Below are 115,343 nucleotides of genomic sequence, written 5' to 3'. Positions count from 1 at the left end.
ATTTGACGGTTTCGTTCACTCTATCGGTTTCGCCCCTGGCGAGCAGCTGGTTGGCGACTACGTGAACGCCGTTACCCGCGAAGGCTTTAAAATCGCGCATGACATCAGTGCTTACAGCTTCGTCGCGATGGCCAAAGAGTGCCGCGAGATGCTGAATCCACACTCTGCGCTGCTGACCCTCTCTTACCTGGGTGCTGAGCGCGCGATCCCGAACTACAACGTGATGGGTCTGGCGAAAGCGTCGCTGGAAGCCAACGTGCGCTACATGGCAAACGCCATGGGCCCGGAAGGCGTGCGTGTTAACGCCGTTTCTGCCGGTCCAATCCGCACCCTGGCAGCATCAGGCATCAAAGATTTCCGTAAGATGCTGGCACACTGCGAAGCGGTCACCCCGATTCGCCGTACCGTTACCATCGAAGATGTCGGCAACTCAGCAGCATTCCTCTGCTCTGACCTGGCTGGCGGCATCACCGGTGAAGTGGTACACGTTGATGGCGGCTTCAGCATCGCCGCAATGAACGAACTGGAACTGAAATAAGTTCTGCAAGGGCGAGCCTGGCTCGCCCTTCTCTTTGCTCCCGCCTCGCCCTTCCTGCCTGATTTCGCTGCCGTTATACCGTAACGCTATTAATTATCACCGATCAATCTTTTGCCCCGGACTGGCCATCAGCGACGATAAGCCTGCCCTTCGGTTTATGCACATTTTCAGATTCTGCCGCCTGCATACCGAACCCGAATTTGCAAAAGGATTGATCATGGAACAACGCCGCTATCCGGGCCATAACCACTGGTTTTACGAGAGCCAGACCAGTCCACGTACCTCACAGGCCGCACCGCTGGTGCCAGAGGCCGCCCATATCGATGACCGTTTTTTGCTGGGTTGTTACACCGATGACAACGTGGTGCAGTCACTGCTGCGCACTAATCAGCCCGCCCTGCTGGCGGCGCGCGATCTGGCACAGCTGCTGTTCCCCGACCGTGTCGTCACCACGCTTACGCACACCTTAACGCTTTACGATCGCCTCAGCACGGCGCTGACGGTGGCGCAGGTGGCGGGTGTACAGCGGCTGTGTAATCACTACTCTGCCCGCCTCAATCCGTTGCCCGGGCCCGACTCCTCACGTGAAAGTAATAATCGCCTCACCCAGATTACGCAGTATGCACGCCAGCTGGCGATGCAGCCTGAGCTGATCAGCGCCAGCGCAATCACTGCCCTGGATGCAGTCGGCCTGACAGAGCCCGATATTGTGACGCTGAATCAGGTGATCGGCTTTGTCAGTTATCAGGCGCGGGTGGTCGCCGGTTTACAGGCGCTGCAGGCCCAGCCGGTACGCTGGCTGCCCGGCAGCACTGCACCACCGGATGCTGAGGCCGCAGGTTTTGATCAGCCTGCCCGCTGGCAGCCCGTGCTGAAACCGCTGGAGTTGCGGTATGCCAGTGCTGAGCAGCTCGCTGCCATTACCCGCTGTCAATCGCTGCCGGGAATGCAGGACGCGGTATGGCTGCTGGCACACGATCCCTCAGTGCTCTATGGCTGGGCGCAACTGCGTCAGCATCTCACTCAGGACAATACTCTGGCAGAAGCGACGGCCGCCCGTATTCTGGGCAGTCGCTGGGCGTTCCGGCTGCTGGCCGGAAATGAGATCTTAATTGAGGGCGTGGATGACGCGGCGGCAAAAGAGGAAGAGCAGCAGATTATTGCGCTGGCGGCGCAGCTGACCCGTTCGCCAGAGCGTTTCAGCGCGGCCCATCTGCAGCCGCTAATGGAGGCGGGCTGGGAAGCTGATGCGCTGTTCGCGCTGATACAGAGCGTGGCGATAGGCAACTGGAACAGCCGCCTGTTTTATGCGCTGGGCGAGGCGCAGTAACTGGAATTACACCGGCAGCAGGCCCCGTGCTTCATCGAAAAAGTGCTGCGCCAGCGGTGTGGCTCGGCCCGGTTCGGCAATTACCAGCGCCGCCTGGCGCGCCATCGGCGGCAGCGTAATAGCGCGCTGCTGCAGCCCCTGTAATGAAGCGGATAGGAGATGACCGACCGGCGACACCAGCAGCCCGAGACCGACCTGCGTGCATTGCATCAGTTGCATGACAGAGGCGCTCTCGACGATCACCCGGGGTACCAGCGCCGCCTCGCGAAAAGCCATATCAAGATAACGCCGGAAATAACGCGTCGGCTCCGCCAGGCAGAGCGGCTGTTGTGCCACTTCATCAAGCGTCAGCGCGGTTTCCCCCACCAGCTCAGGGAAATGGTCGGGATGGAATATGGCTTCAACGCCCCGATCTGCCAGCATCTCGGTCTGAAAATGGAGTTCACGCAGGGTTGCCATCTCGAAAAAACCGATCCCGACATCCACGGTGTGGCTGTTGAGCGCTTCCAGCAACTGGTCAGCACTGAGTACCGCAATGCGATAGTCGAGCTGAGGATAACGCGCCTGCACCGCTTTCAGCAGCAGCGGCAGTGCCATGCTGCACTGCGGCACCACGCCAACCCGCAGCGTACCGTTTACCCCATGCTTCAGCGATTCCACTTCCAGCTTCAGCCCCTGATAGACCGAAACAATTTCCCGCGCCCACGCCAGCACACGGTCGCCCTCTGGGGTAAATCCGGCAAAGTTATTGCTGCGGTTAATCAGCGGCAGGCCCAGCTCGCGCTCAAGGTTTTTCAGGCGCATAGAGAGGGTTGGCTGCGTAACAAAACTGGCTTCCGCGGCCCGCCCGAAATGGCGTTCACGTTCCAGGTTACACAAGTAAATGAGTTGTTTAATGTCGATGTTAATTATCCATCAGCAGGTTGAAGGCTGTTCGCATTACTGTCTCGTTCGCAGGATCAACCAGAGTATAAGGCTGAATGTTACCCCGCGCAGGCTCGGATGTTTTAACCGCACGGTTCATTTGCACAGGCGGATCGATGAAATCAACACTACGCGCCGCCCTGGTTTACGCATCAGTGAGGGTAGCGCACTTAAATCATCGCGCCCTGTTGTTTTGCTGGCTTAGTAAAGATGGCATTCAGCGCCAGACAGATTAACCCGAACCCTACTGGCAGCAGGAAATCGTAGCTAAGCAGCCGGTAAAGCCCGATTCCGGCTATCCCTCCTGCAAGGAAAGAAAGCAGGGTCAGACAGTGCAGTCGCAGCCGGCTCAGATAGAGCGGCGCATCTTTCGGTGACGCTGTGCGCCGCAGCACCTCAAACAGCATTGCCAGCTCAATCCCGATATCGGTCGCCGTGCCGGAGATATGGGTAGTGCGAACGCGGGCATTGGAGATCCGCGTCACCACCGCATTCTGCAGCCCCATTAAAAAGCTCAGGCTCATGATTAACACTACACCGGGCGACTGCGGCGGAAAGTGATTTTCAATCACCCCCAGTGCAATCAGCGCGCCGCCCTCAATCAGGATGACAAAGGCATAGATAGTGCGGATATTTCTGCGGTGCCCGGCATTAATGATCAGCGTTGAAAACATGGAACCCGCAATAAACAGAAGCACGATCGACAGAAAAAACAGGCCAGGCCCCAGATTCGCTTTTGCCAGGTGATCGGACAGCAGCGAGACATTCCCGGTCATGTTGGCTGAAAAAAAACCGACGATCTCAAAGGCTGCGGTATTCAGTGCGCCTGCGGCAGCGGCAAGCGTGCAGGCCAGTCGGGTATCCGCGCTGTTGCTGCGGGCACTTTCCGTGCTGATTAGCATGACCACCCCATATTTACTGGAAAGCCTTATAATCCGCCGATTAGCCCTGCGCCACAAGGCACTGAATCAAACTCTCCCTTCTCTGTCGGGCATTACTCAGCATCGGGGCTCCGGACTCCGCGCTGCATAAACTCAGCGCGGAGAGCCCTGATTAACTGTTTGCCAGACGGAAGGTGGAGACCGACTGCGTCAGATACTGCACCTGCTCTTCCAGCGAGGCAGATGCCGCGGCAGACTCCTGCACCAGCGCCGAGTTCTGCTGTGTGACGCTGTCCATCTCGGTAACCGCCTGCTCAATCTGACCGATACCGCGACTCTGTTCATCAGAAGCGGTTGAGATGTGCTCCATCAGCAGATTCACGCGGCTGACAGAGGAGATAATGGCGCTCATCGCCTCACCGGTCCGGCTGACCTGATCGGAACCGGCGTGGATGATCGAAACAGATTCCGCAATCAGCCCCTCAATCTCTTTGGCTGCGGTAGCGCTGCGCTGGGCCAGATTACGGACTTCCCCTGCCACCACCGCAAAACCGCGACCCTGTTCACCCGCCCTGGCGGCTTCGACTGCCGCGTTCAGCGCCAGAATATTGGTCTGGAAGGCGATGCTGTCGATCACGGTGGTGATCTCCTCGATCTTCTTCGAGCTGGCATTAATCAGCGCCATCGATGTCACCACTTCCTGCGAGACCTTTTCGCCGCTTTCCGCGTTTTTCACCGCTTCACTGGTCAGGCGGCAGGCTTCAAAGACGTTTTCAGTGTTCTGTTTCACCGTTGCGCCCAGCTGCTCCATGCTGGCAGCGGTTTCCGTCAGCGCGGCGGCCTGCTGTTCGGTTCGCGAGGCGAGATCGATGTTGCCCGCCGCAATCTCCTGAGAGGCGGTGGAGACTGAGCGGGTTGAATCGCGCACCTGGAGAATAATGGCGGTCAGCGCGCTGCGCATCTGCTCCAGCGAGCCCATCAGCAACTGAATTTCACTGCGCGAACCGGCTTTGGCCGGCACCGTGGTATCCAGGACGCCCGCCGCAATCAGCTTGCAGTGTTCCTGCGCATCATTGATCGGCGAAAGCACATAGCGCTTCATGAAGATGTAAATGGCGACGATGATGGCGAAAAACAGCACCCCAAACAGCCCCAGCAGGGTAATGCCGGAGGTAAAGTGACTCTGTGCATCGCTGTTAAGCTTTTTGGCATAGGTTTCATGCTGCGCCAGCACCCGGTCCAGAATGATTTCATACTGACGATCAAGGCGAACCACGGTGGCGATCTGATTTTTAAAGCGCACCTGATCGTGTGCCTCTGCCGCCTCAATCAACGGCTGTAAACCCTGCTGACGATAGGCCTGATAAGCCTGACTATAGGCGTCGGCTTCCGCCTCTTCGCCCGGCAGACGCGGCGCATTCATATAGGCCTGAAATGCAGCATCCGCTTTGCTGGCCACGGTCCGAACGCTGTCCAGCGTGGCGGGATTATTTGCGTCACTGCCCTCAATCTCCTTCATGTACTCCATCAGACGCACACGCAGTGTGCGGCTGTGGTTGATGGGGTCAATCACCGAGAGCACCACACGGATCTCTTTGTTAACCGCATTCAGCGAGTGATTGCTCTGGATCAGCAGCCAGGTACTGATTGCCACGCTGGTAAGAAACAGCGCCAGCAGGAAGGAGAAGATAATCAGGGAGGATTTTTTTAACGACATCGCGGTGTTCCGAAAAGTAAGAGGATTAGTCGCTATATCGGCAGAAAGGTACGGCCCATTAGGGCTGGGCTTTTTTTAGTTACAATAAGCGGGACGGCAGCGGGCGGAGCGCTCCGGGGAACAGGGGCTAACCGCCCACGGGCATCGGGCGGTTAGCGTCGTCACTAAGAGTGAAACAGGCTGCCGTTAAGCGACGCCCAGCGCCATTTTTACCTCGTTGGCGATCTTCTCGACCTGCGGGCCGTAGATCACCTGAATGTCGTGCTCACTGACGCGATTGACCCCATTGGCACCGGTGCTCATCAGCGTCTGATCGACCACCTGATTCATCTCCCTGACCCGCACGCGCAGCCGGGTAAAGCAGCAATCGACATCCTCGATATTGGCCTGCCCGCCCAGCCCGCTGATAATTACCTGAGTCCGTTCATCCGCGGCGACCTGTTGCGGTTTCTCATCCTCCGATTCACGGCCCGGCGTTTCAACATTCATCCGGGTGATCACCAGCCGGAAAGCGTAGTAGTAGATTGGCGCATAGATCACGCCCAGCGCCAGCGTCCACCACCAGTGGGTTTTTGCCCCGCCCAGCATGCCGAACACCACCAGGTCGATAACACCGCCCTGCACGTTGCCAATCATCAGATGCAGCATCGACATCAGCATAAACGACAGGCCGGTCAGGAAAGCGTGCAGCAGATAGAGCACCGGAGAGACAAAGATAAAGCAGAACTCCAGCGGTTCGGTGATGCCGGTGGTGAAGGAGGTCAGCGCCCCCGCCATGACCAGTGCTTTGACCCGCTGTTTATGCTCGGGTCGGGCGGTGTGATAGATCGCCAGCGCCGCGGCGGGCAGGCCGAACATCATCACCGGAATCTTGCCCTGCGCCAGAAACTGCGTGGCCGTGCGCAGCGTCTCATCGGGAATGGATCCCGGATGAGTCAGCGACGCGTTGAAGATGTTCAGTGCGCCAACAACGGTCTGACCATCGACCACCGCCATGCCGCCAATAGGCGTGAAACGCACGGTTTCGTTAAGGATGTGATGCAGGCCGGTGGGGATCAGGATGCGCTCAAAGGCCCCCAGCAGAAAAGCGCCATACTGCCCGCTTTTGCCAATCATCTGTCCAATCCAGGCGATACCGTCACCAATGGTCGGCCAGATCAGCGCCAGCAAGACCCCAATCAGTGGCAGACAGACCACGGTCACAATCGGCACAAAACGCCGTCCGCCAAAGAAGCTGATCGCGGTAGGTAATTGCTGGGTATAAAAGCGATTGTGCAGCGCCACCGTTACCAGTCCGGCAATCACCCCGCCCAGTACGCTCATGTTGTAGGTAAAGACGCCCAGCATGTTGATATATTCCGCCGAGGTCATCATGGCGGAGGTCTGATCCATCCCCGCCTGCTGCAGGGCTGCAGGTGTGGTGGTGGCTGCGGTGATCCCCTTGGCCGCCAGCGTCGCGCTGATACCAACGTTCATCACGATATAGCCAATCACCGCGGCAAAGGCGGCGGTAGGTTTTTCCGCTTTCGCCAGTCCGATGGCACTCGCTACCGCAAAGAAGACCGGCAGATTAGCGAATAGCGCTCCGGCAACCTTGCGAATAAAGCCGATTATTAACTGCGGCACCTGCATCTGCGCAAAGGCATCGCCGGTGACCGCCGGGTTCTGCATGGCCGCCGCCAGCCCAAGGAAGATACCTGCGGCAGCGATGACGGAGATTGGCATCATCAACGCTTTGCCAAATGCATGAATCTGGCTGGTCAGCTGTTTCATGGAGTCGTGCCCTCTCTGATTGTGAACAGCAAGTATTAGCCTGTTGTCGGAAGAACTCCCGTTATCAGCAGGTTAAAGGCGGGTAAAATCTGACCAGCATCACATTTCTGGCTTATGCACGATAAACGCCAGCTATCGCACCATTAAGTCAATCAATTAGACAAGGTATGAGGATAGCTGCAGACTTCCTTTCACCATCAGGATATAACCTGATAACAAACACCAAACAATAATTCCTACTATAAAAAGCCTGCACTCAATATGAAATTTAAACGCCAAATCAAACCCTATCGCGCGGCAGCGGGCGGCTGGGGTTCACTGGAAGCCACCACGCGTTTCGTTCTTGACAGCAAAGCGGCCCTGAAAAATATGCGCAACCTGATGCGCATGAACAAAGCACGCGGTTTTGACTGTCCAGGCTGCGCCTGGGGTGATGACAATAAAAGTACCTTCAGCTTCTGCGAGAATGGCGCCAAAGCGGTGACCTGGGAAGCGACACGCCGGATGGTCGACACCGACTTTTTCGCCAAACACAGCGTAACCACGCTCTATACCCAGAGTGACTACTTCCTGGAGTATCAGGGACGTCTGACCCATCCGCTGCGCTACAACGCGGAAACCGACCACTACGAGCCCATCAGCTGGGATGATGCGTTTGCGCTGATCGCGCAGCACATCAAGGCGATAGATCATCCGGATCAGATGGAGCTCTACACCTCCGGTCGCGCCAGCAATGAAGCCTCCTGGCTCTATCAGCTGTTTGGTCGCCTGATGGGGACCAATAACTTCCCTGACTGCTCCAATATGTGCCACGAAGCCAGCGGCACCGGCCTGAAGCGCAGCATTGGCGTCGGTAAAGGCACCATTCGTCTGGATGATTTCGACCACGCAGATGCCATTTTTGTCTTCGGTCAGAATCCCGGCACTAACCATCCGCGTATGCTGCACAGCCTGCGTCACGCTGCCGATCACGGTGCGAAAATCGTCACCTTTAATACCCTGCGTGAACGCGGTCTGGAACGTTTTGCCGATCCGCAGAAACCGCTGGAAGTGGTGACCTCGAAAGCGGGCAACATCAGCTCCTCCTATTATCAGCCGAACCTGGGCGGTGATATGGCAGCGGTGCGCGGCATGGTGAAATCCCTGCTGGAAACCCACCGCGCGCGTCTGGCGGCTGGTGAAAGCGGCCTGTTCGATCAGACCTTTATCAATGCTAAAACCAACGGCATTGAGGCGTATCTCGACGCCGTGGATAACACCAGCTGGATGCAGATTGTGGCGCAGTCGGGCCTGACGCAGGCGCAGATCCGTGAAGCCGCGGCGATCTACCAGAGCGCTGACCGGGTGATCTGTACCTGGGCGATGGGCATCACCCAGCACAAACACTCTGTCGACACGGTGCGCGAGATCACCAACCTGCAGTTGCTGTTTGGCCAGCTGGGTAAAAAAGGCGCAGGCCTCTGCCCGGTTCGTGGTCACAGTAATGTGCAGGGCAACCGCACCATGGGCATCGATGAGAAACCGGCGAAAGCCTTCCTGGATGCGCTGGGGAATCATTTCAATTTCGAGCCCCCGCGTGCGGCAGGCCACAACACCGTGGAAGCGCTGAACGCCATGCTGCGTGATGAAGTGAAAGTGCTGATCGCGCTGGGTGGCAACCTGGCGGCGGCCGCACCCGACTCACCGCGCACCGAAGAGGCGATGTCACGCTGTGGTCTGACCGTGCATATCAGCACCAAACTGAACCGCAGCCATCTGGTGCCGGGTCACGATGGGCTGATTCTGCCGACGCTGGGCCGCACCGAGCGCGATCTGCAGGCCACCGGCAATCAGTTTATTACCGTGGAAGACTCCTTCAGCATGGTGCACGCCTCTGAAGGGATCGGTATTCCGCTGGCGGAAACGCAGCGTTCAGAGACCTGGATTGTTGCCGGTATCGCCGAGGCGGTGCTGGGTGATGAAAAAGTGAAATGGCGCGAGCTGGCGGGTGATTACAACCTGATCCGTGAGCACATCGCCGCGACGATCCCGGGCTTTGCCGACTTTAACGCCAAATGTGATATCCCGGGCGGTTTCTATCTGGGCAACGCAGCAGCCGAGTTGCGCTTCAACACCCCGAGCCAGAAAGCGGAGTTCAACGCCTCAGCGCTGCCGACCTCACTGTTCCCGAATCTTGATCAGGACGTGCCTTTTACCCTGCAGACGCTGCGTTCGCACGACCAGTACAACACCACCATTTACGGCCTTGATGACCGTTACCGTGGCGTGTTTGGTCAGCGTGAAGTGGTGTTCATCAACCCGGACGATATGGCAGACCTGGGCTTTACCGAAGGCCAGAATGTCGATATCGAAACGCTGTGGAATGATGGCATTACCCGTCGCGTCAGCGGATTCAAACTGGTTCCCTACAATATTCCGCGCGGTAACCTGGCGGCCTATTATCCGGAAACCAACCCGCTGGTGCCGCTGAACAGCTTTGGTGATGACAGTGGCACACCGACCTCAAAATCGGTGCCGGTGAAGCTGGAACTCTCTGGGGCACTGGCCGATCAGCGCATCGCCTGACAGCCCTTTCACTCCCCCCTAAAAAGCCGGCTCGTCCGGCTTTTTGCCTTGCCGCGCGACGTCGATTCGCGTAAAACTGTCAGCCGCAATCAGCCAACGAAACGTAAAAATTATGTTCCAGGATAACCCGCTGCTCGCGCAGCTGAAAGAGAAGCTCCATTCGCAAACGCCTCGTGCTGAAGGCGTCGTAAAAGGCACTGAAAAAGGCTTCGGCTTTCTGGAAGTCGATGCGCAAAAAAGTTACTTCATTCCGCCACCGCAGATGAAGAAAGTGATGCACGGCGATCGTATCACCGCCGTGATCCACAGCGATAAAGATCGCGAAAGCGCTGAGCCGGAAACCCTGGTTGAGCCGTTCCTGAGCCGCTTTGTTGGCCGGGTTCAGAAGAAAGACGATCGCCTGTCGATTGTGCCGGATCATCCCCTGCTGAAGGATGCGATCCAGTGTCGCCCTGCGCGCGATGTCAGCCATGAGTTTGAAAATGGTGACTGGGCCGTGGCGGAGATGCGTCGCCATCCGCTGAAAGGCGATCGCGGCTTTTATGCCGAACTCACCGATTTTATTGTCAAAGCTGATGACCATCTGGCGCCGTGGTGGGTGACGCTGTCGCGTCATAACCTTGAGCGTGAAGCGCCCGATGTCAGTTTTGGCGAGATGCTGGATGAAAATCTGACGCGTGAAGATCTGACCGCGCTGGATTTCGTTACCATCGACAGCGCCAGCACCCAGGATATGGATGATGCGCTCTTTGTGGAAGCCCTGGACGATGGCGCCCTGCGTCTGACCATCGCTATCGCCGACCCTACCGCCTATGTGCCGGAAGGCAGTCAGCTCGATAAGCTGGCGGCGCAGCGTGCGTTTACCAACTACCTGCCGGGCTTTAACATCCCGATGCTGCCGCGCGAACTCTCTGATGATGTCTGCTCGCTGCGTCCGAATGTGCGCCGTCCGGCCCTGGCCTGCCGCGTAACCGTGGCAGCCGATGGCAGCTTAGGTGATGACGTTGAGTTCTTTGCCGCCTGGATCGAATCCAAAGCCAAGCTGGCGTATGACGACGTCTCTGATTGGCTGGAAAACAGCGGCTCATGGCAGCCGGAAAGTGAGGAGATTGCTGAACAGATTCGCCTGCTGCATCGCCTCTGCCTGGCGCGCAGCGAATGGCGTCAGACCCACGCGCTGGTGTTTAAAGATCGCCCGGATTACCGCTTCCTGCTGGGTGAAAAAGGTGAAGTGCTGGAGATCGTGGCTGAACCGCGCCGCATCGCTAACCGCATTGTTGAAGAGTCTATGATTCTGGCCAACGTCTGCGCGGCGAAAGTGCTGCGTGACCGTCTCGGTTTTGGTATCTACAACGTCCATGCCGGTTTCGATGCCACCAATGCTGAACAGGCCGCGGCCGTGCTGGCCAACCATGGTATTACCGTGGATGCGCAGGCGATCACTACGCTGGAAGGTTTCCGCGTGCTGCGTCGTGAGCTTGATGCCCAGCCGACCCAGTTCCTCGACAGCCGGATCCGTCGCTTCCAGACCTTCGCTGAGATCAGCACCGAGCCTGGCCCGCACTTTGGCCTGGGACTTGAGGCTTACGCCACATGGACCTCACCGATTCGTAAGTTCGGCGACATGGTCAACCATCGTCTGCTGAAAGCGATTATTCGCGGTGAGCAGATCGCTCGTCCGGATGATGCGCTGACGGTGACGATGAGTGAGCGCCGCCGCCTGAACCGCATGGCGGAACGTGATGTTGGCGACTGGCTCTACGCCCGTTATCTGGCGCCGTTTGCAGCAACCGACCGTCGCTTCAGCGCCGAGATTATCGATGTGTCACGTGGTGGCATGCGTGTTCGCCTGCTGGAGTTTGGCGCGGTCGCCTTTATCCCGGCTCCGTTCATTCACTCGGTGCGTGATGAGCTGGTCTGCAGCCAGGAAAATGGCAGCGTTCAGATTAAAGGCGAAGTGGTTTACCGTGTGACCGATGTGATTGATGTCACCATCGCCGAAGTCCGCATGGAAACCCGCAGCGTCGTGGCGCGTCCCGCTGTCTGAGTAGTGACGTACTGAGCAGTCAATCGGGCGGGATAACTCCGGTTATCCCGTCTGTTTCCACCCCGCCCGCATTGCAAAAAAGTTAAATTTGTACCCCGCTTCACACTTCTCCACTGATTAACTTTCACTTACATTCCATTACATTAAGTTTGACTCGTTGTTTTCGATCGCTTTCCTCTCGGTCCTCACAAGGAGTTAGTCATGAAAAACGTCAAAACCAGTGCGATCTGGTTAGTGGTGGCGTTAATCGGCGCGGGCGCTTTCGCCATGCTGGCCCTCAGCCGCGGCGAACACGTCAACGCAGTCTGGCTGGTGATAGCCGCTGTCGCCTGTTACAGCATCGCTTATCGCTTCTACAGCCTGTTTATCGCCCGCAATATTTTCGAACTGGACGACCGCCGGATGACGCCTGCCGAGCGGCTGAGCGACGGGCTCGATTATGTCCCGACCAATAAATGGGTGCTGTTTGGCCACCACTTCGCGGCTATCGCCGGTGCCGGCCCGCTGGTGGGTCCGATTCTGGCCGCGCAGATGGGCTTTCTGCCTGGCACCATCTGGATCCTGGTTGGGGTGATGCTGGCGGGTGCGGTACAGGATTTCCTGATCCTGTTTATCTCAACCCGTCGTGATGGCCGTTCACTGGGCGAGATGGCGCGGCAGGAGCTGGGTGCGTTTGCCGGTGTGGTGACCATGCTCGGCGCGCTGGGCGTCATGATCATTATTCTGTCGGCGCTGGCGCTGGTGGTGGTCAAAGCGCTGGCGAACAGTCCGTGGGGACTGTTCACCATCGCGGCCACCATTCCGATTGCGCTGTTTATGGGCGTCTACATGCGCTTTATCCGGCCCGGTAAAATCGCCGAAGTTTCACTGATTGGCTTTGTGCTGATGATGGCAGCGATTATCTATGGCGGTGACGTAGCCCAGCATCCTTACTGGGGGCCCTTCTTTACCCTGAAAGGCACCTCACTGACCTGGGTGCTGGTGATCTACGGCTTTATTGCCTCCGTGCTGCCGGTCTGGCTGCTGCTGGCTCCGCGTGACTACCTTTCGACCTTTCTTAAAATCGGCGTGATTGTCGGGCTGGCGGTGGGGATTGTCTTTGCCATGCCAGAGATGAAAATGCCGGCGGTCACCAAATTTATCGACGGTACCGGCCCGGTCTTCTCCGGCGCGATGTTCCCGTTCCTGTTTATTACTATTGCCTGCGGCGCCATCTCCGGCTTCCATGCGCTGGTCTCCAGCGGCACCACGCCAAAACTGGTGGAGCGGGAAAGTCATATCCGCTTTATTGGCTATGGCGCGATGCTGATGGAATCCTTTGTGGCGATCATGGCGCTGATTTGTGCCTCAGTGCTCGATCCGGGCGTCTACTTTGCCATGAACTCCCCGGCTGCGCTGATTGGTACCACCGTTGAAAGCGCCTCTCAGGTGATCAACGGCTGGGGCTTTGTCGTCACGCCGGAAATGCTGAGCGGCATCGCCCGTGACGTGGGTGAAGGCTCGATCCTGTCCCGCGCAGGCGGCGCGCCAACCTTCGCGGTGGGGATGGCCCACATCATTACCGAGATCTTTAACAGCCGGGCGATGATGGCGTTCTGGTATCACTTCGCCATTCTGTTTGAAGCGCTGTTCATTCTGACGGCGGTCGATGCCGGTACCCGCGCCTGCCGCTTTATGGTGCAGGATCTGGCAGGCACCGTGGTGCCTTCTATGGCGAATAACCGCTCCTGGCTGGGCAATATGGCCGGCACGACCGTGGCGGTCGCGGGCTGGGGCTTCTTTGTCTATCAGGGCGTGGTCGATCCGCTCGGCGGCATTAACACTCTGTGGCCGCTGTTTGGTATCGGCAATCAGATGCTGGCGTCCATGGCGCTGATCCTCGGCACCGTGGTGCTGTTTAAAATGAAAAAGCAGCGTTACGCCTGGGTGACTATCCTGCCAACTGTCTGGCTGTTTATCACCTCGATGACTGCCGGCTGGCAGAAAATCTTCCATGAAAAACCGTCGATTGGCTTCCTGGCGCAGGCGAATAAGTTCCGCAAAGGGCTGGATGAAGGCGTGATCATCGCCCCGGCAAAAAGCGTGGCGGATATGCAGACCATCGTTTTCAGCAATCAGATTAACGCGGCCCTGTGCGCCTTCTTTATGCTGGTGGCGGTCACGATGCTGATCTCTGCGTTCTTTGTCATTCGCCGGGCGCTGCGCAGCGATCTTCCTACTACGCATGAGTCCGTTGTGACGCTGCGCAACAAGGAGGTGCGTCATGTCTGATGCTATTCATCAGTCCCGGCGTCCGCAGGGAGAGTGGCAGATTATCCGCTGCCAGCCTGCCGCCTCCCCACTGCCACAGACATTCAGCTGGCGGGGATTCTGGCGCGGCCTGCAACAGTGTTTTCGCTTAATGGTCGGGGTGCAGGATTATCAAAAATATCTGCAGCATATGCGACTCCATCATCCCGATCAGCCGCCGATGAATGAGCGCGATTTCCACCGTTACTGTCTGGATGCCCGCTTCCCCAGCCAGGCAGGCAAACTGGGTAAATGTCCCTGCTGACCGCACTAAACAGCCCCGCAATGTCGGGGCTTTTTTGTGCCATTCTTATCTGGATGGGAAAATATATTCGGTTTGCATCTTGTGCTGGCGTCAGATGATGAATACTGTTGCTAAAATAATGAGATAACGCCTGCAGAGCACTTCCCGGAGGAAGTTTCCATGACCGATGAACAAGGGCAAACGTTGTTGTACACCCTTTTCGGTACAACCAGCCCTCATTGGCGTCTGACCGCGGACAGCGATGCGTTGCATTTTGCCGAAGATGAGTCGTCACAAACTAATATCGCCCTGCCGTTAACCCCCGGCCAGGCAGCCATGATACGCGCGATGCCGGTCATCACTTCAAGCATCAATCTGACTATGACGCTGCAGGGCATTGATGTTCCGATGCATTTTGTCGGACGCAAAGTGAACCAGGCGACCTGGGCAGGAACCGCTTCTGCCTGGGGCGATACCTCAGCGGTCGCCCGCGACTTAACCCTGGGTCTTTCATTCGCCGAACAGGTGGTTTCTGAAGCCAACTCGGTGATTGTGATCCTCGATCAGCGCGGCAATATTCAGCGTTTTAACCGTCTTAGTGAAGAATATACCGGTCTGAATGAGCATGAGGTTATCGGCCGTAACGTCTTTCAGCTTTTTATGACCAAACAGGAGGCTTCTCAGTCACGACGCAACATTGCGGGCTTCTTCCGTGACGGCAACTCCTATGAGGTTGAGCGCTGGGTTAAAACCAAAAAAGGTCAGCGACTGTTTCTGTTTCGTAATAAGTTTGTTCACAGCGGCAGTGGCAAAAATGAAATTTTCCTCATCTGTTCTGGCACCGACATAACCGAGGAGCGACGCGCCCAGGAACGCCTGCGGGTGCTGGCAAACACCGATACGGTGACCGGATTGCCTAATCGCAACGCAATTCACCAACAGATTAGCCTGGCGCTGGAGCGATCTGAGCGCGATGAGACCGGCGTGGTCTACCTCGATCTCGATAATTTCAAAAAAGTGAACGACGCCTACGGTCATATGTTCGGCGATCAGTTACTGCAGGCGGTTTCACTGGCGATTCTTAGCTGTCTGGGTAAAGACCAGACTCTGGGCCGGCTGGGTGGCGATGAGTTTGTGGTGCTGGCTGAGCACACCAGCCAGGCTGCGCTGGAGGCGATGTCCTCACGCATTCTTGAGCGCCTGCGTCAGCCTTTCCGTATCGGACTGATCGAAGTGTACAGCGGCTGCTCTATCGGGATCGCTTTCGCGCCGCTGCACGGTGAAGATCGCGAGAGCCTTATTCGCAATGCTGACACCGCGATGTATCACGCCAAAGAGAACGGTCGTGGCAAGTTCTGTGTCTTCGCGGCAGAGATGAACCAGCGGGTCTTTGAGTACCTGTGGCTGGACACCAATCTGCGTAAAGCGCTGGAGCTGGATCACCTGCTGGTGCATTACCAGCCGAAAATCGACAGTGATGGTGAAGTCCGCAGTGCCGAAGCGCTGGTACGCTGGAACTCACCCGAGCGCGGCCTGGTCTCCCCTGCTGATTTCATTCCCTATGCCGAAGAGTCGGGACTGATTGTGCCGCTGGGACGCTGGGTCATGCTCAATGTGCTGAAACAGATTATCGTCTGGCGACAGCAGGGCATTTTTCTGCGCGTCGCCGTCAACGTGTCGGCACGTCAGCTGATTGATCAAAGCATCTATACTGACCTGAAACAGGCACTGCATGAGGCGAATATCACCGACTGTCCTATCGATATTGAGCTCACAGAAAGCTGCCTGATTGAGAATGAAGCTGAAGCCCTGCGGCTGATGAAGCAGTTTCAGGAGCTGGGCGCACAGGTTCATCTGGATGACTTCGGCACGGGTTACTCATCGCTTTCTCAGCTCGCACGTGTGCCGATCAATGCCATCAAGCTCGACCAAAGCTTTATCCGCGATATTAATAAACAGCCCGTCTCACAATCGCTGGTACGAGCTATTGTCGCCGTCGCCAAGGCGCTCGATTTGCAGGTGATTGCAGAGGGTATTGAGACCCCGGATGAAGAGAAGTTTGTCCTTAACAGTGGTGTCGATGGGCGTCAGGGCTACTACTACGCAAAACCAATGCCCGCGGAACAGTTTGGGCATTGGCTGGCTAAGCATCCTGCCCGCGTTTAACGCTAATTCAGATTAACCCGCTTTACGCAGTGATGCGCTGTGGCGGTTTTGTAACTGAACCAGGCGTTCCATGTAAGCAATGTCTTTAGGTTCGATGGTAAAGGCGTAATCGACCCAATCTTCGGTAATATCCATCAGCTCAGCGCGTGACAATTGCAGCACGCGCTGACGCGCTTTCAGCATAGCCCGCACGCCATTGAGTTTAGGACGTAACGTATCGATAAAGGTGCGGGTGGCGCGGTAACTGTCGCCAGGCTGGAAGACTTTATCCACCAGTCCGCGCGTTTCATACCACTCTGCGCTGTGGGACTCCCCTTCACAAATCAACTCCTCTGCCAGTTTCATGCCGGAACGACGCGCGACCAGTGAGTAGCCGCCCATGCCGGGAAACAGGTTAAAAGCAATTTCCGGAAAGCCCATCCGCGCGTTGTTTTGCGCCAGAATGAAGTGATGCGCCAGCGCCGCTTCGAATCCGCCGCCTAACGCACTGCCCTCAATCATCGCCAGCGTCACCGCGCCGGTATCAAATCCCCGTGCTGCCGAATGGATGCAGTCAACGCAGGCACGGGCATAGGCCCGCAGCGCCTCACGGCGGTTATTGCGAATGCACTCGACAAAGAAGCGCAGATCGCCACCGGCGTTGAACATCTGTGGCACCAGAGAGCCGGTAACCCAGAAGTCGATCGGCAGACCGGAACGCTGAGCGGCGTAGCTCAGATTCATGATCTCCTCAATCAGTTCATGGTTGAAGCTCGGACGGGGCTGTGCACGCAACATCATCCACATAGTACGACGCCCTTCTTCGTAATAGGCGACTAACTGCGTGGTGTTGCCGACTTCGGTAAATAATCTGCACGTTGCTTGGTTAATAACTGTCATTGTCTCATCCTCTGTTTATATTTGATGCGTTAAATACGCCACATCAGCGTAATGCAGAGTGAGGCCAGACCAAATGAGAGATTGATTTACAACACAAAATCCAGAGTGATCCCCGACTCGCGCGTCGGGGATTGATTAGGCGGGTTACTTAATAGCGGCACGCTGCTCCACGGCAACATGAAGACGCTTAACACGTTTTGAATAGATGGCCGTGATGATGGGCACCAGCACGGAGGTCACAATCACGGACGTTGCCACCAGCGCCGTGGCAGCAGGGGCAATCGGTTTAAACTGCGGCAGCATCTCGGCAATCAGCACCGGTGTCGCCACCGCTGCGCCTGCCGTACTGGATGCAGCTATGCCAGCCGTGCCATCCCCGCCCCCAATCAGTCGATCGGTCAGAATGAGTGGGATACCGGTAATAATGATCACCGACACGCCCAGCATGATGCCCAGCAGTCCGGTTTCCGCAATGACACCCAGGTTAATGGTGTTACCCAGAGCAAAGGCGAAGAAAGGAATCAGCGTATGGACCGCTTTTCCGAAGAAGTCGCGCAGCTCCGGATCAAGATTCCCTAATGCAAATCCCACAATAAACGGCAGGACCGCCCCCACAAACACGTGCGGCTCGAATGAGGCGATGCCGGCGGTGCCCAGGATAACCATGGTCATTAATGGCCCGGACTCCAGAGACATCAGCACAAACGCACCCGCCTCCTCTTTGGAACCATATTGCTGCATGATCGAGGCATAAAGGCCGCCATTGGTCATATCCATGGCAGCCACCAGCGCCAGCGTCGATAACCCGGCAAACATCCCTACTTCTACGCCATTCTCCGGCATCACCCGAGAGGCGATGGCAGCTACAACCCAGGCGACGGCAATCTTGGTAAGCACCAGCGTGCCCGATTTACGCAGTACCGTCCCGGTGGCGCTGAGTTTAATCGACGCGCCCATACAGAAAAACCAGACGGCCAGAATGGGCACCGTGCCGGTCATCAGGCCGTTGGTGAAAGAACCGAAATATTTCCCGGCGCCTGGAGAAAACGTATGACAGAGTGCGCCGATAAAGAGCGGAATGAGCATCATACCGCCCGGAATTTTGTCTATAGCACGTTTGATATGCATATGGATGTCACCTTTGCTATGCCAGAGGGTGGAGCAGGAAGTGCCCGAAGGCGATGCAAGCAAAGTAGTGACTTAAGGTAATCAAAACAGTGATCGCCTCGATAAAATGAAACGCTGTTTTATTTTTAATGACCTGTTGTTTTGATAACTATGATGGAGATCGCCATACCAGTCTCAGATGAGACTAAAAAAAACGGGACGCCGTGGCGTCCCGCTCGCTATTTTTGCCCGTACCAGGCGTTCTCGCCATGCTTTCGCAGGTAGTGCAGGTCAAGCAGTGTCTGGTTAATCGGCGGCAGATTAGCGGTCAGCTGCTGGCTGAACAGGCCCATATACGCCACCTCCTCCAGCACAACCGCGCTGTGCACCGCAGCATGAGCGTCTTTCCCCCAGGCAAACGGGCCATGAGAGTTGACCAGTACCGCCGGGATCGCCGAAGGAGACAACCCACGTTGCGCAAAAGTCTCGATAATTACCTCACCAGTGTTCCACTCGTAGTCGTGCTGAATCTCTTCATTGCGCATCGACCGGGTACAGGGGATCTCACCATAGAAGTCATCGGCGTGGGTGGTTCCCCAGGCAGGAATCGGTCGTCCTGCCTGGGCCCAGATGGTCGCATGCCGCGAATGGGTATGGACAATGCCACCCACCTCCGGCCAGGCGAGGTAAAGCGCGCGGTGCGTCGCCGTGTCCGATGAGGGGCGTTTATCCCCTTCCACCACGTCGCCACTCGCCAGATCGACCACGACCATGTCGTCGCGCTTCATCACTTCATAGCGCACGCCGGAAGGTTTAATCACCAGCAAACCCTGTTCGCGATCAACAGCGCTGACATTGCCCCAGGTGAAGGTCACCAGGTTGTATTTGGGTAGATCCAGATTCGCTTCCAGAACCTGTTGTTTCAGGTGTTCCAGCATCTATTTTCTCCTGCTGACAATCGTCCCTGAATTTTGCGGAGTCAGACGCGAAAGAGTTATGGAGCAAATGGCTATAAACGCAGAAGGAATGGCTGTGAATGCAAAAATGTGTCGTGATTTCAGAATTTTCTATCTTCGGAATTTAACCAGAACGCTTAGAATCCTCTCAGGCAATGCGTGGCCCTGTCGGGCTTGCATTGTGACTCTCTCGCTACAAACGGTTTGTCCATGGTGATCACATTTCCATGCCGACACGGATGCGGCAATGATGCGACACAAGCGGGCTGAGGAAATATCGGAGCTATACTAAGAGTGTTGCCTCTGTGAGCACATCAAAGGAGAAGTGTATGACAACAACAATGAAACGAATCACTGCCATTGTACTGGCAACCACGTTAGCTGTTGCACTGAGCGGCTGTTCTAACTGGTCTAAACGTGACCGCAACACCGCTATTGGCGCGGGCGCGGGTGCGATTGGGGGTTCAGTATTGACTAATGGTAGCGCACTCGGCACAGTCGGTGGCGCCGCTGTCGGTGGTATTATCGGTCATCAGGTCCACTAAAGACCTTATTAAAAGAATAATCGGCTACGCTAAGCATTTACACAACAATCGGGCTACTTCGGTAGCCCGATTTTTTTTCAGCCACCCGCCAGTTTGACCTTCATGCCTTTGGCTTCCAGCAGGCTTTTCAGTAAATCGCGCTTATCCCCCTGAATCTCGATAACACCCTCTTTCACCGAACCCCCGCAGCCGCACTTCTTTTTGAGTTCGGCCGCCAGCAGCGTCAATGCCGCGTCGTCCAGGTCGATACCGGTAATCAGGCAGACGCCTTTTCCCTTGCGACCACTGGTCTGGCGCTGGATGCGCACAATGCCATCCCCTTTTGGCCGCTCCTTCACCGGCTCCGGCTGGGTAATGCGCCCGCTGTCGGTTGAGTAAACCAGTGGATTATCCTTCGCCATTATTGTGTCTCCAGACTGTGCAGGATCGCCTGCAGAGTGGCGGCAGGATCAGCGGATTGGGTTATCGGACGCCCGATAACCATATAGTCCACGCCCGCCTGCTTCGCCTGCTCAGGTGTCATGATGCGACGCTGATCGCCTGCATCACTGCCTGCCGGGCGAATCCCCGGCGTGACCAGCGCAAACTCCTGACCTAAAACCTGTTTGAAGCGGACAGCCTCATGGGCGGAACAGACCACACCATCCAGCCCGCACGACAGTGTCAGCTTCGCCAGTCGCTCTGCCTGTTCGGCAGGAGAAAGCGTAATGCCCAGCCCTTTGAGATCCTCTGCATCCATACTGGTCAGTACAGTCACCGCAATGAGCAGGGGCGCCTCTTTACCAAAGGGAAGCAGCGCTTCACGCGCCGCGTTCATCATCCGTGCCCCGCCACTGGCATGAACGTTGACCATCCAGACCCCGAGATCGGCAGCGGCCGCCACGGCATGAGCGGTGGTGTTGGGAATATCGTGGAATTTAAGATCGAGGAAGATTTCAAAGCCGCGCTGCTGCAGAGTGTTAACCAGCGAGGGGCCAAATAGCGTAAACATCTCTTTGCCTACTTTAAGGCGGCAACTGCGGGGATCGATCTGGTCGACGAAACGCAGTGCGCTGTCGAGGTCATGATAATCCAGCGCTACCAGAATCGGCGAAGCGGTCACGTTGTGGGGTGAAGGCATGGCATTTCCTCTGCAACAGGCGCCCGCAGGCGCATTAGACAAACGGCAAGCATTCTACCTGCGGTGTCTGGCCATCACAATCGCCATTGCCCTTCTGCCTGGCAAATTCTGCTCTGTTGCTGAGGGCTGGAAGCTAACTCAACCTATAGTATGTTGTAACTATAGTGAGCTATTAATGGTGCGGCTGCAGCGGCCGGTTTACTGGCCGTCAAGGCCGCGGATAGGCTTAACCGAAGACCAGGTGCGGCAGGATGGGCAATGCCAGTAGAGTGCGTGGGCGGTAAAGCCACACTTCTGGCAGCGATAGCGCGGCTTGGTGCGGATCTGTTCGCCGACCATGTCACGCAACACCATCAGGCTCTCTTTCGCGCGGCCATCTTCCGCCTCATGCAGATTCAAATCCATCAGGCGGTGGAACACACGCATGGTAGGATGACGCTGCAGCTGACGGCTGATGTAATTCTGGGCCGCTTCGGGCCCCTGCTGCTGCTCAAGGATGTCAGACAGATAGAGCTCCGCCGCTGCGCCGGTGTTCTCTTCAACACAGCGATGAAGAAACTCTGACCAGGCGTCTGGCTGATTGAGCTGCTGGAAACAGGTCTCCAGCATCCCCAGCGTTTCACTCACCAGCTCTTTGTCCTGGTCCAGCACCCGCTGCAGATGGCCCACCGCTTTGGCGTAATCCCCTTTTTCCATCAGGATACGGCCCATCATGATCGAGATGCGTGCGCTGTTGCGATCGGCCGACTCCCCTTTCTTCAGCAGGCTCATGGCACGATCGAGATCGTCGCTGCTCATCGCCTGCAGAGCCAGTTCGCAGTAGAAGTGGGCTATTTCGCCTTTCTGCTTCTCTTTGCCAAGCTTAACCAGCCGTTCCGCAACCTCAATCGCCTGCTGCCAGTCGCTGGTTGCCTGGTGAATCAGCAGCAGCTGCTGCAGCGCACCCACCCGAAAGTCAGTTTCATCGGTGAGCTGCTTAAACATGTCTTCCGCGCGGTCATATAAGCCCGCCGCCATATAGTCGCGGCCCAGTTGCTGTACGGCGAGCAGTCGCTGCTCATAGCTCAGGGAGGCGCTTTCCATTAAAGCCTGATGGATGCGGATGGCGCGGTCGACTTCCCCGCGCGAACGGAACAGATTGCCCAGCGTCAGGTGTGCTTCAACCGTGCCGCTGTCCTCTTTGAGCATCTCAAGGAAGAGGTCGACCGCTTTGTCCTGCTGATTGGAGAGCAGGAAATTTACGCCAGCGACATATTCACGTGACAGTCGGTTGGCTTCCTGTTGCTTATCCTGATGCGCGCTGCGACGGCCCATATACCAGCCATACGCTGCCGCCACCGGCAGTAACAGAAACAGCAATTCATGCATCAGGGATTATTCCCGGCCAGCCGGAGAAGATGGCGTGGTCGCCAGGGTAGTACTCTGCTCGATTTGGGTCTGCATACGCTTAATTTTCCGGTTGGCATTCGCCAGGGAGACGCGGGTCCGTAACCAGAACAGACCGCAGATGATCCAGCCAAGCACGAAACCTGCGCCAAACAGGGATGCCAGTAAGGTCGAGATGCTGAACTCACCCTGCGCCAGCAGATAGTTAAATGTAATGACCTGATCGTTATGCGCACCCAGGGTGACGGAAATAATGAAAATGACCAGTACCACTAAAAAAATCAGCAAATATTTCACAGTGCATCCTGTTGTGAGGTTGTCGGGTAGAATTATGCCAAAACTCCAGCAAAAATGCTGCTCCCAGCAGCATCGGGCGGGTCGCTTTTACGCAGGCCCGTCTAATAATATGGGGTCTTACGGGTGAATTACAATCAGGGCTCCCGCTGCGCCACCTCTTTTTGCTCTTCCGGCGGCAGCGTCAGCGGGCCACAGAATCGCTGCGCCAGCCAGGTGGCAATGGTGACCAGTAGCCAGGAGAGTATGGTTGCCATCGCCAGATCCCGTGGCCAGTGCATGCCCAGCAGCAGACGACTCGCCATTACGCCGGTGGCCCACAGAAAGATCACCACCACGGTTTTATAGTGCCGACGCGGCCAGAGCAGACCCAATGCCAGCAGCGCCCAGCTGGCGGCAAACATAGTATGTCCCGACGGGAACGCGAAACCGGTTTCAAACGCCCAGTGCCGTTTCAGCCAGCCGGGGATCTGTGTCTCATCGGCAATCAATGAGGTTACCATCTCGCCACGCTGTTTGCGCTTCAGCTCGTAGAAGGTCTTTTCATCCAGCCCGTGATGCTGTTCCAGCCAGATCACATAGGGACGCGGCTCCTGAATCTGCTCTTTGATATAGGATTTGGTGTATTGCCCGGCCAGAATGGTGGCGTTCATGATCAGCAGCAGCAGGATGGCTGGCTTCAGCCGAAAGCGCAGGCACCAGAGCATCCAGGCACTCAGCACGACGCTGGTAACAATGCCCCAGGGGTTGGTGACGGTCTCGGTCATCCAGAAGAGACCTTTCAGCAGCGCATTGCTTTCGCCTGGTTGCCAGCGCCAGCCGCTGAGCCAGACCGCAACCGGCATGATCAGCAGCAGCAGCATTCCAAAGGTGGTACGACGTGAAATCTTAAACATCCTCTTCCCTTATCCCGGCGTCAAAAGAGAGCAATTGCATAACTTTAGCTTAAAAAAGAATAACATAACCATTGCCGATTGGATAATTGTGCTTTATCACTGCAATTGGTATCAGAGATTACCAGCCCGCTAGCGGGTTGTGGCACAATATTGCACGTTTGTCGGGCCACACTGGCCTGTGCACTATCATGATGATAGTGCATCCTCTGAAGGTTCTGGAGAGTCACATGCAGCTTAAACGGGTGGCAGAAGCCAAACTGCCCACGCCATGGGGAGATTTCCTGATGGTTGGTTTTGAAGAACTGGCAACCGGACATGACCACGTTGCACTGGTTTTTGGCGATATTAATGATAATGAGCCGGTACTGGCGCGCGTTCACTCTGAATGCCTGACCGGCGATGCACTCTTCAGCCTGCGTTGCGACTGTGGTTTTCAGCTGGAAGCCGCCCTCAATGCCATCGCAGAAGAAGGTCGCGGCGCACTGCTCTATCACCGTCAGGAAGGCCGTAACATCGGTCTGTTGAACAAAATCCGTGCCTATGCGTTGCAGGACAAAGGGTACGACACGGTAGAAGCGAACCATCAGCTGGGCTTTGCCGCCGATGAGCGCGACTTCACGCTGTGCGCCGATATGTTCAAACTGCTGGGCGTTAATGAAGTGCGACTGCTGACCAATAACCCGCGTAAAGTGGAGATCCTCAGCGAAGCCGGGATCAACATTGTTGAACGCGTGCCGCTGGTCGTGGGACGTAATCCAAAGAATGCGCACTATCTGGATACGAAAGCGGAAAAGATGGGGCATCTGCTGCCGAAGTCATAAATAAGCTGGGACTCACTGGCATCTGACCCTTGAAGAAGCCAAATCTGAGAGAATCCTGAAGCAACGGATTAGCTCAACGCGCAGGGTGCACGGTCAGAAGAGGAAAGCGTCCCGCCGCCCGGATAAAAACGCCGGGAGCGTTTTTGAACAACGCAAAGCGTTGGCCCGGTACGGGCGCACCTCAGGGATGAGGTGCGTAATTGCCCGGGCCGGGCATGTCATGGAGGACGGCTTTTGCGTCTTTCCGATCTGACCGTGTTCCCTGTGCAGTCACGGTCTCACAGCTTCTTATTACAGACGTTGTAAGCTACATAAAAAAAGCCGGGTTTCCCCGGCTTTCTTATCAGTCCAGCATATTGCGGATAACGTAGTGCAGGATGCCGTCATTGCGGTAATAGGTCAGCTCATTACCGGTATCAATGCGACAGCGGGTGTCCAGCTCTTCCTTACTGCCGTCAGCACGGGTCAGCGTCACTTTAACGCTGCAGCCAGGCGTCAGTGCCTGAAGGTTTTCCACGTCAATGCGCTCCTCACCGGTCAGCCCCAGACTTTTGCGGGTCACACCCTGCGGAAACTCCAGTGGCAGGATGCCCATCCCAATCAGGTTTGAGCGGTGAATACGCTCAAAAGATTCCGCAATTACTACCCTGACCCCCTGCAGACGTGGTCCTTTCGCCGCCCAGTCGCGACTTGAACCAGAGCCATACTCAAGACCCGCGATGACCGCCAGCGGCACGCCTTCCGCCTGATATTTCATTGCCGCATCATAGATGGCCAGCTGTTCGCCACTTGGGTAGTGTCGGGTATAACCGCCCTCCACGCCGGGTACCATCTCATTGCGGATACGGATGTTGGCGAACGTACCGCGCATCATCACTTCATGGTTACCGCGACGCGAACCATAGGAGTTAAAGTCTGTACGCTCCACGCCGTGTGACAGCAGATACCGTCCGGCCGGACTTTCCGCTTTGATGCTGCCCGCCGGTGAAATATGGTCAGTGGTGACCGAGTCGCCCAGCATGGCGAGCACTCGCGCACCGCGAATATCCTGCACCGGCTTAGGCTCTTTCTCCATATCGTCAAAGAAAGGCGACAGACGAATATAAGTCGATCCCTCATCCCAGTCGTAAGTCGCGGCTTCACTCACCTTAATCTCCTGCCACTCTGGCGTACCGTCGAAGACTTCAGCGTACTCTTTATGGAACATGTCGCTGGTGACCTGCTGCACGGCCGTAGCGATCTCTTCCGGCGAAGGCCAGATATCTTTCAGGTAGACCGGCAGGCCCTGACGATCGTGGCCCAGCGGCTCGGTCTGCAGGTTGATCTTCATGTTACCCGCCAGCGCATAGGCCACCACCAGCGGTGGCGACGCCAGCCAGTTGGTTTTAATCAGCGGATGAATACGGCCTTCAAAGTTGCGGTTGCCGGACAGCACAGCACCTACCGTAAGGTCGCCGGCTTTAATCGCAGACTCGATTTCATCTTTCAACGGGCCGGAGTTACCGATACAGGTGGTGCAGCCATAACCAACCAGATTGAAGCCCAGCTCGTCGAGATAGGAGGTCAGTTGCGCGACGGCCAGGTAATCTGAAACCACTTTAGAACCGGGTGCCAGCGAGGCTTTGACCCACGGCTGACGTTTCAGACCCCGCTCGACCGCTTTCTTCGCCAGTAAACCGGCTGCCATTAAGACGCTGGGGTTGGAGGTGTTAGTACAGGAGGTAATCGCACTGATCACCACCGCCCCATCGGTCAGCTTATGCGTCAGTCCGGTATCACTGTCGGTATACTCAATGATTTTATGGGGTTTCTGCGCCTGATTCACTTCCAGCTCGTTGCTGGCATCAAACGCGGCGGGCACATCGCCCAGCGACACCCGATCCTGCGGACGTTTTGGTCCCGCGAGACTCGATTCCACCTCGTTCATATCCAGCGCCAGAGTGCTGGTAAAACGCGGCTCATCGCCAGGATTGCGCCACAGCCCCTGCGCTTTGGCATAGGCTTCCACTAACGCTACCTGCTCGGCATCGCGTCCGGTCAGGGTCATGTAGCTCAGCGTGACGTCATCAACCGGGAAGAATCCGCAGGTCGCGCCATATTCCGGTGCCATATTGGCGATGGTTGCGCGGTCTGCCAGCGGCAGATCGGCCAGGCCATCACCGTAAAACTCAACGAATTTACCAACGACGCCGTGCTTACGCAGCATCTGGGTGACGGTTAACACGAGGTCGGTTGCCGTAATGCCGGCCCGCAATTTGCCGGTGAGTTTGAAACCCACCACATCCGGGATAAGCATTGAGACAGGCTGACCGAGCATGGCGGCTTCGGCTTCGATTCCCCCTACTCCCCACCCCAGCACGCCAAGCGCGTTGATCATGGTAGTGTGAGAGTCCGTACCGACCAGCGTATCGGGCCAGGCATACTCTTCACCATCAACGGTTTCATGCCAGATTGCCTTGCCGAGATATTCCAGGTTCACCTGATGGCAAATACCGGTTCCTGGTGGCACCACGCGGAATTTATCAAACGCCTTCTGGCCCCAGCGGAGAAAGACGTAGCGCTCATGGTTTCGCTCCATCTCCAGCCGGACGTTCTCTTCAAAGGCGTCATCATTACCAAAATGGTCGACAGTGACCGAGTGGTCGATAACCAGATCAACCGGTGACAGCGGATTGACTTTCGCCACATCGCCGCCTAGCCGATTCACTGCTTCTCGCATCGCAGCAAGGTCGACTACCGCAGGCACGCCAGTAAAGTCCTGCATTAATACACGGGCTGGCCGGTAGGCAATTTCACGATCGGCGTGGGCATCTTTTTGCCAGTCAACCAGCGCCTGGATGTCCTCCGTCGTAACAGAGTCACCATCCTGATAGCGCAGTAAATTTTCCAGCAGGACCTTGAGGGATTTTGGCAGGCGATCGATATTGCCAAGGTGTTGAGCAGCATGGGGAAGACTGAAGATGTGATATTTTTTGGTGTCGACCTGCAGTACTTCCTGACTCTGCTCGCGTAGGGTAGACGACATAGCTCCTCCTTTCATTCATGGTCTTTAAACCTCAGAGAGACAAAGGTTTATGTTAAAGATAGACCACAATTTCGTTAACGTTTTGATTACAACACAAATTGCTACAATCGATCGCAAACGAAAATGCCCCGTGAAGTCACGAGGCATCATGAAAAGGTGATTTTAATTCAAATTACAGGGTTATCCACACCGCCGCAGACCAGAACGCAAAGGAGAATGCATACGCGCTGAGCCAGGACATTTTAATAATATTCATTTGGTTCACTCCTTCGCCGGAATCGGGCGTAAAAGTTTTTGCGGTCACCTTATAGAAAGAGGCGACACCCTTTGGTCGTACAGGATGTGGTAAGGGCATTTATAGGCCCACCGGAAATTCCGGTTTTAAAAGAACAGTGACGAAGAAATGGTCTGACAACGTTATTTGTTTTTAGGGTCCAGAAACGACTCAATAAAAAGTCTCTGGTTATCACTCAAATCCCATGAATCGGGGATAGACACTTTTTCGTCCTTTGCAAGGGGTTCTTTTCCTTTACAGGAGACCGTCTTGTGCTGACCCGAGGTCAGGGAACGTTTATGGCTGAGTGTATTTGCCCACATGGCTTTAGCCCCAGATACGCCAAATCATTAACGCGACAACTACCCAAAACAGCGCAGAGGCAGCGAATACGGTTAACCAGGCTTTGCGACGAGTGTTGCCGGTACGCTCAACCTTGGTGCTTTTTGCCGGGAAACCCGGTTGTACAGTCAGTCGTGTATTCATAGTTTTTGATAATCACTCTCAACAAAATGATTGATAACATCGATTAAGATTTAGGAGGAATCCTAAACGCGTTAAGGCCAAAAATCCAGTTATTTTTATTGAGTACAACGATTAACGGTATTAATCAATGAGCTCAGGTAACGTAAGAAATCATTAATACCGGAACTAATATTTAATTAAAAAACCCGCTAAAAAATTTGAGTTAATTTAAAAACAGATCCACTCAAAACTATAGATAACACTTAAGAACCTTATGTTTACTGGCTTCCCACGTTAGCTCTTAACTGGAGTATGGGAATATTCCTGGCAAGCCGCAAAGTGACATAGTTAAAAATGTGTTGTAATTCGCATTTAAGAAAGCCCGATGAGGAAACATGTGATCAATGTTTCATTTACAAAAAAATCATAAAAACTTTTGAGTCTCATTTGGTGCTAAAGCCAGGAGACAAAAAAGGCTGCACCAGGCAGCCTTATGTTTACGCGGGGAGGTTAAATTCTATTTAAACGGCAGTTTGATATCTTTAAACATCGCTTCAATGTCTTCATTGGAGCGCAACGCAACCGCAGTATCTACCACATCGCGCGTCAGGTGCGGCGCAAAACGTTGGATAAAATCATACATATAGCTGCGCAGGAAGGTGCTGCGGCGGAATCCAATCTTAGTGGTGCTGTTGGTAAAGATATCGGCGGCTTCAATGCGAATCAGGTCAGGATCGGCCACCGGATCTACTGCCATGCTGGCGATAACACCAACCCCCAGGCCTAAGCGGACATAAGTTTTGATTACGTCGGCGTCGGTCGCGGTAAAGACGATGCGTGGCGTTAAACCTGCACGATTGAAAGCCGTATCCAGTTCTGAACGCCCGGTAAAGCCAAAGGTGTAGGTCACAAGGGGATATTCGGCCAGCTCCTCAATGGTGACCTGCCCTTTTCCTGCCAGCGGATGATCGGCAGTCACCACAATCGCCCGATTCCAGTGGTAGCACGGCAGCATGATTAAATCGTCATAGAGATGCAGGGCTTCGGTGGCGATGGCAAAATCTGCATTACCTTTGGAGACGGCTTCGGCGATCTGAGTTGGAGAACCCTGATGCATGTGCAAAGAGACGCGAGGATAGCGCTCAATAAATCCTTTGATCACACCAGGCAGCGCGTAGCGAGCCTGGGTGTGCGTGGTTGCGACATAGAGCGAGCCTTTATCAGGCCAGGTGTGTTCACCGGCTACCGATTTAATCGCATCCACTTTGGAGAGAACTTCTCGCGCTATACGGATGATCTCTTCCCCTGCAGGCGTGACCTGGGTGAGATGTTTACCGCTGCGGGCAAAGATTTGCACGCCCAGTTCATCTTCCAGCATACGCACCTGTTTACTGATGCCGGGTTGAGAGGTGTAGAGACCTTCCGCCGTCGAAGAGACGTTGAGATTGTGATTGACCACTTCAACGATATAGCGCAACTGCTGTAATTTCATATCTATTCCATCCCGGTAAGTTACAGAGTCGCATCCCCGGTTGACGTATAGTTGCGAGGGTAAAAAGATGCTATGCATCAGGAAAGGTCGGAAATGCTATAACAACTATATCAGTTTAAGTGAGAGAGTAGAACGGATTGATATAAGGCTCAGAAAAAGGCCAGCGAGCGCTGGCCTGAGTATGATGACAGAGTCGGGTCTGGCCTGCTTTGAGACCTGTCTTGCGCATAGAACCGGGGCAGATCGGAAAGTCGCTCAAGCCAATCCCTGGTCGCTCGGCCCGCGCCATCCATGGCGCGGGACGCTTTCCTCTTCTGCCCCGGTTCCCTGCGCACTGAGCTTATTCACTGCTACAGGATTCACTAAGCATAGACCCTGTCGGCAGAAAAAAGGCCAGCGAGCGCTGGCCTTCAGGGATTACTTTTTCGCTTCCTGCCATTTGCCATCTATATAGAAGGCGGACCAGCCGGTTGCCTTGCCCTCTTTTTCAGAGGAGACATACTGCTGTTTGGTCTTGCGGCTGAACCGCACCAGCGTTTTGTTGCCTTCCGGATCGGCTGCTGGCGCATCGGCCAGATATTTCAGCTTCTCAGGCAGACGATCTTTGAAGCGCTGAAGCTCTTCCACCAGCGGCGCACGCGTCTCGCGTGATTTCGGGAAGGTGTTGGCCGCGAGGAAGACGCCCGCCGCACCATCACGCAACACGAAGTAAGCATCTGACTTCTCACACGCCAGCTCTGGCAGCGGAACCGGATCCTCTTTCGGCGGAGCAACTTCACCACTACGCAGGATCTTGCGGGTGTTTTTGCACTCTTCATTGGTACACGCCATGTACTTACCAAAGCGTCCCATCTTCAGGTGCATCTCCGAACCACACTTCTCGCACTCCACCACCGGGCCGTCATAGCCTTTGATGCGGAATTCGCCCTTCTCAATCTCGTAACCATCACACTCCGGGTTATTACCACAGACATGCAGTTTACGTTCGTTATCGATCAGGTAGCTGTCCATGGCCGTGCCACACTTCTGGCAGCGACGACGGGCACGCAGGGCGTTGGTTTCAGCATCATCCCCTTCCAGAATATTGAGAACTTCATTTTCCGGGATCAGGTTGATGGTCTGTTTGCAGCGCTCTTTAGGCGGCAGCGCATAGCCGGAACAGCCCAGGAAGACGCCGGTACTGGCAGTTCGAATCCCCATCGGACGGCTACAGGTCGGACAGTCAATCGAGGTCAGCACCATCTGATTCGGCTGCATTCCGCCCTCTTCAGGATCTTTCTCAGCCAGTTCAAGCTGCTGGGTAAAATCGGTGAAGAAGTGGTCGAGTACCGCTTTCCATTGCGCCTGGTTATTGGCAACCTGATCAAGGTTGCTCTCCATGCGGGCGGTGAAATCATAATTCATCAGTTCGCGGAAGTTCTCTTCCAGACGATCGGTGACGATTTCACCCATTTTTTCCGCATAAAAACGGCGGTTTTCAACCCGTACGTAGCCACGATCCTGAATCGTCGAGGTAATGGCGGCGTAGGTGGATGGACGACCAATTCCGCGCTTCTCCAGCTCGCGCACCAGTGACGCTTCGCTGAAGCGCGCCGGTGGCTTGGTGAAGTGCTGACCGGGCAGCAGTTGCTGCAGGTCCAGAACATCACCCACGCTTACCGCAGGCAGCGTACGATCTTCATCATTCTTACGCAGCGCAGGCATCACTTTGGTCCAGCCGTCGAAACGCAGAATACGGCCTTTCGCTTTGAGCCGGAAATCACCGGCGGCGGCAGTAATGGTGCTGGAGTCATATTTTGCTGGTGTCATCTGACAGGCAACAAACTGACGCCAGATCAGCTGATAGAGTTTCTGCGCATCCGCTTCCATATCTTTCAGCTTTTCCGCCACCACTTCCACATCAGAAGGACGAATCGCTTCGTGCGCTTCCTGGGAGTTCTCTTTGCTGGCGTAAGTTATGGCGTTTTCAGGCAGATACTTTTTACCGAAATTGCTTTCGATATAGCCACGCGCCATGGCGACCGCATCCTGACTCAGGTTAGTCGAATCGGTACGCATATAAGTAATGTGGCCCGCTTCATACAGCCGCTGGGCCATCATCATGGTCTTCTTGACGCCAAAGCCGAGACGGGTGCTGGCAGCCTGCTGCAGTGTCGAGGTGATATAAGGCGCGCCCGGCTTGCTGCTGGTCGGCTTATCTTCACGATCCACGATCTCATAGCGCGCTTTTTCCAGCAGCGCGACGGCGGCATACGTCTCGTCGCGGTTGACCGGACGGAAGGCTTTATCGCCTTTGTGCGTCACGTCCATCGACAGCTCATCGCCTTTCGGCGTGGTCAGCGCGGCATTAACTTCCCAGTACTCTTCGGGAACAAAAGCTTTAATCTCACGTTCACGTTCCACCACCAGGCGAACGGCAACGGATTGCACACGTCCGGCAGAGAGACCACGAGCGATCTTTTTCCACAGCAGTGGCGAGACCATGTAGCCCACCACGCGGTCCATAAAGCGACGCGCCTGCTGAGCATTCACCCGATCAATATTCAGTTCGCCCGGCTTTTCAAACGCCTGACGAATCGCATTCTTGGTTATTTCGTTAAACACGACGCGGCTGAAGCGCGAGTCATCACCACCAATCACTTCCCGCAGGTGCCAGGCAATGGCTTCCCCTTCGCGGTCAAGGTCGGTTGCGAGATAGATGTGGTCAGCATTGGCGGCTAACGCCTTCAGTTCGGCGACCACTTTCTCTTTGCCGGGCAGAATCTGATAGTCCGCTTCCCAGCCGTGATAGGGGTCAACACCCATGCGGCTGACGAGTGCGGCCTTCTCATCTTTTTTAACTTTTTTGACTTTCTTGTCAGTCGAAGCGTCTTTGACTTTCTTATCTGTCGAGGCGTCAGCACTTTTCTTCGCGGTTGAACCACTGGTCGGCAGATCCCGGATATGACCCACGCTGGATTTAACCACGTAATCACTACCCAGGTATTTATTGATTGTTTTAGCCTTTGCCGGGGACTCAACAATAACGAGTGCTTTACCCATATTTACCTTTACCTAATGAAAACATCCTGCTTAACGGGAGAGGATTGGATGCCCAAAAACCCAATGGGTTCAATATTGCTGCGCCTGTTTAACATTTCAAGGCGGAGGGGTCAATCTCAGATCAGATGATGTGGCGTTATGCAACTGCATGATAAAGAGTGCTTTTTCTATCTGAACTCATCGCACATCCTGGTGCAAAATCCCTGAAATCGGAATCGCCCACACTCTACCTGATAAAATCTGTTACGCAACTTAATTAGCACTCAGCCCGGACTTACGCCAGGTTTTCATCGATTACACCGATTTGTCACAGCGTGTGACTCGCCAGTAATATAGAAAGGATTGGAGTACTGTCAAACAGGAGTCAATAAATGCAGAGTTCAACTCAGGCTATTTCCCGCCAGGCGTTGCTGGAAAAGGCCAATGCGCTGATCAAAGAACATGATGATTATTTAGCGGGAATGCAGGCGGATGAGGTGATTCAGCAGGGAGAAGTGCTGGTATTTCGCGGACCGTTTTTTCTCGATGCCGATGGAGTGCCGACGGCTAAAACCACGGCGGTGTTTAACGTGTTCAAACACCTTGCCGTGGTGCTGTCGCCGCTCTACCACCTGGAATGAAAAAACCCGGCGCAGGCCGGGTTTCGCATCATCAGAGCAGTGGCTTTTCGCCGCGCTGCCAGAGTTTCAGCAGCAGGCGCTCTGCCACCGAGCCGGCGCTCTGCGTAAAGCGATCCATCACCTTACGGCGGCGGGCATAATGCACGCCGAGCACGCTGAACTTATCCATCTGACGGATGATCAGATCATCGCTGGTGCCGATTTCGTCAACCAGGCCGAGGTCCAGCGCCTGGCGGCCATACCAGTGTTCACCGGTTGCCACCTGATCGATGTCGAGTGACGGGCGCATCTGGTGGACAAACTGCTTGAACAGCAGGTGCGTTTCGTCGAGATCTTCCTGGAATTTCTCACGTCCCTCTTCGGTGTTTTCACCAAACAGCGTCAGCGTGCGCTTGTACTGTCCGGCGGTATGCAGCTCAATATCAATATCGTTCCGTTTCAGCAAGCGGTTGAAATTGGGGATCTGCGCGACCACGCCGATGGAGCCAATAATCGAGAAAGGTGCTGCCACAATACGATCGGCTACGCAGGCCATCATGTAACCGCCGCTGGCCGCCACTTTATCCACGGCCGCCGTGATACGCAGACCCTGATCGCGCAGACGCTGCAGCTGCGAGGCTGCCAGGCCATAGCCATGAACCACGCCGCCAGGGCTTTCAAGACGCAGCAGCACTTCATCGCCAGGCTGCTTGACGGCCAGCACGGCTGAAATCTCTTCGCGCAGTGAAGTCACCTCATGGGCGTCCATGCTGCCTTTGAAATCGAGTACATAGAGCGTGGGCTTCGCACTGTCTGTCTGCCCCTGCTTCGCCGCCTGCTTTTCCGCTTTGGCTTTCAGCTTTTCACTTTTCTTATGATTTTTCAGCCAGACTTTTTGTGCCTGAGGCTTCATTTTTGCCAGCTGCAAATCCTCTTTCATCTGTTGATAGTCATCATCCAGATGAGTCAGTCGAAGCTGACCGTTTTGTGCCCGTTTGCGTAATGCGGCATTCATCACAATCATGACAATCACAGCTACGGCAACCACCAGTGTCACCACTTTCGCTAAAAACAGTCCATACGTTGAAATAAAATCCATAGGTCGCCTTAGTAAACTGAGAATCAAAAACAGTTCGCCAGTTTAGCCGTTTTGCCCCGCTTCGTCGCCTGAAATGCCAGCAGCTGGCACAGAATGCGTGGGTTGGCGATTGCGCCCATTCGTAAATTCAGGCATAAAGCGGAATCATGCTGTTTTCGCTGGAGGACCCCGCTGTGCATTATCAACCGAAAAGCGACCTGCTCAATCATCGCATTATCCTGGTCACTGGCGCTTCAGATGGCATTGGCCGGGAAGCGGCGCTGACTTATGCCCGCTATGGCGCAGAAGTGATCCTGATGGGCCGTAACCCTGAGAAGCTTCAGCAGGTCGAACAGGCGATCAATCAACTCAATCTCTGCCCTGCTCACACTGTGGTGTTCGATCTGGCCGAAGCGACACCGGAACGTTGCCAGCAGGTGGCAGAACAGCTGGCACAGCAGTTCCCGCGTCTCGACGGCGTGCTGCATAACGCCGGTATCCTCGGTGAGATTGTGCCGCTGGCTGAACTTGACCCACAGGTCTGGCAGCAGGTGATGAACATCAACCTGGACGCCACCTTCTTCCTGACGCAGGCGCTGTTGCCGCTGCTGTTAAAATCGGATGCCGGTTCACTGGTGTTTACCACCTCCAGCGTGGGCCGTACCGGTCGCGCGGGCTGGGGGGCTTACGCCGTCTCTAAATTTGCTACCGAAGGCATGATGCAGGTACTGGCTGATGAGTATAAAACGCAGGCATTGCGGGTGAACTGTATTAATCCGGGCGGGACGCGAACCAAAATGCGTGCCAGCGCGTTCCCGCAGGAAGATGCCAATAAGCTGAAAACCCCTGCCGATTTGATGCCGCTCTACCTTTATCTGATGGGTGATGACAGCCGTCGTAAAACCGGGATCAGCTTTGATGCCCAGCCAGGCAGAAAACCGGGAGCCGCTGAATAATGGCTGACGATCGTCATCAACAGCGTCAGCAGCGGTTAAAAGAACAGGTAGATGCGCGTATTGCTGCAGCCACGGAGGTTCGTGGCATCCTGATGGTCTTTACCGGCAATGGCAAAGGCAAAACGACTGCGGCCTTTGGCACCGCACTCCGCGCCACCGGTCATGGCAAACGCGTGGCGGCTATCCAGTTCATTAAAGGTGACTGGCCGAATGGCGAGCGAAACCTGCTGGAACAGCACGGTGTTGAATTTCAGGTGATGGCAACCGGCTTTACCTGGGATACGCAGAACCGCGAAACGGATACCGCTGCCTGTCTGGCGGTGTGGCAGCATGCAAAACGGATGCTGGCCGATGAGCAGCTGGATCTGGTGGTGCTCGACGAAATCACCTATATGGTCAGCATGGATTATCTGCCACTGGAAGAGCTGATAGCGGCCCTGCAACAGCGCCCGGCGCATCAGAGCGTCATCATTACCGGACGTGGCTGTCATCGCAGCCTGACTGAGATGGCGGATACGGTGACTGAGATGCGGCCAGTTAAGCACGCTTTTGATGCCGGGATACAGGCTCAGCAGGGAATTGACTGGTAACAGAAAAAGAAAACGCAGCCCTGGGGCTGCGTTTTTAGCGATCGGGCAACGTGATTAACCGGAGTTACGTTTGCTGCCCGGATTGCGGCGTGGTGCACGTGGGGTGCTGCTCACTTTACTGTGACGTTTCACGGCACGACGAATCTGGTTCGCTTTGGTGCGACGACGATCTTTTTCGACCACCAGTTTGGTAACCGTTTCATCATCCATCTCCACCAGATTACGCAGGTAGTTAACCGCAGGCAGATCCAGTTCGGTCCAGCCACCGCGTGGCAGGCCTTTTGGTAAGGTGATATCGCCGTAGCGAACACGCATCAGACGACTGACCTGCACGCCGACCGCTTCCCATAAACGACGCACTTCACGGTTACGTCCTTCGGTCAGGGTCACGTTGTACCACTGGTTGATCCCTTCTCCACCGCCAAATTTCAGGGTTTTAAAGGCAGCCGGGCCATCTTCCAGCTGAACGCCCTTGCTCAGCTGACGAATCTTATCATCGTCGACCTGACCAAAGACGCGCACCGCATATTCACGTTCCACTTCACGGCTCGGATGCATCAGGCGGTTCGCCAGTTCACCGTCAGTGGTGAAGAGCATCAGACCACAGGTGTTCACATCCAGACGGCCAACGGCAATCCAGCGTGAACCGCGCAGACGAGGCAGACGGTCAAATACCGTTGGGCGCCCTTCAGGATCGCTGCGGGTACAGAGTTCACCTTCTGGTTTGTAGTAAGCCAGCACGCGGCAAACTTCGGTTGCTGATTCAGCAATCGAGACCAGATGGCCATCAATACGGATTTTCAGAGATTTGCTGCTTTCAACGCGGTCGCCCAGGGTGGCGATCTTGCCGTCGACGCTGACACGGCCAGCGGCAATCATTGATTCGATTTCACGACGCGAGCCATGACCGGCACGCGCTAAGACTTTCTGTAACTTTTCGCTCATTGAGCTTCCTCTTTGTCGCCTTCCCAGGCGTCACGGTAGGGTGATAATTCTTTCTGAATCAATAGGTTAACCTATTAATTCGGCCCTATTATACAGGCATTTACCCCTGAAGTAACGCGCTTTATGAGTGGGTCTGAAGCGAATTAAGAAGGGTCAGCCTCTGATAGTTTTAGATCTGATAATATCTGACGCTGATTTAAATAATCCCCGTGCATCTGGCAGGAATAAGATTAATAAAATGCATGTATTAAAAACTTTATAGCTGATGACAATTAAATTTTCTAACCACTTCAGTTTCATCAACGTAATGTTCTGGTGATAAAAACCTTAACACTATCTTACACTTTCGCTGGTTTTCCCTTGCTTTTATTCTTCTTAAAAAAACATTAAAGTCAGCACAAAAAACTGTTTTAATGATTTAATCCATTATAACTGCTCGGTAAATACAAAAAAGCCAGATTTTTCTTAACGCAGATTTATTTAAGGCCTTATTTTCAAGGACATTTGATTCTTATTAGCTTTAATAAATTGTACGACACTATTAAGCTGATATAATTTATTCCTGTAGCACAATAAAAAGCAGGACTCACGATAGAGGGGTCTTGCAACAATGAAGTCCGGCTTTTGTTATTCGTTTATAAAAATAGTCTTTTTAGATTAATCCAATAAACCGGCGCATCCGGAGTTGTTGCGTTAATACGGTTCAGTGATGAACCTTGCTTGCATGTCAAAAATCTTCACCAGGGATTTCCCGACATGCCTGAATAAAGAAACCCATCATGAAAAACCTGTTGCTGTGCCCGGTGCTTGCTGCACTGGTGCTGAGCGGGTGTTCTGTGGGCCATACTGAGTACAGTCGTACGGCGATGCAGCACGTAGATATGAGCGTGACTGGCATTCCGACGATCCTCGGTCTCGGCACACTGGGCACCAGCATTCCTCTGACGCCTGAATATAGCCTGACAGCTGCGCACGTTGCCAAAACTGCCGTGCAGCGCGTCAAGTCTTATCACCCTTATTGCGACCTTGCGATTATTTATCACAAGAATGACGCCAGCACGCTGACTAAGTTCCGCAGCAGCGACATCGGCGATCCGGTTAAAATGTATGGCTACAGTTTTATTTCAGCGATGCCGGTTGAATCGACCGGAGTTAATTTAGCCCGTACGGCTATTCGGAATAACTGGAATAAAAGTCCCTGTATAGCCATGGCCTCCAATGCAGGTGTTGTTCAGGGGATGTCAGGCGGCGGCGTTTATAACCGTGATGATACGCTGGGCGGCGTGATTGTTGGCTATTCTGACTCGATTAAAAATGGGCGTAATAACAAAGTGATCCTGAAAGATGTGTCACTTTATATTCCTTACGGCCAGTTCAAAAGCTGGTTAGAGTCGAATCTGGCCCAGACACCGACACGCGGTGCCTGAGCCTGAGGGCTTACAGGAACGGGCGGGTATCGCCCACCCCTTCACGCACAATTTCCGGCGCATCGGTGGTCAGATCGACCACCGTGGTCGGCTGCTGGCCCAGCGTGCCGCCGTCGATAATCAGATCGACCAGCTTGCCGATGCTGTGCTGGATCTCTTCCGGATCGGACTCGGTGAAATCGTTGCCCGGCAGAATTAATGAGGTCGACATCATCGGCTGATTCAGTGCTTCCAGCAGCGCCAGCGCCACGGGATTAGAGGGCACGCGCAGACCAATGGTCTTACGTTTTTCATTCATCAGGCGGCGCGGCACCTCTTTGGTCGCCTTGAGAATAAAGGTGTAGTTGCCTGGCGTGTTGTTTTTCAGCAGGCGAAACGCTGAGTTGCCCACCTGCGAATAGACCGACAGCTCAGAGAGATCCCGGCACATCAGGGTAAAGTTGTGGTGCCCGTCGAGCTGACGGATACGACAGATACGCTCCATCGCGCCCTTCTCCTCCAGCCGACAGCCCAGCGCATAGCCGGAATCGGTTGGATAAACAATGACGCTGCCTTTGTTCAGGTAGTCAACCGCCTGATTAATCAGGCGGGGCTGTGGGTTGTCCGGATGAATATGAAACAATTGACTCATAGAAACCTCGTGTCACCTTTCCGTGATTGCCAGGCTGGGAGCCAGATCCGGGAAGCGTTCCCAGACCGGCTCAACCGCCGCGGGCAGCCAGAGTTTGCGGCCCAGTTCAATCCACGGACAGGGTTGATGAAAATCAGAACCTTGTGATGCGGCCAGTTCATTATCTCTGGCGTATTGCGCCAGCGTCGTGCGCTCATTAGGCGGCTGCTGGCACTGCGCGACTTCCATCGCATCACCGCCCGCTTCGCGGAAATGGGCGACCAGCCGTTTGAGCCACTTTGCCGATAAACCGTAACGGCCAGGATGCGCCAGCACGGCGCAGCCACCAGAATGATGAATAGCATCAATAGCTTGTTTAATTGTACACCATTGTGGCGGCACGTAACCGGTTTTGCCACGCGCCAGATAATTTTTGAACACCTGCGCCATATTCTCTGCTTTACCCTGCTCAATCAGGAAGCGGGCAAAGTGACCGCGGGTAATGATGCCGCCATCAGCCAGTCGCGTGGCTCCCGCCAGCGCATCCGGGATACGTGCCTTCGCCAGTCGCTCACCAATCTCTTCTGCACGTGCTTGCCGACAGGCATGTTGTCCGGCCAGAAACGCCACCATCGCCGGATGGCGGATATTAATGTTCAGTCCCACGATGTGAATCTCATGGTTTTCCCACAGGGTGGAGATTTCTGCGCCCGCCAGCACTTTTATCGGTAAATCGTAATCGATTGCCGTTTGCTGCGCTTCATCTACCCCTGCAACGCTGTCGTGATCGGTGATCGCCAGTACGCCGACGCGCATCTCAACCGCTCGCTGCACCAGGGCGGCTGGCGTCAGTAAGCCATCGGAGGCACGCGTGTGGCTGTGTAAATCATAAACCGGGAAACGGGCGATATCGCTCAAGAGAACTCCTGCAAAAACTAAACCGGCCAGCATGATAACGATTTTCACGGTCAGTGAAAAAGTGTATTGACATTTCCGCTCTGAACCCGTTAACTAGTACACAAGTTCACACGTAACGGGTATTCAATCATGGCTGTTGTAATCACGCATTTAAACGGTTGGCGCGATGTTCCCGAAAACGGGCGACAGGGTCGTGCACACTTTGCGTAAACGCTGTGCTAATACCTGAGCCCGCCACCGAGCGGGCTTTTTTTTGAGCGAAATTCAGAGAAATCATCATGCCAAATGCGAAACCTACAGTGAAGTTGATTACCGGCACCGCACCCTACCGCGAAGATCCGGCCGCAGTGTTTCACCAGCTGTGCGGCGCACGTCCGGCAACCCTGCTGCTTGAATCCGCTGACATCGACAGCAAGCGCAACTTAAAAAGCCTGCTGATTGTCGACAGCGCGCTGCGCGTCAGCGCAATGGGCAATAATGTCACCGTTCAGGCGTTGTCAGAAAATGGCCGCGCCCTGCTGCCGCTGCTGGATGAGGCCCTGCCTGCGTCGGTCAGCAATCAGGTTCGTCCCGATGGACGCGAGCTGACTTTCCCGCAGAGCACCGACCATCAGCAGGATGAAGATTCCCGCCTCAAGGCACTGTCGGTGTTTGATGCTTTGCGTCTGATTCCACAACTGGTCAACTCCCCTGCCGATGAGCGCGAAGCCGTACTGCTGGGTGGCCTGTTTGCTTATGATCTGGTTGCCGGTTTTGAAACCCTGCCGGAGCTGGATAATCAGCAACGCTGCCCCGACTACTGTTTTTACCTGGCAGAAACCTTACTGGTGATCGATCACCAGACCCGCAGTGCGCGTCTGCAGGCCAGCCTGTTCTGCCCGTCCACTAGCGAGTTCCAGCGCCTGCAGCGCCGCATCGAGCAGTTGCACGGCCAGATGCTGCAGCCGGCACCGGCTCTGCCGGTCCAGCCGGTTGAACAGATGACGCTGACCACCAGCCAGAGTGATGAAGAGTATTGCGACGTAGTACGCACACTTCAACAGGCGGTTCGCATCGGCGAAATTTTCCAGGTCGTGCCGTCACGTCGCTTCTCGCTGCCGTGCCCGTCGCCGCTGGCTGCTTATGAGACACTGAAAAACAGCAATCCCAGCCCCTACATGTTTTTCATGCAGGATCAGGATTTCTCCCTGTTTGGCGCGTCGCCTGAGAGTTCGCTGAAGTATGACGCCACCTCCCGTCAGATTGAGATCTACCCGATTGCCGGTACCCGCCCGCGTGGCCGCCATGCTGATGGCTCACTGGACCGCGATCTAGACAGCCGCATTGAGCTGGAGATGCGTACCGACCATAAAGAGCTGGCTGAGCATCTGATGCTGGTGGATCTGGCGCGTAACGATCTGGCACGTATCTGCGTGCCCGGCAGCCGTTACGTGGCAGACCTGACCAAAGTCGACCGCTACTCGTTTGTGATGCATCTGGTTTCCCGCGTGGTGGGTACGCTGCGCGCGGACCTCGATGTGCTGCACGCTTATCGTGCCTGTATGAACATGGGCACGCTGAGCGGAGCACCAAAAGTTCGCGCCATGCAGTTGATTGCCGGGGCTGAACGCACCCGTCGCGGCAGCTACGGCGGCGCGGTGGGCTACTTCACCGCCCAGGGCGATCTCGATACCTGTATCGTTATCCGCTCCGCCTATGTAGAAGATGGCGTCGCCACTGTTCAGGCGGGCGCCGGTGTGGTGCTGGATTCTAATCCGCAGGCTGAAGCTGATGAAAGCCGCAACAAAGCACGCGCCGTACTGCGCGCTATCGCGACTGCCCATCACTGCAAGGAGATCTTCTGATGGCCGATATTCTGCTGCTCGATAACATCGACTCTTTTACCTATAACCTGGTTGATCAGTTGCGGACCTTTGGTCACAACGTGGTGATTTACCGCAACAATCTGCCTGCCGAACTGCTTATTGAACAGCTGCAGCGGATGGAGAACCCGGTGCTGATGCTCTCTCCCGGTCCCGGCGCGCCAAAAGATGCTGGCTGTATGCCGGAGCTGCTGCGGGTGCTGCGTGGTCGTCTGCCAATTATCGGTATCTGTCTGGGTCACCAGGCGATTGTCGAAGCCTATGGCGGCCATGTGGGCCAGGCAGGCGAGATCCTGCACGGCAAAGCCTCTTCAATCGACCATGACGGCGAGGCGATGTTTGCCGGTCTGAGCAATCCGCTGCCGGTGGCGCGCTATCACTCGCTGGTGGGCAGCAACACGCCGGAAGAGCTGACGGTGAACGCCAGTTACAACGGGATGGTGATGGCCGTTCGCCATGAAACCGATCGCGTATGCGGGTTTCAGTTCCATCCTGAATCGATTTTGACTTCTCAGGGCGCGCGCCTGCTTGAGCAGACGCTGGCCTGGGCGCTGGCGAAGTAACAGGGAGAATAAACATGCAACAGACACTGGAAAAACTTTACCAGGCGCAGACGCTGAATCAGGCTGAGAGTCATCAGCTGTTCAGCGCCATCATTACCGGACAGCTGGAGCCAACGCAGCTCGCTGCCGCGCTGATCGCCATGAAGGTGCGCGGTGAAACGCCGGAAGAGATCGCCGGAGCCGCCACCGCACTGCTGGAAGATGCCAAACCTTTTCCCCGCCCTGATTATGCGTTTGCCGACATTGTGGGCACCGGCGGCGATGGCAGTAACAGCATTAATATCTCGACTGCCAGCGCCTTTGTCGCTGCGACCTGCGGTCTGAAAGTGGCGAAGCACGGCAACCGCAGCGTCTCCAGCAAATCGGGCTCCTCCGATCTGCTGGCCGCCTTTGGCATCAATCTCGATATGCCCGCTGACCGGGCGCGCCAGGCGCTGGACGATCTGAATGTCTGCTTCCTGTTTGCGCCGCAGTATCACACCGGTTTTCGCCACGCGATGCCGGTCCGCCAGCAGCTTAAGACCCGTACGCTGTTTAACGTGCTGGGCCCGCTGATCAACCCGGCACGCCCGCCACTGGCAGTGATTGGCGTTTACAGCCCGGAACTGGTGATGCCGATTGCCCAGACGCTGAAAGTGCTGGGTTATCAGCGCGCGGCGGTGGTTCACGGTGGCGGAATGGATGAGGTGGCGCTGCACGACGTGACCCATGTGGCCGAACTGCGTGAAGGTGAAATTACGCGCTATCAGCTCTCGCCAGAGGACTTTGGTTTTGGCTTCCATCCCAAAGAGGCGCTGGCGGGCGGCACGCCGGAAGAAAATCGTGACATTCTGACCTCTTTACTCCAGGGTAATGGCCAGCAGGCCCATGAGGAGGCCGTCGCCGTCAACGTGGCGATGTTGCTTAAAGTATTCGGTCAGGAAGATCTGCGTGAAAACGCACAGCAGGCGCTTAACGCCATCCGCAGCGGACAGGCTTATGAGCGTGTCGTCGCACTGGCAGCAAGAGGATAATCATGAAAGGCACCGTGTTAGAAAAAATTGTTCAGGACAAAGCGATTTGGGTTGAAGCCCGTCAGCAGCAGCAGCCTCTCTCTACCTTTCAGAACAGCATTGAACCCGCCAGCCGTCATTTCTACGACGCGCTGCAGGGTGCAAGAACCGCGTTTATCCTGGAGTGTAAAAAGGCCTCTCCCTCGAAAGGCATTATTCGTGAGGATTTCGATCCAGCCGCCATTGCCGGAGTCTACCGCCACTACGCTTCCGCGGTGTCTGTGCTGACCGATGAGAAATATTTTCAGGGCGACTTCGCCTTTCTGCCGATTGTCAGCGCGGCCATCACCCAGCCGGTACTGTGCAAAGATTTTATCATCGACCCCTATCAGATCTATCTGGCACGTTACTACCAGGCGGATGCGATTCTGCTGATGCTGTCAGTGCTGGATGATGAGCAGTATCGTAAGCTGGCCGCCGTGGCGCACAGCCTGAAGATGGGCATTCTGACTGAAGTGAGTAATGAAGAGGAACTGGAGCGGGCTATCGCGCTGCAGGCCAAAGTTGTGGGTATAAACAACCGCGATCTGCGTGACCTCTCTATCGATCTTAACCGCACCCGTCAGCTGGCACCGCGCCTGTCACACGGCGTCACAGTAATCAGCGAATCAGGCATTAACAGCTATGCCGATATTCGCGAGCTGAGCCACTTTGCCAACGGCTTCCTGATTGGTTCTGCACTGATGGAAGAAGCCGACCTGACCGCAGCGGTGCGTCGGGTCACGCTGGGCAGCAATAAAGTGTGCGGCCTGACCCGTGCCGAAGATGCGCGCGCCGCCTATGAAGCCGGGGCAATCTATGGTGGTCTGATCTTCGCGGAAGGTTCCCCGCGCCAGATTGACACCGCTACGGCGCAGACCGTGATCGCTGCGGCCCCGCTGCGCTACGTCGGCGTGTTCCGCAATGCCGCTATAAGTGACATTGTCACGCAAGCCGGTGCGCTTTCACTCTCTGCGGTGCAGCTGCATGGCAACGAGACGCCGGCGTTTGTGGCTGAACTGCGTGCGGCTCTGCCAGCAGAGATTCAAATCTGGAAGGCGCTGCGCATTGAAGGCACCTTACCGGCGCGCGACTGGCCTCATGTTGACCGTTATGTGTTTGATAATGGCGACGGCGGGACCGGACAGCGTTTCGACTGGTCGCTGTTACAGGGGCAGACGCTCAACAATGTGCTGCTGGCCGGTGGCATGAGCGCGGATAACTGTGTTGAAGCCGCGCAGCTCGGCTGTGCCGGACTGGACTTCAACTCTGGCGTGGAAAGCGCGCCTGGCATCAAAGATGCCCGTAAAATTGCCGCTGTGTTTCAGACACTGCGAGCCTACTGATTTGCCTGGCCTGCTCAACGGCGGGCCCGAGAAAGGAAGATAAAAAATGACGTTACTTAATCCCTACTTTGGCGAATTTGGCGGAATGTATGTTCCGCAAATCCTGATGCCAGCCCTTCGCCAGCTGGAACAGGCGTTTGTCGACGCCCAGAAAGATCCTGAGTTTCAGGCCGAGTTTACCGACCTGCTGAAGAACTATGCGGGTCGCCCTACCGCCCTGACGCTGTGCAAAAACCTGACTAAAGGCACCAAAACCCGCCTCTATCTTAAGCGTGAAGATCTGCTGCACGGTGGCGCGCACAAGACCAACCAGGTGCTGGGTCAGGCGCTGTTAGCCAAACGCATGGGCAAAAACGAAATCATTGCCGAAACCGGTGCGGGTCAGCACGGCGTGGCTTCAGCGCTGGCCTGTGCGCTGCTGGGCATGAAATGCCGCATCTATATGGGCGCAAAAGATGTGGAGCGTCAGTCACCCAACGTCTTCCGTATGCGTCTGATGGGCGCAGAAGTGATCCCGGTGCACAGCGGCTCCGCCACGCTGAAAGATGCCTGTAATGAAGCGCTGCGCGACTGGTCTGGCAGCTACGAGACATCACACTATATGCTCGGCACCGCAGCGGGTCCGCATCCCTTCCCGACGATTGTGCGTGAGTTCCAGCGCATGATTGGCGAAGAGACTAAAAAGCAGATTCTGGAAAGAGAGGGTCGCCTGCCCGATGCGATCCTCGCCTGTGTGGGCGGCGGCTCCAACTCCATCGGCATGTTTGCCGACTTTATCGATGAGACCAGCGTGAAGCTGATCGGCGTAGAGCCTGCGGGCCACGGCATTGAGACCGGCGAGCATGGCGCGCCGCTCAAGCACGGTCGCGTCGGCATCTACTTCGGTATGAAATCGCCGATGATGCAGACCCATGATGGCCAGATTGAGGAGTCTTACTCCATCTCTGCCGGCCTCGACTTCCCGTCGGTAGGCCCGCAGCATGCGCACCTGAACAGCATCGGTCGTGCGGAATATGTCTCCATCACCGATAACGAAGCACTGGCCGCCTTTAAACAGCTCTGTCGCGATGAAGGTATCATTCCGGCGCTGGAGTCATCCCACGCCCTGGCGCACGCTATGAAGATGATTCAGGCCGAGCCGGAAAAAGAGCAGTTGATTGTGGTCAACCTCTCTGGCCGCGGCGACAAAGATATTTTCACCGTTCATGACATTTTGACAGCGCAGGGAGAAATCTGATGGAACGTTACAATCAACTGTTTACGCGTCTGTCAGCGAATAACGAAGGGGCTTTCGTTCCTTTCGTTACGCTGGGCGATCCGTCACCGGAGCTTTCACTGCGCGTGATTGACGCCCTGGTTGAAGGAGGCGCGGATGCACTAGAGCTGGGTATTCCCTTCTCCGATCCCCTTGCAGATGGCCCGACCATCCAGAATGCGACGTTACGCGCCTTTGCGGCGGGCACCAACACCAGCCAATGCTTTGAAATGCTGGCCACTATCCGCCGTAAGTATCCGGATCTGCCGATTGGATTGCTGATGTACGCCAATCTGGTCTTCACCAACGGTGTGGATGAGTTCTATGCCCGTTGTGCAGAGGCGGGTGTGGATTCGGTGCTGGTGGCGGATGTGCCCGTTGAAGAGTCCGCGCCCTTCCGTCAGGCGGCGCTGCGTCATGGCGTGGCACCCATCTTCATCTGTCCGCCTAACGCCAGCGATGAGCTGCTGCGTGAGATCGCTTCACACGGACGGGGTTACACCTACCTGCTGTCGCGCGCGGGCGTGACCGGTGCTGAAAACCGTGCCAGCCTGCCGTTGCAGCATCTGATCGACAAGCTGCGTGAATACCATGCAGCCCCGCCGCTGCAGGGCTTTGGTATCTCTGAGCCTGAACAGGTGAAGGAAGCGATCGCTGCGGGCGCTGCGGGCGCGATCTCCGGCTCTGCGATTGTCAGAATCATCGAAAAACATCATTCAGAGCCTGAGGTGATGCTGAGCGAGCTGAAGAACTTTGTCAGCCGTCTTAAAGCCGCCAGCCGTTAATCCTGCCAGCATGCCTTATCGCGCGATAAGGCATGATTTGTTTCCTTTTTTTTCATTCCCCCATTTGCCCTTTTTGCAAAATCTGCACCACAATGACAATGCGCCGTTACGGTAACGTCGCATCCATTTTGTGACAGGGAGAGAAAGCAATGAAATTCGTTAAACTGCTGACAGGTGCTGTACTGGCGGGCGTGGTTGCGCTGACACTGAGCGCCTGTGCGCCAACCGCAACCAAAGAGGGAACCGGTGGCTATATTGATGACACTGTGGTGACCACAAAAGTTAAAGGTGAACTGCTGAAAGATGACTCGCTGAAATCAACTGAAATCAACGTAGAAACCTTTAAAGGTAAAGTTCAGCTGAGCGGTTTTGTTTCATCACCACAGATGGCTAACCGTGCCGTTCAGGTTACGCGCAGCGTGGCGGGCGTGAAGTCCGTTGTTAACAATATGCAGATCAAATAACGTCTTAACAGACAAAAAAGGCCGCTGATTCAGCGGCCTTTTTATCATCTTTATCATCAGAAACGGTAACCCGCTCCGAAGAAGAAGACCCAGGGATCGATGCGCATATTGATATTCTGCTGCTCGCCACCCGCTTTAAACTTCACTTCCGTATCAATATCCATGTACCACACCGACGCATTCAGCATCCAGTCACGGTTAATCTGATAATCCAGACCGACCTGACCCGCCACACCCCAGGAATCCTTCACGCTGAGATCGGTCAGGCCCGCATCGCGGCCCGTCTGGTTGAAATCGGCATCGTAAAAGGTGGTGTAGTTGATACCTACGCCAACGTAAGGACGCGCTTTGCTCTTGCTATCAAAGAAGTAGTACTGCGCCATCAGCGTAGGCGGTAACTGGCGTACCGTTGCCAGTGTTCCGGTCGGGCCCAGGCCCACCTTGTGACGGAACGGTGTGGCGGCCAGTAATTCAACACCAATGTTGTCCGTTGCCATGTAAGTAAAGGTCAGGCCCAGCTGCGTGTCGTTGGATGCGCTGAACTCGCCCATCCCTAACACATTATCGGAACCTTCGGTGGGCCGGACGGTGGCACTACCGGCACGCATAAAGAAGTCGCCTGCTTCGTGGGCCATCGACAGCTGAGGGAAAGCCAGAGCCAGCAGCATCGCGCATTTTGCCAGTTTCATCATCACTCCTTTGCTTAATGTTAATGTCGCGAACGTCATCGCTTTTTGCTGGCAAATATTTAACGTGATTTACAGAAAATTGCACTCTGTACCCTTCAGATAAATTACTTAAAAAACAATGAATTGATTTAGATCAATTTCGGCTCAGGCTGGCGCAGCAAAATTCCCCTTGCTGAATAATTTCGCCAGGCCTATTTTGCTTATCTTCTCTGGTGATTTTGGTTCGATGCCCTGGGAGGGGCGGGTGATCAAATGAGTGAAATAACTAACCCTTGTGTCAGCTGTGGCGCCTGCTGCGCCCATTTCCGCGTCTCATTTTACTGGGCCGAAGCCGATGATGCCGGCGGCCCGGTGCCGACCGCATTAACCGAACCGCTCAGCCTGTTAATGCGCAATATGCGTGGAACGAACGATCGCGCGCCGCGCTGCGTTGCCCTTGAAGGCGACATTGGCGGCTGTGTCTCCTGCGGAATTTACGAACAACGTCCGACGCCCTGTCGGGAATTTTCGATGTCGGGCGAAGCGGGTATCCACAATGAAGCCTGCGATCGCGCCCGCGCCCGGTATGGTCTTCCCGCCCTTTTTTCTCCATCTTTACCTGTCATGACAGAAAGTTATGCCGCAGCGGGTGCCCGCGAGCTGTCAGAACATGTACAATCGCCGGGTTAATTAACCCGGTTCCTCAAAGGAGTGTACATGTCTATCACGGCAAGCTCGTTATACCGTGACACAGGAAATTTCGCGCGCCATCAACTGGCTACGGTGCTGTTGATGTCGCTGCTGGCCGCTTTTATCACCGTCATGCTGGTGCATGTGCTGACGCCAGGTGCCGATCAGATGGCCCTCCTGCAACAGGGTGACGATAGCGCCGGTTCGCTGTTTGAGATGGTGCAGAATATGTCACCGGAACAGCAGCAGGTGCTGCTGCGCGCCTCGGCGGCCAGCACCTTCGCTGCGCTGATGGGGAACACGCTGCTGCTTGGCGGAATGCTCTATCTGATCCCGATGGTCTCTTCCGGCCAGCGTGTCAGTGCGTTGCGGGCGATTGGTGCTTCAGCGCCGCTGCTGCCAAAGCTGCTGCTGCTCACCTTCCTGATGACGCTGGTGGCGCAACTGGGCTTTATGGTGCTGGTGGTGCCAGGCATTCTGCTGACGATTCTGCTGTCGCTGGCTCCGGTGATGGTGGCCAGTGAGAAGATGGGTGTCTTTGCCGCCATGCGGGCCAGCATGCGGATGGCGTGGAAGAATGTGAAGCTGATTGCCCCCGCTATTCTGCTCTGGCTGCTGGCCAAAGTGGTGGTGATGCTGTTCTTCTCTTCGCTGACGGTTTTACCGCTGAATGTCTCGTCGGTGATTTTCACCGCGGCAGGCAATGTGGTTTCGGCGATGTTGATTATCTATCTTTATCGGCTCTATATGCTGTTACGTTGATTGACGATGTGCCTTCGGGCACATTTGCAACCAACTCTGAATGGAAAAACTATGAAGCAGCTACTCGACTTTCTTCCCCTGGTGGTCTTTTTCATCTTCTACAAGCTGTATGACATTTTTGTCGCCTCGGGCGCGCTGATTGTCGCGACCGGTCTGGCGCTGGTTGTCAGCTGGGTGCTCTATCGCAAGCTGGAAAAGATGACGATTTTCACCTTTGTGCTGGTGGCGGTTTTTGGCACCCTGACGCTGGTGTTCCACAACGATGAGTTCATTAAGTGGAAAGTCACGGTTATCTACAGCCTGTTTGCCGCCGCCCTGCTCTACAGCCAGTGGTTTATGGAGCAGACGCTGATTCAGCGCATGCTGGGCAAAGAACTGCAGCTGCCCGACGCGGTCTGGCGTCGGCTCAACGTTGCCTGGGCGCTGTTCTTCTTCATCTGCGGCCTGGTAAACATCTATGTCGCCTTTTGGTTATCTCAGGCGTTTTGGGTTAACTTTAAAGTGTTCGGTCTCTCCGGTCTGACCTTACTGTTTACCCTGCTCAGCGGGCTTTACATCTGGCGACAGATGCCGCAGCAGGAACAAAAATAATCATCTGCCCGGTCCGCCGGGCATTTTTTTAGCATTCACCTGCATAGAAGTGGAAGCAATGGGCGAAAAACATAAATTGCCGAAAGGCGAAATGGTGCTGCGTACGCTCGCCATGCCAGCAGACACCAACGCCAACGGCGATATTTTTGGTGGCTGGCTGATGTCACAGATGGATATGGGTGGCGCTATCCTGGCGAAAGAGATCGCTGAAGGACGCGTGGTGACGGTTCGCGTCGACGGCATGTCATTTATGAAGCCCGTCGCGGTGGGCGATGTGGTGAGCTGCCATGCGAGCTGTCTTCGTACCGGCAACAGTTCCATGACGATTAATGTGGAAGTGTGGATCAAAAAAGTGTCGTCTGAGCCGATTGGACAAACTTACATTGCGACGGAAGCGGTGTTTATTTATGTGGCGGTCGACAATGAGGGTAATTCCCGTCCTCTGCCAGCCGGTCGCGCCAACCAGCAACCCGGCGAATGAAAAACAGGTCAGGCTGTTTCAGCCTGACCTGACGCTTTATTCCAGGCTGGCCCCACCATTAATCTTAAACACGATATTCATGGTCAGACCCTGCCCAGGCTTTCCTTTCTCATAGCGCCAGGTTTTCATCGCCTGCTTAACGCCCCGCTCAAACATATTGCTCGGCTGAGCAGAGAGGATCTGGATGTTATCCACTCGTCCGTCACTATCCACATCAAACTTCACCCGCACCCGTCCTTCTATCCGCAATGCCAGCGCGCGCTGAGGATAACCAGGTTTACTCACGGTAAGAGCTTTTGGGCCGGTTGAGGCCGATGAGGTGGGTGACGGCGTAGATTTTGGCGCCGTGGTCGGTTTGTTCTGCGTCGCCGGGGCTTCCTGCTTAAACGGATCGGCCTGCGGTTTGCTCTCCTGACGCGGCTTCACCTCGCGTTTAGGCTGCTCCCGCTTGTGCTCTGGTTTCGGTTTGGGCTTTGGCTTAGGCTCAGGTTTGGGAATCGGCACCGGCTCCGCTTTCGGCGGTTCGGGCACGGGCTGAGGTTCCGGCACCGGTTCAGGTTCAGGCTGAGGTTCTGGCTGTGGCGCAGGCGGCTCCACGATGGCCGGTGCAGGCTCAGGCTGAACTTCAGGGGCAACCATGGTAACGCTGATGGGCTGCGACGCTTTGGGCACCTCAATCACCTGCTGGAATGAAGCATACAGAATTCCGGCTATCACGGCCCCATGCAAAGCAACAGACAACAACATGGAGACAGGCGTGCGTTTAGGTAATGGCATAGTCAGCGTGGTCATAACAGTCGCAGTGATTGAATGAAGCAGCGATTTTAAATGCAAATAGCAATCAGTTTCAATAACTCCCGCCATCCCGCCTGAAGAAAAGCGCTTTTTAGCCCTTTATGCTGAGCCATTCACCACTCTGAGGTTTCGTTTGCACTCTGAGGGGCAATCCCTTAACGTGTTGCGAAATTCTGGTTAATGGGAGTTCCTTAGTGCTTTACGTCATTTATGCAGAAGATACTGCAGATTCACTGGAAAAACGTAACGCCGTGCGCCCTGCCCATCTGGCACGGCTCAAACTGCTGCAGGAAGAGGGACGCCTGATCATTGCAGGCCCGATGCCTGCTGTCGACAGCAACGATCCTGGTGTAGCGGGCTTTACCGGCTCAACCGTGATTGCTGAATTCCCGTCATTAGAAGAAGCACAATCCTGGGCACAGGATGATCCCTACTTCGCCGCGGGCGTCTATAAGCAGGTTTCGGTTAAGCCGTTTAAACGCGTCTTCTGATCGTGACTCAGCATTGAAAATGGCTTCTGTGCCTGGCACAGAAGCCATTTTTATTTTGATCGTTCAAGAGAGGAAAGATGCAGATAATCATTCTGGGGCTACTGGCCATTATCGCTTTACTGATCGGAAGCGCGGTTTATCTCTGGCGAACTCAGGGCTGGCGTAATAAAAAGCAGTGGATTGTCATGCTGATCGTGCTGGCGGCGGCACTGCAGCTGGTGAACGTAACGCTGATGATGACGACACAACGTCTCGCTGGTTAATCAGACCTGAGGTTTCATTGCGACAGAGCAGCACATCACTCTCTGTCGCAGCAACCGGCCGGTCTGAATATTCTGCCTCGCGAATAAACGCAGCGACCAATTGATCTTAATAAATTAAAGCGTTGTTCTGAACGACATTGATAATAAACCGGCAGTACACCGGCCTGGTCATTCAATAATACACGCTCTCTTTATTATCCCGCCACTGGCTATTTTCAGCGATGAGTTAACCGCGATCCAGAATCAGGCCAATCAGCGCATGATAGTGCTGTTCTTCTTCCGGACTGGTGACATGCTGTAAACGGCCAATCAGTTTTGAGCAGATCGCTTTACGATTCAGACTACGACCCGAACTGATAATTTCCGTCACGACGGAGCCAAGAATGGCCTGTTGTGAGGGCTGCGCGGCGCTGTGTAAATACGCGGAGATGTCAGAGACTGAAGCGGGAATACGAACGTTAGTCTGCATGGTTGACCCTCATAGGATTCATTTAAGATTAATAACCGATGCGATAAAGTTATACAACAACGAGCTATCTGTACAGATATTTAGCTTAAAAAATCAGATCGTTTTGTTTTAAAGACAACAAACTCATAAATAACAGCACATTACAACACTGTAAAGTTGTACAACTTTTTATCCTGCTGGTTTTATCCTGTTAATATTCCCTCTTTAGTCCGCGCCTGCATGACCTGTTTTACTATTAAAAAATGATTTTTCCGCCCTTTTTTTAGTATTAAAGAGGAATTATCTCGCAGAGCTGTCTACATTTACCCCTTGTGAGTTGAACCTCTGAATGGATGCACAGCACAGTCGCGGGCACATTATGCATAAAACTTATTCTGGCCAGTCCCTTACATTGCTCGACCCGCTGTTATCCCGGCTCCTTTCTATTGTTGACCCCAAAATAGAAGTAATGAGTGGTTACCCTGCTAATTGCTCAGTGTGGCTCACTGTCTATTATCAGCGTAAATCGCGTCAGTGGTCTTACGAATGGTACGATCGTGTGGGTTACCACAGGCCGAGTGAGCTGGGCAGCTCAATGGAATGTCTGATGCGCGAAGTCAGCGATCGTGGCGCGTCGCATCAGGAGCACCTGATAGCGCGACGGGCGATGGCAGAATCGGTTTTTTTTGAAGCCTGATTTGAAGTCTGAATAGCCTGCTTTGTCCGACAGGCTGAATTCACCGGGCTTTCGCTATATTATCTGCGTAATAAACAGAATCGAACGACGCTGCTGTTGTGCAAGCTGATGGCGAATGCAGTGGATACGCTTATACCGCCGCGACTGCCCTTCCAGCCAGCGGGAGCGGCGGCGATGCACCTGCCGTAACATTCTCCAGCGCGCCACTTCATTTCTGCTTCGTTTCATCACTTCCTCTCTGACGTCATACACACGAGATATACGCGAGGGCATTATAGAGATCTCTGCAGTAATGCCAAATCGGATCCTTCATCGAGGATGTCCGGGATAAAGGGTTCCGTTAGCCGTCATCTGCACGTAAACTTGCCGGACGAAAGCGCGAACGGGATGTCCACTTTATGACCACTTTTTATACCCTGATCAGCTGGTTGCTGGTGTTTGGTTACTGGCTGCTGATCGCCGGGGTTACGCTGCGCGTATTGATGAAGCGACGGGCAGTGACATCCGCGATGGCCTGGCTACTGGTTATCTATATTCTGCCGCTGGTCGGGATTATCGCTTATCTCTCTTTTGGCGAACTCCATCTGGGTAAACGTCGTGCAGAGCGCGCCCGCACCATGTGGCCATCCACTGCCCGCTGGCTTACTGACCTTAAGCAGTGCCGTGAAATTTTTGCCACCGAACACAGTGACGTTGCGCGTTCGCTGTTTGAGCTTTGTTACCATCGTCAGGGCATCGCCGGGGTCAAGGGCAACCAGCTGCAGCTGCTCACCAGCGCCGACGACGTGATGCAGGCGTTGATTCGTGATATCCAGCTGGCCCGCCACAACATTGAGATGGTGTTCTATATATGGCATCCCGGCGGTCTGGCGGATGAAGTGGCGGAATCGCTGATGGCGGCATCACGCCGTGGCGTTCATTGCCGTCTGCTGCTCGACTCTGCGGGCAGTGTTACCTTTTTCCGCAGTCCCTGGGTCGGCATGATGCGCAATGCCGGAATCGATGTGGTGGAAGCGTTGCAGGTCAGCCTGCTGCGCGTCTTCCTGCGACGGATGGATCTGCGTCAGCACCGCAAAATCGTACTCATTGATAACTACATCGCTTATACCGGCAGCATGAACCTGGTCGATCCGCGCTTCTTTAAACAGAGCGCGGGTGTTGGTCAGTGGATTGACCTGATGGCGCGAATGGAAGGCCCGGTGGCGACGGCGATGGGGATTGTTTTCAGCTGCGACTGGGAGATAGAGACCGGCAAACGCATTTTACCGCCGCCGCCCGATCGCAACATTATGCCGTTTGAACAGGAGAGCGGCCACACCGTGCAGGTGATCGCCTCCGGCCCCGGCTTCCCGGAAGATATGATCCATCAGGCGCTGCTGACTGCGGTCTATTCGGCGCGTGAACAGTTGATCATGACCACGCCCTACTTAGTGCCGAGCGACGATCTGCTGCATGCTATCTGTACGGCGGCGCAGCGTGGCGTCAATGTCAGCGTGATTGTGCCTCGTCACAATGACTCGCTGCTGGTTGGCTGGGCCAGCCGCTCCTTCTTCAGTGAGTTGCTGGAAGCGGGCGTGAAAATTTATCAGTTTGAAGATGGCCTGCTGCACACCAAAAGCGTGCTGGTCGACGGACAACTGAGCCTGGTGGGAACCGTGAATCTCGATATGCGCAGTTTATGGCTGAATTTTGAAGTGACGCTGGTGGTTGATGATGCGGGTTTTGGCAGCGATCTCGCCTGTGTGCAGGATGACTATATCGCCCGTTCCCGCCTGCTGGATGGCAAGCGCTGGGCAAAACGTGCCTGGTGGCAACGCATCGTCGAACGACTGTTTTACTTCTTCAGTCCTTTACTGTAAAACGAGCCAGATTGTGTAAATGGCCGCAGGCCGACAGGACAGACTATGGATTTAAATAATCGCCTTACCGAAGATGAAACGCTGGAACAAGCCTACGATATTTTTCTCGAACTGGCAGTCGACAATCTTGATCCGGCAGACGTCATTCTCTTCAATCTGCAGTTCGAAGAGCGCGGTGGCGCAGAGCTGTTCGATCCCTCTGAAGACTGGAAAGATCATGTCGATTTCGATCTGAACCCGGACTTCTTCGCCGAGGTGGTGATTGGGCTGGGTGAAGCGGACGGTGAACCGATCACCGACGTCTTTGCTCGCGTGCTGCTGTGCCGCGAGAAAGACCACAAACTCTGTCATATCCTGTGGCGTGAGTAAGCGTCAGATTTGATAAGAAAACGCCGGGCGATTGCCCGGCGTTTTGCATTATAGCGGGTCGACTTTCAGACAGGAGACCGCGTGATTGAAGCTGCCTTCCAGCAGCGGCCGGGTTTTCGCACACTCCGGACCGGCAATCGGACAACGGGTGCGGAACACGCAGCCTGATGGCGGATTGATCGGCGACGGCAGCTCCCCTTCCAGCAGCTGAATCTGCTTGTTCTTCTCCTTGTCCGGATCGGGGATCGGCACCGCGGACATCAGCGCACGGGTATAAGGATGCTGAGGATTGCTGTAGACCTCTTTGTAGGTGCCCAGCTCCACCGCATGCCCCAGATACATTACCAGCACCCGGTCAGAGATATGTTTCACCACCGCCAGATCGTGCGCAATGAAGATCAGTGATAAGCCCATTTCGCGCTGCAGCTGCTGCAACAGGTTAACCACCTGGGCCTGAATCGAGACGTCCAGTGCGGAGACCGGCTCATCACAGATAATCAGCTTTGGCTCCAGAATCAGCGCGCGGGCGATACCGATACGCTGACACTGACCGCCCGAGAACTCGTGCGGATAGCGGTTAATCAGGTTAGGCAGCAGCCCCACTTTCATCATCATATTTTTGACGCGGTCTTTCACTTCCTGACGCGCCATTTTTGGATGATAGGTACGCAGTGGCTCTGCGATGATATCGCCGATGGTCATACGCGGATTCAGCGACGCCAGCGGATCCTGGAATATCATCTGGATATCGCTTCGCGCCTTGCGCCACTCCTCTTCACTTTGCCCCAGCAGATCACGGCCTAACCAGGCGACCCGACCTTCGGTCGCCTTCACCAGCCCGATAATGGCGCGCGCCAGGGTCGATTTACCACAGCCAGACTCGCCTACCACGCCCAGGGTTTCCCCCTCATACAGACGCAGGCTGACGCCATCGACTGCTTTCAGGGTTTTTGATGGCTGCCAGAACCACTGCCTGCCATCTTTGATGTCGAAATGCACCTTGAGGTCGGCGATTTCCAGCAACACTCTTTTTTCAGCTACGGTGCTCATACTAACTCCTCCACCGGCTTAAAGCAGGCGCGCAGACGGCCTTCGCCAAAGGGTTCCAGCGGTGGTGCCTGGGTGCAGATATCCATAGCGTGCGGACAACGCGGCTGGAACGGGCAGCCCTGCGGCAGACGCAGCAGGTTGGGTGGATTACCCGGAATCGTCGTCAGACTTTCCCCTTCCGCATCCAGACGCGGCACCGCATTAAGCAGGCCAATCGAGTATGGATGTGACGGCTGATAAAAGACATCGCGGGCACGGCCATACTCCATGGTGCGTCCGGCATACATCACCAGCACTTTGTCGCAGATCCCCGCCACCACACCCAGATCGTGGGTGATCATGATAATGGCGGTGTTGAACTCGCGCTTGAGGTCGTTGAGCAGCGTCATAATCTGCGCCTGGACGGTAACATCCAGCGCGGTGGTCGGCTCGTCGGCAATCAGCAGTTTGGGACGGCACAGCAGCGCCATGGCGATCATGACGCGCTGACGCATGCCGCCGGAGAACTCATGCGGATACATCTTCATCCGCTTGCGCGCTTCCGGCATTTTCACCGCATCCAGCATTCTCACCGACTCTTCAAACGCCTGCGCGTTGTTCATCCCTTTATGCAGCTTAAGCACTTCCATCAGCTGCTCGCCCACCCGCATATAGGGGTTCAGCGAGGTCATCGGGTCCTGGAAAATCATCGCAATTTGTTCGGCGCGCAGTTTATTGAGCTTGTTCTCGGGCAGATTCAGGATCTCTTTGCCATTGAACATCGCCGAACCGCCAATGCGGCCATTTTTCGCCAGCAGCCCCATCAGGGCAAAGGCGGTTTGTGATTTGCCGGAACCGGACTCACCGACAATGCCCAGCGTCTCACCGGCGCGCAGCGAGAAGTTCAGGTCGTTAACGGCGGTAACATCACCATCGTGCGTGCCAAAGGTAACGCGTAAATCTTTGACCGTAAGTAGCTGTTCGCTTCCCGCGCGGGCCGCCATTGCTGGCTGGAATTCATGAATAGTCATCGGGAAACTCCTTAACGATCTTTCGGGTCGAGGGCATCACGCAGGCCATCGCCGATAAAGTTGAAACAGAACAGCGTGACGACCAGGAAACCTGCCGGATAGAGCAGCAGCCACGGCGACACTTCCATCGAGTTTGCCCCGTCGCTGAGGAGTGCGCCCCAGCTGCTCAGCGGCTCCTGCGTCCCCAGGCCCAGGAAGCTCAGGAAGGATTCAAACAGGATCATGCTCGGCACCAGCAGCGAGGCGTAAACCACCACCACGCCCAGCACGTTCGGCACGATGTGGCGCACCACGATTTTCCAGGTCGATACCCCACCCACATGGGCCGCTTCGATAAACTCTTTGCGCTTCAGGCTCAGCGTCTGGCCGCGCACAATACGCGCCATATCGAGCCACGAAACCATACCGATGGCGGCAAAAATCAGCAGGATATTGCGACCAAAGAAGGTCACCAGCAGGATCACGAAGAACATAAACGGGAAGGAGTTAAGGATTTCCAGAATACGCATCATCACCGAGTCTGTTTTACCGCCGAGATAGCCAGCAATCGAGCCATAGAGCGTCCCGACAATCACCGCGATCAGCGCAGAAGCCACGCCCACCATCAGCGAGATCCGGCCACCGATAGCCACACGCACCAGCAGGTCACGACCCGAAGAATCAGTGCCGAACCAGTGACCAGAGGTGGTATCGGGCGGCGAGGACATCATGGCCCAGTCAGTATCGTCGTAGGTGAACTGCGCCAGCATCGGCGCAAAGATCACGAACAGGGTGATCAGGAACAGCACCAGCAGGCTGATGGAGGCAGCGCGGTTATGAATAAAACGACGACGCGCGTCCTGCCAGAGACTACGCCCTTCTACTTCCAGTTTCTCACTGAACGCATCAAGAGCTTCGCTGTTTTTCTTACTTAACATCATGGCGAACTCCGCAATCAGTAACGAATTTTGGGATCGATAACGGCATAGAGCACGTCAACAATCGCGTTGAATACGATGGTCAGCAAACCCACCAGAATGGTCAGGCTCATCACCAGTGAGTAGTCACGGTTCAGCGCGCCGTTCACAAACAGCTGACCGATGCCCGGCAGACCGTAGATCGACTCAATCACCATCGACCCGGTGATGATGCCGACAAATGCCGGTCCCATGTAGGAGATCACCGGCAGCAACGCCGGTTTCAGTGCATGACGCATTACAATGCGGCGCAGCGGTAAGCCTTTGGCGCGCGCGGTGCGGATAAAGTTGGAGTGCATCACTTCAATCATCGATCCACGGGTGATACGCGCGATACTGGCGATGTAAGCCAGCGACAGCGCCACCATCGGCAGCAGCATGTAGTTCCACTGCCCACCATTCCAGCCGCCGCCCGGCAGCCACTTCAGGGTGATGGCGAACAGCAGAACCAGCAACGGCGCGACCACGAAACTGGGTATCACCACGCCGGTCATTGCCACCCCCATCACCGCAAAATCCCACAAGCTGTTCTGTTTGAGCGCAGCGATAACTCCGGCCGTGACGCCAAGTACCACCGCCAGCAGAAACGCGGCCAGGCCAAGTTTGGCCGAGACCGGGAACGCATGCGCGACCAGGTAGTTGACCGAATAATCTTTGTATTTAAAGGATGGGCCGAAGTCGCCGTGCGCCAGCTGCACCAGGTAATCGACATACTGCTTACCGATAGGATCGTTGAGGTGATATTTCGCCTCAATGTTGGCCATCACTTCCGGTGCCAGGGTGCGCTCGCCGGTAAACGGGCTGCCGGGCGCCAGGCGCATCATAAAGAAGGAGATGGTAATCAGGACGAACAGCGTCGGGAGCGCTTCAAGCAAGCGACGCAGGATGAATTTTAACATTGCCGTACCTACCAGGCTGTTGCTTCACAACATATAAAAAAAATTAAAAGGCGGCGCCAGACGCGCCGCCACTGCTGATAGCCTGAATGCTATTAGTGTTTGATGATGTAGAAGTTTTTATCCAGGGTTTTATCCAGTGGATCTTTACCGGTATAACCGCCGACATAAGGTTTCACCAGACGGGTGTTCACGTAGTAGTAAACCGGGACGATGGTGCTGTCTTTATCCATGATCTGCTCGGCCTGCTGATAGTCAGCTGCACGGGCTTTAGCATCCGGGGCCTTAATCGCGTCGCGAATCACTTTGTCAAACGCATCGCTCTTATAGTGCGAGGTGTTACTGCTGCTGTTGGACAGCATGGTGTTCAGGAAGGAAGTCGGTTCATTGTAGTCCGCACACCATGCCGCACGGGAAACATCGTAGTTACCCTGATGACGGGTATCCAGGAAGGTTTTCCACTCCTGGTTTTCCAGCTTGATGTTCACGCCGATATTTTTCTTCCAGATCGACGAGGCGGCAATTGCCAGCTTCTTGTGCAGATCGGAGGTGTTATAGAGCAGGTTAAAGGTCAGCGGTTTGTCGGCGGTGTAGCCCGCTTCGGCCAGCAGCTTTTTCGCCTCGGCATTACGCTTGTCCTGTGACCATTTGAACCAGTCTGGCGGCAGAATGTCCATGCCGTCGGTCGCTGGTGGCGTGTAGCTATAGGCAGGTTTCTGGCCCTGCGCCAGCACTTTATTCACCATGATGTCACGATCCAGACCCAGCTTCAGGGCAGCGCGCACGCGCGGATCGGTGAATGGCGCTTTCTGGTTGTTGATTTCGTAATAATAGGTGCAGAGATATGGATCGACGTGCAGCTCTTTACCGTTGTCACGCTGCAGCTTTTTAAACAGCTCAATCGGCAGGTTGTTATAGGTCATGTCGCTGCCGTTCTCGGAGAAGTAGCGGTTAACGTCACTGACTTCTGAACTGATCGGCAGGAAGGTGACTTTGTTCAGCACCGTATGCTCATTGTCCCAGTAGTTCGGGTTACGCACCAGGGTGATACGTTCGTTAATCACGTGCGCTTCAAGCTTAAAGGCACCGTTGCCGACCCAGTTCTGCGGCTGCGTCCACTGATCGCCAAATTTCTCAATCGCCGGTTTGTAAACCGGTGACATGACGGAGTTAATCAGCAGCTTATCAAAATAGGGAACCGGCTCACTCAGGGTGACTTCCAGCGTGTGATCATCAATGGCTTTGACGCCCAGATCGGTAATGGGCTTTTTACCGGCGATGATGTCATCGACGTTCAGGATATGACCATATTGCGGATAGCTGGCGTAAGGTGACGCGGTTTTAGGATCAACCAGACGCTCCCAGCTGTAGACGAAGTCCTGCGCGGTGACCGGCTCGCCATTGGACCATTTGGCATTTTTGCGCAGGTGGAAAGTCCACACTTTGAAATCTTTATTTTCATAACTTTCCGCTACGGCCGGGATCGGTTTACCGTTGCTGTCATTGACCAGCAGACCTTCGTAAAGATCACGCGCCACGTTATCTTCCGGCACACCTTCAATTTTGTGCGGATCGAGCGACTGCACTTCATCGCCATTGCCGCGAACCAGCTCCTGTTTTGCGGCCAGCTCAACGCCCGCAGGCACCGTTGCTGCGAAAGCCGCATTCCCTGCCAGCGCACTCACTGCGGCGAAAACGCCCGCTGCAATCAGGCTTTTTTTCGTGATGTTGTTCATTATTACACTCCAGTTTTATTATCGTCACCGTGGCGATGCTCTGCCCCGGCGTCCCCCGTCTGCGGGCTCCCTGGCCTGTTACCAGGGAGATTGACCCCAAAAAAAGGTCTGTTTGCTGATGCGCTTTCCGACTGTCTCGCCGAACGGGCGATCAGATCAGTGTTTTTTGATGAAATAGTACTTCAGGTCTGTCATGTCCTGCGGGTCTTTGCCCGTGAAGCCGCCAACCCAGGGCTTCACCAGGCGCACACTTACGCGGTAGTAAACTGGCACAATTGGTGAGTCTTTGTCGAGTTGTGTTTCAGCCTGCTGATACAGGCTGGCGCGCTGCGCCTCGCTGCCCGCCGTCAGCGTCTCCGCCATCAGACGATCAAAGGTCGCGCTGCTGTAAAACGCGGTGTTGATCGAGGCGTTGCTGATCAGCATGTTCAGGAAGGTTGAGGGTTCGTTGTAGTCGGCACACCAGGTGGCGCGCACCACGTCATACTGCGCCTGATGACGGGTCTCCAGCATGGTTTTCCACTCCTGATTCTGCAGCGTCACCTTAGCACCCAGGTTTTTCTGCCACATCGACGCGGCCGCAATCGCCTGCCGTTTGTTCTGATCGGAAGTGTTGTAGAGCAGCGTAAAGGTCAGCGGATGGGCAGCATCAAAGCCGGCCTCTGCCAGCAGCTTCTTCGCGGCTTCATTACGCTGCGCCTGCGTCCAGGTGAACCAGGCGGGTGGCGTGAGTTTGATACCGGCGGTAAAAGGCGGCGTCAGGCTGTAAGCCGGAATCTGCCCCTGGGCCATGATCTTATTGGCAATCACCTCGCGATCAAGGGTCATCTTCAGTGCGGCACGCACCCGCGCATCGGTAAACGGCGGCTTTTTGTTATTAATCTCGTAGTAGAAGGTGCAGAGCAGCGGGCTGACCTTCACTTCATCGCCCAGCTCTTTGCGCAGCTTGCCAAACATCTCTGGTGGCACCGCACTGTTGGTAATATCCGTGCCGCCGCTGCGGTAGCGATTAATATCGCTGTTTTCAGAGGCGATCGGCAGGAATGTCCCCTGTTCAATCACGGTGTGCGCATTATCCCAGTAGCGAGGATTGCGCTTCACGACAATTTTTTCATTCACTACCCAGTCGCTCAGCGTGTAGGCGCCGTTGCCGATGTAGTGACCCGGGCGGGTCCAGGCTTCGCCCCACTGCTTAATGGCTGGCGCATAAACCGGCTTCATCGCCGTATGCGCTAACATCGCCACCAGGTAAGGCACCGGCTCACTCAGGGTAATTTGCAGCCGATGGGCATCCAGCGCCTTCACGCCCAGCTGATCGGGTGACGCTTTGCCGGCAAGGATGGCATCGATATTGGCAAAATGGGCTGCCTGAAGATAGCTGGAGTAAGGCGACGCGGTTGTCGGGTCCACCAGACGGCGCCAGCTGTAGACGAAATCAGTGGCGGTAACCGGCTCACCGTTGCTCCACTTCGCATCCTCCCGCAGATTAAAAATCCAGAGGGTGGGTTGCGGGTTTTCCCAGCTTTTAGCGACGCCAGGAACGACCTGCCCGCTGTTATCGGTATTGACCAGGCCGTCCAGCAGGTTGTGAATAATATTGGATTCCGGCACGCCTTCGGTTTTATGCGGATCCAGCGAGGAGACTTCACTGCCGTTATTGATCACAATCTGTTGCTGCGCGGCCAGTGTTGTACCCGGCGGCACCGTGGCGGCATAGGCCGGCGAAAAAGCCATTAACAAAACGACTGCGAGTGTTGACCGCTGCTGCTGCAAATTCTTCATCCCAATCATGCGAAACGCCAACCTTAAATTAAGTATCCCGACAGGCTTAAGCAAAAAGCGTTCTCACTTTGGGCTTTCGGAGAAAAAATTTTACGTTGGGCCAAAAATTATCAGAAGCCGCGAAGGCGCGCCAAAGCAAAATAGCTAAAATGTTAACTAATTCTCTTTTATCATGAGAAGTCAGGCAGCGGAAGTGTTAATTTTCGTCCTGAAAATATCATATCGATATGAAAAATAGACTATTTAGCTGGAAACCCCTCTCAGGAGCGGAAAGCAGCGACAAACAGCCTCTTTTTTGGCACTTATATTGGGGAATCTGGCTTCAGCGTGATGAAATTTAAGATAGCGTGATTATTCTGGCAGTTTGTGAGGCTTACACGAAAATAGAGAGCAGAATATCGTGTGAAAATAGTGACATTATTTCGCAGAAAAAAGTCTGTGAGCCAGCGCGCAGTAATGAAATTTATAATTGCCTGATTCTGTTAAGCACAACGAATAATTGCGTCGTAATGGTGCATAAAATGCCCCTTCTGCACCATTACGGATCATTATTTCACTTCACTCTCTGAAATAAGTAGGCGTTTAATTGAGTAAGCCGGGAAAAATGGACTTCATGCCGGTGACAACAAATTCGATGCCCAGTGCCATCAGTAACAGACCCATAATACGCGTAATGACGTTGATACCGGTCTGGCCAAGAATACGCACCATTAACGGCGCGGCCCGGAAGAGTAACCAGCAGCAGAATGCAAAAATGGCAATCGCCAGAGTGAACCCCAGCAGATTTATCCAGCTGTGGTAGCGGGTGCTCCAGACAATGGTCGAGCTGATAGCACCCGGCCCCGCCATCAGAGGCAACGCCAGCGGTACAACCCCCACACTTTCACGAATCGCCGTTTCTGACTTCTCCTGCTTATTTTGCTTATCTTCGCCCAGCTTACCGCTGATCATCGACATCGCAATGGTGACGACCAGGATCCCACCCGCGATGCGGAAGGAGTCAATCGAGATGCCAAACACATGCAGAATCGCATCACCAAGGAACAGTGACGTCCAGAGAATAATAGCAACCGCCAGATTGGCAGTGAGGTTGGTTTTGTTACGCTCAGCCACCCCCTGATAACGGGTCATGCTGATGAAGACCGGAATAATTCCCACCGGATTGACCAGCGCAAAGAGCCCGACAAAAAATTTTATATAGCCTGATAAATCTAACAGCGCAGGGTTCACGACTTTACTCCGTACCACAGGGGGGGAAAACGCGCCTAATGTATGTGAAAACAGGCACGGACGCCAGATGCTGACTCAGCTATTTATACTGTTGAATGACGGAGCATCCAGCGCTTTACCCCAGAGATTAAAAAGTGACTGGATTTAGCCGCTACCAGGCAGATGACGTGAAGAGGTAACCAATTTGATAAACAAAGGGCGTAAAGGGGAGCTGAAAGGTGTCAGCTTGCGGTTAAATTGATCTGCATCAAAATTGCCCTACCCCAAACCAGGTAATCTTTTCGCAACGGAAGTATTAGCGGCAGCGAAGAAAATCTCACTGACTGCAACAGAAGACTAGTTCAGTAAACAGTTGAAAATCCGGGCGTTCTGACCCAGTCCAACGCCTTATGGCAACGTGACTATACTCAGGGCGCAGGATTGTTTACTAAAAAAGTTTAACTTCCTTCAGGAGAACACCATGGCCGTAACCAATGTCGCCGAACTTAATGCACTGGTTGAACGTGTAAAAAAAGCCCAGCGTGAATATGCCAACTTTTCTCAACAACAGGTCGACGCCATCTTCCGTGCCGCCGCCCTCGCCGCCGCAGACGCCCGAATCCCGCTTGCCAAGATGGCCGTTGCCGAATCAGGTATGGGCATCGTCGAAGACAAAGTGATCAAAAACCATTTTGCTTCAGAATATATCTACAACGCTTATAAAGATGAAAAAACCTGTGGTGTGTTAGCCACGGATGATACTTTCGGCACCATTACCATCGCCGAACCTATTGGCCTGATTTGCGGTATCGTCCCGACGACCAACCCCACTTCAACCGCCATCTTCAAAGCATTAATCAGCCTTAAAACCCGTAACGGCATCATCTTCTCTCCTCACCCACGCGCCAAAGATGCGACCAACAGAGCTGCAGATATCGTGCTGCAGGCGGCGGTGGCTGCCGGTGCGCCAAAAGATATTATCGGCTGGATCGACGCACCTTCCGTTGAGCTGTCAAATCAACTGATGCACCACCCTGACATCAACCTGATTCTCGCCACTGGCGGTCCGGGCATGGTGAAAGCGGCTTACAGCTCCGGTAAACCTGCGATTGGTGTCGGTGCGGGTAATACGCCAGTCGTGATTGATGAAACCGCCGATCTGAAACGTGCGGTTGCGTCGATTCTGATGTCGAAAACCTTTGATAACGGGGTTATCTGCGCCTCTGAACAATCGGTGATTGTGGTCGATTCAGTCTATGACGCGGTGCGTGAACGTTTCGCCAGCCACGGCGGTTATATGCTGCAGGGTGCCGAACTGAGTGCGGTGCAGAATATTATTCTGAAAAACGGCGGCCTGAATGCGGCTATCGTAGGCCAGCCAGCGTTCAAAATTGCGGAGATGGCCGGTATCAGCGTGCCACCGAGCACTAAGATTCTGATTGGCGAAGTGAAGCTGGTGGATGAGTCTGAGCCGTTCGCCCATGAAAAACTCTCACCAACCCTTGCGATGTATCGGGCGAAAGATTTCCAGGATGCGGTCGCGAAAGCAGAAAAACTGGTCGCCATGGGCGGTATCGGCCACACCTCCTGTCTCTATACCGATCAGGACAATCAGACCGAACGCGTTCACTACTTCGGCGACAAAATGAAAACCGCGCGTATTCTGATCAACACCCCCGCCTCGCAGGGTGGTATCGGCGACCTCTACAACTTTAAACTGGCGCCGTCTCTGACGCTGGGTTGTGGTTCGTGGGGCGGAAACTCTATTTCAGAGAACGTCGGTCCAAAACATCTGATCAATACCAAAACTGTCGCCAAGCGAGCTGAGAATATGTTGTGGCATAAACTTCCTAAATCCATCTACTTCCGTCGGGGTTCACTGCCAATTGCGCTGGAAGAAGTGGCAACGGATGGCGCGAAACGTGCCTTTATCGTCACTGACCGCTTCCTGTTCAATAACGGCTATGCCGACCAGGTGACCCGCGTGCTGAAATCACACGGCATTGAAACGGAAGTGTTCTTCGAAGTTGAAGCTGACCCGACGCTGAGCATCGTGCGTAAAGGTGCTGAGCAGATGAACAGCTTCAAACCGGATGTCATCATCGCGCTGGGCGGTGGCTCACCGATGGACGCCGCGAAAATCATGTGGGTGATGTACGAACATCCGGAAACTCACTTCGAGGAGCTGGCGTTACGTTTCATGGATATCCGTAAACGTATCTACAAGTTCCCGAAAATGGGTGTCAAAGCGCGCATGATTGCCATCACCACTACGTCCGGTACCGGTTCTGAAGTCACGCCGTTTGCTGTAGTGACCGATGATGCGACGGGTCAGAAATATCCGCTCGCTGACTACGCACTGACGCCTGATATGGCGATTGTCGATGCCAATCTGGTGATGGATATGCCGCGTTCACTCTGCGCCTTCGGCGGTCTGGATGCCGTGACCCACGCGCTGGAAGCTTATGTTTCAGTGCTGGCGAATGAATACTCTGACGGACAGGCACTGCAGGCACTGAAACTGCTGAAAGAGAATCTGCCAGCCAGCTATGCCGAAGGCGCCAAAAATCCGGTGGCGCGTGAGCGCGTACACAATGCCGCCACTATCGCCGGTATTGCGTTTGCCAACGCCTTCCTCGGGGTTTGTCACTCAATGGCGCATAAACTGGGTTCAGAGTTCCATATCCCACACGGCCTGGCCAACGCCCTGTTAATCTCTAACGTTATTCGCTACAACGCGAATGACAACCCGACTAAACAGACCGCTTTCAGCCAGTACGATCGCCCTCAGGCGCGCCGTCGCTACGCCGAGATTGCTGACCATCTGGGTCTGAGCGCACCAGGCGACCGCACCGCGCAGAAAATTGAGAAGCTGCTCGCCTGGCTGGATGAGATTAAAACTGAACTTGGTATTCCAACCTCTATCCGTGAGGCGGGTGTGCAGGAAGCGGACTTCCTGGCGAAAGTCGATAAACTGGCCGATGATGCGTTTGATGACCAGTGTACCGGCGCTAACCCACGTTATCCGCTGATTGCTGAACTGAAACAGATTATGCTTGATACCTACTACGGTCGTGAATTTGTCGAACCGTTCTCAAGCGTAGCCGAAGCCATTGCCGAGCAGCCGGTAAAAGGTATTAAGCTTGAGAAGAAAGCCAAAAAAGTCTGATAGTGCCGTTCTGACTGTCTGATAAAAAAACCCGCTTCGGCGGGTTTTTTATTACCTGAACAATAGGGTTAATTCAGCGGAGTCTGAGCGCCATGGATCGCCTGCAACGATCCCTGCTCTATCGCCTGTTTATAATGCTTACGGCAGACTGAGATATAACGTTCGTTACCGCCAATCACCACCTGCTCACCCTCACTGAAAGGTTTGCCCTCGCTATCCAGTCGCAGAACCATACTGGCCTTGCGCCCACAGTGACAAATAGTTTTGAGTTCAACCAGCTTATCTGCCCACGCCAGCAGATACTGACTGCCAACAAACAGTTCACCGCGAAAATCCGTTCGCAGACCATAACAGAGCACCGGAATATCAAGGTCGTCTACGACATCTGACAGCGCTTTAACCTGCTCACGGGTCAGGAACTGACTCTCATCAACCAGCACGCAATGGACAGGCTGAACGGCATGTTCAGCAGCGATGTCGCTGTAGAGTGATGTCTCTGCGTTGTATAGCAAGGCCGGTGACGATAGTCCGATACGGGAACTCACCTGCCCGGCACCAAAGCGATTATCGATTTCAGCGGTGTAAACCAGTGAACGCATGCCGCGCTCATGATAGTTATATGAGGATTGTAGCAGTGCGGTTGATTTCCCTGCATTCATGGCAGAGTAATAGAAATAGAGTTGAGCCATCGGCGCGTATCTTCATCAGGACTGAATGGAATGGCGCGCATATTACCACAAAGCGGCGGCAATACGTTGCGGTTGATGAGTGAATAAAGTGTAACGGCTGGCCGTTTATTCCTCTGCATGCCGTTTCCAGCGCCTGTTATGTGCAGTGCCGAACGGGATAAGTTTTGCTTATTTTACCCGCAACAAAATCAATGACATTTTTGTTGCTGACCTGAATACATTAAATTTATTTGATATCGGACTAAAGGAAAATATTTTTATTCTGCACAACTGTGCAATTTTCTGGTGAAAATTATTTTTAGTCACCTGGGTAATTAGTGATATACATATTTTTATGATTGCAGTTATTTTATGTCGCCACTACTATTAGCGGGCAACACAACTTTTCCCTTATTCAGAGACCAGGACAATGAGCGAAGCACTAAAAGTTCTTAATAATATCCGTACGCTGCGCGCCCAGGCCAGAGAGTATTCCGTTGAAATACTGGAAGAGATGCTGGAAAAGCTGGACGTAGTAGTAAAAGAGCGCCGTGAAGAAGAGTCTCATTTTCAGGCAGAAAATGAAGAACGCACGCGTAAACTTAATCAGTATCGTGAAATGCTACTGGCTGATGGTATTGACCCGAATGAACTGATTAACACGCTGACCGACACACGGACTGCGGCAAAAGGTAAACGCTCAGTACGTCCGGCTAAATATGGTTACACCGATGAAAAAGGCGAGTCCAGAACCTGGACCGGTCAGGGCCGCACACCGGCCGTGATTAAAAAAGCGCTGGAAGAACAGGGTAAAAAGCTGGACGATTTTTTACTGTAAAAACCGCAGTGTGACTGCCTTCCTGGCAGCCTGATGCGCAATAAAAAAGGAAGCCGGAGCTTCCTTTTTTCTTTTAATCAGATACTCAGACGCGGTAAAAGTCGCGGTACCAGTCCACAAAGTTTTTAACGCCCTCTTCGACCCCGGTCTGCGGTTTGAATCCAATTGCCTTAAACAAGGCTTCGGTATCCGCACTGGTTTCCAGTACATCTCCAGGCTGCATTGGCATCAGATTTTTCTTCGCAGTAATGCCCAGGGCTTTTTCAATCGCTTCGATATAGTTCATCAACGTGACAGGCTGACTGTTTCCAATATTATAAACACGATAAGGCGCTGAACTGGTTGCCGGCGATCCGGTTTCAACCGTCCAGTTGTCGTCCTGTTGTGGAATAACATCCTGCAGGCGAACAATGGCTTCAGCAATATCGTCAATATAGGTAAAGTCGCGTTTCATCTGGCCCTGGTTATAAACGTCAATCGCTTCACCGGCAATCATTGCACGGGTGAATTTGAATAACGCCATATCCGGGCGGCCCCACGGGCCATAGACCGTAAAGAAGCGCAATCCAGTGGTCGGCAGCTGATAGAGATGCGAGTAAGTGTGTGACATTAACTCGTTGGCTTTTTTGGTCGCTGCATATAAAGAAACCGGATGATCAACGCTATCTTCGGTTGAGAACGGCATCTTGCGATTCAGACCATAGACTGAACTGGATGAGGCGTAGAGCAGATGTTCAATTTTATGATGACGGCAACCTTCAAGGATATTGAGGTGACCCGTCAGATTGGAGTCTGCGTAGGCATGAGGATTTTCAATGGAATACCGGACACCAGCCTGAGCACCAAGATGGATAACGCGCTGGAATTTTTGCTGATCGAACAGTGACGCCATTGCGTCACGGTCCGCCAGGTCCATCTCAATAAAAGTAAAACCAGGATCGGCCTTAATTAAATTGAGACGGGCATGCTTGAGATTTACGTCGTAATAATCATTCAGGTTGTCGATACCGACAACCTGGTGACCGGCGGCCAGCAGACGCTGGCTGACATGAAAACCAATAAAACCTGCGGCGCCGGTGACCAGAAAGTTCATAAATCCCTCGTTAATTATGCAGTTTGAATAGACGCTCCGCGGCCGATTGCATAATAAACGAAACCGCGTTTGCTGATACGCTCTGGATCATACAGGTTACGACCATCAAAAATCACGGCTTCTTTCAGTGCATTTTTGATGATGTCGAAGTCAGGCGCACGGAAGTTTTGCCACTCCGTACAGATGACCAGACCGTCAGCGCCCTGCAGTGCGGCTTCTTTGGTACCCATCAGCTTAAGATCGCTGCGGTGACCGTAGATACGCTGTGCCTCATCCATCGCTTCAGGGTCAAACGCCTGAACAGATGCGCCAGCTTCCCACAGCGTTTCCATCAGCACACGGCTGGAGGCTTCTCGCATGTCGTCAGTGTTCGGCTTAAATGACAGGCCCCAGAGCGCAAACGTTTTACCTTTCAGATCGTCACCAAAATGACGTTTGATAAAGGTTGGCAGCTTGTTTTTCTGGTTGTCATTCACATCTTCCACGGCCTGCAACAGACGTGGCTGATAGCCAATTGACTCAGCGGTACGGATTAACGCCTGCACATCTTTCGGGAAGCAGGAGCCGCCATAACCGCAGCCAGGATAGATAAAGTGGTAGCCAATGCGAGGGTCGGAACCGATGCCCTGGCGTACTTTTTCAATATCCGCGCCTAAACGTTCAGCCAGGTTAGACATCTCATTCATAAAGCTGATTTTGGTGGCCAGCATGCAGTTTGCTGCATACTTGGTCAGCTCTGCGCTGCGGATATCCATCATGATCATACGATCGTGGTTACGGTTAAACGGCTCATAGAGCTCGCGTAACAGTTCTACCACGTCGTCGTTGTCAGTACCGACAACGATACGTTCTGGACGCATACAGTCATTGACTGCAGCACCTTCTTTGAGGAATTCCGGGTTAGATACCACATCAAAGGTGATGTTGGCGTCACGCGCTTTCAGCGCTTCCGTCATTACCGCACGAACTTTGTCTGCTGTGCCAACCGGAACGGTTGATTTGTCGATAACCACTTTGTGATCGTTCATATGCTGCGCAATGGTGCGCGCTACGGCGGTCACATATTTCAGATCGGCAGAGCCGTCTTCATCTGGTGGAGTACCAACTGCAATAAACTGCATAACACCATGGTTTACGCCCATCTCAGCATCAGTGCTGAACTTCAGACGACCCGCTTCGTAATTGGACATTACCAGCGGCGTTAAACCTGGTTCGAAAATAGGAATGATGCCTTTTTTCAGATTTTCGACTTTGTTTTCGTCGACATCAATGCAGAGAACGTCATGTCCGACTTCGGCTAACACCGCAGCCTGAACCAGACCGACATAGCCGATACCAAATACAGTGACTTTCATCGAGTTATCCTGTGTTTATGAATTACTTTTTGTTGCCAACTGCGCCATCGAGCCATTCAGAAAAATCTTTGCCCAATACCGGATGACGAACACCGTACTCAACGAAAGCCTGCATGTAGCCCAGTTTGTTACCACAGTCATGGCTGACGCCTTTCAGGTGATATGCTTCAACTGTCTCTTTTTCCATCAGCATCGCAATGGAGTCAGTCAGCTGAACTTCGCCGCCTGCACCTGGAGGCGTTTTAGCCAGCAGTGGCCAGATCTCTGAAGAGAGAACATAACGACCTACAACGGCCAGGTTTGATGGGGATTCTGACGCTTTAGGCTTCTCAACCACACCGACCATTGGTGCGCTGTCGCCTGGGTTCAGTTCTGCGCCCTGGCAATCGACAACACCGTATGCAGTCACATCGGCAACCGGCTCAACCATGATCTGGCTGCGGCCAGACTCTTCATAACGGCTCAGCATCTCTGCCAGGTTATCTTTGGTTGGGTTAGATTCATATTCGTCGATGATGACGTCTGGCAGGATAACCGCAAACGGCTCATCACCGATCAGTGGGTGTGCACACATTACAGCGTGCCCCAGACCTTTAGCGATGCCCTGACGAACCTGCATGATGGTGACGTGTGGCGGGCAGATTGACTGGATTTCATCCAGCAGCTGACGCTTAACGCGTTTTTCCAGCATTGATTCCAGTTCGAAGCTGGTATCAAAGTGGTTTTCGATGGCATTTTTTGATGAATGCGTTACCAGCACAATTTCGTTGATGCCAGCAGCGATACACTCGTTAACGACATACTGGATTAACGGCTTATCAACCAGCGGTAACATTTCTTTAGGAATCGCTTTGGTAGCCGGGAGCATACGCGTACCCAAACCCGCTACCGGGATTACCGCTTTTTTTACTTTGGTATTATTGGCAGACATTAAGATACCTCTCTTATAGGCCGTTCAAGTTAATACTTGATATGTCGGTTTAAAATCGGAAATGAGTATATCAGTTAGTATCGAACGGATTTATCCTGGAAGGCACCAAACCGTCGAAATTAAGACTATTACCCAACTGTAAAGCTAAACTCTGGCCCTGTCCTCATCGCCAGAATTCCTCTGTTTTTACGGCTTATTCTTCCGTCGATAGCATCAGCCGAATGCGCCCGCCCGCGCCCCAGACGTGGCATTGCCAGTTTTCTGCGCGCTGACTGATCTGGTTAAGATGGGTGCTGCCCATAGTGCCAAGGGGGACACCATTGCTGAGCTGAATCTGATGGGCATGAACATGGAGTGTGGCGTTCAATCCGGCCGAAACCAGAATTAAGTTCTTTAATCCGCGATGATAGTACCCAACCAGTAACGGGAACTGGCCGCTCAGGTTCGCCTGGCGCAGTAACAGATTGACCTGTCTGAGCAGCCCATTGAGTTCCGGCAGACGCTGTTTCTGCCCGGTCAGTTGCTCCTGCAGCAGGCCATTGAACAGCGCCCGCAGCAGCAACGCTGCCAGCACGCCATTATCACCGGCACGGGTCACGTCCAGACAGTAGAACGCCAGATCTTTATCGGAGAGCGCCGCGATATCAAGCACCAGCCCAGGCTGCTCGGCCATCGTCAGCTGACGATAGTTAACCCGGCAGTTGGCAATAGTCTGCTGCACCGGTGGCTGGAGTTGCTTGAGCAGCTTGGCAGCCGCTTTAGGATCACGAACCAGCGCATCCCAGTCCTGGAACAGTTGTTCATCCTCTTCCACTTTCGAAGTGAACATAGAGGGATAGAGACACTCATAGACCGCTTCACGGAAGCGCTCAAAGTTTTTAAGTGGTTTAAGCAGCACATCCTGCACCCCAAGACGCAATACATGCGCAATATCCGACATGTTCTCGGTAGCTGAGATGATTAAAATCGGCACGATGTTGCCGCGGGTACGAATGTGCTCAACGAACTGGATGCCGCTCATGCGGGGCATTTCCAGATCGCAGATAATCAGGTCGACAGTATGCTGTTGTAGTTGTGCAATTGCTTCCAGACCATCTTCCGCTTGTAACGTCACAGCACCCATCGATAACAAAAATTGGTCCAGCAACGAACGGAAAACAGCCTCATCTTCGACAATGAGTATCTTTTTGCCGAGTAGTGGTTTTTCCATTCTTTCCCCCTGCGTACCAGATATTTCAATAGTGGTTCATAAAACGCAGTTGCGCCTTTAAGAATTGGCTGAAGTCACCGCTTTGAATGAACAACCTGATTATCTGCCACGGACCAGTGGTAATAGTTCATCCATTTTCTTCTCTACGGCGGCCTTGCCTGCTTCAATGGCTTCCTCAGCACGATGAAAGTCCAGCGTCGAAATTTGCGGACAGACCGGCTGAATCAAAACATCGGGCGGATCGCCTGCCATGCGATTCCGCTTCAGGCGATTTTCCAGCACCTGGATAGAGGTGGACATAATCTCCATCGCGCCAGGTGACTGAGACGCACGGCGCTGGCTGAAATTCACCAGACGCTGACGCAGCTTCCCACCCCAACTCAATGCCGCTGCGGCGGCTTCTTCTTCGCTATTCTGTGGTGTCACGGAAAAGAGATCCTGCTGCATTAAATGCGCGTCATGCTGCAAGTCAACGGCGATAACAATGTCTGCCCCCAGGGCACGGGTAAGTGAAATCGGCACCGGGTTGACTACGGCACCATCCACCAGCCAATACCCATTGTAGCCCACCGGCGGTAATAAACCTGGCATACTGCATGAAGCGCGTACTGCCTGATGCAGATCGCCCTCTGTCAGCCAGAGTTCACGACCGGTACTGAGGTTGGTCGCCACCACGCCAAAGGGTTTATGACAGTGCTCTATCGTGTCATTGGGGATCAGCTGACGAACATGGCTAAAGACCCGCTCACCGCGCAGCAGTCCGCCACGCTGCCAGGAGACATCCATCAGGCGAATAACATCCCAGTAGCGAAATGCACTGACCCATTTTTCCATCAGCGGCAGGCGGTTATTCACATAGGCAGATCCGACTAATGCCCCGACAGAGCAGCCCGCAACGACGTCGATCTCAATACCTGCACGCTCCAGCGCGTTGATCACGCCGATATGCGCCCATCCTTTGGCCGCTCCAGAACCCAGAGCCAATCCAATTTTTACCTTTCTCATTTCTGTCTGGTCCTGCCGTCAATACGTAGCATCACAACACGGGGTCAGCTAACATAGCGCGCTTGTAAAACCGACCCATCATTCCCGGGAGATAATGTGTCAGAAACCTGCCCATGTTGTAGCGGAGAGCAGTATAGCGTATGTTGCGAGCCCTTTCTTCAGGGTAACCAGATTCCTGTTACAGCTGAACAACTTATGCGATCCCGTTATTGCGCTTATGTTCAGCATAATGCGGACTATCTGGTTGCGACCTGGCATCCTGAGAAGCGTCATCCGGCGCTGTCAGGGCTTTTATCTGAAAGTTTTCCAGGAACCGACTGGCTCAGCCTGAATGTAACCCGTTGTAATCATGGAAGCCATGAGAACGAAGCTTTCGTTACCTTTTTTGCGCGATACCGCGAGAAAACCAACATTCAGGCCATTCATGAATGTTCACGCTTTCTTCGCGAGGATCAACGCTGGTACTATGTTGACGGTACAGCACCGCCCGTGGGGCGTAACGATCGCTGCCCGTGTGGCAGTGAAAAAAAATACAAAAAATGTTGTGGTTAAGCTGACGGCTACCCCAGCGGTTTTACCCCTAATGCTTTGACAGGACTCTGATTGAGATGCAAGCGCAAACCATGCAAAGAAAAGTTTTACGAACCATTTGTCCCGATGCAAAAGGTCTGATCGCCAAAATCACCAATATTTGTTACAAGCACGAACTTAATATCGTGCAGAACAATGAGTTTGTTGATCATCGCACCGGGCGTTTTTTCATGCGTACCGAACTGGAAGGGATCTTCAACGACAACACCCTGCTCGCCGACCTCGACAGCGCCCTGCCCCAGGGTTCAGTCCGGGAACTGCACAGCGCCGGTCGTCGCCGCGTGGTGATTCTTGTCACTAAAGAGGCGCATTGTCTGGGCGATCTGTTAATGAAGAGCGCGTTTGGCGGCCTGGATATGGAAATTGCGGCGGTAGTGGGTAACCACGACACCCTGCGTTCACTGGTTGAGCGTTTCGATATTCCGTTTGTGCTGGTGAGCCATGAGGGACTGACGCGGGAAGAGCACGATAACCGCATGGTGGAAGAGATTGACCGCTATCAGCCCGATTACGTGGTGCTGGCAAAATATATGCGCGTCCTGACGCCCGCCTTTGTGCAGCGTTATCCGAACCAGATTATCAATATTCACCACTCCTTCCTGCCCGCCTTTATCGGTGCCCGTCCCTATCATCAGGCTTATGAACGTGGCGTGAAGATCATCGGTGCCACCGCGCACTATGTGAACGACAATCTCGATGAAGGCCCAATCATCATGCAGGATGTGATAAACGTTGATCACAGCTACACCGCCGATGAGATGATGCGCGCCGGTCGCGACGTAGAAAAGAATGTCCTGAGCAATGCACTGTATAAAGTGCTGGGGCAACGCGTGTTTGTTTACGGCAACCGCACGATTATTCTTTAATCAGCCAGTGCGCTGAATTGTCTGCAGATTCAGCGCTACGCGTAAAAAGTGGGCAAACAGTTGCGGTTTTGCCAGTGGGCGCTTTACACCCTTATCGCATTTGGTATGATGCGCCCCGCTTTAAGAGAGAAAGATTCAGGCCATGGTGGGATTCCCGAGCGGCCAAAGGGAGCAGACTGTAAATCTGCCGTCACAGACTTCGAAGGTTCGAATCCTTCTCCCACCACCATTTGAATCTGAATCATCTTAAGCCACATCACTATCCCAGGTGGGATTCCCGAGCGGCCAAAGGGAGCAGACTGTAAATCTGCCGTCACAGACTTCGAAGGTTCGAATCCTTCTCCCACCACCATCTCGTATGTTGCACACCATCCCCAAAATAATACCTAAGCTTCCTGTTCGCCCCCACATTCCTGCCCGCTTTCACACAATCTCAGCCTGTTCCGCCATGACTTTTTCAGCAAAAATCGCTACCATCTCCGCCTGACATTTCTGAACAACGGTCGATCTCATGAAATTTGTTTCATTTAACATCAATGGGTTGCGTGCCCGCCCGCATCAGCTTCAGGCACTTGTCGAACAGCATCAGCCCGATGTTATCGGTCTGCAGGAAACCAAGGTCCATGACGACATGTTCCCGCTGGAAGAGGTGTCAAAGCTCGGCTATCACGTCTTCTATCATGGACAGAAAGGTCACTACGGTGTTGCCCTGTTAACCAAAGCTGAGCCAGTGTCAGTGAGCCGGGGGTTCCCGGGTGATGACGAAGAATCCCAGCGCCGCCTGATCATCGCGGAACTTCCCAGCCCGATTGGCGACATCACGGTGATTAACGGCTATTTTCCGCAGGGCGAGAGCCGCGACCATCCCACCAAGTTTCCGGCTAAAGAGAAATTCTATCGCGATCTGCAACGTCTGCTGACCGAGGATCTGCCTGCTGATAAGCCGGTTCTGATTATGGGCGACATGAATATCAGCAGCACCGATCGGGATATTGGTATTGGTGAGGAGAGCCGCAAGCGCTGGCTGCGCACCGGCAAATGCTCTTTCCTGCCGGAAGAACGCGAGTGGATGGACCGCCTGCTGGGCTGGGGACTGGTTGATACCTGGCGTGAGCACAATCCGGAGGTGGCGGATCGCTTTTCCTGGTTCGATTACCGTTCGAAAGGGTTTGATGATAATCGCGGGTTACGCATCGATCTGGTGCTGGCGAGCAAAACCCTGGCGTCGCACTGCGTTGAGACCGGCATTGATTATGAGATCCGGGGCATGGAAAAACCGTCTGACCACGCGCCCATCTGGTCAACCTTCCGCTTTTAACTGACGGTCGCGTGGCAGAGCGCCACGCGACGGCTATTTCACTATTTTCCAGATCAGGTTATTAGTGCCGATGGAGTGTTCATCACGGGCACATTGCAGCAACACCCCCTCTGATTTCACCACCGCGCCTTCCGTGTAGTTACGGTTCTCAAAGATACAGCAGCGGAGACAGTCTGGCTGACGTCTCTCTGCCTGTGTCCATGCCTCGGGTGGCATATCCACCACGACATCGGTGTTACCACCGTTGCTGCCCTGCTGTGGCATCGACTGATAACGACTGTTGGCCTGCGCCACGCTGGTTGCCAGCGACAGGGCCACGAGCAGTAATACTGAATAACGCCTCATTCCGTCTCCTTCACTTTACGCCTGGTTTTGCGCACCGGACGTTTCTGTCCGGTGGACGGTAATCCCCGAAATGCATGCGCCGCAGGCTGCTGTCGCGCCTGCTGGATCAGACCGGTTAAGGTCTGCACCAGCGGCTGCATGAATTCATCATAGCGGCAGGCCTTTTCGCTGATACGCGTCAGTGTCGATTCCCACTGCGCCGTCATATCCGGGCGTGCTGCCAGATCGGGCAGGGAGTGAATCAGGGCGCGTCCGGCATCCGTAGAATTGATATAGCGGCCCTTCTTCACCAGGAAGCCACGACGAAACAGTAATTCGATAATGCCGGCGCGTGTGGCTTCCGTTCCTAAACCATCGGTCGCACGCAGTACTTTCTTTAATTCTTTATCCTGAACGAAACGGGCAATGCCGGTCATTGCAGAAAGAATGGTGGCATCGGTAAACGGGCGTGGCGGCTGTGTTTGCTTCGCCAGCACCTCTCCGCGCTCACACAGCAGCTCATCCCCTTTCGCTACCACCGGCAACGGCATGCCGTCGTTCTCTTCATCACGCTCTTTGTTGCCCAGCAGCGCACGCCAGCCCGCTTCCGCCAGGAAGCGCGCTTTCGCCACGAATTTTCCGCCAGCAATATCGAGATCGATGACACATTTGCGGAATACCGCATCCGGGCAGAACTGCATCAGATACTGGCGCGCCACCAGTTCATAGATATGCTGCTCGTTTTCACTGAGTTTCACCGCGCTGGCACGGGCCGTTGGAATAATGGCGTGGTGGGCATCCACTTTTTTATCATCCCAGCAGCGATTTCTGCGATCGGCATCGAAATCTGCCGGTGGGGTCAGCTGTGACTGATGCGCCTGTATCGCCTTTAACACCGCATGACGACCGGCAAAATGCTCTTCAGGCAGATAGCGGCTGTCCGAACGGGGATAGGTAATCAGTTTATGGGTTTCGTAAAGCCGCTGGCAGGTATCCAGCACCGTCTGCGCACTCAGCCCGTAACGTTTAGCGGCCTCGATCTGCAGGCTGGATAAGGAAAAGGGCAGCGGCGCCACCTCATTTTCGCGCTTATCGCTGTAAGCAGTGACGATCGCCGGCTGGCCCGTAATACGCGCCACCACATGCTCCGCCAGGGCGCGTTTGAGCAGGCGGCCCTCTTCATCCTGCCACGGTTCACAGGCTTCACTGGGGATCCAGCTGGCGATAAATCGGGCGCCGTCAGGCGTAAGGATGTGCGCTTTCACTTCGAAGTAATCTTTCGGCACGAAGTTCTCGATCTCTTCATCGCGCCGGACCACCAGCCCAAGCACCGGCGTCTGCACCCGGCCCACCGACAGTACGCCATCATAGCCTGCATTGCGTCCCAGCAGCGTCCAGGCGCGGGTCATGTTAATGCCATAGAGCCAGTCGGCACGGGCGCGGGCCAGCGCCGAAACGCACAATGGAATAAACTCGCGATTTTCACGCAGGCGGTTCACTGCCCGGTCCACCGCCTGAGGATTGAGGTCGTTAATCAGACAGCGCTGCACCTTGCTGCGTTTTTCAGCCGGCAGGTTCAGGTAGTCGAGCACCTCATCCACCAGCAACTGCCCTTCCCGATCCGGGTCACCGGCGTGCACCACTTCATTCGCCTGCGCCAGCAAGCCCTCAACCACTTTCAGTTGCTTAGCGACCGAGGGACGCGGTTTTAGCTGCCATTTTTCCGGAATGATGGGTAAATCCGCCAGCGACCAGCGCGCATAACGGCTGTCATAACTGTCGGGTTGCGCCTGCTCCAGAAGATGGCCTACGCACCAGGTGACGATCTGATCGTTGCCGCAGGCAATGAATCCATCACCGCGTCGATGCGGTTTCGGCAGCACATCTGCGATAGCACGCCCCAGGCTCGGTTTTTCCGCAATAAACAAACGCATTGAATCAGGTAATCCTTAACATCAGGGGGAACGCAGTGATAACCGGTTGTCCGCTGTCGGTTTGAATACTGGGGCTATGTTAGCCTGGCAGGCCCGCTGGCGTAAGTGTGATGCGCGGCGTTAGCGATCGTTCGCACAGGAACCGTGCAAAAAGCAGGGCTGAAATGCACCCTGCCGGAACCGGACAAGCATTGTAGTCAGAAGTAACGGACGAAAGGCGCCGTGTCAGGTGGGAGCACCGTAGTGCTGGATTTCAGTTGCGGGGTGCCCAGATAGAGAAAGCCGACGATGGCATCCTGTTCGCGGCAGCCAAACCCCTGGCGTACCTGCTCGTCATCGGTCCAGGGACCACTGCGCCAGATACCGTTGTAACCCTGAGCGACGGCCGCCATCTGCATGGCCATCACTGCACAGCTTGCCGAGGCGATCTGCTCCCAGCGCGGCACTTTGTGGTGCGCTTCACAATGTGCCACCACCGTAATGATCATCGGTGCCCGAAACGGTGACTGGCTCGCTTTGTTAATCGCCTTTTCATCCAGCTGTTTATCGCGAGCTGCCTGCTCCAGCAGCTGGCTCAGCCGGTCGCGACCCTCATTTTCCACAATGATAAAGCGCCAGGGTTGCAGCGTGCCGTGATCCGGGGCACGCATACCAGCCCGCAGGATATTTTCCAGTGCGTCACCCGCAGGTGCCGGCTCAGTCAGGCGTGAGGCCGAACGTCGGTTGACCAGTAACTCCAGTGCGTCCATGTTTCTCTCCCGATCTCTGTAATGTTGCAGTTATCCTGGCACAGGCAGATTTTTTGTAACAGTGCGCAGTGATTTCCTGCTGACTTTTAACACGCCGCTCTTTAGGATGAGCTCGTCGGGGAAGTCTGGTCCGCGCGGCGGCCACTTCCTGCTACATATTTATGGAGAGTCTGATGCGCACATTGTGGCGAATAATTGCAGGTCTGTTCCGCTGGAGCTGGCGGGTACTGAATTTTATCAGGGAATTTATTCTGAATATTTTCCTGATTTTGTTGATTGTGGTGGGTGTAGGGATCTGGCTGCAGGTCAGCGGGTCGGGCGGCAGTTCAGCGCCGATTCAGCAAGGCGCACTGAAAGTGGATCTCAGCGGCGTGCTGGTGGATAAACCGTCGGTAAGCAACCGTCTGAGCAAAATTGGCCGCCAGCTGCTGGGTGCCAGCAGTGACCGTTTACAGGAAAATTCGCTGTTTGATGTGGTCGACGCTATTCGTCAGGCAAAAGATGACAGCAACATTAAAGGCATGGTGCTCGATTTACGCGAATTTGCCGGTGGCGATCAGCCTTCACTGCAATATGTGGGTAAAGCGCTGCGCGAATTCCGCGACAGCGGCAAGCCGATTTATGCACTCGGCGACAGCTACAGCCAGGCGCAGTATTACCTTGCCAGCTACGCCACCAAAATCTATCTGTCACCACAGGGCACCGTAGATCTGCATGGTTTCGCCACCAACGGACTCTATTACAAAACCCTGCTCGAGAAGCTGAAAGTCACCTCACACGTCTTCCGTGTTGGGACCTACAAATCAGCGGTTGAGCCGTTCCTGCGTGACGACATGTCCCCTGCCGCACGGGATGCTGACAGCCGCTGGGTCGGTCAGCTGTGGCAGAACTACCTGAACACCGTGGCAGCGAACCGCCAGATTACGCCGGAGCAACTCTTCCCCGGTGCTGCTGCGATTATTGCCGGGTTAAACGCCGTTAAAGGCGATACCGCGCAATATGCGCTGGATAACAAGCTGGTCGATGCCCTGGGTTCACGTGCGGCAGCCGATCAGGAGCTGGTAAAAACCTTTGGTCTGGATAAGCAGAGCAACGATTACCGTAGCGTCAGCATCTATGACTACAGCGTGAAAACCACCTCCACGCAGCAGGATGGCAACATCGCGGTAGTCATGGCCAGCGGTGCCATCATGGATGGTGAAGAGACGCCGGGCAACGTCGGTGGCGACACGACGGCGGCGCAGATCCGCGATGCGCGTCTCGATCCGAAAATCAAAGCGATTATTCTGCGGGTGAACAGCCCGGGTGGCAGCGTCACCGCCTCGGAAGCGATTCGTGAAGAGCTGGCGGCAGCGCAGGCGGCCGGTAAGCCGATTGTGGTCTCGATGGGAGGCATGGCGGCGTCCGGCGGTTACTGGATCTCAACCCCTGCCAGCTACATTGTGGCGAACCCCAGCACGCTGACTGGCTCGATTGGCATCTTCGGCGTGATCAATACGCTGGAGAACAGCCTGGACAGTATTGGCGTGCACACCGACGGTGTTGCGACCTCACCGCTGGCGGATATCTCAACCACCAAAGCGCTGCCAACGGAAGTTCAGCAACTGATGCAGCTGACCATCGAAAATGGCTACCGCAACTTTGTCGGTCTGGTGGCGAAGTCACGTCATAAAACGCCAGAGCAGATTGATGCCATTGCACAGGGCCACGTCTGGACCGGCAGCGATGCGAAAGCCAATGGTCTGGTTGATGCACTGGGTGACTTCGATGATGCCGTGAAGAAGGCGGGCGAGCTGGCGAAAGTCAGTAATCCGCAGCTGAGCTGGTATCAGGATGACCCAAGCTTCCTGGATATGATGCTGAGCCAGATGAACGCGTCGGTGCAGGCTGTCCTGCCTGATACGCTGAAAGCCTGGCTGCCAGCACCGATGCTGGATGTGATGAGTGCTATGAAAGCCCAGCCTGGCCTGTTCGACAAGCAGAACGATCCTCAGAACCGTTATGCATTCTGCCTGAACTGCGGCGAAGTGCGATAAACCTCGCAGCCCGGCCGCTGGTCGGGCTGCTTTTCCCCGCTATTCCCCTTATACTGCGCGTTTTATGGCGAGTCTGAGTTCTCTAATGCAAAAGAAAAACATCTACGTAGCCTACACTGGCGGGACGATCGGTATGCAGCGTTCGGCGCAGGGTTATATTCCCGTCTCCGGACACCTGCAGCAACAGCTGGCTAACATGCCGGAGTTCCACCGCCCTGAGATGCCTGATTTCACCATTCATGAGTATCAGCCGCTGATCGACTCTTCCGACATGACCCCGCAGGACTGGCAGTCTATCGCAGAAGATATCCGTCAGAACTACGATCGCTATGATGGTTTTGTGATCCTGCATGGCACCGACACCATGGCATTTACCGCCTCAGCACTCTCCTTTATGCTGGAAAATCTGGCCAAGCCGGTTATCGTCACGGGCTCGCAGATTCCGTTAGCGGAATTACGTTCAGATGGTCAGCAGAATCTCTTAAATTCGCTCTATGTGGCGGCCAACTATCCGATCAGCGAAGTGTCGCTGTTTTTCAATAACACGCTCTATCGCGGTAACCGGACCACCAAGGCACATGCAGACGGCTTCAACGCCTTTGCTTCGCCCAACCTCTCTGCGCTGCTGGAAGCGGGCATTCATATTCGTCGCCTCAATACACCGCCTGCCCCAGCTGGTCAGGGCGAACTGAAGGTTCACACCATTACGCCTCAGCCCATTGGCGTGGTCACCATCTATCCCGGGATTTCAGCCGACGTTGTGCGTAACTTTCTGCGTCAGCCAGTCAAAGCATTGATCCTGCGCTCCTATGGTGTGGGTAATGCACCGCAGAACAAGGAATTTCTGGCAGAATTGCAGCAGGCCAGCGAGCGTGGCATCGTGGTGGTAAATCTCACCCAGTGTATTTCCGGCAAAGTGAATATGGGCGGATACGCTACCGGCAATGCGCTTGAACATGCTGGTGTCATCAGCGGATTTGACCTCACCGTGGAAGCGGCGCTGACAAAGCTACACTTTTTACTCAGCCAGGATCTTTCGGCCGATCAAATCCGAGCCAGAATGCAGCAGAATTTGCGCGGCGAACTGACTGAAGACTGAAACGGAGCGATATGTAATGAAGCGGGCACTCATCATTATTGATATTCAGAACGATTTTTGCCCCGGCGGCCCGATGGCAGTCCATGAGGGCGACCATACGGTCGAGGTGGCGAATCGTTATGCGCGACTGTTCCGTGAAAACGGTGAATGCGTACTGGCGCTGCAGGACTGGCATCCGGCCAATCACGGCAGTTTTGCCTCGGTTTCCGGCGAGCCGGTCTACACGCTGGGCGAGTTAAATGGTCTGGCCCAGATCTGGTGGCCCGATCACGGCATTCAGGGCTCGACTGGCGCTGATTTTCATCCGGGTCTCGATCGCTCACTGTTCGATGCGACGTTCCATAAGGGCCAGGATCAGGATGTCGACAGCTATAGCGCCTTTTTTGACAATGGCCATCGCCGTAAGACCGAGCTGGACAGCTGGCTGCGTGAGCGTGGGATCACCCATCTGGTGATGCTGGGGCTGGCGACGGATTACTGCGTAAAATATAGCGTGCTGGATGCGCTGGAGCTGGGTTATCACGTTGAGGTGGTTAAAGAGGGCTGCCGGGGCGTCAATCTGAATCCCGAGGACAGCGAAATTGCCTTTGCCCAGATGACCGCTCAGGGCGCGATTCTGATTTAAAATGGAGCTGGCATGACGCCAGCTTTTTTTTAATGCAGATGGATGCGGGTCACGTCAGGGTCAATTCCAAACTCTTCTTTGAGCTCTTTTTTCGACTTCATCACCATTTCGCCACCTTTGCCGATGGTCATGTGCTGGGGCGCGTCGTTGTGCCGCGCCTGCCACATCATGACCAGCTGCAGGCAATTGTCGCGCTGCTCCTGGGTCAGTGCCACGCCATCCGGCCATTTACCAATCTCAACCGCCGTGGCAAGACGCTGATAGACTTCAGGCGTCATCGATGCAAGCATTGCTTCAAGCTGTTCCTTCATCGCCATTACCCTTTGGTCTGTTCGCCCTGCTCGTCGGTGAAATTCAGCGAGGCGGAGTTAACACAATAGCGTTCGCCGGTCGGCTGGGGGCCGTCAGGGAAGACATGTCCCAGGTGCGCATCGCAACTGCCACAGCGGATCTCAATACGCTGCATGCCGTGTGAATCATCTTCAATATAGCGAATCGCATCATCACTGACCGGCTGGTAGAAACTGGGCCAGCCACAGCCAGAGTCATACTTCGTCTCAGAGAGAAAAAGTGGCGCCTCACAGATCAGACAGTGGTAGATCCCTTCCTGCTTGTTGTGCAGCAGTGCGCCGCTGTAAGGCGGTTCCGTTCCGCGTTGCTGAGTGACGTAGCGTTGCATTTCAGTCAACTGTGCAATTTTTGCTTCGGGTGCGGTGTCTTTAGCCATTTTAGGATTCCGGGCAGTGCCATTCTGAAAAATTCGACTATTATTCTAACAAATGATCAACATAACCCGGGTCTTTTTTTGTGCTCACCCTTTCAGCCTGCTCTCTGCTAAGCGGATTTGTGACATCGATCACCTTTTATCCGGAGCATCCCTATATATTCGGCGATTGATTCAACGAAGCGCGATATCATTGGCGGCGCGCAAGCGGTTTCGCATCGAATAATTCCTCTCAGGCGAATTGATTTGTCGCAACAATTGACACGATTCCGCTTGACGCCTGGTAAGGTTTTTGTAATTTTACAGGCAACCTTTTATTCACTAACCAATAGCTGGTGGAATATATGACTATCAAAGTAGGTATCAACGGTTTCGGCCGTATCGGTCGCATCGTTTTCCGTGCTGCTCAAAAGCGTTCTGACATCGAAATCGTTGCTATCAACGACCTGCTGGACGCGGATTACATGGCGTACATGCTGAAGTATGACTCTACTCACGGTCGTTTCGACGGCACAGTAGAAGTTCAGGATGGCGCACTGGTGGTTAACGGTAAAAAAATCCGTGTTACCGCTGAACGTGATCCGGCCAACCTGAAGTGGGATGAAGTAGGCGTTGACGTTGTTGCTGAAGCAACCGGTATCTTCCTGACCGACGAAACCGCGCGTAAACACATCACCGCAGGTGCTAAGAAAGTCGTTCTGACCGGTCCATCTAAAGATGACACCCCAATGTTTGTTCGTGGTGCAAACTTCGACAAATATGATGGCCAGGATATCGTGTCTAACGCATCCTGTACCACTAACTGCCTGGCACCGCTGGCAAAAGTGATCAACGATAAGTTTGGCATCGTTGAAGGTCTGATGACGACCGTTCACGCCACCACTGCTACCCAGAAAACCGTTGATGGCCCGTCTCATAAAGACTGGCGCGGCGGCCGCGGCGCATCGCAGAACATCATTCCTTCATCAACTGGCGCAGCTAAAGCCGTTGGTAAAGTTCTGCCAGAGCTGAACGGCAAACTGACCGGTATGGCATTCCGCGTACCAACCCCTAACGTTTCCGTTGTTGACCTGACCGTGCGTCTGGAAAAAGCGGCTTCTTACAAAGAAATCTGTGCTGCAATTAAAGCGGCTGCAGAAGGTGAGATGAAAGACGTTCTGGGCTACGTTGAAGATGACGTGGTTTCTACCGACTTCAACGGCGAAATCCTGACTTCAGTGTTTGACGCTAAAGCCGGTATCGCGCTGAACGACAACTTTGTGAAACTGGTTTCCTGGTACGACAACGAAACTGGCTACTCAAACAAAGTTCTCGACCTGATTGCACTGGTTTCTGCTAAATAAGGCAGCCAGACATCATTGAGAATAAGGGCGACTTCGGTCGCCCTTTTTTTGATCCGCTCAGGAAGGAATCGAACATGCAAGATAAACTGTTTTCTCTGCCGGTGGTCACGCAGATCTCCCCTTACCTCACCCAGCGCCAGACAGGTGAACTCCCCGCCATTGTTGTGAGTCACCCTAAAGTGCGGGCAGCCATTACGCTTCAGGGCGCGCACCTGATCGCCTGGCAACCCAGCGGCGAAAAGCCGGTACTCTGGCTGAGTGATAAGAGTCTCTTTGCACCGGGTAAGGCGATTCGTGGCGGCGTTCCGATCTGCTGGCCGTGGTTCGGCCCGGCGGGCGAACCGGCACACGGCTTTGCGCGGGTTCAGCCGTGGAAGCTTACGGCGCATGATGAAAATGAAGATGGCGTCATGCTGACGCTGGTGCTGGAGAGCAACCCTCAGACGCTGAAGCTCTGGCCGCATGAATTCACCCTGATTGCCCGCTTCCGGCTGGGCCAGCATTGTGAGGTTGAGCTGGAAGCCTATGGTGACTTTGAAGCGACGGCGGCTCTGCACAGCTACTTTACCGTCAGCGACATCAACGGTGTGGAAGTCTCGGGTCTGGGCAATAGCTATATCGACAAAGTCAACAACGGCGAGGTGGCCAGCAGCGACGGCAAACAGCGTTATCCTGGACGCATCGACCGTATCTTTACCGCAGCAGAAGATTGCTCAGTGATTAATGATACCGCGGGTGAGCGGCAGATCGAGGTGTACCACCATCATCATAGTGACGTTGTCACGTGGAATCCGGGTGTGGAACTCTCCTGCAGCATGACGGATATGGCGAATGAGGGCTATAAGACCATGGTCTGTGTGGAGACGGCGCGTATCAGCAAACCGTTACGCAGCGCGGGAGAGAAACCGGCACGACTGGCCACGACGTTCCGCCTCAAAAAGAAAGCCGCAGCCAGCGACAACGTTAACGGCTAAACAATATCCAGCGGCAATTTATGCTGTGGCGCTGGCCAGGCGCGATCGATGAGCTGCAAATCCTCATCGGTCAGTTCCACCTCCAGCGCCGCCGCATTTTCCTGAACGTGGGCCACGGAACTAGCTTTAGGAATGGCAATCACCCCTGGCTGACGAATCACCCAGGCCAGCAGTAATTGCGCCACGCTGATGCCCTTCTGCTGTGCAATCTGAGTCAGCTGAGGATCGGTAAAGAGTGAGTCACGTAGCCGTCCGGCCTGGGCCAGCGGACAGTAGGCCATGACCGGTACGCCACGCTGCTGACATGCCGGCAGCAGATCAAATTCAATGCCGCGTGAAGCCAGATGATAGAGCACCTGATTGGTCGCGCAGGCCTCGCCCTTCTCTTCATCCCACAGTTCGGCCATATCATCGGTGTCAAAATTCGATACGCCCCAGTGACGAATTTTGCCCTGCTGCTGCAGGCGTTCCATGGCGCGCAGTGTCTCTTCCAGCGGAATATTGCCGCGCCAGTGCAACAGGTAGAGATCGAGATAATCGGTTTGCAGACGTTGCAGGCTGCGCTCACAGGCTGCAATGGCATCCACTTCGCCCGCATTCCACGGATAAACTTTGGAGACCAGCAGCGCCCGGTCGCGACGGCCCAGCAGTGCCTGCCCGACCACCTTTTCGGCTCCGCCATCTGCATACATTTCAGCGGTATCGATAAGCTGTAATCCGCACTCAAGACCCGCCTGCAATGCAGCGACTTCATCAGCCCGCTGCGCCGGGTTTTCACCCATATACCAGGTGCCCTGACCGATCACCGGCAGCTCGCCAAAACCGGCAAAGTTAATCGTGTTACGCATTCTGCTCTCCCGCCCCATTCTGAGGCCCTGTAAAAGAACAGAGGGCAATAAATGCCCTCTTTTGGTGCGTTATCAGAAGGTATAGCTGACACCCGTCCAGATTAACGCCTGCCCGCTTTTATCAATCATCGGGCTGTCTTTGATTTCGCTGTCGAAACGGACGTAACGTCCCATAACGCTGGCATTCCACTGCGGCGCAATCTGATAGCTGGCGCTCAGTTCCACATAAGGTGACCAGCTGTCATCCGGGTTGTAACGGCTGATGCCGGTACGGGCGCTTTCATGCCCGGAAACCCCATAGTAATAACGGTTTTGATTGGCGCTGTTCCACGTGGCCCCGATGCCCGGCGTCAGGCTGAAGTCACCCATCTGGAAGCGATAGAGGTACGTCAGGTCCCAGATCATCCCGTTGCTGTTATTGAGCACATCACCCAGTAATGAGGTACGGACAATCCCCCAGTCAGCGGTGTGACGATAGGTTGCACCACCCATCAGCGTCATGCGGCGTTTATCCAGCCCTTTCATGTCGCCCAGGTCGTTGTCGCTGGGTTTGTACTCCTGCGGTGAACCCAGCAGCGTCAGTGACAGCTGGTTCTGGGGATCTTTCCACAGGTAGTAGCCGCCCTGCAGGCTGCGGAACCAGAAGTCTTCACCCTCATAATTGATAACCGGAACGGGGATATACCGGTCCTGGCCGCCGCGATAAGGTGATTCGGCATAGATGACCGATGCGCCAATGGAAAGCGGTGCGGCATTCACGTGCGTGGCCAGTAAATAACAGGGCAGAAGTGCAACAAGCGTCTTAAATTTGAATTGGTTCACAATTTATTCATTCCATAAATATAACAATCAAACAGGAAGTCTAACGTTTTTTCACGGCTGGATTAACTTATATCGAAATCCTTTAAGTGACTGATCGATGAAAGTGGCATTAAAGGTTAAAAACACGTTAAGTTAAAGCATCACCCATAAGAACGCATCTCACAACAGACCCGCTGTACAGTTGATCTTCCCCTCATTAACCCAAACCCGTGGAGGAAATTTCCTAGAAGCCATCTACAGTTAGAAGTAACAGCAGACATTTTGTACGAGCAGAGTAACCATAAAAGTTGTGTATCCCGATAAGAAAGATCAGGTTGGCATAAGGGTTGCTGTACTCAACAGAGAATATCTTCCGGGAGCTGCTATAAGCCTCTAATTACGCTCCTTACCTGTGCTAAAAACGAAAGGACGGGCATCGCTATGAATATATTCGATCACTATCGTCAGCGTTATGAAGCTGCCAAGGACGAAGAGTTCACACTGCAGGAATTTCTTGCTATCTGTAAGCAGGATCGCAGTGCATACGCCAACGCTGCAGAGCGACTGTTAATGGCTATCGGAGAGCCAGTAATGGTCGATACTGCTCAGGAGCCACGCCTTTCCAGAATATTCTCCAATCGTGTGATGGGACGCTATCCGGCGTTCGAGGAGTTTTACGGCATGGAGGAAGCGATTGAACAGATCGTCTCCTACCTGAAACATGCCGCTCAGGGACTGGAAGAGAAGAAACAGATCCTCTATTTACTGGGGCCGGTAGGTGGCGGTAAATCCTCACTGGCGGAACGGCTTAAGTCGCTGATGCAGCGGGTACCCATCTATGTACTGAGCGCCGACGGGGAACGCAGCCCGGTTAATGACCACCCTCTCTGCCTGTTTAATCCGCAGGAAGATGCGCATATTCTCGAAAAAGAGTATGGCGTGCCGCGCCGTTATCTCGGCACGATTATGTCGCCGTGGGCCGCTAAGCGACTTCACGACTTCGGCGGCGATATCTCGCGTTTCAAAGTGGTGAAAGTCTGGCCGTCAATCCTGGAACAGCTGGCGATTGCCAAAACTGAACCGGGTGATGAGAACAACCAGGATATCTCCGCGCTGGTCGGTAAAGTGGATATCCGTAAACTGGAAAACCACGCGCAAAACGATCCTGATGCTTACGGTTACTCCGGCGCACTCTGCCGTGCCAACCAGGGGATCATGGAATTCGTTGAGATGTTCAAAGCGCCTATCAAGGTCCTGCACCCTTTACTGACGGCGACGCAGGAAGGGAACTACAACGGCACCGAGGGGATTTCGGCGCTGCCGTTTAACGGCATTATTCTGGCGCACTCCAACGAATCAGAGTGGGTGACGTTCCGTAATAACAAGAATAATGAGGCGTTCCTTGACCGTGTCTATATCGTCAAGGTGCCCTACTGCCTGCGGGTCTCTGAAGAGATCAAAATCTACGACAAGTTACTTAATCACAGTGAGCTGGCGACCTCGCCCTGCGCACCGGGTACGCTGGAAACCCTGGCACGCTTCTCTATCCTGTCACGTCTCAAGGATCCGGATAACTCCAGCATCTATTCCAAAATGCGGGTCTACGATGGTGAAAGCCTGAAAGATACCGACCCTAAGGCGAAGTCATGGCAGGAGTATCATGATTACGCCGGTGTGGATGAGGGGATGAACGGCCTTTCAACCCGCTTTGCCTTTAAGATTCTGTCGCGGGTATTTAACTTTGACCACGCCGAAGTGGCGGCCAACCCGGTGCATCTGTTCTACGTGCTGGAGCAGCAGATTGAGCGCGAACAGTTCCCGCAGGATCAGGCTGAGAAATACCTTGAGCACCTCAAAGGCTATCTGATCCCCAAATATGCTGAGTTTATCGGCAAAGAGATTCAGACCGCCTATCTGGAATCTTACTCTGAATATGGTCAGAACATCTTTGACCGCTATGTGACCTATGCCGACTTCTGGATTCAGGATCAGGAGTATCGCGATCCTGATACCGGACAGCTGTTTGATCGTGAATCGCTCAACGCAGAACTGGAGAAAATCGAGAAGCCCGCTGGCATCAGTAACCCGAAAGATTTCCGTAATGAGATCGTCAACTTCGTGCTGCGCGCCAGGGCACACAATAACGGTCGCAACCCGAACTGGACCAGTTACGAGAAATTACGCACCGTGATCGAGAAGAAAATGTTCTCGAACACGGAAGAGCTGCTGCCGGTGATTTCGTTTAATACCAAGACCTCTACCGATGAGCAGAAAAAGCATGATGATTTTGTCGATCGCATGATGGAAAAAGGCTATACCCGCAAACAGGTTCGCCTGCTGTGTGAATGGTATTTGCGTGTGCGTAAATCGTCCTGATAAGAGTCTGTAAGCTTGCCGGTAAGTGATACCGGTCTGACAAGGTCGGGTTCGCCCGGCCTGCTTACAATGTAGTTTGGGGGAATACCATGGCCTATTTCATCGATCGCCGACTCAACGGCAAAAACAAGAGCGCGGTAAACCGCCAGCGCTTCTTGCGCCGTTATAAGTCGCAAATTAAGCAGTCGATCTCCGAGGCCATCAATAAACGCTCGGTGACCGATGTAAGCAGCGGTGAGTCTGTCTCTATCCCGATTGACGACATCAATGAGCCAATTTTCCATCAGGGACGCGGCGGCAACCGCCATCGGGTCCATCCGGGCAACGACCATTTTGTGCAGAATGACCGGGTCGAGCGACCGCAGGGTGGCGGTGGCGGCGGCAGTGGCCAGGGCAATGCCAGTCAGGATGGTGAAGGTCAGGATGAGTTTGTCTTTCAGATATCGAAAGATGAGTATCTGGACCTGCTGTTTGAAGATCTCGCCCTGCCTAATCTGCGCCGGAACCAGCATCGCCAGTTGAATGAGTATAAGACCCACCGTGCAGGCTTCACCTCCAACGGTGTGCCTGCCAATATCAGCGTCGTACGTTCGCTGCAGAACTCGCTGGCGCGTCGTACGGCGATGACGGCGGGTAAACGCCGGATGCTGCACGAACTGGAAGAAACGCTGCTGGAGATTGAGAACTCTGAACCGGCTCAGCTTCTGGAGGAAGAGCGGCTGCGCAAAGAGATCGCCGAGTTGCGGGCGCGTATCGAACGGGTGCCTTTTATCGACACCTTCGACCTGCGCTACAAAAACTTTGAGAAACGGCCGGAGCCTTCCAGCCAGGCAGTGATGTTCTGTCTGATGGATGTATCCGGATCCATGGATCAGTCCACCAAGGATATGGCGAAACGCTTCTATATCCTGCTTTACCTGTTCCTGAGCCGCACCTACAAGAATGTCGATGTGGTTTATATTCGTCATCACACGCAGGCCAAAGAGGTGGATGAACAGGAGTTCTTCTACTCCCAGGAGACCGGTGGCACCATCGTTTCGAGTGCACTGAAACTCATGGATGAGGTGGTGAAAGAGCGCTATGACCCGGCGCAGTGGAATATCTATGCTGCACAGGCGTCGGATGGCGATAACTGGGCCGACGATTCACCGCTCTGTCACGAGATCCTGGCGAAGCATATTCTGCCGGTGGTGCGTTATTACAGTTATATCGAGATTACCCGCCGTGCGCATCAGACGCTGTGGCGCGAGTATGAGCATCTGCAGTCGACGTTCGATAACTTTGCTATCGAACACATACGTGAGCCGGAAGATATCTACCCGGTGTTCCGATCGCTGTTCCATAAACAGGCAACGGAAGCCTGATGCACTAAGCCGGCTCATCGCCGGCTTTTTTTATCTTCCGAATAACCTGCTAAAACAGTCTGTTTTCTGCCGCTTGCCTGCCAACCCCCTCATTCTTCACATTAATCTGATTCCATACGCTGTTAAGCAATTCGTATAATGATCATTTTCACAATGACAACTCCTTGATAAAACATTATCTTTCAGAGATAGCATGGATATTTGTCACCAGTCGCTGCACCGCACTGTCATATCTCAGGAGATCGGGTTTGAACCACACTATTGTCTACAGTCTGTTTATCATCGGTTCCGTGCTGGTCGCATCGAGCATTCTGCTCAGCTCTTTCTCATCCAGACTGGGTATCCCCATTCTGGTGATCTTCCTTGCCCTGGGCATGCTGACCGGAGTTGATGGTATCGGCGGCATCGCCTTTGATAACTATCCGGCGGCTTACTTAATCTCGAACCTGGCGCTGGCGATTATCCTGCTGGATGGCGGCATGCGGACCAAAGCCAGCTCATTTAAAGTTGCTCTGGGGCCAGCGCTGTCGCTGGCGACCGTCGGGGTCATGATTACCGCAGGCTTAACCGGTGTGGTCGCCGCCTGGTTGTTTAACCTGGATATGATGCAGGGCTTCCTGATTGGCGCGATTATCGGCTCCACGGATGCCGCCGCCGTCTTCTCCCTGTTGGGTGACAAAGGCCTGAATGAGCGCGTCAGCTCCACGCTGGAGATTGAATCGGGCAGTAACGATCCGATGGCGGTGTTCCTGACCATTACGCTGATTGAGATGATCGAACAGGGCCGCAGCGGCCTTGACTGGATGTTCCTGGTGCATCTGGTGCAGCAGTTTGGTCTGGGTATCGTGCTGGGCCTGGGCGGCGGCTGGGCGCTGCAGCAGCTGATTAACCGTATCAGTCTGGCCGGTGGGCTCTATCCGCTGCTGGCGTTGAGTGGCGGCATTCTGGTGTTCGCCCTGACCACGGTATTAGAGGGCAGCGGCATCCTGGCGGTTTATCTTTGCGGCTTTTTACTGGGCAACAGCCCGATTCGCAACCGTCACGGCATTCTGCAGACCTTTGACGGCATGGCGTGGCTGAGTCAGATTGGCATGTTCATCGTGCTGGGACTGCTGGTAACCCCGTCTGATTTGTGGCATATCGCAGTTCCGGCGATGATCCTCTCACTGTGGCTGATTCTGGTGGCGCGCCCACTGTCGGTGTTTATTGGTCTGCTGCCGTTTCGCAGTTTTACCACCCGCGAACGCGTCTTTATCAGCTGGGTCGGTTTACGCGGCGCGGTGCCGATTATCCTTGCGGTCTTCCCGATGATGGCCGGATTAGAAAACGCGTCGCTCTATTTTAATATCGCCTTCTTTGTGGTGCTGGTCTCCCTGATGTTGCAGGGCACCTCGCTGGGCTTTGCAGCGAAAAAAGCCAAAGTGGTGGTGCCGCCTACCGCATCGCCTATCAGCCGTATCGGTCTGGATATTCACCCCGAAAATCCGTGGGAGCAGTTTGTCTACCAGCTCAGCGCTGACAAGTGGTGCATCGGTGCCGCACTGCGTGACCTGCAGATGCCACGTGAGACCCGCATCGCCGCCCTGTTCCGTGACAATGTGCTGATGCATCCGAATGATGGGACGCGGCTCAGGGAGAACGACGTCATCTGCGTGATTGGCCGTGAGCGCGATCTGCCAGCGCTGGGTAAAATGTTCAGCCAGTCGCCGCCGGTTTCCCTGGACCAGCGTTTCTTTGGTGACTTTATTCTGGATGCTGAAGCTCGCCTGCGCGATATTGCGCAGATTTACGGACTGGAACTGGATGAGAACACCAACGATCAGCAGTCGCTGGGACAACTGGTGCTGAGTATGCTGGGCGGCGCGCCGGTGGTTGGCGATCAGGTTGAGTGGAATCAGCTGACGTGGACCGTCGCGGAGAAAGAGGATAACCGTATTGTGAAGATTGGTGTCCGTCCGGCTGAAGAGAAGGAATAATCCTAATCATTCAGCCACGTTATTTTCTGTCAATACGCTAAGCTTAAAAGTCTATGCCAGCAAAAACGGGAGAAATGAATGGGACACGTGGTTAAAATTGGTCGTTATGAGATTGTTGATGCCGATCTTGACAGTGAGAACCTCGACACCGTCAGCATCCCCTGTCACACCAATCCCGGCTTAATTACCCAACTTGATGGCTGGGATCGCGATACCAGCGTCCCGGCATGGATTGACGGAGAACCGGTGGATCTGCAGATTGGTCATTACGATAAACAGCAGGACCGCTGGATTTTAAAAAAACCTGCCTGAGTTCGTTATCACTACCGCCAGTCGTAAGATTTGGCGGTAATTCCTAAAAAGCGTCTTAAACAGTTTGGTTATAACCAACCCCCGCCTTATTTTATCCAGTAAAAACCAAAACTTAGCTATTTAAAACTTTAATCACTTTTGATGTTTTCAGATTTTTTCCGTATTAACTCTGTCAAATAACTCCTGCATACTCATTCTCAATGCTGCAACATTTCGTGAGTACTATCACGCTTTAGCCGTTATCTTTTTTGCAGCTGCACTGGCTTTACTGACTGCAACAGACTGAAAATTATTTTTTAATTTTTCAGAAGCCCACCCCTGAGCGCGTACATGATTCTGGTCAGGCCATCTTTTACTTGAGAAAGAGAGCAGGTTTTATGGCAAGTACATTGATAATGAATAGCCCGAGCCGCTCGTGGAGCGGCACGCGTAAAAATATCATCGTGAAATTCGCCCTGAGCTTTTCCGATCTGATTGCACTTAACCTCGCACTGTTTTTATCTGCCGCGACGATACAGGGTATTTGGGGCGAGCTGGATACCTTTATTCCACCTCATCAAATTGAATATCGTTTTGTGGCACAGTTTATTATGTCAGTCATGTGTACCGGCTGGTTCTGGGTACGCCTGCGTCACTATACCTATCGCAAACCCTTCTGGTTTGAGCTGAAAGAGATCGTTAAAACATTATTTGTTTTCTCGCTGCTCGACCTCGCGTTGATCGCCTTCTCTAAATGGGATTTCTCCCGCATGGTGTGGGTCTTCAGCTGGACATATGCCCTGCTGCTGCTGCCGCTGATGCGTGCTCTGGTTAAACGCGCCATTCACAAGGCGGGTCAGTGGCAGAAAGAGACCATCATTATTGGCTCCGGCAGAAACGCCACCGAAGCTTACGCAGCGCTGCAGAGTGAAGAGATTCTGGGCTACAACGTACAGGCCTTTATCTCGGTCGATGATGTTCCGGCTCAGCAGAGCGTGAATGGCGTGCCGGTGATCACCTGGAAAGATATCAACTGGCAGACCATTGACCGTGACAACGTGCAGTTTATTGTGGCTATGGAGTATGAGCAGCAGCCGATGCGCGATCGCTGGCTGAAATTCCTGTCGAAGATGAACTGCCGTTCAGTTTCAGTGATCCCGACGCTGCGCGGCGTGCCGCTTTACGGCACCGACATGTCCTTTATCTTTAGCCATGAAGTGATGATTCTGCGCGTCAGCAACAACCTGGCGAAACACTCCTCCCGTTTCATGAAGCGCGCCTTTGATATCGTGGTGGCGTCGATGCTGCTGCTGTTCCTCGGCCCAATCTTCGCCCTGCTCTGCTATATGGTGAAACGAGATGGCGGCAATGCCATTTATGGTCACGAGCGTGTGGGCCAGAATGGCAAAAAATTCAAATGTCTGAAATTCCGTTCCATGGTGACCAATTCCAAAGAGGTGCTGGAGAAATTACTGGCGACCAGCGAAGAGGCGCGGATTGAGTGGGACAAAGATTTCAAACTGAAGAATGACCCGCGCGTGACCCGGATTGGTAGTTTCCTGCGTAAAACCAGCCTGGACGAGTTGCCGCAACTGTGGAACGTGATTCGTGGCGAGATGAGCCTGGTTGGTCCGCGTCCGGTGATTGAGGCTGAGCTGGAGCGTTATGCCGGTGATGTCGACTACTACCTGATGGCCAAGCCGGGAATGACCGGTCTGTGGCAGGTCAGCGGACGTAACGATATCGACTATGACACCCGCGTCTATTTTGACTCCTGGTATGTCAAAAACTGGGCGCTCTGGACCGATATTGCAATCCTGTTCAAAACCGCAGGCGTGGTGTTACGACGCGACGGCGCTTACTAATCAGACCTCTGCGATGCCTGTTTACAGCAGGCATCGCACTTTCCGCACGACTTCCTCTATCTTTTTTGCCGCTGAATCATTACCCTCTGCGATCGTTTTTTAACAGAACGCTTACCCTCTGGTTGTTATGCAAAAATTTACTCTGCTGTTATTAAGCCTGGTGCTGCTGGCACCCTTAGGCATCGATCTCTATTTGCCCACGCTGCCGCAAATCGCAGAAGGGCTGGATACGCCGGTTAATCTGGTGCAGACCACCATTCCCCTGTTTCTGCTGGTCATGGGGCTGGGACAACTGGTGACCGGCCCGCTGGTGGACAACTATGGCCGTAAGCCGATTGCCCTGCTGGGCCTGGCGCTTTACATCACGGGGAGTGCCATCGCCGCCACCGCCACCTCATTCCCGCTGTTCGTCCTTGCCCGCCTCGTGCAGGGCTGTGGCGTCTGCTGCAGCGCGGTCGTGGCCTTTAGCGGCGTGCGTGACCGCCTGAGCGGTGATGATGCCGCCCGTGCATATGGCTTCCTGAATGGCGCATTAAACATCGTCCCGGCCCTGGCTCCGCTGCTGGGCGGTTTGCTGGCCAGCGCCTTTGACTGGCGCGCACCCTTCTGGTTTCTCTGCGCCTACGGCGTGCTCATTACGCTGCTGGTGATTATCTGGCTGCCAGAGACGCGCCCGGCGGATACCCTGCGGGTGAAAGGATTACCGATTAAACAGTATGCCGCGATCCTGCGTCAGCCGCGCTTTCTGGCGTTCGCGTTCGCCAATGCCGGTGCGCTGGGCATGGTGCTGACCTACGTGTCGCTGGCACCGCAGGTATTAATGACCGAAGGCGGGCTGACGCCAATCCAGTTCTCTTTTGCTTTTGGCGCCAACGGTTTCTGGATCATGTTTGTCAGCATGTTCGTCAATAAAGCGATTCGCAAAGCGGGTCGCCCTTTCTGCCTGGCGATGGGATTCTTCACTATGCTGCTGGGCGCGGTGCTGCTGGTAGCGGGGATGCAGATCTTCCCGGCGGAGATGCAGACGCACTGGGCGCTTTACATGTTCCCGGTGGCCGTTTCAGTTGCCGGGCTGGCCTTTACGGTAGGACCGGCCACCAGCTATGCGCTGGAGCCCTATCAGCAACAGGCGGGCGTGGCGTCCGCCTTGCAGGGATTCATTCAGATGGCCGGTGGCGCGTCAGGCAGCCTGGTCATTGTGGCGCTGCCGGTGGCGGAGAAGCTGTCGCTGAGCCTGATGATGCTGCTGGGTGCAGCGCTGGCCTTTATCGCCTGGCGCTGCAGCAGAAAGATGCGCGGCAGCCTGACCGCGCTTAAATAACGGTTACCGGAACGCGGGGTGCCAGCGCACACATCAGCTCGTACCCTACCGTTCCGGCCGCTTTTGCCACCTGATCGATTTTCACCTGCTCACCCCACAGCTCCACGGCTGAGCCAATACCGGCCTGGGGACAGGGGGTCAAGTCGACGGTGATCATATCCATCGAAACCGCACCAACCACCTGAGTCATCACACCATCGACACAGACGGGCGTACCCGTCGGGGCATGCCGTGGATAGCCATCCGCGTAGCCACAGGCCACCACGCCAATTCGCTGCGCTGCACTGGCGTGATAGCGGTAGCCGTAACCCACGCCATCGCCCGCCTGTAGCTGCTGGACCGCAATAATCTCACTGCTTAAGGTCATCACTGGCTTCAGGCCACTGCCTGCAATGTCCTGCCAGTCACCGCTGGGCGACGCGCCATACAGAATGATGCCGGGACGGACCCAGTCAAAGTGCGCTTCAGGATGCCACAGGGTGCAGGCGGAGTTGGAGAGCGATCGCGGACAGTTCAGCCCCTCAGCCGCCTGCTCTACGCGCTGCAGTGGCGCAATCAGACCCTGCGGATTTTCCGCATCGGCAAAATGGGCCATCAGCGTCATCTCACCTACCGTACTGAGCGCCCGCAGCTTTTGCCATGCACCGTTGACCTGTTCCGGGCGAAAACCCAGCCGGTTCATCCCGCTGTTCATTTTGAGATAGATATCAACCGGTGCTGCAAGTCTGGCACTGGCCAGCGCGTTGATTTGCCAGTTACTGTGTACGCTGGTGGTGAGACGATAACGGTCAATCAGCTGCAAATCCTCTGGCTGGAAGAAACCTTCCAGCAGCAGAATCGGCTTTTTCCAGCCCTGTTCGCGCAGCTGGATCGCCTCTTCCATATTAAGAAGCGCGAAGCCGTCAGTGGCAGATAACGCCTCGCGCACGCGATCAATGCCATGGCCATAAGCATTAGCTTTCACCACTGACCAGACGCGGGAGGCGGGTGCCGCCTGGCGAACAACAGTCAGGTTATGACGTAACGCCTGCTGGTTGATGGTAGCGACAATCGGACGTGACATCCTCTCTCTCCCTGAATACTTAACGAGTTGCGTTGGCGTTACGCAGCGGCGATGAGGTCGCCGCGAAACCGGGTAAGTAGCGGAACACCGCTAAGTCATCCGCCGCAATGGCCGGCTTTTTACCGGAGATGAGATCGGCCAGCAACTGACCAGAACCACACGCCATCGTCCAGCCCAGCGTACCGTGACCGGTATTGAGCCAGAGATTAGAGATCGGTGTGGCACCCACAATCGGCGTACCGTCTGGCGTCATCGGACGCAGACCGGTCCAGAAACTCGCCTGCGCGAGATGACCGCCTTCAGGATAGAGATCACTGACCACCATCTCCAGCGTTTCCCGCCGCGCTTCGGTGAGTTTGGTGTTAAAACCAACAATTTCCGCCATCCCGCCGACACGAATACGATCGTCAAACCGCGTCACCGCCACTTTGTAGGTCTCATCCAGGATAGTTGAAACCGGTGCGGCATCAGGATTTTTAATCGGAATAGTGAGTGAATAGCCTTTCAGCGGATAGACCGGAATATCGATGACATTTTTTAACAGCGCGGTCGAGTAGGAACCAAACGCCACCACATAGCTGTCCGCTTTGATGATCTCATCACCGCACTTCACGCCATAGATGCGATTGCCATCGCGCAGCAGGTGGTCGACCGGAGTATTAAAGCGGAAGACCACGCCCGCCTCTTCGGCCATTTTTGCCAGCCGCTGAGTAAAGAGCTGACAGTCGCCGGTTTCATCATTGGGCAGGCGTAATCCGCCGGTGAGTTTATGCTGGGTTGCCGCCAGTGCCGGTTCAATGCGAGACAGTTCATGCGCCTGCAGCAGCTCATAGGGCACACCCGCGTCGCGCAGCACCGCAATATCTTTGCTGGCGCTGTCGAACTGCTGCTGGGTACGGAACAGTTGCAGCGTCCCGCCCTGACGGCCCTCATAGGCGATGCCGGTTTCACTGCGCAACGCTTTCAGACAGTCACGGCTATATTCAGCAATCCGCACCATGCGGCTTTTGTTCTGCTGATAGTGATTGATGTCGCAGTTGCGCAGCATGTGCCACATCCACTCCAGCTGAAAACTACTGCCATCCAGCCGGATAGCCAGCGGCGCGTGGCGCTGAAACATCCACTTCACCGCTTTCAATGGCACTCCGGGCGCTGCCCAGGGTGCGGCATAACCCGGAGAGATCTGACCGGCATTCCCTGCACTGGTCTCCATCGCTGCGGCGGGCTGACGATCAATGACCGTCACCTGATGTCCGGCACGTGCCAGATACCAGGCACTTGCCACCCCGACCACACCACTTCCAAGAATTACAACGTGCATAGCTCCCCCACCCGACCTGTAAAAGCATAATTCACTGTTCAACTGATGATAGTCAGCGGATTTACACAGCAGACACCACCACAGAATTTCACCATCCATTTCACATCTTTTTTACTTTTCAGGTAACTAAAATCTTGTCGCACGGCCAATTTCAGCGCTTTATGCGTCTTAATCCTTAAACACAGAAATAAATGACAACGAAGGCAGTTAAATCTGCCTGTTGCAGGAGATTCATTCAACCCCATACATTCCGCTTATAAACAGGATTTGATTCCGCAATTTATAATAAGACCAGTATTAAAGGCTGTTAAATTCTCTGCCGCACCACTCTTAATGATTTTGTGCCAAAGAATTCGTTTGAGTTCGCATTTCGGATAAGCGACAGTGGGCTATCATTGTTGTGTTCGCTCAGTTTTTTTCGGGTTCCCTTTTTCAGGATGAAGCCTTAAATAACCAGAACGGGTTGTCTTTCGGGTCAGCCGGTTTGCAAAAAAGAGGTGCGCTATGACGACAATCTTTGACGAAGCCATCAGAGACAGCAAACGACTCAATGACGGACCAGACTGGACATTCGAACTGCTTGATGTCTACTTAGCCGAGATCGACCGGGTGGCTAAACTCTACCGGCTTGATACCTACCCGCACCAAATCGAAGTGATTACCTCTGAACAGATGATGGATGCCTACTCCAGCGTCGGCATGCCAATCAACTATTCACACTGGTCATTCGGCAAAAAGTTTATCGAGACCGAGCAGCGCTATAAGCATGGTCAGCAGGGTCTGGCCTATGAGATTGTCATCAACTCCAATCCCTGCATCGCCTACCTGATGGAAGAGAACACCATGACCATGCAGGCGCTGGTGATGGCGCATGCCTGCTATGGCCACAACTCTTTCTTTAAAAATAACTATCTGTTCCGCAGCTGGACGGATGCCGGGTCGATTGTCGATTACCTGTTATTTGCCAAAAACTATATCAGTGACTGCGAAGAGCGCTATGGCGTCGAAGAGGTAGAGCGGTTGCTCGACTCCTGCCATGCCTTAATGAATTATGGCGTCGATCGCTATAAGCGCCCGCAGAAGATCTCTCTGCAGGAGGAGAAGGCGCGGCAGAAAAGCCGTGAGGAGTATCTGCAAAGTCAGGTGAACACCCTGTGGCGAACGCTGCCACGGCGTGAGAAAGAGGCCGTGACCTTTGAAGCCGCGCGCTACCCCTCTGAGCCGCAGGAAAACCTGCTCTATTTTATGGAGAAAAACGCCCCGCTGCTGGAGTCATGGCAGCGTGAGATCCTGCGCATTGTGCGCAAGGTAAGCCAGTATTTCTATCCGCAGAAACAGACCCAGGTAATGAATGAAGGCTGGGCGACATTCTGGCACTACACCATCCTCAATCACCTCTATGATGAAGGCAAAGTGTCGGAACGCTTTATGATGGAGTTCCTGCACAGCCACACCAACGTCGTGTTTCAGCCGCCCTATAACAGTCAGTGGTATAACGGCATCAACCCCTATGCTTTAGGGTTCGCGATGATGCAGGATATCAAGCGTATCTGTCAGTCGCCGACCGAGGAGGATCGCTACTGGTTCCCGGATATCGCCGGTTCCGACTGGCTGGAAACGCTGCATTTTGCGATGCGCGAGTTCAAGGATGAGAGTTTTATCAGCCAGTTCTTGTCGCCGAAAGTCATGCGCGATTTCCGTCTGTTTACCGTACTGGATGATGACCGCAACAACTATCTCGAAATCGCCGCGATCCACGATGAGGCGGGCTACCGGGCAATTCGCCAGCAGCTCTCTGCGCAGTACAACCTGAGTAATCTCGAACCGAATATTCAGGTCTATAACGTCGATCTGCGCGGTGACCGTTCGCTGACCCTGCGTTATGTGCCGCAGAGCCGCACGCCACTGGATAAGAGCCGTCGCGAGGTGCTGAAGCATGTGCATCGTCTGTGGGGATTTGATGTGATTCTGGAGCAGCAGAACGAGGATGGCAGCGTAGAGCTGCTGGATCGTAATCCACCACGCGGTTCATCACTCTGATGGGATAAAAACAAAAAACCGGACGCGATGTCCGGTTTTTTTTAACGCTTACTGCCGAGATCGTCGGGCAGATTCTTCTGCATACTGTGCCAGATTTCACCGCTGCGGCGGCCGTAGTTGCGCACCACGTCCACAATCTCATCCTGTCCGGGCTCTTTGTCGCACAGTTCCAGCAGTTTAAGATAGAAATCGCGCGCGACCTGACGGGCTTCCGGATTAGAGAAGTAGTGGCGGCCAACGCGGGTATAGAGCCCTTTCAGGCCATTCAGGATCAGACCGTAAATCGGGTTACCTGACGCAAACGCCAGACCGCGGAACACCCGGTAGTCGAGCTCGGTATAGGCATCAGCCTGATCGGCAGCCGCGCTGACCGTTTCCAGCACTTCGCGTGCTTTGTCCGGATGATGGCGCAGCGCCCGGCTGATAAAGATCGATGAAATGTTGCTGCGTACCGACAGCAGGTTGTCGATCAGCACCGGAACGCTGTCGTGATCGAGACGGGCCAGCGTTTCCAGAATATTCAGGCCGGACGTCTCCCAGAAATCGTTCACCCGCGTTGGTTTACCGTGCTGAATAGTCAGCCAGCCATCGCGCGCCAGGCGCTGCAGCACTTCACGCAAGGTGGTGCGCGTCACCCCAATCAATTCAGAAAGCTCACGCTCAGCAGGAAGAATCGACCCTGGCGGAAAGCGACTGTTCCAGATGCTTTCAATAATATACTCTTCAGCAAATCCCGCTGGACTCTGAGCCTTTATAACCATAGCAATGTGTTCTCGTTGCTTTTCTAATCATGATGGGCACTCATCATACCAGACGCCCTATAGCGGATATAGCCTGCGTAACCATTAAAACCGGGCGCAGGCGCATATTTCAGCATGCCTGACTGCAGTATCAGCGGCTTCAGGATCACGGGCGGGCTGAATGGCTTTCTGCGCTGAAATGGCGCGTGCCACAGCACCGCTGAGTGTCAGCGTTCAGCCACCCTGAAAGCGCAGGACTTTGACAGCATATAACACGCGCCTGCCGTTTCGCCTCCTGTCGCATGCGATCGCCTCTATCGCCACTGCGGCTCTCCCCGCTCTTCACTGACCGGCGTTCTGCAGATAAGGTCTGGCTTATCCTCATTTAACCTGCTCTGGATCAGAATCAGGTCATGTTTGCACACGATTTTTCCCTGTCCCTGGCTGGTTTGCAAACGCTTTTGGTTTACACTGCGTGGCATTAACGTTTACAGGGAATGCAATATGTTGCGATATCTGAATCAATGCTCACGTGGTCGCGGAGCCTGGTTACTACTGGCACTGACTGCACTTGCACTGGAATTAACAGCACTCTTTTTTCAGCACGTAATGGGCCTGAAGCCCTGCGTGATGTGTATTTATGAGCGCAATGCGCTGTTTGGTGTGCTGGGCGCGGGTCTGGTTGGTGCGATTGCGCCAAAATCGCCGTTGCGTCTGGCAGCGCTGGCGTTGTGGATCTATAGTGCCTGGGAAGGTCTGCGTCTCTCTTATGAACATACCATGATTCAGCTGCACCCTAACCCCTTCACCACCTGTGATTTTGCTGCCCGCTTCCCCAGCGGCTTACCGCTGGATAAGTGGCTGCCGTCGGTGTTTCTTGCCAGCGGTGACTGTGCAGAACGCAGCTGGACTTTCCTGACGCTCAGCATGCCGCAGTGGATGATTGTGGTGTTCGCCGGTTATCTGCTGGTCGCGGCGCTGGTGCTGATAGCCCAGCCGCTGAAACCTAAACGCCGCGATCTCTTTGGTCGCTGAGATCAAAAAAGGCTGCCACTGGCATAACGTCAGTCAGTTAAGCGACAGGTGATAACGCAGTCTGGTGCCGGGCAGGGGCTGGCGGTCCTCGCGCCGCTGCGCGGTTCCTTCACTTCATTCCTCTGCCTGACGGACCGCCGGGGATGGCACATCCTGTGCCGCCCCGCCTTTCGCCCGCGTCCTGCGGGCTCTCCTGGCAGACTCATTCTGTTCAGCGCTGCGGATTGCCTGCCCCTGCCCGGCACCAGCCTGCTCTGAAACTTCAGTGTGTATTGTTAAAAAGGGCACGAGAGTGGAGGCCTGAGCGCCTCTGCTGCTGAAAGGGCTATCCGCAGCGCTGAGGCGTGACGGTGGGCCAGAAGTCCACGCCGGGAAGCGTGGACAGTTCGGGGCCGGCCAGGGAGGGCCGATCCCCGAACGGTTCGTCGGCACGACGTCAAAGCCGAAGGTACCGCGTGAGCGGCGCGAGGACGGCCCGGCAGCAGCAGAGGTGCGCAGGCACGCGCTGCGGCTTGCTCGCCCGGAAAAAAAGCTGCCACGTTTGACCGTGACAGCCTTTACAAATCTAATCTTAACTGACCAGCATTATGCCACTGGCAGCCTTTTTTCTGTTCCGATTGATAGCGCGGCACTCAGCCGTTGCGATCGGGGCGATCAATGATGTGATCTTCCCAGTCCCGCACTTCACTCTCACGCACCGCAATATACCGCACCGAAATACGCTGCGCATGCATCGCTGTTTTCGAACCGGCCCGCAGCGGATGCCATACGGGTAAATCTTTGCCCTCACCCAGCAGCCGGTAGGCGCAGGTGCGCGGCAGCCAGTTGAAGGTCGTCAGATTTTCGCGCGTTAACTTGATGCAATCCTCTTCAAGCTCGAAGCGGCGCTCATAGTTACGGCACTGGCAGGTTTTAATATTGAGCTGATCACAGGCGACATTGGTGAAGTAGATCTCATCGGTGTCTGCGTCCTGCAATTTGTTCAGGCAACACTGCCCACAACCATCACACAAGGATTCCCATTCCTCATCGCTCATTTGTGCCAGGCGTTTTTGTTGCCAGAAAGGGGTGTCAGTCATGATGATTTGTCCGGATTGTGCCTAAACCGCACCTTATAAAGCCTATGCGGCGGTGATGCAAGTTTTTAGAGTACGCGCGTGCTGATGCCATGACCCGCCAGTGAAACTTCCAGCTGATCACCCGAGCGCATTTGGCCTACCCCTTCTGGCGTACCGGTCAGAATCACATCGCCTGCACGCAGGGTGAAGTAGTGGCTCATATGGGCAATCAGCGGCAGGATTTTATGAATCATGTCTTCGGTATTGCCGTGCTGACGCACTTCACCGTTCACCAGCAATTTAAGCTCGACGTTCTGTGGATCGCCACTGAATTCCGTCACCGGGATAAAACCAGAGACAGGACAGGCGTTATCAAAGCCTTTGGATTTTTCCCACGGCTGGCCCGCTTTTTTCAGCCCGGCCTGCAGGTCACGCAGTGTCAGATCCAGCGCCACGCCATAACCTGCAATCGCCTTAGCCACATGCGCATCGGTCGCCTGCTTCAGTGTCGCGCCGATCAGCACCGCCAGTTCAACTTCATGATGGACCTCGCCAAACGCGTCGGGAATAGAGAGCGGCTGACGCAAATCACACAGCGCCGTTTCCGGCTTGATAAAGATCACCGGTTCGGTTGGGGTTGCGCTGCCCATCTCTTTAATGTGCTTTGCATAATTACTCCCGACGCAAACCACTTTGCTGACCGGAAAATCTAACAGAGCGCCTTGCCAGTTACGATGCTGATACATGCTCATCCCCTGTTCAGGTTAGGTGTGATGCCAGCGCTGCTGGCGGGTTGATGTTTGCTCATGCGTTGATCGAAATGCCAACCTCATAGCGTGATAATAAGATCCTTTTAACGGTCCGGGGTGCGTAATTTGTCAGAAAGCGTAAATGCAGGGGTTGAAGCGCTGAATAATCGTACAAATCGGGAGAAAAAATTGAGCAGGGAATTTAAAAAGGGGTGAAACAGATAAGCTGCACCGTTAATTTTGCGCAGCATCAGGGCAATATTATCCTGCCAGGATCGCACCGACAGGATTTATATTTACAGAAGAATCCGAGTTAAAGTTTTTTATCGGCCTGTAAATGAATGTTGAGGAGACTTTCAATCGGCGGAGGGAGCTGTAAATAATAGCCCTGCTCGCTTAATCCCTGCTTAACTTTATTGATATCCGCATTAGCCAGCCTGTCCCGCCCCGCCAGCTTAAGCACCATCGCCAGCTGCGGCTTGCCAAAGCCTTTCAGCAATTCTTCCGGAACGCGCGAGAAATCGTCCTTTTTTTCAACATAGAGATAAGTCTGGTCACGTAACGGGCTTCTGTAGATCACACAAAACATATTTTTTACTCGAATTAACCGGCGTTGAGGCTTGTCTGAATATAGCTGTAACTATAACATGCTTGCAGAACTTCGAATATTCACCGTTAGCGCTTCAACGATGATTTTATCATCGCCAGGCTTTCGGTAGTGAAAACAGGACTGAGTCGGGACAGATGTCGCAAACGCCAATCGAATTCAAAGGTAGCAGTTTCACCCTGTCTGTCGTCCATTTGCATCACCATGACCCTGCGGTGATTCGCAAGGCACTCCAGGACAAGATTGACCAGGCTCCAGATTTCCTGAAAAACGCGCCGGTGGTACTTAACGTCTCGACATTAAGTGCCGATGTTAACTGGAAACTGTTGCAACAGGCGGTTCTCGCCACCGGTTTACGCATTGTCGGTGTAAGCGGCTGCAAAGATGAAGCGCTGAAACGTATGATCGCCCGTGCCGGCCTGCCCGTGCTGGCAGAAGGTAAAGAGGCCAGACCGCAAGCCGCCGCGCCGCAGCCGATACCAGAACCACTGCCGGCTGTAACCGAAACGGTAGCAACGAAAACCCGCATCGTGAACACCCCGGTGCGCTCGGGCCAGCAGATTTATGCGCGTGACGCCGATTTGATCATCACCAGCAGCGTCAGCGCCGGCGCCGAACTGGTCGCCGATGGCAATATTCACATTTACGGCATGATGCGCGGTCGCGCCCTGGCGGGTGCCAGCGGTGACCGCAACTGCCAGATTTTTTGTACCAACCTGGCTGCCGAGCTGGTCTCGATTGCCGGAGAGTACTGGATCATGGATCAGATCCCGCAAGAATTTTTTGGTAAAGCTGCGCGCCTGTGCCTGCAGGATGGCGCGCTGACTATCCAGACACTTAATTAGGCCCCTTTTCTTTTGTTAAGGAAATCAACATTTATGGCACGCATTATTGTAGTTACATCCGGTAAAGGGGGCGTTGGTAAGACCACGTCAAGCGCGGCCATCGCCACCGGTTTAGCGCAGAAAGGCAAAAAGACAGTTGTGATCGATTTTGATATCGGTCTGCGTAACCTGGATTTGATCATGGGCTGTGAGCGCCGTGTGGTCTACGACTTCGTTAATGTGATCCAGGGCGATGCCACACTGAACCAGGCGCTGATTCGCGACAAACGCACGGAGCAGCTCTACATTCTGCCTGCGTCGCAGACCCGTGATAAAGATGCGCTGACCCGTGAGGGTGTAGAAAAAGTTCTGAACGATTTGGCTAAGATGGAATTCGATTTCATCGTCTGTGACTCACCGGCAGGGATTGAAACGGGCGCACTGATGGCGCTCTACTTTGCCGATGAAGCCATTATTACCACCAACCCGGAAGTCTCTTCTGTCCGCGACTCCGACCGCATCCTCGGCATTATCTCATCCAAATCCCGTCGCGCTGAAAACAGTCAGGACCCGGTGAAGGAGCATCTGCTGCTGACCCGCTATAACCCTGGCCGGGTGAACCGTGGCGATATGCTGAGCATGGAAGATGTGCTGGAGATCCTGCGCATTCCTCTGGTCGGCGTGATCCCTGAAGATCAATCGGTGTTACGTGCCTCTAACCAGGGCGAACCGGTGATTCTTGACGGCGAATCTGATGCTGGCAAAGCCTATGCCGATACCGTTGAACGGTTGCTCGGTGAAGTACGCCCCTTCCGCTTTATCGAAGAAGAGAAGAAGGGTTTCCTGAAACGCCTGTTCGGGGGATAAACCATGGCATTACTTGATTTCTTTTTATCCCGGAAGAAGAACACTGCCAACATAGCCAAGGAAAGGCTGCAGATTATCGTGGCAGAACGGAGAAGGGGCGACAGTGAGCCCCACTATCTTCCGCAACTTAAGCGCGACATTCTGGAAGTGATTTGCAGATATGTGAAGATCGATCCAGAAATGGTAACGGTTCAGCTCGACCAGAAAGGTGATGATATCTCAATTCTGGAACTGAACGTGACGCTGCCGGAAACGGATGAAGTGACTAAATGACGCTGACCGTTTGCTGAATTTCCCCTGCGCTCTGGCAGGGGAAATTTAACCGGTTAACAACCCGCCAGAATCTCCTCAATGCCGGGTTTCAGCAGTTCGCCCCGCCATCCGGTGAGTAACTCCGGCTGACGTCCCTGTGGCTTCAGGCCCCAGTGCTGACTTAATACCTGATTAATCTGACGTCGTGACGCCAGCAGCTCCTGACTGAATCCACTCTGCTCACTCACCTGCTGCACCAGCGCTTTCATCGCTTTAAACACTGGCTTGTAGTGCGGATGGTCAATCAGATTGCCCAGCGGAGCCGGCAGTTCGCTCTCATCCAGCGCCTCAGCTTCTGCCACCAGCGCCACCAGCGCTTTGCCGTGGAAACGAATTTCGTGGCCTGACAGCCCCAGATGATCCAGCTCGCCCAGTGAGCCGGGCATAAAGCGCGCTACTTTCCACAGGTGCTCTTCGCGCACCACAAAGTTAACGGCCATATCTTTTTCACGCGCCAGCTTCAGACGCCAGGCCGCCAGTCGCTGTAACGCCGCCAGCTGACGCGGACGTAACTGCCAGGCATTGGTAATATCCCGCCAGGCTTCATCCGGCGACAGGCTATCCAGACGACGCTGACACAGGTTATCGCACTCACTGAGTGCCGCCGACATATTGCCGGCCTCTTCCGTATTAATCATCAGCTGACGCGCAATTGGCAACAGATAGTGAACGTCCGCCGCCGCATACTCGCACTGACGCTGGGTCAGAGGGCGTGCCAGCCAGTCCGTGCGTGATTCACTTTTATCGAGTTCGACCTGAGTGAAATGCGCCACCATTGAGGCAAAACCCCAGGAGAGCGGCTGGCCAGAAAAGGCCGCCAGAATCTGGGTATCGATCATGGGCGTCGGCAGCACGCCGAAACGGTGCAGGAAGACTTCCAGATCTTCACCCCCGGCATGCAGGAATTTGGTGACGCTGGTGTCGGTCAGCAAGGCAATAAAGGGTGACCAGTCACGGATATTAAGCGGGTCAATCAGCACCAGTTGCCGATCGTCGAACAGCTGGATCAGGCCAAGCTGAGGGTAGTAAGTGCGGGTGCGGACAAATTCGGTATCCAGGGCCACCGCCGCGTGCTGGCGCGCTTTCTGACACACGTCTGCCAGTTGATCATCCTGGTCGATAAGGGAATAGTTCACGTCTGATTTCCACCGCAGCCAACAACGCGCGGCGCTCCATGTTAAAAACAATAAAAACGCCGGACATGCCGGCGTTCAACCTCAATTTCTGCCCGGATTCAGCTCGCGCCGGGTTTCGCCTCGTCGCGCAGCTCACGCCGCAGGATCTTGCCGACGTTGGTTTTAGGCAACTCATCACGAAACTCAATGATTTTCGGCACCTTGTAACCGGTCAGCTGACGGCGACAGTGATCGAGCACCTCTTCTTTGGTGAGCGATGCATCTTTTTTCACGATGCAGACTTTTACCGCTTCGCCAGAAAGATCGCTGGGGACACCGATAGCCGCGGCTTCACGCACTTTAGGATGCTGCATCAGCACGTCTTCGATTTCATTCGGATAGACATTAAAACCTGATACCAGAATCATATCTTTTTTGCGGTCAACGATGCGAATAAAGCCTTCCTGGTCAACGGTAACAATATCACCGCTGTGGAGCCAGCCATTTTTCAGCACTTCCGCTGTCGCTTCCGGATGCTGCCAGTAGCCCAGCATCACCTGCGGGCCGCTGATGCAAAGTTCGCCCGGTTCACCCGGAGCGACTTCATTGCCGTCGTCATCCAGAATCAGCACATCGGTCGAGGGTACCGGCAGACCGATACTGCCGGTATGGCAGCTGATGTCATAGGGATTGACCGACACCAGCGGAGAACACTCTGTCAGGCCATAGCCTTCCAGCAGATAGTGTCCGGTCAGTTTTTCCCAGCGCTCGGCCACCACTTTCTGCACCGCCATTCCGCCACCGGCGGAAAGACGCAGCGTTGAAAAATCGAGTTTATTAAACTGCTCATCGTTGAGTAGCGCATTAAACAGCGTGTTCACGCCGGTAATGGCGGTAAACGGAAATTTCCCCAGCTCTTTAACAAAGCCGGGAATATCGCGCGGATTGGTGATCAACAGATTCTGACCGCCCAGCTCCAGGAACAGCAGGCCATTCACCGTTAAGGCGAAGATGTGATAAAGCGGCAGCGCGGTGACAACACACTCTTTACCGTCGCGCAGCACTTTGCCGTAGGTCGCGCGGGTCTGCTCAAGATTCGCCTGCATGTTGCGATGGGTCAGCATCGCCCCTTTGGCCACGCCAGTGGTGCCACCGGTATATTGCAGGAAGGCGAGATCGTCATTGGAGACCGTCGGGCGTTGATAATTGAGCGTTTCGCCGACTTCCAGTACGTGGCGAAATGAGATTGCCCCCGGCAGATGGTATTTGGGCACCAGCTTCTTCACATACTTAACGACAAAGTTAACCAGTGTCGCTTTTATCGGCGCCAGCTGATCGCCCATCCGGGTCAGGATGACGTGCCGCACAGCGGTTTTCGCCACCACTTTTTCCAGCGTGTGCGCAAAATTCGAGACAATGACAATAGCACTGGCCCCACTGTCATTGAGCTGATGCTGCAGTTCGCGCGGCGTATAGAGCGGATTCACATTGACCACGACCATACCTGCACGCAGCACACCAAACAGGGCCACCGGATACTGCAGTAAATTCGGCATCATCAGTGCCACCCGGTCACCCGCTTTCAGGCCCAGCTGTTGCTGAAGATAGGCGGCAAAAGCGCGGCTCTTCTCTTCCAGCTGACGATAACTCATCTTCTGACCCATGTTCAGGAACGCGGGTTGATCGGCGTAGCGTTTTGCGGCCTGCTCAAACAGATCCACCAGCGAGGTGTAACGATCTGCACTTATTTCGGCAGGCACATCTGCCGGGTAGCGTTTCAGCCAAACCTTATTCAAGGATCCACCCCGATAATTATGTTGTATTTCCATCGCTGCCTCAGCCAATCTGGTTTGTTAACAATATTTTAACTGATTGTACCAGTTTGCCTGTTTTGGCATGTTGAGGTTGCGAAGTGCATCACTAAATTTCGTGCTGATAAAACAGGCAAATAAAAAGCCCGGCAGCGAGCACCGCGACCGGGCTGATACTTAAATGTTTTTTGCACTTACTCAGTCAGAATGGTCTGCACCTCTGCCGGCCCACTGTTCATCATTCCCCAGTAGGGATTCGGACCCCAGTATCCGCCGCGATGGCGGGTCGGACCATACCAGATCCAGGGATCCATCGGCTGGGGTGGTGCTGTCACCTGCTGGGTAAGTCGCCAGCGCTGATAACCGCGCACATCGATGACCGCAAATTTATAATCCGCTTCACCAATTTTGCCCTGCTCTGTCCCCTTAAGGGTACCCAGCACCGTCACATACTGGTTTCTCACATCCACCGGATCAACAAAACCGCGGATATCGGCATAAATCCGACCGACCGAGGCCGCACCCAGACGCGGTCTGGCGCTATCATCCAGCGGCTGCGCAGCAATCTCAAGCCGGGTTTTGCCGTTCAGGTTAGTGACATTCACTACCTTGCCGCCAAAGCGAGATTCCTGCCCGACAAAGAGCGAAGGATTGCTCATGACCCGCAACAGATCCTGCTGCGGCTGAGGTGAGCTGCCCTGCAGCGTGTCAGGAATTGAGACACAACCGGTTAACGCCAGCACACAGGTCAGCAGCAGACCTGAAAGCCCTTTACCACACATTGACGACATAGACGTTCTCCCGTTAGGTAAAGAGTTAGACTGGACGCATAACAATAAGTTGCGTGCATTTTACCGGCCAGGTAATTTTTTCCAGGCGACTTCATTACGCAGATAAGTGGGCTCCGCTGTTTCCGGCAGCAGCGTCTTCCCCTGCGCCAGCGCAAGGGTCGCCAGCGGCAGCATATCTTCTGCAGCGGGCAGCGTAACGTCACTGGCGTTCAGGGTAAGTTCGTGTCCCTGCTGCAGGGCAGGATAAGCCTGCCATCCGGTGCCTGCGGTCATCCATTCGCCAGAGAGCACCTGCATCCGGGCCAGTGCCGCTTCGGGCGACAGCACGCTTTCGCTGGCCTCACCCTGCCAGGCACCCTGTTCATCACGCTGATATTCGGCCCAGTAGACCTCGCCCATCCGCGCATCAATAGCGGTTAATACGCGGGTAGCACCGTGCAGACGCAACGCGCCTTCCGCCAGCGTGGCCAGCGTGGAAACCGCGATCATCGGCAGTGAAGCGCCCAGTGCCAGTCCCTGCGCAATACCAATGCCAATCCGCACGCCGGTAAAACTGCCAGGGCCGCGACCAAAGGCGAGCGCGTCCAGGTCGGTCAGTTCCAGCTGCTGTGCCAGCAGTAGCTCTTCAATCAGCGGTAAAATACGCTGGGTGTGATCGCGCGGGGCAATTTCGAATCGGGCATCAATCTGTTGCTGATTCAGCAAGGCGGCTGAACAGGCTTCTGTCGCCGTATCCAGCGCTAAAATTCGGGCTGACATGACTACCTCAGAAGAAAGAAAACGGCGCGCATCTTAGCATAAAATTACGCGTCTGGTTCGGGTTGCTGGCGGATAAAGGCGATGGCGCGGGCAATGTCCCGGGTGCGCGGCGTCGGCGGCAGGCTATTGAGAAACAGCGCGCCATAAGGACGAGAAACCAGACGCTGATCGCAAATCACCAGTACGCCACGATCGTCGGTATCGCGGATTAAGCGTCCCACGCCCTGCTTCAGGGTGATCACCGCATCCGGCAGCTGCACATCCGTAAAGGGATCGCCGCCACGAATCCGGCAATCTTCCATTCTGGCTTTCAACAGCGGATCTTCCGGTGAGGTGAACGGCAGTTTATCGATGATCACCAGCGACAGCGCATCACCCCGCACATCCACGCCTTCCCAGAAGCTGCTGGTCGCCACCAGCAGGGCATTGCCCTTATCGATGAACTGTTTCAGCAACTGACCCTTGCTGGTTTCACCCTGCACCAGCACGGGCAGCGTCATTGAGGCGCGAAATTCTGCGGCCAGCTCACGCATCATCAGGTGCGACGTGCACAGAAAGAAACAGCGGCCTTTATTAGCATCAATCAGCGGCTTCATCATTGCGGCCAGCTGGCGTGCACCACCCGGACGGTTAGGCTCCGGCAGATTGCGCGGAACGCAGAGCAGCGCCTGCTTCGCAAAATCGAACGGGCTGTTCAGAATCAGGCTTTTTGCTGCATTCACACCCAGCCGTTCGGCGAAGTGTGCCATTTTCTCATCCACCGCCAGGGTGGCTGAGGTGAAGATCCAGGCAGCCTTACGATTATCCATTACTTCACGGAAGCGTTCTGCCACCGAGAGCGGCGTCAGCGCCAGGATAAAGTGACGTGAGGTACATTCATACCAGTAGCTGTAGCCCGGTTCGTTAATCGCCCGCAGCCGTTTTAACCGGCCACGGTAGAGCGCGGCCCGCTCGAAGGCAGCATCCAGCAGGGCTGAACGGCCCAGTGAGAGTTTGATAACGTCGTAACAGAGTTCAAGCGCATCATCCAGCAGCGTAAACATCCGCAGGATGTTGTTATCGCTCAGCAGTTCACGCAGGTTACCGCGATAGCCGGGATCGCCTAATGACAGGCGAAAATCCTGCGCGCACTGCGCCAGGCGGTCAGCGGATTTCTGCAGCTGCTGAGCATCACGCACCTCGGTGCGGTAGGCGGTAATAATATCTTTGGCGAGATCGAGTAACTGGCGGCTGGAGAGCTGCTGACCAAAATACTGACTGGCGATATCGGGCAGCTGATGGGCTTCATCGAAGATCATCACATCAGCTTCGGGAATAAGTTCGCCAAAGCCGCCCTCTTTCACCACCAGATCGGCAAGAAAGAGATGGTGGTTCACGACCACCACATCGGCGTCCATCGCGCGCTTACGCGCTTTGACCACAAAGCACTCTTTATAGCGAGGGCAGTCAGTGCCGAGGCAGTTATCGTTGGTGCTGGTGACCAGCGGCCAGACCGGGCTGTCTTCGGTCACGCCCGCACAGCTGCTGATGTCGCCATCTTCCGTCTGCGATGACCAGCTGCGCAGCGTCACCAGATCGGTCAGCCCCTGCGCGGTGAGATCGCCGCCCGCCATCGATTGCTGTTCCATGCGTTCCAGGCAAAGGTAGTTGGAGCGTCCTTTCAGCAAGGCCGTTTTACCTTTGAAATCCAGCGCCTTGATCATCGTAGGCAGATCGCGGCCATAGAGCTGATCCTGCAGCGCCTTGGATCCGGTGGAGACAATCACTTTTTTACCGGCCCGCAGAGCGGGAGCCAGGTAGGCATAAGTTTTTCCGGTGCCGGTACCGGCCTCGACCACCAGTTCACCCTGCTGTTTTACGGCTTCAGATACCGCCTGCGCCATCTCACGCTGTGCTTCACGCGGCTTAAAGCCTGCGATCGCCAGCGCCAGCGCGCCATCCACTGCAAAATCGTCTGCCACATACCCTCACTAAGAACGGCAAAAACACTGTAATTATGTCAGTATTGGATCAACAAAGCAAAATTGATAATTATCAATAACTTATCTATTTCCAGCCGTTGGGGGCGTGGCAGCTAAAGACTCTGGATCGCGTCTGAAAGATGGGGAAAAAGGCGGCACGTGGCCGCCTGAAGAGAAGCGCTCGCAGCACCGGGATTCCTGATGGAAAAGTTGCACCGCGAAAGGCAGCAGAAATCGCTGTGACTACTCTACAATCATGCGCCCATTGAGATGCTGCAACGGACGATTATTGGTGGTTTTCAGCGCCTGTTTAAAGGCGTCGAGCTGCGCCTGAGAGAGCGAAACCGGCTGTTTCAGCACCAGCCAGCGAATCCCTTCGCTGCAGGGTGGCGTCGTCAGGGAGCCGCTGAAACGATAATAGTGCAGATCTTCCGGGAAGAGATCGCGTAAATTTACCTGGCGATTAATGGTTACCTGCTGGTTTTCCTGTTTCGGCATAGCGTCGATCAACGGTGCCAGCGCCGGATTCTCTTTACCGACCTTAAACATCACCGCGACCACGGCCAGATCGCCATCCTCTTTGCTGTGTACAAAGTGGGCTTCCAGGGGAAAGGTGTGCCCATTGATCTGGTTCTCAC

The 115,343-nt window shown here is 54.4% G+C and carries 105 protein-coding genes, 2 tRNA genes, 1 pseudogene and 1 other annotated feature (2 of these 109 only partly in view); of the genes and pseudogenes, 51 read left to right on the top strand and 57 right to left on the bottom strand.

Going from position 1 to position 115,343, the window contains the following annotated elements:
* Together fabI and ACXKZD_RS08995 are read left to right on the top strand one after the other, a co-directional pair.
* A protein-coding gene (fabI, locus tag ACXKZD_RS09000; protein WP_010244547.1) for an enoyl-ACP reductase FabI crosses the window boundary here: on the top strand, window positions 1-538 show its 3' portion. Its footprint begins 251 nt before the window's first position; only the last 538 of its 789 coding nucleotides appear in the window; its start codon lies off the left edge, out of view; it ends in the stop codon at window positions 536-538.
* A 217-nt stretch (window positions 539-755) separates the two neighbouring features.
* Window positions 756-1,868 carry a CMD domain-containing protein gene (locus ACXKZD_RS08995; RefSeq protein ID WP_488982014.1) on the top strand — a complete coding sequence of 371 codons (1,113 nt, stop codon included), beginning with the start codon at window positions 756-758 and terminating at the stop codon, window positions 1,866-1,868.
* A 6-nt stretch (window positions 1,869-1,874) separates the two neighbouring features.
* Here the strand turns inward: ACXKZD_RS08995 and ACXKZD_RS08990 are convergent, their stop codons facing one another.
* The 4 genes from ACXKZD_RS08990 to ACXKZD_RS08975 all read right to left on the bottom strand — a co-directional run bounded on the left by ACXKZD_RS08990 (window position 1,875) and on the right by ACXKZD_RS08975 (window position 7,163).
* Window positions 1,875-2,771, bottom strand: coding sequence for a LysR family transcriptional regulator (locus ACXKZD_RS08990; protein WP_488982078.1), 897 nt, complete (start codon window positions 2,769-2,771; stop codon window positions 1,875-1,877).
* Window positions 2,772-2,962: 191 nt separating this feature from the next.
* Window positions 2,963-3,694 (bottom strand): YoaK family protein, encoded by a 732-nt coding sequence (locus ACXKZD_RS08985; RefSeq protein WP_488982013.1) that lies wholly within the window; start codon window positions 3,692-3,694, stop codon window positions 2,963-2,965.
* 151 nt (window positions 3,695-3,845) lie between these two features.
* Window positions 3,846-5,390 (bottom strand): methyl-accepting chemotaxis protein, encoded by a 1,545-nt coding sequence (locus ACXKZD_RS08980; RefSeq protein WP_187491455.1) that lies wholly within the window; start codon window positions 5,388-5,390, stop codon window positions 3,846-3,848.
* A gap of 186 nt (window positions 5,391-5,576) precedes the next feature.
* Complete coding sequence (locus tag ACXKZD_RS08975) at window positions 5,577-7,163, bottom strand: PTS transporter subunit EIIC (protein WP_022625584.1); 1,587 nt, start codon at window positions 7,161-7,163, stop codon at window positions 5,577-5,579.
* Window positions 7,164-7,424: 261 nt separating this feature from the next.
* Here ACXKZD_RS08975 and ACXKZD_RS08970 point away from each other — a divergent pair, with 261 nt between their 5' ends.
* From ACXKZD_RS08970 to pdeR, 5 genes are all read left to right on the top strand, one after another.
* On the top strand, window positions 7,425-9,728 hold the full coding sequence (locus ACXKZD_RS08970; protein ID WP_488982012.1) for an FdhF/YdeP family oxidoreductase: 2,304 nt from the start codon (window positions 7,425-7,427) through the stop codon (window positions 9,726-9,728).
* Window positions 9,729-9,840: 112 nt separating this feature from the next.
* Window positions 9,841-11,775 carry an exoribonuclease II gene (locus ACXKZD_RS08965; protein ID WP_488982011.1) on the top strand — a complete coding sequence of 645 codons (1,935 nt, stop codon included), beginning with the start codon at window positions 9,841-9,843 and terminating at the stop codon, window positions 11,773-11,775.
* Window positions 11,776-11,976: 201 nt separating this feature from the next.
* Window positions 11,977-14,046: a carbon starvation CstA family protein gene (locus ACXKZD_RS08960; protein ID WP_010244523.1), complete on the top strand. Its 2,070-nt coding sequence runs from the start codon at window positions 11,977-11,979 to the stop codon at window positions 14,044-14,046.
* Entirely contained in the window at window positions 14,039-14,329 is a 291-nt protein-coding gene (locus ACXKZD_RS08955; RefSeq protein WP_033779088.1) for a YbdD/YjiX family protein, read from the top strand. The genes ACXKZD_RS08960 and ACXKZD_RS08955 overlap by 8 nt, the downstream gene beginning before the upstream one ends.
* 159 nt (window positions 14,330-14,488) lie before the next feature.
* On the top strand, window positions 14,489-16,474 hold the full coding sequence (gene pdeR / locus ACXKZD_RS08950) for a cyclic di-GMP phosphodiesterase (RefSeq protein WP_010244518.1): 1,986 nt from the start codon (window positions 14,489-14,491) through the stop codon (window positions 16,472-16,474).
* 12 nt (window positions 16,475-16,486) lie between these two features.
* Here the strand turns inward: pdeR and ACXKZD_RS08945 are convergent, their stop codons facing one another.
* The 3 genes from ACXKZD_RS08945 to araD form a co-directional block, all read right to left on the bottom strand.
* Window positions 16,487-17,353 carry a crotonase/enoyl-CoA hydratase family protein gene (locus ACXKZD_RS08945; protein WP_003853843.1) on the bottom strand — a complete coding sequence of 289 codons (867 nt, stop codon included), beginning with the start codon at window positions 17,351-17,353 and terminating at the stop codon, window positions 16,487-16,489.
* Window positions 17,354-17,497: 144 nt separating this feature from the next.
* Window positions 17,498-18,481, bottom strand: a complete 984-nt coding sequence (gene kdgT / locus ACXKZD_RS08940) for a 2-keto-3-deoxygluconate transporter (RefSeq protein WP_010244511.1) — start codon at window positions 18,479-18,481, stop codon at window positions 17,498-17,500.
* A gap of 218 nt (window positions 18,482-18,699) precedes the next feature.
* Complete coding sequence (gene araD, locus ACXKZD_RS08935) at window positions 18,700-19,398, bottom strand: L-ribulose-5-phosphate 4-epimerase (RefSeq protein ID WP_010244508.1); 699 nt, start codon at window positions 19,396-19,398, stop codon at window positions 18,700-18,702.
* Between the two features lie 347 nt (window positions 19,399-19,745).
* On the opposite strand from araD, the gene osmB reads away from it, so the two are divergent.
* Window positions 19,746-19,961, top strand: a complete 216-nt coding sequence (osmB, locus tag ACXKZD_RS08930) for an osmotically-inducible lipoprotein OsmB (RefSeq protein ID WP_159226464.1) — start codon at window positions 19,746-19,748, stop codon at window positions 19,959-19,961.
* A 77-nt stretch (window positions 19,962-20,038) separates the two neighbouring features.
* Here the strand turns inward: osmB and yciH are convergent, their stop codons facing one another.
* From yciH to pgpB, 5 genes are all read right to left on the bottom strand, one after another.
* Window positions 20,039-20,362: a stress response translation initiation inhibitor YciH gene (gene yciH, locus ACXKZD_RS08925; RefSeq protein ID WP_115758651.1), complete on the bottom strand. Its 324-nt coding sequence runs from the start codon at window positions 20,360-20,362 to the stop codon at window positions 20,039-20,041.
* Window positions 20,362-21,081 (bottom strand): orotidine-5'-phosphate decarboxylase, encoded by a 720-nt coding sequence (pyrF, locus tag ACXKZD_RS08920; protein WP_022625580.1) that lies wholly within the window; start codon window positions 21,079-21,081, stop codon window positions 20,362-20,364. Before pyrF ends, yciH begins: the two co-directional genes overlap by 1 nt.
* 198 nt (window positions 21,082-21,279) lie before the next feature.
* Window positions 21,280-22,449 (bottom strand): lipopolysaccharide assembly protein LapB, encoded by a 1,170-nt coding sequence (gene lapB / locus ACXKZD_RS08915; RefSeq protein WP_010244490.1) that lies wholly within the window; start codon window positions 22,447-22,449, stop codon window positions 21,280-21,282.
* A gap of 6 nt (window positions 22,450-22,455) precedes the next feature.
* Window positions 22,456-22,764, bottom strand: a complete 309-nt coding sequence (locus ACXKZD_RS08910) for a LapA family protein (protein WP_010670247.1) — start codon at window positions 22,762-22,764, stop codon at window positions 22,456-22,458.
* Window positions 22,765-22,898: 134 nt separating this feature from the next.
* Entirely contained in the window at window positions 22,899-23,657 is a 759-nt protein-coding gene (gene pgpB, locus ACXKZD_RS08905; protein WP_060680299.1) for a phosphatidylglycerophosphatase B, read from the bottom strand.
* Window positions 23,658-23,884: 227 nt separating this feature from the next.
* Between pgpB and ribA the strand changes: the two genes are divergently transcribed.
* A complete protein-coding gene (ribA, locus tag ACXKZD_RS08900) occupies window positions 23,885-24,478 on the top strand; it encodes a GTP cyclohydrolase II (RefSeq protein ID WP_010244482.1) in 594 nt (197 codons plus the stop codon).
* A 343-nt stretch (window positions 24,479-24,821) separates the two neighbouring features.
* Here ribA and acnA read toward each other — a convergent pair whose 3' ends face one another.
* From acnA to topA, 5 genes are all read right to left on the bottom strand, one after another.
* The gene (acnA, locus tag ACXKZD_RS08895) at window positions 24,822-27,503 is read right to left on the bottom strand and encodes an aconitate hydratase AcnA (protein ID WP_488982010.1); all 2,682 of its coding nucleotides are present in this window, start codon (window positions 27,501-27,503) and stop codon (window positions 24,822-24,824) included.
* Window positions 27,504-27,920: 417 nt separating this feature from the next.
* On the bottom strand, window positions 27,921-28,100 hold the full coding sequence (locus tag ACXKZD_RS08890; RefSeq protein ID WP_071778594.1) for a hypothetical protein: 180 nt from the start codon (window positions 28,098-28,100) through the stop codon (window positions 27,921-27,923).
* 4 nt (window positions 28,101-28,104) lie between these two features.
* The gene (locus tag ACXKZD_RS08885; RefSeq protein WP_071778593.1) at window positions 28,105-28,263 is read right to left on the bottom strand and encodes a YmiA family putative membrane protein; all 159 of its coding nucleotides are present in this window, start codon (window positions 28,261-28,263) and stop codon (window positions 28,105-28,107) included.
* Window positions 28,264-28,759: 496 nt separating this feature from the next.
* On the bottom strand, window positions 28,760-29,734 hold the full coding sequence (cysB, locus tag ACXKZD_RS08880) for an HTH-type transcriptional regulator CysB (RefSeq protein ID WP_003853865.1): 975 nt from the start codon (window positions 29,732-29,734) through the stop codon (window positions 28,760-28,762).
* Between the two features lie 417 nt (window positions 29,735-30,151).
* Window positions 30,152-32,776 (bottom strand): type I DNA topoisomerase, encoded by a 2,625-nt coding sequence (gene topA / locus ACXKZD_RS08875; protein ID WP_010244475.1) that lies wholly within the window; start codon window positions 32,774-32,776, stop codon window positions 30,152-30,154.
* A 371-nt stretch (window positions 32,777-33,147) separates the two neighbouring features.
* On the opposite strand from topA, the gene ACXKZD_RS08870 reads away from it, so the two are divergent.
* Window positions 33,148-33,396 (top strand): YciN family protein, encoded by a 249-nt coding sequence (locus ACXKZD_RS08870; protein WP_033757844.1) that lies wholly within the window; start codon window positions 33,148-33,150, stop codon window positions 33,394-33,396.
* A 31-nt stretch (window positions 33,397-33,427) separates the two neighbouring features.
* On the opposite strand, the gene sohB is transcribed toward ACXKZD_RS08870, so the two are convergent.
* Window positions 33,428-34,474, bottom strand: coding sequence for a protease SohB (gene sohB / locus ACXKZD_RS08865; RefSeq protein ID WP_010244469.1), 1,047 nt, complete (start codon window positions 34,472-34,474; stop codon window positions 33,428-33,430).
* A gap of 173 nt (window positions 34,475-34,647) precedes the next feature.
* Here sohB and ACXKZD_RS08860 point away from each other — a divergent pair, with 173 nt between their 5' ends.
* Complete coding sequence (locus tag ACXKZD_RS08860; protein WP_010244466.1) at window positions 34,648-35,409, top strand: YciK family oxidoreductase; 762 nt, start codon at window positions 34,648-34,650, stop codon at window positions 35,407-35,409.
* A complete protein-coding gene (gene cobO, locus ACXKZD_RS08855; RefSeq protein ID WP_010670250.1) occupies window positions 35,409-35,999 on the top strand; it encodes a cob(I)yrinic acid a,c-diamide adenosyltransferase in 591 nt (196 codons plus the stop codon). Before ACXKZD_RS08860 ends, cobO begins: the two co-directional genes overlap by 1 nt.
* Before the next feature lie 54 nt (window positions 36,000-36,053).
* On the opposite strand, the gene rluB is transcribed toward cobO, so the two are convergent.
* The gene (gene rluB, locus ACXKZD_RS08850; RefSeq protein ID WP_010670251.1) at window positions 36,054-36,944 is read right to left on the bottom strand and encodes a 23S rRNA pseudouridine(2605) synthase RluB; all 891 of its coding nucleotides are present in this window, start codon (window positions 36,942-36,944) and stop codon (window positions 36,054-36,056) included.
* A gap of 779 nt (window positions 36,945-37,723) precedes the next feature.
* On the opposite strand from rluB, the gene ACXKZD_RS08845 reads away from it, so the two are divergent.
* Window positions 37,724-38,371: a hypothetical protein gene (locus tag ACXKZD_RS08845; protein ID WP_010244455.1), complete on the top strand. Its 648-nt coding sequence runs from the start codon at window positions 37,724-37,726 to the stop codon at window positions 38,369-38,371.
* 10 nt (window positions 38,372-38,381) lie between these two features.
* Here the strand turns inward: ACXKZD_RS08845 and ACXKZD_RS08840 are convergent, their stop codons facing one another.
* Together ACXKZD_RS08840 and rnm are read right to left on the bottom strand one after the other, a co-directional pair.
* The gene (locus ACXKZD_RS08840) at window positions 38,382-39,002 is read right to left on the bottom strand and encodes an L-threonylcarbamoyladenylate synthase (protein WP_003853883.1); all 621 of its coding nucleotides are present in this window, start codon (window positions 39,000-39,002) and stop codon (window positions 38,382-38,384) included.
* Window positions 39,003-39,014: 12 nt separating this feature from the next.
* Complete coding sequence (gene rnm, locus ACXKZD_RS08835; RefSeq protein ID WP_060680303.1) at window positions 39,015-39,899, bottom strand: RNase RNM; 885 nt, start codon at window positions 39,897-39,899, stop codon at window positions 39,015-39,017.
* A gap of 153 nt (window positions 39,900-40,052) precedes the next feature.
* Window positions 40,053-40,154, top strand: a sequence feature (Trp leader region).
* A 23-nt stretch (window positions 40,155-40,177) separates the two neighbouring features.
* Here rnm and ACXKZD_RS08830 point away from each other — a divergent pair.
* The 6 genes and pseudogenes from ACXKZD_RS08830 (at window position 40,178) to ACXKZD_RS08805 (ending at window position 47,205) form a co-directional block, all read left to right on the top strand.
* Window positions 40,178-41,743: an anthranilate synthase component 1 gene (locus tag ACXKZD_RS08830; protein ID WP_010670253.1), complete on the top strand. Its 1,566-nt coding sequence runs from the start codon at window positions 40,178-40,180 to the stop codon at window positions 41,741-41,743.
* Window positions 41,743-43,337, top strand: a pseudogene (trpD, locus tag ACXKZD_RS08825) (bifunctional anthranilate synthase glutamate amidotransferase component TrpG/anthranilate phosphoribosyltransferase TrpD). The gene ACXKZD_RS08830 and the pseudogene trpD overlap by 1 nt, the downstream one beginning before the upstream one ends.
* Window positions 43,338-43,339: 2 nt before the next feature.
* Entirely contained in the window at window positions 43,340-44,701 is a 1,362-nt protein-coding gene (gene trpCF / locus ACXKZD_RS08820) for a bifunctional indole-3-glycerol-phosphate synthase TrpC/phosphoribosylanthranilate isomerase TrpF (protein ID WP_488982009.1), read from the top strand.
* A 46-nt stretch (window positions 44,702-44,747) separates the two neighbouring features.
* On the top strand, window positions 44,748-45,938 hold the full coding sequence (gene trpB, locus ACXKZD_RS08815) for a tryptophan synthase subunit beta (protein WP_488982008.1): 1,191 nt from the start codon (window positions 44,748-44,750) through the stop codon (window positions 45,936-45,938).
* Complete coding sequence (gene trpA, locus ACXKZD_RS08810; RefSeq protein ID WP_010670255.1) at window positions 45,938-46,741, top strand: tryptophan synthase subunit alpha; 804 nt, start codon at window positions 45,938-45,940, stop codon at window positions 46,739-46,741. The genes trpB and trpA overlap by 1 nt, the downstream gene beginning before the upstream one ends.
* A gap of 149 nt (window positions 46,742-46,890) precedes the next feature.
* Window positions 46,891-47,205 carry a BON domain-containing protein gene (locus ACXKZD_RS08805; RefSeq protein WP_010244430.1) on the top strand — a complete coding sequence of 105 codons (315 nt, stop codon included), beginning with the start codon at window positions 46,891-46,893 and terminating at the stop codon, window positions 47,203-47,205.
* Window positions 47,206-47,261: 56 nt separating this feature from the next.
* On the opposite strand, the gene ompW is transcribed toward ACXKZD_RS08805, so the two are convergent.
* A complete protein-coding gene (gene ompW, locus ACXKZD_RS08800) occupies window positions 47,262-47,897 on the bottom strand; it encodes an outer membrane protein OmpW (protein ID WP_029519099.1) in 636 nt (211 codons plus the stop codon).
* Between the two features lie 249 nt (window positions 47,898-48,146).
* Between ompW and ACXKZD_RS08795 the strand changes: the two genes are divergently transcribed.
* From ACXKZD_RS08795 to yciA, 4 genes are read left to right on the top strand one after another with little or no spacing between them, the layout of a single operon-like run.
* Window positions 48,147-48,563, top strand: a complete 417-nt coding sequence (locus tag ACXKZD_RS08795; RefSeq protein WP_010670256.1) for a YkgJ family cysteine cluster protein — start codon at window positions 48,147-48,149, stop codon at window positions 48,561-48,563.
* Window positions 48,564-48,590: 27 nt separating this feature from the next.
* On the top strand, window positions 48,591-49,325 hold the full coding sequence (locus ACXKZD_RS08790) for a YciC family protein (protein ID WP_010244420.1): 735 nt from the start codon (window positions 48,591-48,593) through the stop codon (window positions 49,323-49,325).
* A gap of 51 nt (window positions 49,326-49,376) precedes the next feature.
* The gene (locus ACXKZD_RS08785; protein ID WP_010244416.1) at window positions 49,377-49,916 is read left to right on the top strand and encodes a septation protein A; all 540 of its coding nucleotides are present in this window, start codon (window positions 49,377-49,379) and stop codon (window positions 49,914-49,916) included.
* Window positions 49,917-49,974: 58 nt separating this feature from the next.
* Window positions 49,975-50,397, top strand: coding sequence for an acyl-CoA thioester hydrolase YciA (gene yciA, locus ACXKZD_RS08780; RefSeq protein WP_010670258.1), 423 nt, complete (start codon window positions 49,975-49,977; stop codon window positions 50,395-50,397).
* Window positions 50,398-50,433: 36 nt separating this feature from the next.
* Here yciA and tonB read toward each other — a convergent pair whose 3' ends face one another.
* Window positions 50,434-51,189 carry a TonB system transport protein TonB gene (gene tonB / locus ACXKZD_RS08775; RefSeq protein WP_050680216.1) on the bottom strand — a complete coding sequence of 252 codons (756 nt, stop codon included), beginning with the start codon at window positions 51,187-51,189 and terminating at the stop codon, window positions 50,434-50,436.
* A gap of 197 nt (window positions 51,190-51,386) precedes the next feature.
* On the opposite strand from tonB, the gene ACXKZD_RS08770 reads away from it, so the two are divergent.
* Window positions 51,387-51,683: a YciI family protein gene (locus tag ACXKZD_RS08770; RefSeq protein WP_010244407.1), complete on the top strand. Its 297-nt coding sequence runs from the start codon at window positions 51,387-51,389 to the stop codon at window positions 51,681-51,683.
* A 77-nt stretch (window positions 51,684-51,760) separates the two neighbouring features.
* Complete coding sequence (locus ACXKZD_RS08765; RefSeq protein WP_010670260.1) at window positions 51,761-51,946, top strand: hypothetical protein; 186 nt, start codon at window positions 51,761-51,763, stop codon at window positions 51,944-51,946.
* 226 nt (window positions 51,947-52,172) lie between these two features.
* Here the strand turns inward: ACXKZD_RS08765 and ycgZ are convergent, their stop codons facing one another.
* Entirely contained in the window at window positions 52,173-52,415 is a 243-nt protein-coding gene (gene ycgZ, locus ACXKZD_RS08760; RefSeq protein ID WP_010244401.1) for a regulatory protein YcgZ, read from the bottom strand.
* A 448-nt stretch (window positions 52,416-52,863) separates the two neighbouring features.
* Between ycgZ and ACXKZD_RS08755 the strand changes: the two genes are divergently transcribed.
* Entirely contained in the window at window positions 52,864-53,091 is a 228-nt protein-coding gene (locus ACXKZD_RS08755) for a hypothetical protein (RefSeq protein WP_231631310.1), read from the top strand.
* Window positions 53,092-53,145: 54 nt separating this feature from the next.
* On the opposite strand, the gene ACXKZD_RS08750 is transcribed toward ACXKZD_RS08755, so the two are convergent.
* Window positions 53,146-53,319 carry a YciY family protein gene (locus ACXKZD_RS08750; protein ID WP_003853917.1) on the bottom strand — a complete coding sequence of 58 codons (174 nt, stop codon included), beginning with the start codon at window positions 53,317-53,319 and terminating at the stop codon, window positions 53,146-53,148.
* Window positions 53,320-53,489: 170 nt separating this feature from the next.
* On the opposite strand from ACXKZD_RS08750, the gene cls reads away from it, so the two are divergent.
* Window positions 53,490-54,950 (top strand): cardiolipin synthase, encoded by a 1,461-nt coding sequence (gene cls / locus ACXKZD_RS08745; RefSeq protein ID WP_010244396.1) that lies wholly within the window; start codon window positions 53,490-53,492, stop codon window positions 54,948-54,950.
* Window positions 54,951-54,995: 45 nt separating this feature from the next.
* Window positions 54,996-55,319 carry an HI1450 family dsDNA-mimic protein gene (locus tag ACXKZD_RS08740; RefSeq protein ID WP_003853921.1) on the top strand — a complete coding sequence of 108 codons (324 nt, stop codon included), beginning with the start codon at window positions 54,996-54,998 and terminating at the stop codon, window positions 55,317-55,319.
* A gap of 48 nt (window positions 55,320-55,367) precedes the next feature.
* On the opposite strand, the gene oppF is transcribed toward ACXKZD_RS08740, so the two are convergent.
* From oppF to ACXKZD_RS08705, 7 genes are all read right to left on the bottom strand, one after another.
* Complete coding sequence (gene oppF / locus ACXKZD_RS08735; protein WP_010244389.1) at window positions 55,368-56,369, bottom strand: murein tripeptide/oligopeptide ABC transporter ATP binding protein OppF; 1,002 nt, start codon at window positions 56,367-56,369, stop codon at window positions 55,368-55,370.
* The gene (locus ACXKZD_RS08730) at window positions 56,366-57,379 is read right to left on the bottom strand and encodes an ABC transporter ATP-binding protein (protein ID WP_010244386.1); all 1,014 of its coding nucleotides are present in this window, start codon (window positions 57,377-57,379) and stop codon (window positions 56,366-56,368) included. Before ACXKZD_RS08730 ends, oppF begins: the two co-directional genes overlap by 4 nt.
* 11 nt (window positions 57,380-57,390) lie before the next feature.
* Window positions 57,391-58,299, bottom strand: a complete 909-nt coding sequence (oppC, locus tag ACXKZD_RS08725; protein WP_010244382.1) for an oligopeptide ABC transporter permease OppC — start codon at window positions 58,297-58,299, stop codon at window positions 57,391-57,393.
* 14 nt (window positions 58,300-58,313) lie between these two features.
* The gene (gene oppB / locus ACXKZD_RS08720) at window positions 58,314-59,234 is read right to left on the bottom strand and encodes an oligopeptide ABC transporter permease OppB (protein WP_010244379.1); all 921 of its coding nucleotides are present in this window, start codon (window positions 59,232-59,234) and stop codon (window positions 58,314-58,316) included.
* Between the two features lie 92 nt (window positions 59,235-59,326).
* The gene (oppA, locus tag ACXKZD_RS08715) at window positions 59,327-60,967 is read right to left on the bottom strand and encodes an oligopeptide ABC transporter substrate-binding protein OppA (RefSeq protein WP_033757856.1); all 1,641 of its coding nucleotides are present in this window, start codon (window positions 60,965-60,967) and stop codon (window positions 59,327-59,329) included.
* A 156-nt stretch (window positions 60,968-61,123) separates the two neighbouring features.
* Window positions 61,124-62,749: an ABC transporter substrate-binding protein gene (locus ACXKZD_RS08710; RefSeq protein WP_223563848.1), complete on the bottom strand. Its 1,626-nt coding sequence runs from the start codon at window positions 62,747-62,749 to the stop codon at window positions 61,124-61,126.
* 582 nt (window positions 62,750-63,331) lie between these two features.
* Window positions 63,332-63,979, bottom strand: coding sequence for a YchE family NAAT transporter (locus ACXKZD_RS08705; protein WP_010244367.1), 648 nt, complete (start codon window positions 63,977-63,979; stop codon window positions 63,332-63,334).
* Window positions 63,980-64,439: 460 nt separating this feature from the next.
* Here ACXKZD_RS08705 and adhE point away from each other — a divergent pair, with 460 nt between their 5' ends.
* Entirely contained in the window at window positions 64,440-67,127 is a 2,688-nt protein-coding gene (gene adhE, locus ACXKZD_RS08700) for a bifunctional acetaldehyde-CoA/alcohol dehydrogenase (RefSeq protein ID WP_010670264.1), read from the top strand.
* A gap of 68 nt (window positions 67,128-67,195) precedes the next feature.
* Here the strand turns inward: adhE and tdk are convergent, their stop codons facing one another.
* A complete protein-coding gene (tdk, locus tag ACXKZD_RS08695; protein ID WP_010244362.1) occupies window positions 67,196-67,816 on the bottom strand; it encodes a thymidine kinase in 621 nt (206 codons plus the stop codon).
* Window positions 67,817-68,225: 409 nt separating this feature from the next.
* On the opposite strand from tdk, the gene hns reads away from it, so the two are divergent.
* Window positions 68,226-68,633 carry a histone-like nucleoid-structuring protein H-NS gene (hns, locus tag ACXKZD_RS08690; protein ID WP_010244359.1) on the top strand — a complete coding sequence of 136 codons (408 nt, stop codon included), beginning with the start codon at window positions 68,226-68,228 and terminating at the stop codon, window positions 68,631-68,633.
* A gap of 85 nt (window positions 68,634-68,718) precedes the next feature.
* Here the strand turns inward: hns and ACXKZD_RS08685 are convergent, their stop codons facing one another.
* From ACXKZD_RS08685 to rssA, 5 genes are all read right to left on the bottom strand, one after another.
* On the bottom strand, window positions 68,719-69,726 hold the full coding sequence (locus tag ACXKZD_RS08685; RefSeq protein ID WP_010244357.1) for an NAD-dependent epimerase: 1,008 nt from the start codon (window positions 69,724-69,726) through the stop codon (window positions 68,719-68,721).
* Window positions 69,727-69,740: 14 nt separating this feature from the next.
* Entirely contained in the window at window positions 69,741-71,081 is a 1,341-nt protein-coding gene (locus tag ACXKZD_RS08680; RefSeq protein WP_031593141.1) for a UDP-glucose dehydrogenase family protein, read from the bottom strand.
* Window positions 71,082-71,103: 22 nt separating this feature from the next.
* Complete coding sequence (gene galU / locus ACXKZD_RS08675; RefSeq protein ID WP_008925296.1) at window positions 71,104-72,012, bottom strand: UTP--glucose-1-phosphate uridylyltransferase GalU; 909 nt, start codon at window positions 72,010-72,012, stop codon at window positions 71,104-71,106.
* A 193-nt stretch (window positions 72,013-72,205) separates the two neighbouring features.
* Complete coding sequence (rssB, locus tag ACXKZD_RS08670; RefSeq protein WP_010244345.1) at window positions 72,206-73,222, bottom strand: two-component system response regulator RssB; 1,017 nt, start codon at window positions 73,220-73,222, stop codon at window positions 72,206-72,208.
* Between the two features lie 99 nt (window positions 73,223-73,321).
* Window positions 73,322-74,227, bottom strand: coding sequence for a patatin-like phospholipase RssA (rssA, locus tag ACXKZD_RS08665; protein WP_010244341.1), 906 nt, complete (start codon window positions 74,225-74,227; stop codon window positions 73,322-73,324).
* A gap of 96 nt (window positions 74,228-74,323) precedes the next feature.
* Between rssA and ACXKZD_RS08660 the strand changes: the two genes are divergently transcribed.
* The 5 genes from ACXKZD_RS08660 (at window position 74,324) to xthA (ending at window position 77,002) form a co-directional block, all read left to right on the top strand.
* Window positions 74,324-74,779: a YchJ family protein gene (locus ACXKZD_RS08660; protein WP_029519106.1), complete on the top strand. Its 456-nt coding sequence runs from the start codon at window positions 74,324-74,326 to the stop codon at window positions 74,777-74,779.
* A gap of 56 nt (window positions 74,780-74,835) precedes the next feature.
* Window positions 74,836-75,684: a formyltetrahydrofolate deformylase gene (gene purU, locus ACXKZD_RS08655; RefSeq protein ID WP_003852258.1), complete on the top strand. Its 849-nt coding sequence runs from the start codon at window positions 74,836-74,838 to the stop codon at window positions 75,682-75,684.
* Between the two features lie 144 nt (window positions 75,685-75,828).
* Window positions 75,829-75,913, top strand: a tRNA-Tyr gene (locus tag ACXKZD_RS08650).
* A gap of 38 nt (window positions 75,914-75,951) precedes the next feature.
* Window positions 75,952-76,036, top strand: a tRNA-Tyr gene (locus tag ACXKZD_RS08645).
* A gap of 159 nt (window positions 76,037-76,195) precedes the next feature.
* Window positions 76,196-77,002, top strand: coding sequence for an exodeoxyribonuclease III (gene xthA, locus ACXKZD_RS08640; protein ID WP_010260640.1), 807 nt, complete (start codon window positions 76,196-76,198; stop codon window positions 77,000-77,002).
* A 33-nt stretch (window positions 77,003-77,035) separates the two neighbouring features.
* Here the strand turns inward: xthA and ACXKZD_RS08635 are convergent, their stop codons facing one another.
* From ACXKZD_RS08635 to ACXKZD_RS08625, 3 genes are all read right to left on the bottom strand, one after another.
* Window positions 77,036-77,347: a DUF1496 domain-containing protein gene (locus ACXKZD_RS08635; protein ID WP_062757776.1), complete on the bottom strand. Its 312-nt coding sequence runs from the start codon at window positions 77,345-77,347 to the stop codon at window positions 77,036-77,038.
* On the bottom strand, window positions 77,344-79,260 hold the full coding sequence (locus tag ACXKZD_RS08630) for a DNA topoisomerase III (RefSeq protein ID WP_010260636.1): 1,917 nt from the start codon (window positions 79,258-79,260) through the stop codon (window positions 77,344-77,346). The genes ACXKZD_RS08635 and ACXKZD_RS08630 overlap by 4 nt, the downstream gene beginning before the upstream one ends.
* A gap of 197 nt (window positions 79,261-79,457) precedes the next feature.
* Window positions 79,458-80,009 (bottom strand): NAD(P)H nitroreductase, encoded by a 552-nt coding sequence (locus ACXKZD_RS08625; protein WP_010260634.1) that lies wholly within the window; start codon window positions 80,007-80,009, stop codon window positions 79,458-79,460.
* A gap of 173 nt (window positions 80,010-80,182) precedes the next feature.
* On the opposite strand from ACXKZD_RS08625, the gene sppA reads away from it, so the two are divergent.
* From sppA to pncA, 3 genes are all read left to right on the top strand, one after another.
* Entirely contained in the window at window positions 80,183-82,045 is a 1,863-nt protein-coding gene (gene sppA, locus ACXKZD_RS08620; RefSeq protein ID WP_010260631.1) for a signal peptide peptidase SppA, read from the top strand.
* An 85-nt stretch (window positions 82,046-82,130) separates the two neighbouring features.
* The gene (gene ansA / locus ACXKZD_RS08615) at window positions 82,131-83,144 is read left to right on the top strand and encodes an asparaginase (protein ID WP_010260629.1); all 1,014 of its coding nucleotides are present in this window, start codon (window positions 82,131-82,133) and stop codon (window positions 83,142-83,144) included.
* Window positions 83,145-83,160: 16 nt separating this feature from the next.
* A complete protein-coding gene (pncA, locus tag ACXKZD_RS08610) occupies window positions 83,161-83,769 on the top strand; it encodes a bifunctional nicotinamidase/pyrazinamidase (RefSeq protein WP_010670268.1) in 609 nt (202 codons plus the stop codon).
* A gap of 29 nt (window positions 83,770-83,798) precedes the next feature.
* Here pncA and ACXKZD_RS08605 read toward each other — a convergent pair whose 3' ends face one another.
* Window positions 83,799-84,080, bottom strand: a complete 282-nt coding sequence (locus tag ACXKZD_RS08605) for a YeaC family protein (RefSeq protein ID WP_003852750.1) — start codon at window positions 84,078-84,080, stop codon at window positions 83,799-83,801.
* A 5-nt stretch (window positions 84,081-84,085) separates the two neighbouring features.
* On the bottom strand, window positions 84,086-84,496 hold the full coding sequence (msrB, locus tag ACXKZD_RS08600; protein ID WP_010670269.1) for a peptide-methionine (R)-S-oxide reductase MsrB: 411 nt from the start codon (window positions 84,494-84,496) through the stop codon (window positions 84,086-84,088).
* Window positions 84,497-84,837: 341 nt separating this feature from the next.
* Between msrB and gapA the strand changes: the two genes are divergently transcribed.
* Both gapA and ACXKZD_RS08590 read left to right on the top strand, forming a co-directional pair.
* Window positions 84,838-85,836, top strand: a complete 999-nt coding sequence (gapA, locus tag ACXKZD_RS08595) for a glyceraldehyde-3-phosphate dehydrogenase (protein WP_003852747.1) — start codon at window positions 84,838-84,840, stop codon at window positions 85,834-85,836.
* A 74-nt stretch (window positions 85,837-85,910) separates the two neighbouring features.
* The gene (locus tag ACXKZD_RS08590) at window positions 85,911-86,810 is read left to right on the top strand and encodes a D-hexose-6-phosphate mutarotase (protein ID WP_488982007.1); all 900 of its coding nucleotides are present in this window, start codon (window positions 85,911-85,913) and stop codon (window positions 86,808-86,810) included.
* Here ACXKZD_RS08590 and ACXKZD_RS08585 read toward each other — a convergent pair.
* Both ACXKZD_RS08585 and ACXKZD_RS08580 read right to left on the bottom strand, forming a co-directional pair.
* Window positions 86,807-87,658, bottom strand: a complete 852-nt coding sequence (locus ACXKZD_RS08585) for an aldo/keto reductase (RefSeq protein ID WP_488982006.1) — start codon at window positions 87,656-87,658, stop codon at window positions 86,807-86,809. The genes ACXKZD_RS08590 and ACXKZD_RS08585 overlap by 4 nt on opposite strands.
* 72 nt (window positions 87,659-87,730) lie before the next feature.
* The gene (locus ACXKZD_RS08580) at window positions 87,731-88,480 is read right to left on the bottom strand and encodes a MipA/OmpV family protein (RefSeq protein WP_115759054.1); all 750 of its coding nucleotides are present in this window, start codon (window positions 88,478-88,480) and stop codon (window positions 87,731-87,733) included.
* Window positions 88,481-88,900: 420 nt separating this feature from the next.
* Here ACXKZD_RS08580 and yeaG point away from each other — a divergent pair, with 420 nt between their 5' ends.
* The 6 genes from yeaG (at window position 88,901) to ACXKZD_RS08550 (ending at window position 97,652) form a co-directional block, all read left to right on the top strand.
* A complete protein-coding gene (gene yeaG, locus ACXKZD_RS08575) occupies window positions 88,901-90,835 on the top strand; it encodes a protein kinase YeaG (RefSeq protein WP_010260606.1) in 1,935 nt (644 codons plus the stop codon).
* A gap of 89 nt (window positions 90,836-90,924) precedes the next feature.
* Entirely contained in the window at window positions 90,925-92,199 is a 1,275-nt protein-coding gene (locus ACXKZD_RS08570) for a YeaH/YhbH family protein (protein ID WP_488982005.1), read from the top strand.
* Between the two features lie 248 nt (window positions 92,200-92,447).
* A complete protein-coding gene (locus ACXKZD_RS08565; RefSeq protein WP_182504688.1) occupies window positions 92,448-94,175 on the top strand; it encodes a potassium/proton antiporter in 1,728 nt (575 codons plus the stop codon).
* Between the two features lie 78 nt (window positions 94,176-94,253).
* The gene (locus ACXKZD_RS08560) at window positions 94,254-94,487 is read left to right on the top strand and encodes a DUF1480 family protein (protein WP_010260598.1); all 234 of its coding nucleotides are present in this window, start codon (window positions 94,254-94,256) and stop codon (window positions 94,485-94,487) included.
* A gap of 377 nt (window positions 94,488-94,864) precedes the next feature.
* Window positions 94,865-96,331: an undecaprenyl-phosphate galactose phosphotransferase WbaP gene (wbaP, locus tag ACXKZD_RS08555; RefSeq protein WP_488982004.1), complete on the top strand. Its 1,467-nt coding sequence runs from the start codon at window positions 94,865-94,867 to the stop codon at window positions 96,329-96,331.
* Window positions 96,332-96,458: 127 nt separating this feature from the next.
* Entirely contained in the window at window positions 96,459-97,652 is a 1,194-nt protein-coding gene (locus tag ACXKZD_RS08550; protein ID WP_010260592.1) for a multidrug effflux MFS transporter, read from the top strand.
* Here the strand turns inward: ACXKZD_RS08550 and dadX are convergent.
* Window positions 97,645-98,715, bottom strand: coding sequence for a catabolic alanine racemase DadX (dadX, locus tag ACXKZD_RS08545; RefSeq protein ID WP_010670275.1), 1,071 nt, complete (start codon window positions 98,713-98,715; stop codon window positions 97,645-97,647). The genes ACXKZD_RS08550 and dadX overlap by 8 nt on opposite strands.
* Before the next feature lie 19 nt (window positions 98,716-98,734).
* Window positions 98,735-100,036, bottom strand: a complete 1,302-nt coding sequence (locus ACXKZD_RS08540; RefSeq protein WP_307593472.1) for a D-amino acid dehydrogenase — start codon at window positions 100,034-100,036, stop codon at window positions 98,735-98,737.
* A gap of 504 nt (window positions 100,037-100,540) precedes the next feature.
* Here ACXKZD_RS08540 and ACXKZD_RS08535 point away from each other — a divergent pair.
* Entirely contained in the window at window positions 100,541-102,076 is a 1,536-nt protein-coding gene (locus ACXKZD_RS08535; RefSeq protein WP_022625556.1) for a SpoVR family protein, read from the top strand.
* Between the two features lie 41 nt (window positions 102,077-102,117).
* Here ACXKZD_RS08535 and fadR read toward each other — a convergent pair whose 3' ends face one another.
* Window positions 102,118-102,837, bottom strand: a complete 720-nt coding sequence (gene fadR / locus ACXKZD_RS08530; RefSeq protein ID WP_010670276.1) for a fatty acid metabolism transcriptional regulator FadR — start codon at window positions 102,835-102,837, stop codon at window positions 102,118-102,120.
* Window positions 102,838-103,320: 483 nt separating this feature from the next.
* Between fadR and dsbB the strand changes: the two genes are divergently transcribed.
* Window positions 103,321-103,851 carry a disulfide bond formation protein DsbB gene (gene dsbB / locus ACXKZD_RS08525; RefSeq protein ID WP_010260580.1) on the top strand — a complete coding sequence of 177 codons (531 nt, stop codon included), beginning with the start codon at window positions 103,321-103,323 and terminating at the stop codon, window positions 103,849-103,851.
* A gap of 632 nt (window positions 103,852-104,483) precedes the next feature.
* Here dsbB and ycgN read toward each other — a convergent pair.
* The 3 genes from ycgN to ACXKZD_RS08510 all read right to left on the bottom strand — a co-directional run bounded on the left by ycgN (window position 104,484) and on the right by ACXKZD_RS08510 (window position 106,247).
* Window positions 104,484-104,930, bottom strand: coding sequence for a cysteine cluster protein YcgN (ycgN, locus tag ACXKZD_RS08520; protein ID WP_010260578.1), 447 nt, complete (start codon window positions 104,928-104,930; stop codon window positions 104,484-104,486).
* Window positions 104,931-104,995: 65 nt separating this feature from the next.
* Window positions 104,996-105,655: a fumarylacetoacetate hydrolase family protein gene (locus ACXKZD_RS08515; protein ID WP_488982003.1), complete on the bottom strand. Its 660-nt coding sequence runs from the start codon at window positions 105,653-105,655 to the stop codon at window positions 104,996-104,998.
* A 316-nt stretch (window positions 105,656-105,971) separates the two neighbouring features.
* Window positions 105,972-106,247 carry a YcgL domain-containing protein gene (locus tag ACXKZD_RS08510; protein ID WP_010260572.1) on the bottom strand — a complete coding sequence of 92 codons (276 nt, stop codon included), beginning with the start codon at window positions 106,245-106,247 and terminating at the stop codon, window positions 105,972-105,974.
* A gap of 155 nt (window positions 106,248-106,402) precedes the next feature.
* On the opposite strand from ACXKZD_RS08510, the gene minC reads away from it, so the two are divergent.
* From minC to minE, 3 genes are read left to right on the top strand one after another with little or no spacing between them, the layout of a single operon-like run.
* A complete protein-coding gene (gene minC, locus ACXKZD_RS08505) occupies window positions 106,403-107,110 on the top strand; it encodes a septum site-determining protein MinC (protein ID WP_010260571.1) in 708 nt (235 codons plus the stop codon).
* A 33-nt stretch (window positions 107,111-107,143) separates the two neighbouring features.
* Window positions 107,144-107,956 carry a septum site-determining protein MinD gene (minD, locus tag ACXKZD_RS08500; protein WP_010260569.1) on the top strand — a complete coding sequence of 271 codons (813 nt, stop codon included), beginning with the start codon at window positions 107,144-107,146 and terminating at the stop codon, window positions 107,954-107,956.
* A gap of 3 nt (window positions 107,957-107,959) precedes the next feature.
* Complete coding sequence (minE, locus tag ACXKZD_RS08495) at window positions 107,960-108,229, top strand: cell division topological specificity factor MinE (RefSeq protein ID WP_008925314.1); 270 nt, start codon at window positions 107,960-107,962, stop codon at window positions 108,227-108,229.
* Window positions 108,230-108,282: 53 nt separating this feature from the next.
* Here the strand turns inward: minE and rnd are convergent, their stop codons facing one another.
* The 6 genes from rnd to ACXKZD_RS08465 form a co-directional block, all read right to left on the bottom strand.
* A complete protein-coding gene (gene rnd / locus ACXKZD_RS08490; protein ID WP_033779048.1) occupies window positions 108,283-109,404 on the bottom strand; it encodes a ribonuclease D in 1,122 nt (373 codons plus the stop codon).
* A 98-nt stretch (window positions 109,405-109,502) separates the two neighbouring features.
* Window positions 109,503-111,179, bottom strand: coding sequence for a long-chain-fatty-acid--CoA ligase FadD (fadD, locus tag ACXKZD_RS08485; protein WP_124890019.1), 1,677 nt, complete (start codon window positions 111,177-111,179; stop codon window positions 109,503-109,505).
* 209 nt (window positions 111,180-111,388) lie between these two features.
* The gene (locus tag ACXKZD_RS08480; RefSeq protein ID WP_010260563.1) at window positions 111,389-111,985 is read right to left on the bottom strand and encodes a Slp family lipoprotein; all 597 of its coding nucleotides are present in this window, start codon (window positions 111,983-111,985) and stop codon (window positions 111,389-111,391) included.
* Between the two features lie 60 nt (window positions 111,986-112,045).
* The gene (tsaB, locus tag ACXKZD_RS08475) at window positions 112,046-112,744 is read right to left on the bottom strand and encodes a tRNA (adenosine(37)-N6)-threonylcarbamoyltransferase complex dimerization subunit type 1 TsaB (RefSeq protein ID WP_488982002.1); all 699 of its coding nucleotides are present in this window, start codon (window positions 112,742-112,744) and stop codon (window positions 112,046-112,048) included.
* Window positions 112,745-112,788: 44 nt separating this feature from the next.
* On the bottom strand, window positions 112,789-114,705 hold the full coding sequence (gene yoaA / locus ACXKZD_RS08470; RefSeq protein ID WP_010260556.1) for a DNA repair helicase YoaA: 1,917 nt from the start codon (window positions 114,703-114,705) through the stop codon (window positions 112,789-112,791).
* Window positions 114,706-114,948: 243 nt separating this feature from the next.
* On the bottom strand, window positions 114,949-115,343 hold the 3' portion of the coding sequence (locus ACXKZD_RS08465) for a carbonic anhydrase (protein WP_033769189.1). 343 nt of this gene lie beyond the right edge of the window; the window shows 395 of its 738 coding nt (coding positions 344-738); the start codon falls outside the window, past its right edge — the gene reads right to left on this strand; its stop codon occupies window positions 114,949-114,951.

Source organism: Pantoea sp. ABR1s, assembly GCF_057812235.1.
This window is presented reverse-complemented; position numbering and strand designations above follow the sequence as displayed.

Coding starts and splice junctions, on each gene's coding strand:
- ACXKZD_RS08995 (WP_488982014.1), top strand. CDS start 756: ATGGAACAACGCCGCTATCCGGGCCATAACCACTGGTTTTACGAGAGC.
- ACXKZD_RS08985 (WP_488982013.1), bottom strand. CDS start 3,694: ATGCTAATCAGCACGGAAAGTGCCCGCAGCAACAGCGCGGATACCCGA.
- ACXKZD_RS08980 (WP_187491455.1), bottom strand. CDS start 5,390: ATGTCGTTAAAAAAATCCTCCCTGATTATCTTCTCCTTCCTGCTGGCG.
- ACXKZD_RS08975 (WP_022625584.1), bottom strand. CDS start 7,163: ATGAAACAGCTGACCAGCCAGATTCATGCATTTGGCAAAGCGTTGATG.
- ACXKZD_RS08970 (WP_488982012.1), top strand. CDS start 7,425: ATGAAATTTAAACGCCAAATCAAACCCTATCGCGCGGCAGCGGGCGGC.
- ACXKZD_RS08965 (WP_488982011.1), top strand. CDS start 9,841: ATGTTCCAGGATAACCCGCTGCTCGCGCAGCTGAAAGAGAAGCTCCAT.
- ACXKZD_RS08960 (WP_010244523.1), top strand. CDS start 11,977: ATGAAAAACGTCAAAACCAGTGCGATCTGGTTAGTGGTGGCGTTAATC.
- ACXKZD_RS08955 (WP_033779088.1), top strand. CDS start 14,039: ATGTCTGATGCTATTCATCAGTCCCGGCGTCCGCAGGGAGAGTGGCAG.
- pdeR (WP_010244518.1), top strand. CDS start 14,489: ATGACCGATGAACAAGGGCAAACGTTGTTGTACACCCTTTTCGGTACA.
- ACXKZD_RS08945 (WP_003853843.1), bottom strand. CDS start 17,353: ATGACAGTTATTAACCAAGCAACGTGCAGATTATTTACCGAAGTCGGC.
- kdgT (WP_010244511.1), bottom strand. CDS start 18,481: ATGCATATCAAACGTGCTATAGACAAAATTCCGGGCGGTATGATGCTC.
- araD (WP_010244508.1), bottom strand. CDS start 19,398: ATGCTGGAACACCTGAAACAACAGGTTCTGGAAGCGAATCTGGATCTA.
- osmB (WP_159226464.1), top strand. CDS start 19,746: ATGACAACAACAATGAAACGAATCACTGCCATTGTACTGGCAACCACG.
- yciH (WP_115758651.1), bottom strand. CDS start 20,362: ATGGCGAAGGATAATCCACTGGTTTACTCAACCGACAGCGGGCGCATT.
- pyrF (WP_022625580.1), bottom strand. CDS start 21,081: ATGCCTTCACCCCACAACGTGACCGCTTCGCCGATTCTGGTAGCGCTG.
- lapB (WP_010244490.1), bottom strand. CDS start 22,449: ATGCATGAATTGCTGTTTCTGTTACTGCCGGTGGCGGCAGCGTATGGC.
- pgpB (WP_060680299.1), bottom strand. CDS start 23,657: ATGTTTAAGATTTCACGTCGTACCACCTTTGGAATGCTGCTGCTGCTG.
- ribA (WP_010244482.1), top strand. CDS start 23,885: ATGCAGCTTAAACGGGTGGCAGAAGCCAAACTGCCCACGCCATGGGGA.
- acnA (WP_488982010.1), bottom strand. CDS start 27,503: ATGTCGTCTACCCTACGCGAGCAGAGTCAGGAAGTACTGCAGGTCGAC.
- ACXKZD_RS08890 (WP_071778594.1), bottom strand. CDS start 28,100: ATGTGGGCAAATACACTCAGCCATAAACGTTCCCTGACCTCGGGTCAG.
- ACXKZD_RS08885 (WP_071778593.1), bottom strand. CDS start 28,263: ATGAATACACGACTGACTGTACAACCGGGTTTCCCGGCAAAAAGCACC.
- cysB (WP_003853865.1), bottom strand. CDS start 29,734: ATGAAATTACAGCAGTTGCGCTATATCGTTGAAGTGGTCAATCACAAT.
- topA (WP_010244475.1), bottom strand. CDS start 32,776: ATGGGTAAAGCACTCGTTATTGTTGAGTCCCCGGCAAAGGCTAAAACA.
- ACXKZD_RS08870 (WP_033757844.1), top strand. CDS start 33,148: ATGCAGAGTTCAACTCAGGCTATTTCCCGCCAGGCGTTGCTGGAAAAG.
- sohB (WP_010244469.1), bottom strand. CDS start 34,474: ATGGATTTTATTTCAACGTATGGACTGTTTTTAGCGAAAGTGGTGACA.
- cobO (WP_010670250.1), top strand. CDS start 35,409: ATGGCTGACGATCGTCATCAACAGCGTCAGCAGCGGTTAAAAGAACAG.
- rluB (WP_010670251.1), bottom strand. CDS start 36,944: ATGAGCGAAAAGTTACAGAAAGTCTTAGCGCGTGCCGGTCATGGCTCG.
- ACXKZD_RS08845 (WP_010244455.1), top strand. CDS start 37,724: ATGAAAAACCTGTTGCTGTGCCCGGTGCTTGCTGCACTGGTGCTGAGC.
- ACXKZD_RS08840 (WP_003853883.1), bottom strand. CDS start 39,002: ATGAGTCAATTGTTTCATATTCATCCGGACAACCCACAGCCCCGCCTG.
- ACXKZD_RS08830 (WP_010670253.1), top strand. CDS start 40,178: ATGCCAAATGCGAAACCTACAGTGAAGTTGATTACCGGCACCGCACCC.
- trpCF (WP_488982009.1), top strand. CDS start 43,340: ATGAAAGGCACCGTGTTAGAAAAAATTGTTCAGGACAAAGCGATTTGG.
- trpB (WP_488982008.1), top strand. CDS start 44,748: ATGACGTTACTTAATCCCTACTTTGGCGAATTTGGCGGAATGTATGTT.
- trpA (WP_010670255.1), top strand. CDS start 45,938: ATGGAACGTTACAATCAACTGTTTACGCGTCTGTCAGCGAATAACGAA.
- ACXKZD_RS08805 (WP_010244430.1), top strand. CDS start 46,891: ATGAAATTCGTTAAACTGCTGACAGGTGCTGTACTGGCGGGCGTGGTT.
- ompW (WP_029519099.1), bottom strand. CDS start 47,897: ATGATGAAACTGGCAAAATGCGCGATGCTGCTGGCTCTGGCTTTCCCT.
- ACXKZD_RS08795 (WP_010670256.1), top strand. CDS start 48,147: ATGAGTGAAATAACTAACCCTTGTGTCAGCTGTGGCGCCTGCTGCGCC.
- ACXKZD_RS08790 (WP_010244420.1), top strand. CDS start 48,591: ATGTCTATCACGGCAAGCTCGTTATACCGTGACACAGGAAATTTCGCG.
- ACXKZD_RS08785 (WP_010244416.1), top strand. CDS start 49,377: ATGAAGCAGCTACTCGACTTTCTTCCCCTGGTGGTCTTTTTCATCTTC.
- yciA (WP_010670258.1), top strand. CDS start 49,975: ATGGGCGAAAAACATAAATTGCCGAAAGGCGAAATGGTGCTGCGTACG.
- tonB (WP_050680216.1), bottom strand. CDS start 51,189: ATGACCACGCTGACTATGCCATTACCTAAACGCACGCCTGTCTCCATG.
- ACXKZD_RS08765 (WP_010670260.1), top strand. CDS start 51,761: ATGCAGATAATCATTCTGGGGCTACTGGCCATTATCGCTTTACTGATC.
- ycgZ (WP_010244401.1), bottom strand. CDS start 52,415: ATGCAGACTAACGTTCGTATTCCCGCTTCAGTCTCTGACATCTCCGCG.
- ACXKZD_RS08755 (WP_231631310.1), top strand. CDS start 52,864: ATGAGTGGTTACCCTGCTAATTGCTCAGTGTGGCTCACTGTCTATTAT.
- ACXKZD_RS08750 (WP_003853917.1), bottom strand. CDS start 53,319: ATGAAACGAAGCAGAAATGAAGTGGCGCGCTGGAGAATGTTACGGCAG.
- cls (WP_010244396.1), top strand. CDS start 53,490: ATGACCACTTTTTATACCCTGATCAGCTGGTTGCTGGTGTTTGGTTAC.
- ACXKZD_RS08740 (WP_003853921.1), top strand. CDS start 54,996: ATGGATTTAAATAATCGCCTTACCGAAGATGAAACGCTGGAACAAGCC.
- oppF (WP_010244389.1), bottom strand. CDS start 56,369: ATGAGCACCGTAGCTGAAAAAAGAGTGTTGCTGGAAATCGCCGACCTC.
- ACXKZD_RS08730 (WP_010244386.1), bottom strand. CDS start 57,379: ATGACTATTCATGAATTCCAGCCAGCAATGGCGGCCCGCGCGGGAAGC.
- oppC (WP_010244382.1), bottom strand. CDS start 58,299: ATGATGTTAAGTAAGAAAAACAGCGAAGCTCTTGATGCGTTCAGTGAG.
- oppB (WP_010244379.1), bottom strand. CDS start 59,234: ATGTTAAAATTCATCCTGCGTCGCTTGCTTGAAGCGCTCCCGACGCTG.
- oppA (WP_033757856.1), bottom strand. CDS start 60,967: ATGAACAACATCACGAAAAAAAGCCTGATTGCAGCGGGCGTTTTCGCC.
- ACXKZD_RS08710 (WP_223563848.1), bottom strand. CDS start 62,749: ATGAAGAATTTGCAGCAGCAGCGGTCAACACTCGCAGTCGTTTTGTTA.
- adhE (WP_010670264.1), top strand. CDS start 64,440: ATGGCCGTAACCAATGTCGCCGAACTTAATGCACTGGTTGAACGTGTA.
- tdk (WP_010244362.1), bottom strand. CDS start 67,816: ATGGCTCAACTCTATTTCTATTACTCTGCCATGAATGCAGGGAAATCA.
- hns (WP_010244359.1), top strand. CDS start 68,226: ATGAGCGAAGCACTAAAAGTTCTTAATAATATCCGTACGCTGCGCGCC.
- ACXKZD_RS08685 (WP_010244357.1), bottom strand. CDS start 69,726: ATGAACTTTCTGGTCACCGGCGCCGCAGGTTTTATTGGTTTTCATGTC.
- ACXKZD_RS08680 (WP_031593141.1), bottom strand. CDS start 71,081: ATGAAAGTCACTGTATTTGGTATCGGCTATGTCGGTCTGGTTCAGGCT.
- galU (WP_008925296.1), bottom strand. CDS start 72,012: ATGTCTGCCAATAATACCAAAGTAAAAAAAGCGGTAATCCCGGTAGCG.
- rssB (WP_010244345.1), bottom strand. CDS start 73,222: ATGGAAAAACCACTACTCGGCAAAAAGATACTCATTGTCGAAGATGAG.
- rssA (WP_010244341.1), bottom strand. CDS start 74,227: ATGAGAAAGGTAAAAATTGGATTGGCTCTGGGTTCTGGAGCGGCCAAA.
- purU (WP_003852258.1), top strand. CDS start 74,836: ATGCAAGCGCAAACCATGCAAAGAAAAGTTTTACGAACCATTTGTCCC.
- xthA (WP_010260640.1), top strand. CDS start 76,196: ATGAAATTTGTTTCATTTAACATCAATGGGTTGCGTGCCCGCCCGCAT.
- ACXKZD_RS08635 (WP_062757776.1), bottom strand. CDS start 77,347: ATGAGGCGTTATTCAGTATTACTGCTCGTGGCCCTGTCGCTGGCAACC.
- ACXKZD_RS08630 (WP_010260636.1), bottom strand. CDS start 79,260: ATGCGTTTGTTTATTGCGGAAAAACCGAGCCTGGGGCGTGCTATCGCA.
- ACXKZD_RS08625 (WP_010260634.1), bottom strand. CDS start 80,009: ATGGACGCACTGGAGTTACTGGTCAACCGACGTTCGGCCTCACGCCTG.
- sppA (WP_010260631.1), top strand. CDS start 80,183: ATGCGCACATTGTGGCGAATAATTGCAGGTCTGTTCCGCTGGAGCTGG.
- ansA (WP_010260629.1), top strand. CDS start 82,131: ATGCAAAAGAAAAACATCTACGTAGCCTACACTGGCGGGACGATCGGT.
- pncA (WP_010670268.1), top strand. CDS start 83,161: ATGAAGCGGGCACTCATCATTATTGATATTCAGAACGATTTTTGCCCC.
- ACXKZD_RS08605 (WP_003852750.1), bottom strand. CDS start 84,080: ATGAAGGAACAGCTTGAAGCAATGCTTGCATCGATGACGCCTGAAGTC.
- msrB (WP_010670269.1), bottom strand. CDS start 84,496: ATGGCTAAAGACACCGCACCCGAAGCAAAAATTGCACAGTTGACTGAA.
- gapA (WP_003852747.1), top strand. CDS start 84,838: ATGACTATCAAAGTAGGTATCAACGGTTTCGGCCGTATCGGTCGCATC.
- ACXKZD_RS08590 (WP_488982007.1), top strand. CDS start 85,911: ATGCAAGATAAACTGTTTTCTCTGCCGGTGGTCACGCAGATCTCCCCT.
- ACXKZD_RS08585 (WP_488982006.1), bottom strand. CDS start 87,658: ATGCGTAACACGATTAACTTTGCCGGTTTTGGCGAGCTGCCGGTGATC.
- yeaG (WP_010260606.1), top strand. CDS start 88,901: ATGAATATATTCGATCACTATCGTCAGCGTTATGAAGCTGCCAAGGAC.
- ACXKZD_RS08570 (WP_488982005.1), top strand. CDS start 90,925: ATGGCCTATTTCATCGATCGCCGACTCAACGGCAAAAACAAGAGCGCG.
- ACXKZD_RS08560 (WP_010260598.1), top strand. CDS start 94,254: ATGGGACACGTGGTTAAAATTGGTCGTTATGAGATTGTTGATGCCGAT.
- wbaP (WP_488982004.1), top strand. CDS start 94,865: ATGGCAAGTACATTGATAATGAATAGCCCGAGCCGCTCGTGGAGCGGC.
- ACXKZD_RS08550 (WP_010260592.1), top strand. CDS start 96,459: ATGCAAAAATTTACTCTGCTGTTATTAAGCCTGGTGCTGCTGGCACCC.
- dadX (WP_010670275.1), bottom strand. CDS start 98,715: ATGTCACGTCCGATTGTCGCTACCATCAACCAGCAGGCGTTACGTCAT.
- ACXKZD_RS08540 (WP_307593472.1), bottom strand. CDS start 100,036: ATGCACGTTGTAATTCTTGGAAGTGGTGTGGTCGGGGTGGCAAGTGCC.
- ACXKZD_RS08535 (WP_022625556.1), top strand. CDS start 100,541: ATGACGACAATCTTTGACGAAGCCATCAGAGACAGCAAACGACTCAAT.
- fadR (WP_010670276.1), bottom strand. CDS start 102,837: ATGGTTATAAAGGCTCAGAGTCCAGCGGGATTTGCTGAAGAGTATATT.
- dsbB (WP_010260580.1), top strand. CDS start 103,321: ATGTTGCGATATCTGAATCAATGCTCACGTGGTCGCGGAGCCTGGTTA.
- ycgN (WP_010260578.1), bottom strand. CDS start 104,930: ATGACTGACACCCCTTTCTGGCAACAAAAACGCCTGGCACAAATGAGC.
- ACXKZD_RS08515 (WP_488982003.1), bottom strand. CDS start 105,655: ATGTATCAGCATCGTAACTGGCAAGGCGCTCTGTTAGATTTTCCGGTC.
- ACXKZD_RS08510 (WP_010260572.1), bottom strand. CDS start 106,247: ATGTTTTGTGTGATCTACAGAAGCCCGTTACGTGACCAGACTTATCTC.
- minC (WP_010260571.1), top strand. CDS start 106,403: ATGTCGCAAACGCCAATCGAATTCAAAGGTAGCAGTTTCACCCTGTCT.
- minD (WP_010260569.1), top strand. CDS start 107,144: ATGGCACGCATTATTGTAGTTACATCCGGTAAAGGGGGCGTTGGTAAG.
- minE (WP_008925314.1), top strand. CDS start 107,960: ATGGCATTACTTGATTTCTTTTTATCCCGGAAGAAGAACACTGCCAAC.
- ACXKZD_RS08480 (WP_010260563.1), bottom strand. CDS start 111,985: ATGTCGTCAATGTGTGGTAAAGGGCTTTCAGGTCTGCTGCTGACCTGT.
- tsaB (WP_488982002.1), bottom strand. CDS start 112,744: ATGTCAGCCCGAATTTTAGCGCTGGATACGGCGACAGAAGCCTGTTCA.